The organism is Clostridium pasteurianum DSM 525 = ATCC 6013, from assembly GCF_000807255.1.
Classification (GTDB): Bacteria; Bacillota; Clostridia; order Clostridiales; family Clostridiaceae; genus Clostridium_I; species Clostridium_I pasteurianum.
This window is the reverse complement of the sequence record NZ_CP009268.1, coordinates 3,229,608-3,344,950: the sequence shown is the minus strand read 5'-3', so window position 1 is coordinate 3,344,950 and position 115,343 is coordinate 3,229,608. Positions and strand designations below refer to the sequence as shown.

116 protein-coding genes, 7 pseudogenes and 1 riboswitch (2 of these 124 cut by a window edge) are annotated in these 115,343 nt (G+C 29.2%); of the genes and pseudogenes, 100 read left to right on the top strand and 23 right to left on the bottom strand.

From position 1 onward, the window contains the following. A protein-coding gene (locus CLPA_RS15105; RefSeq protein WP_003445534.1) for a hypothetical protein crosses the window boundary here: on the bottom strand, positions 1-302 show its start. 910 nt of this gene lie to the left of the window's left edge; 302 of the gene's 1,212 nt are visible here — the first part of the coding sequence; the start codon lies at positions 300-302; its stop codon lies off the left edge, out of view. Positions 303-750: 448 nt separating this feature from the next. Here CLPA_RS15105 and CLPA_RS15100 point away from each other — a divergent pair, with 448 nt between their 5' ends. The 3 genes from CLPA_RS15100 to CLPA_RS15090 all read left to right on the top strand — a co-directional run bounded on the left by CLPA_RS15100 (position 751) and on the right by CLPA_RS15090 (position 3,050). Then, positions 751-1,296: a pyruvate kinase alpha/beta domain-containing protein gene (locus tag CLPA_RS15100; RefSeq protein WP_003445530.1), complete on the top strand. Its 546-nt coding sequence runs from the start codon at positions 751-753 to the stop codon at positions 1,294-1,296. A gap of 171 nt (positions 1,297-1,467) precedes the next feature. Then, complete coding sequence (locus tag CLPA_RS15095; RefSeq protein WP_236900351.1) at positions 1,468-1,947, top strand: RNA polymerase sigma factor; 480 nt, start codon at positions 1,468-1,470, stop codon at positions 1,945-1,947. After that, positions 1,944-3,050, top strand: coding sequence for a hypothetical protein (locus tag CLPA_RS15090; protein ID WP_003445526.1), 1,107 nt, complete (start codon positions 1,944-1,946; stop codon positions 3,048-3,050). The genes CLPA_RS15095 and CLPA_RS15090 overlap by 4 nt, the downstream gene beginning before the upstream one ends. A 47-nt stretch (positions 3,051-3,097) precedes the next feature. On the opposite strand, the gene CLPA_RS21255 is transcribed toward CLPA_RS15090, so the two are convergent. Continuing rightward, positions 3,098-3,256, bottom strand: coding sequence for a hypothetical protein (locus CLPA_RS21255; protein ID WP_155760386.1), 159 nt, complete (start codon positions 3,254-3,256; stop codon positions 3,098-3,100). 198 nt (positions 3,257-3,454) lie between these two features. Between CLPA_RS21255 and CLPA_RS15085 the strand changes: the two genes are divergently transcribed. From CLPA_RS15085 to CLPA_RS14990, 22 genes are all read left to right on the top strand, one after another. After that, complete coding sequence (locus CLPA_RS15085) at positions 3,455-5,008, top strand: hypothetical protein (protein WP_003445525.1); 1,554 nt, start codon at positions 3,455-3,457, stop codon at positions 5,006-5,008. 147 nt (positions 5,009-5,155) lie between these two features. Continuing rightward, positions 5,156-6,829 carry an AAA family ATPase gene (locus CLPA_RS15080; RefSeq protein ID WP_003445523.1) on the top strand — a complete coding sequence of 558 codons (1,674 nt, stop codon included), beginning with the start codon at positions 5,156-5,158 and terminating at the stop codon, positions 6,827-6,829. Between the two features lie 84 nt (positions 6,830-6,913). Next, on the top strand, positions 6,914-7,105 hold the full coding sequence (locus CLPA_RS15075) for a hypothetical protein (protein WP_003445521.1): 192 nt from the start codon (positions 6,914-6,916) through the stop codon (positions 7,103-7,105). 66 nt (positions 7,106-7,171) lie between these two features. Then, a complete protein-coding gene (locus tag CLPA_RS15070) occupies positions 7,172-7,765 on the top strand; it encodes an IS1096 element passenger TnpR family protein (protein WP_152982473.1) in 594 nt (197 codons plus the stop codon). Positions 7,766-7,899: 134 nt separating this feature from the next. Further along, on the top strand, positions 7,900-8,199 hold the full coding sequence (locus CLPA_RS15065; protein WP_003445518.1) for a hypothetical protein: 300 nt from the start codon (positions 7,900-7,902) through the stop codon (positions 8,197-8,199). 246 nt (positions 8,200-8,445) lie between these two features. Next, the gene (locus CLPA_RS21935) at positions 8,446-8,574 is read left to right on the top strand and encodes a hypothetical protein (RefSeq protein WP_257786222.1); all 129 of its coding nucleotides are present in this window, start codon (positions 8,446-8,448) and stop codon (positions 8,572-8,574) included. Between the two features lie 251 nt (positions 8,575-8,825). Then, positions 8,826-9,410: a hypothetical protein gene (locus tag CLPA_RS15060; protein WP_003445516.1), complete on the top strand. Its 585-nt coding sequence runs from the start codon at positions 8,826-8,828 to the stop codon at positions 9,408-9,410. A gap of 187 nt (positions 9,411-9,597) precedes the next feature. Next, positions 9,598-10,035 carry a hypothetical protein gene (locus CLPA_RS15055; RefSeq protein WP_003445514.1) on the top strand — a complete coding sequence of 146 codons (438 nt, stop codon included), beginning with the start codon at positions 9,598-9,600 and terminating at the stop codon, positions 10,033-10,035. A 48-nt stretch (positions 10,036-10,083) separates the two neighbouring features. Next, positions 10,084-10,278: a hypothetical protein gene (locus CLPA_RS15050; RefSeq protein WP_003445511.1), complete on the top strand. Its 195-nt coding sequence runs from the start codon at positions 10,084-10,086 to the stop codon at positions 10,276-10,278. A gap of 247 nt (positions 10,279-10,525) precedes the next feature. Then, positions 10,526-12,430, top strand: a complete 1,905-nt coding sequence (locus CLPA_RS15045) for a 3'-5' exonuclease (RefSeq protein ID WP_003445509.1) — start codon at positions 10,526-10,528, stop codon at positions 12,428-12,430. A gap of 102 nt (positions 12,431-12,532) precedes the next feature. After that, positions 12,533-12,910 carry an HIT family protein gene (locus tag CLPA_RS15040; protein ID WP_034829895.1) on the top strand — a complete coding sequence of 126 codons (378 nt, stop codon included), beginning with the start codon at positions 12,533-12,535 and terminating at the stop codon, positions 12,908-12,910. A 115-nt stretch (positions 12,911-13,025) separates the two neighbouring features. Next, positions 13,026-15,530 carry a DEAD/DEAH box helicase family protein gene (locus tag CLPA_RS15035; RefSeq protein ID WP_003445504.1) on the top strand — a complete coding sequence of 835 codons (2,505 nt, stop codon included), beginning with the start codon at positions 13,026-13,028 and terminating at the stop codon, positions 15,528-15,530. Then, the gene (locus CLPA_RS15030; RefSeq protein ID WP_003445502.1) at positions 15,514-15,825 is read left to right on the top strand and encodes a nucleoside triphosphate pyrophosphohydrolase; all 312 of its coding nucleotides are present in this window, start codon (positions 15,514-15,516) and stop codon (positions 15,823-15,825) included. Before CLPA_RS15035 ends, CLPA_RS15030 begins: the two co-directional genes overlap by 17 nt. A 132-nt stretch (positions 15,826-15,957) precedes the next feature. Further along, positions 15,958-16,098, top strand: coding sequence for a hypothetical protein (locus CLPA_RS21250; protein ID WP_155760385.1), 141 nt, complete (start codon positions 15,958-15,960; stop codon positions 16,096-16,098). A 242-nt stretch (positions 16,099-16,340) separates the two neighbouring features. Then, positions 16,341-19,919, top strand: a complete 3,579-nt coding sequence (locus CLPA_RS15025; RefSeq protein WP_003445500.1) for a serine/threonine-protein kinase — start codon at positions 16,341-16,343, stop codon at positions 19,917-19,919. Then, positions 19,920-21,407, top strand: a complete 1,488-nt coding sequence (locus CLPA_RS15020; RefSeq protein ID WP_003445498.1) for a phospholipase D-like domain-containing protein — start codon at positions 19,920-19,922, stop codon at positions 21,405-21,407. Between the two features lie 12 nt (positions 21,408-21,419). After that, positions 21,420-22,820 carry a protein kinase domain-containing protein gene (locus CLPA_RS15015; RefSeq protein ID WP_003445497.1) on the top strand — a complete coding sequence of 467 codons (1,401 nt, stop codon included), beginning with the start codon at positions 21,420-21,422 and terminating at the stop codon, positions 22,818-22,820. A 270-nt stretch (positions 22,821-23,090) separates the two neighbouring features. Beyond that, the gene (locus CLPA_RS15010) at positions 23,091-23,807 is read left to right on the top strand and encodes a TRM11 family SAM-dependent methyltransferase (protein ID WP_003445495.1); all 717 of its coding nucleotides are present in this window, start codon (positions 23,091-23,093) and stop codon (positions 23,805-23,807) included. 80 nt (positions 23,808-23,887) lie between these two features. Further along, a complete protein-coding gene (locus tag CLPA_RS15005; protein WP_003445493.1) occupies positions 23,888-24,667 on the top strand; it encodes a DNA-methyltransferase in 780 nt (259 codons plus the stop codon). Then, positions 24,657-25,565, top strand: a complete 909-nt coding sequence (locus tag CLPA_RS15000) for a DNA adenine methylase (protein ID WP_003445491.1) — start codon at positions 24,657-24,659, stop codon at positions 25,563-25,565. The genes CLPA_RS15005 and CLPA_RS15000 overlap by 11 nt, the downstream gene beginning before the upstream one ends. Positions 25,566-25,903: 338 nt before the next feature. Then, complete coding sequence (locus CLPA_RS14995; protein WP_003445490.1) at positions 25,904-26,764, top strand: type II restriction endonuclease; 861 nt, start codon at positions 25,904-25,906, stop codon at positions 26,762-26,764. 99 nt (positions 26,765-26,863) lie between these two features. Then, positions 26,864-27,133: a type II toxin-antitoxin system PemK/MazF family toxin gene (locus CLPA_RS14990; RefSeq protein ID WP_003445487.1), complete on the top strand. Its 270-nt coding sequence runs from the start codon at positions 26,864-26,866 to the stop codon at positions 27,131-27,133. Here CLPA_RS14990 and CLPA_RS14985 read toward each other — a convergent pair. Further along, positions 27,126-27,413, bottom strand: a pseudogene (locus CLPA_RS14985) (IS701 family transposase); the annotation flags it as partial. The gene CLPA_RS14990 and the pseudogene CLPA_RS14985 sit on opposite strands and share 8 nt — an antisense overlap. Before the next feature lie 396 nt (positions 27,414-27,809). Here CLPA_RS14985 and CLPA_RS14980 point away from each other — a divergent pair. From CLPA_RS14980 to CLPA_RS14920, 16 genes are all read left to right on the top strand, one after another. Then, positions 27,810-30,431 carry an AAA domain-containing protein gene (locus tag CLPA_RS14980; RefSeq protein WP_236900350.1) on the top strand — a complete coding sequence of 874 codons (2,622 nt, stop codon included), beginning with the start codon at positions 27,810-27,812 and terminating at the stop codon, positions 30,429-30,431. A 158-nt stretch (positions 30,432-30,589) separates the two neighbouring features. Then, positions 30,590-31,432: an ATP-binding protein gene (locus tag CLPA_RS14975; RefSeq protein WP_003445482.1), complete on the top strand. Its 843-nt coding sequence runs from the start codon at positions 30,590-30,592 to the stop codon at positions 31,430-31,432. A gap of 181 nt (positions 31,433-31,613) precedes the next feature. After that, on the top strand, positions 31,614-31,757 hold the full coding sequence (locus CLPA_RS21245) for a hypothetical protein (protein WP_155760384.1): 144 nt from the start codon (positions 31,614-31,616) through the stop codon (positions 31,755-31,757). Between the two features lie 220 nt (positions 31,758-31,977). Next, the gene (locus CLPA_RS21390; protein WP_003445480.1) at positions 31,978-32,151 is read left to right on the top strand and encodes a hypothetical protein; all 174 of its coding nucleotides are present in this window, start codon (positions 31,978-31,980) and stop codon (positions 32,149-32,151) included. Next, entirely contained in the window at positions 32,151-32,714 is a 564-nt protein-coding gene (locus CLPA_RS14970) for an ATPase (protein WP_003445476.1), read from the top strand. Before CLPA_RS21390 ends, CLPA_RS14970 begins: the two co-directional genes overlap by 1 nt. A 597-nt stretch (positions 32,715-33,311) precedes the next feature. Next, positions 33,312-33,893, top strand: coding sequence for a Uma2 family endonuclease (locus CLPA_RS14965; protein WP_003445474.1), 582 nt, complete (start codon positions 33,312-33,314; stop codon positions 33,891-33,893). A 232-nt stretch (positions 33,894-34,125) separates the two neighbouring features. Next, positions 34,126-35,205: an IS1096 element passenger TnpR family protein gene (locus CLPA_RS14960; protein ID WP_003445472.1), complete on the top strand. Its 1,080-nt coding sequence runs from the start codon at positions 34,126-34,128 to the stop codon at positions 35,203-35,205. 277 nt (positions 35,206-35,482) lie between these two features. Then, positions 35,483-35,692 carry a UPF0158 family protein gene (locus CLPA_RS14955; protein ID WP_003445471.1) on the top strand — a complete coding sequence of 70 codons (210 nt, stop codon included), beginning with the start codon at positions 35,483-35,485 and terminating at the stop codon, positions 35,690-35,692. A gap of 142 nt (positions 35,693-35,834) precedes the next feature. Further along, positions 35,835-36,485 carry a DUF7986 domain-containing protein gene (locus CLPA_RS14950; protein WP_003445470.1) on the top strand — a complete coding sequence of 217 codons (651 nt, stop codon included), beginning with the start codon at positions 35,835-35,837 and terminating at the stop codon, positions 36,483-36,485. Between the two features lie 449 nt (positions 36,486-36,934). Continuing rightward, complete coding sequence (locus CLPA_RS14945; RefSeq protein ID WP_003445468.1) at positions 36,935-39,121, top strand: TerB N-terminal domain-containing protein; 2,187 nt, start codon at positions 36,935-36,937, stop codon at positions 39,119-39,121. Between the two features lie 3 nt (positions 39,122-39,124). Then, positions 39,125-40,444, top strand: a complete 1,320-nt coding sequence (locus tag CLPA_RS14940; RefSeq protein ID WP_003445463.1) for an ATP-binding protein — start codon at positions 39,125-39,127, stop codon at positions 40,442-40,444. A 9-nt stretch (positions 40,445-40,453) separates the two neighbouring features. After that, on the top strand, positions 40,454-42,586 hold the full coding sequence (locus CLPA_RS14935) for a DEAD/DEAH box helicase (RefSeq protein ID WP_003445462.1): 2,133 nt from the start codon (positions 40,454-40,456) through the stop codon (positions 42,584-42,586). 180 nt (positions 42,587-42,766) lie between these two features. Further along, a complete protein-coding gene (locus CLPA_RS14930) occupies positions 42,767-43,057 on the top strand; it encodes a hypothetical protein (RefSeq protein WP_003445461.1) in 291 nt (96 codons plus the stop codon). 38 nt (positions 43,058-43,095) lie between these two features. Beyond that, a complete protein-coding gene (locus CLPA_RS20575; protein WP_080751526.1) occupies positions 43,096-43,440 on the top strand; it encodes a HipA N-terminal domain-containing protein in 345 nt (114 codons plus the stop codon). Beyond that, complete coding sequence (locus CLPA_RS20570) at positions 43,422-43,787, top strand: HIRAN domain-containing protein (RefSeq protein ID WP_080751525.1); 366 nt, start codon at positions 43,422-43,424, stop codon at positions 43,785-43,787. Before CLPA_RS20575 ends, CLPA_RS20570 begins: the two co-directional genes overlap by 19 nt. 153 nt (positions 43,788-43,940) lie before the next feature. After that, positions 43,941-44,057, top strand: a complete 117-nt coding sequence (locus tag CLPA_RS14920) for an NUDIX hydrolase (protein WP_003445459.1) — start codon at positions 43,941-43,943, stop codon at positions 44,055-44,057. Between the two features lie 249 nt (positions 44,058-44,306). Here the strand turns inward: CLPA_RS14920 and CLPA_RS14915 are convergent, their stop codons facing one another. After that, a complete protein-coding gene (locus CLPA_RS14915; RefSeq protein ID WP_003445456.1) occupies positions 44,307-44,930 on the bottom strand; it encodes a hypothetical protein in 624 nt (207 codons plus the stop codon). Between the two features lie 222 nt (positions 44,931-45,152). On the opposite strand from CLPA_RS14915, the gene CLPA_RS14910 reads away from it, so the two are divergent. The 6 genes and pseudogenes from CLPA_RS14910 to CLPA_RS20920 all read left to right on the top strand — a co-directional run bounded on the left by CLPA_RS14910 (position 45,153) and on the right by CLPA_RS20920 (position 49,368). After that, a complete protein-coding gene (locus tag CLPA_RS14910) occupies positions 45,153-45,731 on the top strand; it encodes a TetR/AcrR family transcriptional regulator (RefSeq protein WP_003445452.1) in 579 nt (192 codons plus the stop codon). Next, positions 45,731-47,215, top strand: a complete 1,485-nt coding sequence (locus tag CLPA_RS14905) for a phytoene desaturase family protein (protein ID WP_003445450.1) — start codon at positions 45,731-45,733, stop codon at positions 47,213-47,215. The genes CLPA_RS14910 and CLPA_RS14905 overlap by 1 nt, the downstream gene beginning before the upstream one ends. Before the next feature lie 417 nt (positions 47,216-47,632). Next, positions 47,633-47,773, top strand: coding sequence for a hypothetical protein (locus CLPA_RS22030; RefSeq protein ID WP_335617745.1), 141 nt, complete (start codon positions 47,633-47,635; stop codon positions 47,771-47,773). 3 nt (positions 47,774-47,776) lie between these two features. After that, positions 47,777-48,688 (top strand): PDDEXK nuclease domain-containing protein, encoded by a 912-nt coding sequence (locus CLPA_RS14900; RefSeq protein ID WP_335617782.1) that lies wholly within the window; start codon positions 47,777-47,779, stop codon positions 48,686-48,688. Between the two features lie 262 nt (positions 48,689-48,950). After that, positions 48,951-49,019 (top strand): annotated as a pseudogene (locus CLPA_RS20925) (ATPase); the annotation flags it as partial. 73 nt (positions 49,020-49,092) lie between these two features. Next, positions 49,093-49,368, top strand: a complete 276-nt coding sequence (locus CLPA_RS20920; RefSeq protein ID WP_003445444.1) for a hypothetical protein — start codon at positions 49,093-49,095, stop codon at positions 49,366-49,368. On the opposite strand, the gene CLPA_RS14890 is transcribed toward CLPA_RS20920, so the two are convergent. Continuing rightward, positions 49,327-50,205 (bottom strand): radical SAM/SPASM domain-containing protein, encoded by an 879-nt coding sequence (locus tag CLPA_RS14890; protein ID WP_003445440.1) that lies wholly within the window; start codon positions 50,203-50,205, stop codon positions 49,327-49,329. The two genes, CLPA_RS20920 and CLPA_RS14890, sit on opposite strands and share 42 nt — an antisense overlap. A gap of 435 nt (positions 50,206-50,640) precedes the next feature. On the opposite strand from CLPA_RS14890, the pseudogene CLPA_RS14885 reads away from it, so the two are divergent. The 13 genes and pseudogenes from CLPA_RS14885 to CLPA_RS14835 all read left to right on the top strand — a co-directional run. After that, a pseudogene (locus CLPA_RS14885) lies at positions 50,641-50,820 on the top strand (ATP-binding cassette domain-containing protein); the annotation flags it as partial. A 157-nt stretch (positions 50,821-50,977) separates the two neighbouring features. Beyond that, positions 50,978-51,655 carry a SatD family protein gene (locus CLPA_RS14880; protein WP_003445431.1) on the top strand — a complete coding sequence of 226 codons (678 nt, stop codon included), beginning with the start codon at positions 50,978-50,980 and terminating at the stop codon, positions 51,653-51,655. Between the two features lies 1 nt (position 51,656). Next, complete coding sequence (locus CLPA_RS14875) at positions 51,657-52,079, top strand: hypothetical protein (RefSeq protein WP_003445429.1); 423 nt, start codon at positions 51,657-51,659, stop codon at positions 52,077-52,079. A 195-nt stretch (positions 52,080-52,274) separates the two neighbouring features. Next, positions 52,275-52,409, top strand: coding sequence for a DUF2442 domain-containing protein (locus tag CLPA_RS20910; RefSeq protein ID WP_003445427.1), 135 nt, complete (start codon positions 52,275-52,277; stop codon positions 52,407-52,409). A 432-nt stretch (positions 52,410-52,841) separates the two neighbouring features. Next, on the top strand, positions 52,842-53,219 hold the full coding sequence (locus tag CLPA_RS14870) for a PH domain-containing protein (protein ID WP_003445425.1): 378 nt from the start codon (positions 52,842-52,844) through the stop codon (positions 53,217-53,219). 278 nt (positions 53,220-53,497) lie between these two features. Beyond that, on the top strand, positions 53,498-54,505 hold the full coding sequence (locus tag CLPA_RS14865) for a Wadjet anti-phage system protein JetD domain-containing protein (protein ID WP_003445423.1): 1,008 nt from the start codon (positions 53,498-53,500) through the stop codon (positions 54,503-54,505). Positions 54,506-54,517: 12 nt separating this feature from the next. Continuing rightward, entirely contained in the window at positions 54,518-56,143 is a 1,626-nt protein-coding gene (locus CLPA_RS14860; protein WP_003445421.1) for a hypothetical protein, read from the top strand. After that, on the top strand, positions 56,143-56,850 hold the full coding sequence (locus CLPA_RS14855; protein WP_003445414.1) for a DUF6063 family protein: 708 nt from the start codon (positions 56,143-56,145) through the stop codon (positions 56,848-56,850). The genes CLPA_RS14860 and CLPA_RS14855 overlap by 1 nt, the downstream gene beginning before the upstream one ends. After that, positions 56,843-61,228, top strand: a complete 4,386-nt coding sequence (locus CLPA_RS14850) for a hypothetical protein (protein WP_003445412.1) — start codon at positions 56,843-56,845, stop codon at positions 61,226-61,228. Before CLPA_RS14855 ends, CLPA_RS14850 begins: the two co-directional genes overlap by 8 nt. A gap of 213 nt (positions 61,229-61,441) precedes the next feature. Further along, a riboswitch (TPP riboswitch) is annotated at positions 61,442-61,546 on the top strand. A gap of 309 nt (positions 61,547-61,855) precedes the next feature. Then, complete coding sequence (thiW, locus tag CLPA_RS14845) at positions 61,856-62,407, top strand: energy coupling factor transporter S component ThiW (protein WP_003445410.1); 552 nt, start codon at positions 61,856-61,858, stop codon at positions 62,405-62,407. Continuing rightward, positions 62,370-62,787 (top strand): annotated as a pseudogene (locus tag CLPA_RS14840) (hydroxyethylthiazole kinase); the annotation flags it as partial. The gene thiW and the pseudogene CLPA_RS14840, both read left to right, overlap by 38 nt. A gap of 225 nt (positions 62,788-63,012) precedes the next feature. After that, positions 63,013-63,144 (top strand): annotated as a pseudogene (locus CLPA_RS22165) (ATPase); the annotation flags it as partial. A gap of 308 nt (positions 63,145-63,452) precedes the next feature. Next, on the top strand, positions 63,453-63,803 hold the full coding sequence (locus tag CLPA_RS14835; protein WP_003445407.1) for a DUF2200 domain-containing protein: 351 nt from the start codon (positions 63,453-63,455) through the stop codon (positions 63,801-63,803). Here the strand turns inward: CLPA_RS14835 and CLPA_RS14830 are convergent. After that, entirely contained in the window at positions 63,766-64,194 is a 429-nt protein-coding gene (locus CLPA_RS14830; protein ID WP_003445405.1) for a hypothetical protein, read from the bottom strand. The two genes, CLPA_RS14835 and CLPA_RS14830, sit on opposite strands and share 38 nt — an antisense overlap. Before the next feature lie 281 nt (positions 64,195-64,475). Here CLPA_RS14830 and CLPA_RS14825 point away from each other — a divergent pair. The 4 genes and pseudogenes from CLPA_RS14825 to CLPA_RS14810 all read left to right on the top strand — a co-directional run. Beyond that, positions 64,476-64,631, top strand: a pseudogene (locus CLPA_RS14825) (PDDEXK nuclease domain-containing protein); the annotation flags it as partial. A 133-nt stretch (positions 64,632-64,764) separates the two neighbouring features. Continuing rightward, entirely contained in the window at positions 64,765-64,986 is a 222-nt protein-coding gene (locus CLPA_RS14820; RefSeq protein ID WP_003445401.1) for a hypothetical protein, read from the top strand. An 18-nt stretch (positions 64,987-65,004) separates the two neighbouring features. Beyond that, positions 65,005-65,475 carry a UPF0158 family protein gene (locus tag CLPA_RS14815; protein WP_003445399.1) on the top strand — a complete coding sequence of 157 codons (471 nt, stop codon included), beginning with the start codon at positions 65,005-65,007 and terminating at the stop codon, positions 65,473-65,475. Positions 65,476-66,327: 852 nt separating this feature from the next. Then, complete coding sequence (locus tag CLPA_RS14810) at positions 66,328-68,067, top strand: GMC family oxidoreductase (protein WP_003445397.1); 1,740 nt, start codon at positions 66,328-66,330, stop codon at positions 68,065-68,067. Positions 68,068-68,567: 500 nt separating this feature from the next. Here the strand turns inward: CLPA_RS14810 and CLPA_RS14805 are convergent, their stop codons facing one another. The 5 genes from CLPA_RS14805 to CLPA_RS21235 form a co-directional block, all read right to left on the bottom strand. Then, on the bottom strand, positions 68,568-69,185 hold the full coding sequence (locus CLPA_RS14805) for a HutD family protein (RefSeq protein ID WP_003445395.1): 618 nt from the start codon (positions 69,183-69,185) through the stop codon (positions 68,568-68,570). 133 nt (positions 69,186-69,318) lie between these two features. Continuing rightward, on the bottom strand, positions 69,319-69,852 hold the full coding sequence (locus CLPA_RS14800) for an ECF transporter S component (protein WP_003445393.1): 534 nt from the start codon (positions 69,850-69,852) through the stop codon (positions 69,319-69,321). 97 nt (positions 69,853-69,949) lie between these two features. Beyond that, on the bottom strand, positions 69,950-70,741 hold the full coding sequence (locus CLPA_RS14795) for a B12-binding domain-containing radical SAM protein (protein ID WP_003445391.1): 792 nt from the start codon (positions 70,739-70,741) through the stop codon (positions 69,950-69,952). 20 nt (positions 70,742-70,761) lie between these two features. After that, positions 70,762-71,088, bottom strand: a complete 327-nt coding sequence (locus CLPA_RS21760; protein ID WP_003445390.1) for a hypothetical protein — start codon at positions 71,086-71,088, stop codon at positions 70,762-70,764. Between the two features lie 175 nt (positions 71,089-71,263). After that, on the bottom strand, positions 71,264-71,413 hold the full coding sequence (locus CLPA_RS21235; protein ID WP_155760383.1) for a hypothetical protein: 150 nt from the start codon (positions 71,411-71,413) through the stop codon (positions 71,264-71,266). Between the two features lie 197 nt (positions 71,414-71,610). Here CLPA_RS21235 and CLPA_RS14790 point away from each other — a divergent pair, with 197 nt between their 5' ends. Together CLPA_RS14790 and CLPA_RS14785 are read left to right on the top strand one after the other, a co-directional pair. Beyond that, positions 71,611-72,594 (top strand): tRNA dihydrouridine synthase, encoded by a 984-nt coding sequence (locus CLPA_RS14790; RefSeq protein ID WP_003445384.1) that lies wholly within the window; start codon positions 71,611-71,613, stop codon positions 72,592-72,594. A gap of 81 nt (positions 72,595-72,675) precedes the next feature. Next, entirely contained in the window at positions 72,676-73,341 is a 666-nt protein-coding gene (locus CLPA_RS14785) for an HD domain-containing protein (protein ID WP_003445378.1), read from the top strand. Positions 73,342-73,462: 121 nt separating this feature from the next. On the opposite strand, the gene CLPA_RS21230 is transcribed toward CLPA_RS14785, so the two are convergent. Beyond that, positions 73,463-73,630 carry a hypothetical protein gene (locus CLPA_RS21230; RefSeq protein WP_155760382.1) on the bottom strand — a complete coding sequence of 56 codons (168 nt, stop codon included), beginning with the start codon at positions 73,628-73,630 and terminating at the stop codon, positions 73,463-73,465. A gap of 425 nt (positions 73,631-74,055) precedes the next feature. Here CLPA_RS21230 and CLPA_RS14780 point away from each other — a divergent pair, with 425 nt between their 5' ends. The 7 genes from CLPA_RS14780 to CLPA_RS14750 all read left to right on the top strand — a co-directional run bounded on the left by CLPA_RS14780 (position 74,056) and on the right by CLPA_RS14750 (position 80,535). Then, positions 74,056-74,748 carry a GTP pyrophosphokinase gene (locus tag CLPA_RS14780; protein WP_003445376.1) on the top strand — a complete coding sequence of 231 codons (693 nt, stop codon included), beginning with the start codon at positions 74,056-74,058 and terminating at the stop codon, positions 74,746-74,748. Next, on the top strand, positions 74,723-75,394 hold the full coding sequence (locus CLPA_RS14775; RefSeq protein ID WP_003445372.1) for a response regulator transcription factor: 672 nt from the start codon (positions 74,723-74,725) through the stop codon (positions 75,392-75,394). The genes CLPA_RS14780 and CLPA_RS14775 overlap by 26 nt, the downstream gene beginning before the upstream one ends. Positions 75,395-75,431: 37 nt before the next feature. After that, positions 75,432-76,661 (top strand): sensor histidine kinase, encoded by a 1,230-nt coding sequence (locus tag CLPA_RS14770; protein WP_003445370.1) that lies wholly within the window; start codon positions 75,432-75,434, stop codon positions 76,659-76,661. A 305-nt stretch (positions 76,662-76,966) separates the two neighbouring features. Beyond that, positions 76,967-77,707 (top strand): response regulator transcription factor, encoded by a 741-nt coding sequence (locus CLPA_RS14765; protein WP_003445368.1) that lies wholly within the window; start codon positions 76,967-76,969, stop codon positions 77,705-77,707. Between the two features lie 86 nt (positions 77,708-77,793). Beyond that, complete coding sequence (locus CLPA_RS14760) at positions 77,794-78,720, top strand: ATP-binding cassette domain-containing protein (RefSeq protein WP_003445366.1); 927 nt, start codon at positions 77,794-77,796, stop codon at positions 78,718-78,720. Next, entirely contained in the window at positions 78,704-79,459 is a 756-nt protein-coding gene (locus CLPA_RS14755; protein WP_003445364.1) for a hypothetical protein, read from the top strand. Before CLPA_RS14760 ends, CLPA_RS14755 begins: the two co-directional genes overlap by 17 nt. 173 nt (positions 79,460-79,632) lie before the next feature. Then, a complete protein-coding gene (locus CLPA_RS14750) occupies positions 79,633-80,535 on the top strand; it encodes a sensor histidine kinase (protein WP_003445360.1) in 903 nt (300 codons plus the stop codon). Here CLPA_RS14750 and CLPA_RS14745 read toward each other — a convergent pair. After that, complete coding sequence (locus CLPA_RS14745) at positions 80,525-81,469, bottom strand: tetratricopeptide repeat protein (RefSeq protein ID WP_003445358.1); 945 nt, start codon at positions 81,467-81,469, stop codon at positions 80,525-80,527. The genes CLPA_RS14750 and CLPA_RS14745 overlap by 11 nt on opposite strands. A gap of 227 nt (positions 81,470-81,696) precedes the next feature. Here CLPA_RS14745 and CLPA_RS14740 point away from each other — a divergent pair, with 227 nt between their 5' ends. From CLPA_RS14740 to CLPA_RS14670, 16 genes and pseudogenes are all read left to right on the top strand, one after another. Further along, positions 81,697-82,740 (top strand): DNA polymerase IV, encoded by a 1,044-nt coding sequence (locus CLPA_RS14740; protein ID WP_003445357.1) that lies wholly within the window; start codon positions 81,697-81,699, stop codon positions 82,738-82,740. 179 nt (positions 82,741-82,919) lie between these two features. Then, positions 82,920-83,384, top strand: coding sequence for a GreA/GreB family elongation factor (locus CLPA_RS14735; protein WP_003445356.1), 465 nt, complete (start codon positions 82,920-82,922; stop codon positions 83,382-83,384). A gap of 71 nt (positions 83,385-83,455) precedes the next feature. Continuing rightward, positions 83,456-84,136, top strand: a complete 681-nt coding sequence (locus CLPA_RS14730; RefSeq protein ID WP_003445354.1) for a pseudouridine synthase — start codon at positions 83,456-83,458, stop codon at positions 84,134-84,136. Positions 84,137-84,551: 415 nt separating this feature from the next. Beyond that, complete coding sequence (locus CLPA_RS14725; protein WP_003445353.1) at positions 84,552-85,448, top strand: ABC transporter ATP-binding protein; 897 nt, start codon at positions 84,552-84,554, stop codon at positions 85,446-85,448. A 238-nt stretch (positions 85,449-85,686) separates the two neighbouring features. Further along, on the top strand, positions 85,687-86,508 hold the full coding sequence (locus CLPA_RS14720; protein WP_003445351.1) for an ABC transporter permease: 822 nt from the start codon (positions 85,687-85,689) through the stop codon (positions 86,506-86,508). 98 nt (positions 86,509-86,606) lie between these two features. After that, a complete protein-coding gene (locus CLPA_RS14715; protein WP_003445350.1) occupies positions 86,607-87,695 on the top strand; it encodes an ABC transporter substrate-binding protein in 1,089 nt (362 codons plus the stop codon). A 225-nt stretch (positions 87,696-87,920) separates the two neighbouring features. After that, positions 87,921-88,997, top strand: coding sequence for an ABC transporter substrate-binding protein (locus CLPA_RS14710; protein WP_003445349.1), 1,077 nt, complete (start codon positions 87,921-87,923; stop codon positions 88,995-88,997). A gap of 176 nt (positions 88,998-89,173) precedes the next feature. Continuing rightward, positions 89,174-90,343, top strand: coding sequence for a M20 metallopeptidase family protein (locus tag CLPA_RS14705; RefSeq protein ID WP_003445348.1), 1,170 nt, complete (start codon positions 89,174-89,176; stop codon positions 90,341-90,343). Next, a pseudogene (locus CLPA_RS21755) lies at positions 90,342-90,485 on the top strand (D-amino acid aminotransferase); the annotation flags it as partial. The gene CLPA_RS14705 and the pseudogene CLPA_RS21755, both read left to right, overlap by 2 nt. A 226-nt stretch (positions 90,486-90,711) precedes the next feature. After that, the gene (locus CLPA_RS14700; protein ID WP_003445347.1) at positions 90,712-91,182 is read left to right on the top strand and encodes a DUF6323 family protein; all 471 of its coding nucleotides are present in this window, start codon (positions 90,712-90,714) and stop codon (positions 91,180-91,182) included. Positions 91,183-91,185: 3 nt separating this feature from the next. Continuing rightward, complete coding sequence (locus CLPA_RS14695; RefSeq protein ID WP_003445346.1) at positions 91,186-92,538, top strand: DUF6179 domain-containing protein; 1,353 nt, start codon at positions 91,186-91,188, stop codon at positions 92,536-92,538. A 435-nt stretch (positions 92,539-92,973) separates the two neighbouring features. Further along, positions 92,974-94,188: a macrolide efflux MFS transporter Mef(A) gene (mef(A), locus tag CLPA_RS14690; RefSeq protein WP_003445342.1), complete on the top strand. Its 1,215-nt coding sequence runs from the start codon at positions 92,974-92,976 to the stop codon at positions 94,186-94,188. 433 nt (positions 94,189-94,621) lie between these two features. After that, positions 94,622-95,653, top strand: a complete 1,032-nt coding sequence (locus CLPA_RS14685; RefSeq protein ID WP_003445340.1) for an epoxyqueuosine reductase — start codon at positions 94,622-94,624, stop codon at positions 95,651-95,653. Positions 95,654-95,718: 65 nt separating this feature from the next. Then, positions 95,719-96,156, top strand: coding sequence for a MarR family winged helix-turn-helix transcriptional regulator (locus tag CLPA_RS14680; RefSeq protein ID WP_003445339.1), 438 nt, complete (start codon positions 95,719-95,721; stop codon positions 96,154-96,156). Between the two features lie 98 nt (positions 96,157-96,254). Then, positions 96,255-97,688: a multicopper oxidase domain-containing protein gene (locus tag CLPA_RS14675; RefSeq protein ID WP_003445337.1), complete on the top strand. Its 1,434-nt coding sequence runs from the start codon at positions 96,255-96,257 to the stop codon at positions 97,686-97,688. A gap of 66 nt (positions 97,689-97,754) precedes the next feature. Beyond that, a complete protein-coding gene (locus CLPA_RS14670) occupies positions 97,755-98,150 on the top strand; it encodes a hypothetical protein (protein WP_003445334.1) in 396 nt (131 codons plus the stop codon). 108 nt (positions 98,151-98,258) lie between these two features. Here the strand turns inward: CLPA_RS14670 and aat are convergent, their stop codons facing one another. From aat to CLPA_RS14650, 4 genes are all read right to left on the bottom strand, one after another. Further along, positions 98,259-98,936, bottom strand: a complete 678-nt coding sequence (aat, locus tag CLPA_RS14665) for a leucyl/phenylalanyl-tRNA--protein transferase (RefSeq protein WP_003445332.1) — start codon at positions 98,934-98,936, stop codon at positions 98,259-98,261. A gap of 373 nt (positions 98,937-99,309) precedes the next feature. Then, positions 99,310-99,525 carry a hypothetical protein gene (locus CLPA_RS14660; RefSeq protein WP_003445330.1) on the bottom strand — a complete coding sequence of 72 codons (216 nt, stop codon included), beginning with the start codon at positions 99,523-99,525 and terminating at the stop codon, positions 99,310-99,312. A gap of 174 nt (positions 99,526-99,699) precedes the next feature. Next, positions 99,700-100,926, bottom strand: coding sequence for a DUF2075 domain-containing protein (locus CLPA_RS14655; protein ID WP_003445328.1), 1,227 nt, complete (start codon positions 100,924-100,926; stop codon positions 99,700-99,702). 78 nt (positions 100,927-101,004) lie between these two features. Beyond that, positions 101,005-101,739 (bottom strand): IclR family transcriptional regulator, encoded by a 735-nt coding sequence (locus tag CLPA_RS14650; RefSeq protein WP_003445326.1) that lies wholly within the window; start codon positions 101,737-101,739, stop codon positions 101,005-101,007. Positions 101,740-101,989: 250 nt separating this feature from the next. On the opposite strand from CLPA_RS14650, the gene CLPA_RS14645 reads away from it, so the two are divergent. Both CLPA_RS14645 and CLPA_RS14640 read left to right on the top strand, forming a co-directional pair. Beyond that, on the top strand, positions 101,990-102,454 hold the full coding sequence (locus tag CLPA_RS14645; protein ID WP_003445323.1) for a heme-binding protein: 465 nt from the start codon (positions 101,990-101,992) through the stop codon (positions 102,452-102,454). Positions 102,455-102,484: 30 nt separating this feature from the next. Next, entirely contained in the window at positions 102,485-103,237 is a 753-nt protein-coding gene (locus CLPA_RS14640) for an SDR family NAD(P)-dependent oxidoreductase (RefSeq protein ID WP_003445322.1), read from the top strand. A gap of 71 nt (positions 103,238-103,308) precedes the next feature. Here the strand turns inward: CLPA_RS14640 and CLPA_RS14635 are convergent, their stop codons facing one another. Beyond that, positions 103,309-103,863 carry a cupin domain-containing protein gene (locus CLPA_RS14635; RefSeq protein WP_003445319.1) on the bottom strand — a complete coding sequence of 185 codons (555 nt, stop codon included), beginning with the start codon at positions 103,861-103,863 and terminating at the stop codon, positions 103,309-103,311. Between the two features lie 195 nt (positions 103,864-104,058). Continuing rightward, complete coding sequence (locus CLPA_RS14630) at positions 104,059-104,334, bottom strand: DUF2325 domain-containing protein (RefSeq protein ID WP_003445317.1); 276 nt, start codon at positions 104,332-104,334, stop codon at positions 104,059-104,061. 209 nt (positions 104,335-104,543) lie between these two features. Here CLPA_RS14630 and CLPA_RS14625 point away from each other — a divergent pair, with 209 nt between their 5' ends. The 5 genes from CLPA_RS14625 (at position 104,544) to CLPA_RS14610 (ending at position 108,598) form a co-directional block, all read left to right on the top strand. Beyond that, positions 104,544-105,803 (top strand): DUF4434 domain-containing protein, encoded by a 1,260-nt coding sequence (locus CLPA_RS14625; RefSeq protein WP_003445314.1) that lies wholly within the window; start codon positions 104,544-104,546, stop codon positions 105,801-105,803. A gap of 126 nt (positions 105,804-105,929) precedes the next feature. After that, positions 105,930-106,094 (top strand): hypothetical protein, encoded by a 165-nt coding sequence (locus CLPA_RS21385; RefSeq protein ID WP_003445311.1) that lies wholly within the window; start codon positions 105,930-105,932, stop codon positions 106,092-106,094. A 305-nt stretch (positions 106,095-106,399) separates the two neighbouring features. After that, positions 106,400-106,906, top strand: coding sequence for an RNA polymerase sigma factor (locus CLPA_RS14620; protein WP_003445308.1), 507 nt, complete (start codon positions 106,400-106,402; stop codon positions 106,904-106,906). Then, positions 106,890-108,056: an anti-sigma-I factor RsgI family protein gene (locus CLPA_RS14615; RefSeq protein ID WP_003445306.1), complete on the top strand. Its 1,167-nt coding sequence runs from the start codon at positions 106,890-106,892 to the stop codon at positions 108,054-108,056. The genes CLPA_RS14620 and CLPA_RS14615 overlap by 17 nt, the downstream gene beginning before the upstream one ends. 89 nt (positions 108,057-108,145) lie before the next feature. After that, entirely contained in the window at positions 108,146-108,598 is a 453-nt protein-coding gene (locus CLPA_RS14610) for a PD-(D/E)XK nuclease domain-containing protein (RefSeq protein ID WP_003445303.1), read from the top strand. A gap of 88 nt (positions 108,599-108,686) precedes the next feature. Here the strand turns inward: CLPA_RS14610 and CLPA_RS14605 are convergent, their stop codons facing one another. The 3 genes from CLPA_RS14605 to CLPA_RS14595 all read right to left on the bottom strand — a co-directional run bounded on the left by CLPA_RS14605 (position 108,687) and on the right by CLPA_RS14595 (position 110,220). Beyond that, positions 108,687-109,040, bottom strand: a complete 354-nt coding sequence (locus CLPA_RS14605; RefSeq protein ID WP_003445300.1) for a phage holin family protein — start codon at positions 109,038-109,040, stop codon at positions 108,687-108,689. A 324-nt stretch (positions 109,041-109,364) separates the two neighbouring features. Then, on the bottom strand, positions 109,365-109,808 hold the full coding sequence (locus CLPA_RS14600; RefSeq protein WP_003445297.1) for an SHOCT-like domain-containing protein: 444 nt from the start codon (positions 109,806-109,808) through the stop codon (positions 109,365-109,367). A 22-nt stretch (positions 109,809-109,830) separates the two neighbouring features. Continuing rightward, positions 109,831-110,220 carry a DUF2089 domain-containing protein gene (locus tag CLPA_RS14595; protein ID WP_003445294.1) on the bottom strand — a complete coding sequence of 130 codons (390 nt, stop codon included), beginning with the start codon at positions 110,218-110,220 and terminating at the stop codon, positions 109,831-109,833. A gap of 580 nt (positions 110,221-110,800) precedes the next feature. Here CLPA_RS14595 and CLPA_RS14590 point away from each other — a divergent pair. Next, a complete protein-coding gene (locus CLPA_RS14590; RefSeq protein WP_003445292.1) occupies positions 110,801-111,178 on the top strand; it encodes a PH domain-containing protein in 378 nt (125 codons plus the stop codon). A gap of 266 nt (positions 111,179-111,444) precedes the next feature. Here the strand turns inward: CLPA_RS14590 and CLPA_RS14585 are convergent, their stop codons facing one another. Next, positions 111,445-112,071 carry a DsbA family oxidoreductase gene (locus tag CLPA_RS14585; RefSeq protein WP_003445289.1) on the bottom strand — a complete coding sequence of 209 codons (627 nt, stop codon included), beginning with the start codon at positions 112,069-112,071 and terminating at the stop codon, positions 111,445-111,447. Between the two features lie 616 nt (positions 112,072-112,687). Between CLPA_RS14585 and CLPA_RS14580 the strand changes: the two genes are divergently transcribed. The 3 genes from CLPA_RS14580 to CLPA_RS14570 all read left to right on the top strand — a co-directional run. Next, the gene (locus tag CLPA_RS14580; RefSeq protein WP_003445287.1) at positions 112,688-113,911 is read left to right on the top strand and encodes an MFS transporter; all 1,224 of its coding nucleotides are present in this window, start codon (positions 112,688-112,690) and stop codon (positions 113,909-113,911) included. Between the two features lie 274 nt (positions 113,912-114,185). Further along, complete coding sequence (locus CLPA_RS14575; protein WP_003445285.1) at positions 114,186-114,734, top strand: ANTAR domain-containing response regulator; 549 nt, start codon at positions 114,186-114,188, stop codon at positions 114,732-114,734. Positions 114,735-114,750: 16 nt separating this feature from the next. Further along, positions 114,751-115,343, top strand: partial view of a histidine kinase N-terminal domain-containing protein gene (locus CLPA_RS14570; protein ID WP_003445282.1) — the 5' end (the start) only. 823 nt of this gene lie beyond the right edge of the window; 593 of the gene's 1,416 nt are visible here — the first part of the coding sequence; the start codon lies at positions 114,751-114,753; its stop codon lies beyond the right edge, outside the window.

The following is a 115,343-nucleotide window of genomic DNA, read 5'->3' as shown; positions in this document are numbered from 1 at the left end:
TCTAAAATGTTATCCTTTACTGAAGAATCAAATTTTAATCCCTTTGTTATTTTTGCATCTGTAATTTTTAAATTACTTTGTGAACTTTGTACATTTAAATTTAATTCATGAATTGTTTTTTTTGATACATTTACAACTGTAATGATGTATGCAAAAAATTTTTTACCATTCATGTCTATAGGTACAGTATTTTTTATAGTACATAATATTCTAGGTGCCAGATTTTTATAATAATCTAACAGTACTCCAGATATAAAGGATATTACTATAGTTATAATTGCAGTTTTGATAATATTCACCATATAAAAAATCGCTTCCTTATTTTTTACTATTTTTTCCTGATACGCAATTAAATTATAGAATACATATATATTTGTGTCAAACTAAAAAGTTAAAAATTAATAATTAATTATACATTTTAAAATATCATAAAAAAACATTACAAATTTTTAATGAATGTTTATAGAAAAAAGTAATAGGATTTCTTGACATTAAAAATTATTGGAAGAAAACTTTTATATTTTGTAAATATAAAAAATCAATTTAGAGAATATTATGATAAAATTAATTGATAAGGAAAATAAATATAGTAATTAATTTAGCGTAAACTTTATGGTAAAAATTTATAATAAAGGAATTAAAATTCAGTGGAAAATTTAAATCATTTATGTATTTAAACAAATCTTTAAATAATAAGGATGATATGAGGAAGAAAATAGGAGAATGCAAGAATTTAGGAGGTATTTGTATATGTATTTTAAAAAATCAGGAAAAATAAACACAGAAGAAACTGTAAAACTGGCAGTAAAAACTGCAAAGGAAAGAAATATAAACTACATAGTGGTGGCTACAAGTAAAGGGGATGTTCCTGCTTATCTTAAGGATTGTGGTATTAATGTAGTAGTGGTTACCCATGCCAATGGTTACCCTGAAAGTGGAGTTCAGGAGCTTTCAGAAGAAAAGAGAAAGGAACTGGAGGGATATGGATTTACTATATATACTTCCAGTCATGTGCTTTCAGGTGCAGAGCGTGGCTTATCAAAACAATTTGGAGGAGTAATGCCTGTAGAGATTATTGCCAATTCTCTTAGAATGCTTGGACAAGGAACTAAAGTCGGTGTGGAAATAAGCACCATGGCATTGGACGGCGGTGTTATACCTTATGGTGAAGACATAATTGCCATATCAGGCAGTGGACGAGGTGCAGACACTGCCATGATAATAAGACCTGCCCATGCTTCAGAAATATTAAAGACTAAGATAAGAGAGATTATCTGCAAGCCGGCGGAGTGGTAGGATTTAATGAATCAATGCAATTCCTTATGTGGACAAATAAGATTAGCTGCTAAAAAGTGAGTTTTTTAACTCGCTTTTTTGATTTTAAAATATAAATCTATAATTTTAAAACCTTTTTACTGTTTTAATCGTATTACTAGTGAAGGGGGGAACAACATGAAGAGTTCTTTTGTGCGCACAAATGAAGAAATATCGGAGATATACAATAGACATGTAGATACTGTTTACAGGGTGTGCACTCTGTATATGAAGAATCAGCATGATACTGAGGATATGGTGCAGAATACTTTCATAAGACTTATGAGAGATAATACAGAGTTTAAAAGTGAAGAACATGAAAAAGCATGGCTTATAAGAACTGCTACTAATTTATGTAAAGATTTTTTTAGAAGCTGGTGGAGAAAAACTGTAACAATAGGTCATGTAAAAGAAGAAATTGCAGTAGATGGATATATTCATATTGATGATACTATAAAAAAGGTTATGGAGCTTCCTTTAAAATATAGGACAACTTTATATATGTATTACTATGAAGGATATTCCACCATAGAAATTTCAAGAATATTAGAAAAGAATGTATCTACTATAAAAGGATATCTATATAAAGGAAGAAAACTTCTTAAAATTGAAATGGAGGGAGAGGAAGGATGAAAAAAGAAGATATAAAAAAGTCCTTTGATAATTTAACACCTAGTGATAATGCAAAACAGAGAATGTTAAATAATATATTAGAACACTCTTATAATAATAGAAAATTAATAAATATAAAAATAGCAATTCCGGTATTAGTTATAGCTATCATTTTTGTTGGAGCTTTAACGGTTCATAATTCAAATAAGGAAACGGCTAGTATAATGAGAGGAGGGACAGTTAATGGACCTAAGATGCCTATAAATGACAACTCTGCTAGGATTACAAATCAGTTTAAAATAGAAAATAAGACTTACAATATTTTATCTGAAAGTGAAAAAAAAGAGTTTAAATTTCCAGAAACCATAGATAAAAAAGATATTGGACATAAGATTACAACTGTTACAAATAGTATTGATGGAAATTTAAATGGTAAGGAGGTGTATAGTTATCTGCCAGCAGGATGTGAAGCAGTTGTTGCAGTAAAAGAGAATGATAGCTATAAACTCTTTAAATTCTTTAATTTTGACAGTTACATGGAAAATGAAGATGAAGATGTAAAAGCTTATCTTGAACTTTATGGTATAAATAAGGAAGAAGATATATCAAAAATTCAATTTCTAAATTATCATGAAGAAACTGTACCCACAAAAGATGAAAAACAGGGAACAGCTGCAGTGCCGGAAAAATCTAACATAATAAGTGAAATTACAGATAGAAACAAGATTACAAAATTTTATAATTATTATTCTCCTATTAAGAATTCAAGTAAGGATTATTTTAACAAACTTTTTGACTATAAAGACGTGAATAAACATACAGAAATAATTAATAACAAGGCAAAAACACTTTCCCCTGATTATGAGGATAATTCAAGTTTAGATAATACTGCTATATCAAGCTCACAATCACATTCTAATGCTGGTGAAGCAAAAGATGTACCTTCATCAACACCAGGTAGTGAGGGAGCTGCAGCAAATGCACTAAGCAATTCAGTAACTATAAGAATATATAATAATAGCGGAGTATATTCTGATTCAGAATATTATCCTAACATAGGATTCATTTCAAGGCATGAAGTCAGTGATGAATTTGAAAAATTTTTGAAAGATTATATAAAATAGATGACAATGGTTGTATTTTTATAAAAGGATATAACTATTTATAAGTATTATGGATTAGGAGAAAATTTTATTATGAAGGAGCATACAGGAATATGATTTATAAGGATTTCTGTATGCTGTTTGTCTTTCATTTCTGTTCCAGCTGGTGTAATTATTTTTGTATCGATATTAAAGAAATCAACTGCACTTTGTTGAAATATTTCCATTTGGGGGGATTCTATACGAATATATGTTCTTGTTTTGCGTTGAATATTTGCATTTAAAATTTAACTTAAATAAATGATGAAATCCTATAGAACTTAGGTATAATAATCCTATAATAGCTTAAAAGTATAATGAAGTAGATATTATTAAAGAAATTTTTAGTTTTGATAATTATTATATGAATTGGAAAGGTAAAACTTATGGATGAAAAGATAGAAATACTATTAAAATTTGATAAAGAAAAATTAGCTTGGCTAGTTGTGGAACTTTTAGATAGACTTGATGAAACTGAACAAATACAATTTATATCTAAAAATATAGATGCTAAGTTAGCTATAGATTCAGCTAATAAAAATGGTAAACCGGAATTTTTAAAAGAGGTTAAAGATTTTTATAAAGCTTGTATTAAGGGAGAATATTATGCAGAACCTCATTACGATGATTATTGGGATAGTTATGATTATGATGATTTTAAAGAGAGCCAGTGGGCTCAAAAATTCACTGAATATTTTAATACTGTTTTACTATATTCTAGGAATAAAAATTATGATGTTGCTTTTGAAGCTTTTGAATTACTTTTTAATTGTATTAAAAAGGCTTCCTTTGATGAAGAAATTCTAGGAACAGAAAGTCCCGAATGTTACATAGATGTGAATTGGAAAGATGTATTTGATGAATATTATACTTCCATAGTAAATTGCATAAAAGATAAAAAAGAAAGAGTAGCTAAGTGCTTTAAAGAATGGTTAAATTTTGGAGAGAGATGTGAAGAAGCCATGCTTTCTCATGTAAATGACATTTCTATTTTGGAAGAAATTATGAGAAGAAAAATAGATATATGTGATGAATGGAGTATGGAATATTCCATTTTTAAACTTCTCCAAAATTTTTATGACAGGTATGAAAAAGGATACAATAAAGTTGAGTTTGCTAAAAGCTTTTTAAGGTATAATGTAAATTTTTATTATGATATTGTAAAAGCATACTTTGAGTTGGGAAAATGGGAACAAAGTATAAATTTGACTAAAGAGGCATTGAAGGAAATTAAAGCAGAATCAGTGAGAATTCAATTACAAGATATTCTTATAATTTCCTTTGAGAAACTAAATGATTTCCAAGAAGCATTTTATGCTGCAAAAAATTTATTTTATGAAGACAGTAATTACGAAAATTATAAAAGAGCTCGTTATTTTGCTGAAAAGGTTAATAATTTAGAGAGTCTTATGAAAGATTCTGAAAAACATTTAAAAACTATGAAAAGTTATAATTATAAATGGATATTTATAAAGATTCTGTCTTATGAAGGGAAAATAGATAAGCTGTTAAAGCTTGTAGAAAAAGCAAAAGAGTATGATCAGTATTATTATTTTAAATATATATGCAGATCTTTGCTATACCGTGTATTTTATGATAAAAAATTTAGTTTTGAAACTTTAAATGACTTTGTATTTAAAGTTGATGAATATGATGCAGAAGGTATTGAAGATATGCTGCTATCAAGTGAAGATATAAATAGAAAAGATTCTTATATAGATGAAGCTGTGAAAATACTTAAGGAAATGGTAAGCTTTCACATAGACGCAGCAAAAAGATCGAGATATGCTAAGGCAGCATATTATTGTAGCATAATTAAGGAGATATTTAATTTTCTTAGTAAAGAAGATGAGTTTAAGGACTACTATGATAGAATTATAAGAGAAAACAATAGAAGACCTGCATTAAAGGATGAGATGAGGAAGAAAATAGAAGAGTGAATGCAATCCTTAAAAGAGAATTGAGTTTATATAGAAATTTGATTTTGATGATGAATGGTACATATTAAAAGATTAAGTAAAGAATAAAATTTGTACTATAAAGCTAGAATATGGAAGAAATCAAAACTATTGAAAGGGGTAGGTTATATGAAAAAAACTCCTATAGGTATAAGTGACTTTAGAGAAATCATTGAAAATAACTATTATTTTGTAGACAAGAGTTTATTCATTAAAGAAATTATAGAAGATGATTCAAAGGTTATATTAATACCAAGACCAAGAAGATTTGGAAAAACACTTAATATGACTATGCTTAAATATTTTTTTCAAATAGAAGAATCAGAAAATATAAGCTTATTTAAGAATTTAGAAATAAGTAAATATAAAAATATAACTAAACTTCAGGGAAACTATCCAGTTATTTACATCACCTTTAAAGACATGAAACATTCTAATTTCAATAATTGCATAGAAGCTATAAGCTTTTTAATGGCAGGTATTTTTCAAGAGTTTAAAGCTAATTTATATTCTAAGTGTAGTAGAGAAGAAAAAGAATACTTCACTAAAATATTAGCTAGAAAGTGCAGCTTAGTAGAAATAGAAATGTCCGTTAAAGTTTTAATAGAACTTATATATAGATATATAGGAAAAAAGCCAATACTTCTAATAGATGAGTACGATGTGCCCATTCAACAGGCTCATTTAAAAGGTTATTATTCAGAACTTATAGGATTCATGAGGAATTTTTTTAGTGGTGCACTAAAAGATAATACTAATGTAGAAAAAGCAGTTATGACAGGGATTCTGAGAGTTGCAAAGGAAAGTATATTTTCAGGACTTAATAATATAAAGGTTTATAGCTTAATAAATAGTAGATACAAAGAGTATTTTGGTTTTACAGAAAATGAAGTTGAAAAGTTATTAGAATACTACAATGTAAAAACTGAGCTGAAAAATATTAAGTTTTGGTATAACGGATATAATTTTGCAGGAGAAGTTATTTATAATCCATGGAGTATTCTAAATTACATAAAGGATATTGATAGAGGACTTATATGCCATTGGGTAAATACCAGCTCTAACGATTTAATAAAAGATATTTTGGGGAAATCAGATAATAAAGTAAAAGTTGAGTTAGAATCTTTAATAGAAGGAAAGGTTTTAGAGAAAAAAATAAATGAAAATATAGTTATGAAAGAGGTAAATACGAACTCTGAAAATATATGGAGTTTTCTCCTGTTTACCGGATATTTAAAAGTTAATGAGATTAAAAATATAGATGGTGATATTTTAGGTACTCTTTCTATCCCAAATAAAGAAGTCAGTAGTTTATTTAAAAATATAATTTTGGAATGGTTTAATAAATCAGATGTAAATGAAGATTTTAATGATATGTTAAAGGCTTTAATAAGTGGTGATATAGAGACTTTTGATATTATGTTTTCAAATACAATAGATCGAACATTAAGTTATTTCGATGTAGCCGGAGAGAGTGAAAGGTTTTATCATGCCTTTGTACTTGGTATGCTAGTGTCTTTAGAGAATACCCACTACATAAAATCAAACAGGGAAAGTGAATATGGACGATATGATGTTATGATTATACCTAAGGACAAAAAAGCTCTAGGTATAATTATAGAGTTTAAAAAGGTAAATAAAAGAAGAAAAGAGACCTTGAAAGATGCAGTAAATACAGCTTTAAAACAAATAAAAGAAAAAAAATATAATTTAGAAATGAGAACACTGGGAATAAATAATATTTTAGAAATAGGTATTGCCTTTGAAGGTAAAGAAGTTTTTATGAAGGAAAGAAAATGTTAATCTAATAAAAGAAGAAAATATTAGGATAGAACTATATTTTGAAATGTAACAGAAAAATATAGTTCTCTTTTAGAGATATTATGGATGGATTGCGATTTTGAAAGTCTTCGGTATCAAACTTATGATAATTTAGATGCCTATAGGTCTGCTAAATTATTATCTGTGATTTCAAAGCAGAAACCAAATGAAATTTCTAAATTAGATAGATTTATAACATACAGTAGTTCATCTATAATATTATATCTTTATTATTATGGAATACTAAATTATAAATAATGTGAAAAAACTGATCCAAAGGAAAATGGACGATTTTTCGAGCCAGATGAAATTATAATAAATCCTTTGGGAAAGGAAATAATAAAAATGCTCAATAAAAAGAGAAATCTAGAATTATGGAATATACCTTATAGGAGAGAATTAGGAGAATGGAAGATTGATTTTGAAGAAGAGTTTAAAATACCTTTTATAGATATATTTGAAAAAGGGGTATTATCTGACACTTTAATTAGAAATATTAATAAATTTATCAGTGGAATATACACATTTAAAATTTCTTTAGGTAGAAATAACTGGGCTAAAATAAAACTATCATCTCAACACAGCCTTGAGGATTTACATAATTCTATACAAGAAGCCTTTGATTTTGATAATGATCACATGTATGCATTTTTCATGGATGGAAAGGCATGGTCAAATAATAAATTCACATGTTCCTATGATGAAGAAGGACCTTACGTAGATGAGGTTAAAATTGGAGAATTAAATATATATGAAAAACAAGATTTCTTATATATTTTTGACTATGGTGATGACTGGAGATTTAACGTTAAAATGTTTAAGATTGAGGAAGAAGATAAAATTACGCTGTTAAAACCGCAAATTATTGAAATCAAAGGAAAAGTAGATCAGTATCCGGATTTTGATGATGAGTGGTAAAAAGTAAAAGGAGATATTTAATTTTATTAATAAAGAAGATGAGTTTAAGGATTACTATGATAGAATTATAAGAGAAAACAATAGTAAAGGATGAGATAAAGAAGAAAATAGAAGAATAAAAAAGGGTGAGATAAATGGGAAAATTAAAATTCAGTAGAAAATTTAAATCATTTATTTATTTAAATAAATCTTTAAATAATGATGAATTGATTTTTTTTATAAATCAATATAAAGAAAATATAATGAAATATGACTTTAAATTCTATGAATTATTTTCATCAAATAATATAGAAGGAAATAAAATGACAATTGCAGAGACAAAGGTGGTTTTAGAAAAGGGTATCGTTGAAGCAAGAGTAAAAGATGTTGTAGAAGCATTAAATTTAGAAAAAGCTATGAAAAAATATGATTTAGAAATGAGAACACTAGAATAGAGAATATTTTAGAAATAGGTATTACATTTGAAGGAAAAGAAGTTTTTATGAAGGAAAGAAAATGTTAATGTAAAAGGGAATGTATATGGATTTGGATAAAGAGAATCTATTGTATGTTCCCTTTTAAAATTTCTATATTCATCATGAGTGTCTTTTTGTTGAAAATTTAAATGACTTTATATTTAAAGTTGATGAATATGATGCAGAAGGTATTGAAGATATGCTAAGGCGGCATATTACTGCAGCATGATTAAAGAAATATTCAGTTTTCTTAATAAAGAAAATGATTTTAAAGATTATTATGATACAATTATAGCAGAAAATAATAGAAGATCTGCATTAAAAGGTGAAATGAGAAAGAAAATAGAACTGTGATTGAAAATTCTTAAAAAGAATTAAGGAATCTTCAAAAAATAACTAAGTCAGTATGCTAGCCTATTTTAAATCCTACTGCGTCAACAGAACCCTCTGATAGTCCAACTATCATCAGAACCGGTTTCCTTGTTGGATTCAAAATATTCGTCGCATCTTTGACTTCTTATTTATTTTCAGATGCCTAAGTTTATATAGAATTTAGAAATTAGAGTATTAGGATTAAAAATAAACAGAAGCGAGGTAATTAATAGATGGCAAAGTGTATATCATGTGATAAAAAAATAAAATTTTCAAGGCAGTGTCCTGCTTTGAATGGCGTTATATGTTCAAGTTGTTGTGGAAGTAAAAAAGGATTAGAAATAGAATGCGTAAGTGATTGTAAATATTTTGTTGAAGGTGCAATTAAAGAAAATAAGAAACAAATAATGCAGTTAGTAAAGCAATCCTTTAATAGAGAAGAAGACATATATCAAGATAGTAGAATGTTAAAATTAATAGGACCTTTTGAAGAATTTATATTTGAAAATTATTATAACAATACAAATGTTACTGATGATTTTATTACTGATTGTTATACAAAGATATTTTATTCCTTAGATGGAAAAGGAAATATTTACACTTTTAATGAAATTGAAAAGGAAATATTTAATATGTTTAATAAAAATGCTAAAAAAACTAAAATGCCTGTAGAATCACAAAAACTTATATTAATAAGAATGATGAAAACAGTAGATAATGTGACTGGAGGAAGATTTGGGAACAGAATGTACCTTGAATTATTAAGAAATGATTTTACAGGAACGGGTACTATTGCAGAAATTATGGATAAAATGTGATGTTCACAGTATCATATTGTTTCAGTATAATTAAAGAAATATATAATTTAATTAATAAAGGAATTACTATAATAGAATTACATAATGCAGGGATAAATAATGTAAGTTTTATACAAAAAGTGAGTTTTTCAACTCATTTTTTGTATTTTATAATAGAATAGGGATTGATCCACAAGGAGATGAAATTATGTCGAAAGAAAAAACACAATATGGAACAGATGACAATGAACAGGAATATGATTTAGATGAGAAACAAGATAATTACTCTTTTGGAGAAGAGATAGTTGGAGGCAAAATTTTGGAAGCAGTTATGAATTTATTAGGAGGTATTACATTAGTAACTACAATAACTGTAACTATAATTTATTTTATCAAATTTAAGTGGCTAAGAGGCTTTAGCATATTATTTTTAGGTATAGTTTTAATGTTAATAATGTTTTCTATAAGCAAAATTCTTCAATTGCTTACTATTAATACAACAAATGTGAATAGGATTGAAGAACAACTTAAGAAATTAAATGAAGAAGGTATTGTGAACCTAGTAATAGACCCTAATATAAAAATGCCTAACAGAGAAACTAGAAGAAATAGAAAGCAGAGCGAGCTTCTAAGATACTTAAAATAACAAAGAAAGAAATTATGGATAAGAAAAAATCTAGGAGAGATTGGTTTTATGCTACAAAATACTTTCATAAGGCTTATGAGAGATAATACAGAATTTCAAAGTGAAGAACATGAAAAGGCATGCCCTATAAGGACTGCTGCTAATTTATGCAAAGATTTTTTTAGAAACTGGTGGAGAAAAACAGTTACAATAGATCGTGCAAAAGAAGTGGAAGTAGATGGATCTATTTACAATATAAGATAGAAGATAAAAGAGTTGTTGTAAAAGACAACTCTTTTTATCTATGAAATTTAACTTATAAATCGTAAAAATATAAAGATTATTATATGCTTTTAGAAAATTTTAATCATAAATTTTTAAAACATTGTTAAAATAATGTGAATTTTACATTATAATAGGAATAAAGAGAAATAAAATTGGATTTTATGTAGTTATGTAGCTAAATATAAAACAAAAGAAGAGACATTATACAGGACGAGGAAGTGATACTATGGCAAAAATTATACCTGAAAGCATAAGTAGTTTGGAAACTGCTACTGCAGGAGAAAAGAGAGTATTTAAGATATTACAAAATAATCTTCCAGAAGATTATATAGTTTGGTACGATATAAGAGTTAATGAAAGATATCCAGATTTTATAGTTTTAGGTCCAGATTTAGGAATTGTGGTGTTGGAAGTAAAGGATTGGTCATTAAATTACATTGAAAGTGGAAATTCTAATACATATACATTAAGTACACTGGGTACAAAGGCAAATCCATTAAGACAAGCGAGAGAATACATATTAAATATAGTAAATGAATTAAAAAAGGATAAAGCTCTGCTGCAGACGGGAGTATATAAAAATAATTTATCCTTTACCTTTGGATATGGAGTAGTATTTACGAAAATAAGCAGAAAAAGTTTTTTAGACAGTCCCTTTGCTAACACTATAGATGATAAGGCTGTAATATATCAAGATGATTTAAAGGAATTGGAAGAGAATATCAGTGGTGAAAAGCTTATAGATATACTTCAAAATATGATACCGGCTAAATTTAAATTTAGCAGAATATCTGAAGCCAGCATGGACAGAATAAGAGGAAATTTATTTAAAGAGGTAAAACTATCCACAGATAATGATGCTATTTTCAAGGTAATGAATCTGAATCAGGAAACCTATGCTAAAAGTTTAGGCTATGGTCATAGGGTCATAAGAGGAGTAGCCGGCAGCGGAAAGACGGTTATATTGATATGCAGAGCAAGATACTTAGCAGATATCCACAAAGACTGGCACATATTAGTACTTTGCTATAATAAAACTCTTGCAAGTTTTTTAAGAAACTCTATTATAGAAAATAATATACAAAATGTAGAGGTCAGTCATTTTCATGGATGGATAAATGATGTGTTTAAATCTTTGGGGCTAAAGAGCGGGATCTATAAGGATAAAGATATAAATGAAAATATAGCTAAAATATCACAGGATATGCTGGGAAATATAAAGAAATACGATGCCATTTTTATAGATGAGGGACAAGATCTGGAAAAAGAATGGTTGGAATTTATAGTTAAAACCCTTAGAAATCCTGAACACAGTCATCTGATGCTGGCTTCAGATGGAGCACAAAATCTTTATAACAGGAATTACACACTTAAATCTGTAGGTATAAAAGCAGCAGGAAGAACTACTATAATGCGTGAAAATTATAGAAATACTAAGGAGATATTGGATTTTGCCTATACTTTTTTAACTGATGGAATGTTTCAGGAAAAGCTAGACGAAGAAGACAATAATTTCACCATTAAGCCAGACACAAGTCTTAGAAGAGGAGATTATCCAGAACTTATAAGCTGCAATGATTTTCAGGATGAAGCCAATAAAATAGTAGAAGAAATTATAGGACTAAAACAATCTGGTGTAGATTATAGTGAAATTTGTGTAGCCTACGTACATAAAAGCTGTAAAGGCACAAATTACTTGGAGATATTAGAAAGCACTTTTTCCAGTAAAAATATACCCTATTTTATTATGAGTAAAAGTGGAAATACCAAATCAAAGTTTAGAATGGATATGGGAAAAGTGAATATTTCAACTATTCACAGTGTGAAAGGCTTGGACTTTAAATATGTGTATATCTGCGGCATTAACAATAGATTATTAGATAGTATCAATGAATCAAAGAAGCTTCTCTATGTGGGAATGACTAGAGCAAGAGATGTTCTTAAGGTTACTTATAGTGAGAATAATGTAATTATAGAAGATTTGCTAAAAGCCCAAATAAACAGCAACAGAGAATATAAAAATGCTTATAAGGTAGAAGACATGGTGGCTGCTGCAAAGGAGGAAATTGCTAAAGAAGAGAAAAGTGAAGGCGGATTTATGGGTAGGGTAAGGAAATTGTTTGGGATGTAGAAATAATATTATATTTATGCACAGGATACATACAATAAATTCAGTATAATATATAAATTAATAATGAAAAGCAAGTTGTAAAATCTTACATAGTGGAGGTTAATTATGAATTGTATATTCTGTGAATATTCAAAGAATGAGTATATAGCAGAAAATGAACTGGTTTTTGCTATATATGATAAATTTCCAGTGAATAAAGGACATGTTCTAATAATACCTAAAAGACATTTTGAAAGTTTCTTTGAAGCCACAGTAGAAGAGGTTAAAGCTATATATTCTTTAATGAATGAGGTAAAGACAATTATAGATAAGCAGCTAAAGCCGTCAGGATATAATGTTGGAGTAAATGTAGGATATGATGCAGGACAGACAGTTATGCATTTACATGTTCACTTAATTCCAAGATATGAGGGTGATGTGGAAAATCCAAAGGGTGGTATAAGGAATATTAAAGAGGCATTGGTTAGATATGATGGATAAAAGAGAGAGTTTTATGAGTGCTCTTGGCCCTTTAGTGTAAGAATAGGGATAAAAAGTAATATAATTAAGTTTTACATAATGATAGTAATTATAATGTATCGGTAGGTGAGTATGGATGGGTATTAAAAATGAACAATTAAATGAAATAGCTGTAGATAATTTAGCTATCAAAGAAATAGAAAGTAATAAGACTAATTGTATAACAGGGGATAAAGATTACCTGCTAGACAGATTAAATGAAGCTTTAAATAAGGCAAAAAGAGTAGATATAATAGTTGCATTTCTTATGGAGTCAGGGGTAAGGCTTTTGGAGAAGGATTTAAAAGCTTTGGCAGATAGAAATGTTCCCATAAGAATACTTACTGGCAAATATCTCAACATAACACAACCTCAGGCTCTATATCTGTTAAAGAGTATATTTGGAGATAAAGTGGATTTGAGATTTTATAATATTGAGAGTAGATCCTTTCACCCAAAGGCATATATGTTTGAATATGAAGAAGATGGAGATATATTTATAGGATCCTCTAATATTTCTAGATCTGCACTAACTAGTGGAATAGAGTGGAATTACAGAATTTCTAAAGAGGATAATAATGATGATTTCAATCACTATAAAGCTGTGTTTGAAGATCTATTTTTAAATCATGCAGATATTATAGATGAAGAAAGGATGAGGAAATACTCTAATGAATGGAAAAGACCAAAATTATTAGTGGATGTAGAAAAACAGGAAGAACTTATAGAAAAGCAAGAAGAAAATAAAGTTTTACCAATAATATCACCAAAGGGAGCACAAATTGAAGCATTATATGAACTGAACAATTCTAGAATAGAAGGCTTTGACAGGGGTATAGTTGTAGCTGCCACCGGCATAGGAAAGACTTATTTAGCAGCTTTTGATTCTAAAAACTTTAAGAGAGTATTATTTGTGGCTCATAGAGAAGAAATACTTACTCAAGCTGAAGCTTCTTTTAAAAGAGTAAGAGGAAATATCAGTACTGGATATTTTAGTGGAAATAGAAGGAACACAAATTGTGATGTGGTATTTGCTACAGTGCAGACTTTAGGGCAAGCTAAAAACTTGAATAATGAAACTTTTCCTCGGGATTATTTTGACTATATAGTAATTGATGAATTTCATCATGCTGCAGCGGGAAACTATCAAAACATTATAAATTATTTTAAGCCTAAATTTCTTTTAGGACTCACTGCTACCCCAGAGAGAATGGATAATGAAGATGTATTTGCTCTATGTGAAGATAATGTAGTATATGAGGTTAGGCTTAAACAGGCTATAAATAAAGGATGGCTTGTACCTTTTAGATATTATGGTATTTACGATGATACGCAATATGAGAACATAGAATATAAAAATGGTAAATACAATGATAAGCAATTAGAAGAAGCCTTGATGATTAATAAAAGAAGAGAATTGATTTTAAGGCATTATAATAAATATAAGTCTGCAAGAGCATTAGGCTTCTGTTCCTCAAGAAAGCATGCAGAAGCAATGGCAGAATATTTTAATAAAAATGGAGTAAGTTCTTGTGCAGCTTATAGTGGAGAAGCAGGAGAATACTGCACAGATAGAAAAGAAGCAGTGGAGATGCTTAAGAATGGGAAAATAAAAGTTATATTTTCCGTGGATATGTTTAATGAAGGATTAGATGTACCCCAGATGGATTTAGTAATGTTTTTAAGACCCACACAATCACCTACAGTATTCTTGCAGCAATTAGGAAGAGGACTTAGAAAATATAAAGATAAAAAATACTTAAATGTTCTGGATTTTATAGGAAATTATAAAAAGGCAAATTTGATACCGTTTTTCTTAACAGGAGATCCTAAAAATGTTGTAAATAGAACTAAAAAAGGAGACATCCCAGAGGAAGAAGAGTATCCTGATGACTGCATAGTTGATTTTCAGCTTGATATTATAGAGATATTTAAAAGGCAAGCAAAAGCAAATGAGAATATAAAAGATCTAGTTAAAGAAGAATATTACAGAATAAAAGAAGATTTAAAGCACAGACCCTCAAGACTTGAGATGTTTACTTATATAGATGATTATGTATACAACAATATAAGAAATAAAGGGAATTTAAACATATTCAATAATTACATAAAATTTTTGAAGGATATGGGTGAACTCAATGAAGAAGAAAATAAACTTATTGAAACAAAGGCTTTTGAGTTTATAAATGCTATGGAGAAGACAGGCATGAGCAAAACCTATAAAATGCCGCTGTTATTAGCTTTTTATAATAATGGAGAAATGAAACTAGAGTTAAATGATGAGGATATTTATGATAGTTTTAAGACCTTCTATAAAAAAGGATCAAATGCCATAGATTTATTGAGAGATAAATCAGGTAAGAATTTTAGAAATTGGACTAAAAAGGATTATCTAAAAAAAGCAGAAAATCCTCAGAACGCCTTTATGAATACAGCTAAAGATTTTTTCTATAAGGATAATGAATATTATTGTTTAACAGAAGACTTGAAACTCTATGTAAATAATGAAGTATTCTTAAAACACTTTAAAGATGTAATAGATTTTAGAACAAGAAAATTTTATAAGGAAAGATTGGAGAAAAAATATGAAAAATTACAATAAACTAGTAAGAGATAAAATACCACAGATAATAGAAGCTTCAGGAAAAAAATTTGAAACACGAGCAGCCTCAAAGGAAGAACAAGCAGAGCTGCTAGAGAAAAAGCTTCAAGAGGAAGTTAATGAATTCATAGAAGATAAAAATCTAGAAGAGCTTGCAGATGTAATGGAGGTACTTTTTGGATTGGCTAAAAATTTGGGCTATAGTGAGGAAGATTTAGTTAAGGAGAGATTGGAGAAGAGAGAGGAAAGAGGCGGATTTGATGAGGGGGTCGTTTTGGAGAGGGTTTGGGTGTGAAGAGAGATTTACATATTTAGAGGACAATATAGCAAGCGTAAGTTGTCCATTGCATTTTCAATTTATGCCTCAGGAACTGATTCCATAGACAGTTTACATAATATAAAAAAGACGCAATTGATGTTTTGAAAAATGAAATATAAGTATTTTAATGAAAAATATACAGGATATTATTTTTGGAATAATAATTTTATTGATTATTGTGCAGAAAAAGTTAATGGAACTTCAAATAGCCATAAAAGGATAGATCCAATGATAATGCTTACAATATAAAATTGTTGTAAATGATAATGCAATACTAAAATTTGAAAAAATAATTAATTCATTAATCGAAACTTTTATAGAAAATAAAAAGAAATTCTAGATTTACAGAAATTTGAAGATTACCTAACTACAATATTGCTTAATAGACAGGTAAAAGTTAATGATTAGTTAATGTGAAAATGAGAGATAAGAATTTATATAACAGTTAACATACTGTCTAAATACTAAAAAGTGTTAAGAAAGGAAGAAAAATGGCTAGTTATATTGATGATCAATATCGTGTACTCAGACCGATACAAGGCGGAAATATGTCCAATTTATATCTGTGCGAAGATGACAATGACAATAGAGTAGCAGTCAAAATGTTTGATAAATGTGATAATAATGATGACGATTTACAAGAAAAAATATTTCATCGTGAGGTGGAATCATTAGAGAAAGTACAACATGTAAATATCGTTAGAATTATTGACAAAGGATTAGATGAGAGATTAGGTAAATTTTATATTGTTTTAGAATTTATCAATGGAAAAAACTTTGAAGATGCATTTGAAGATTTATGTAGTTATGATTATTATCCAAAACTAGAACTGATGGAACAGGTACTTGGAGCCGTAGAATATCTACATAAAAAGAATATTGTTCATAGAGATTTAAAACCTTCAAACATAATGTTTAATGAAGAAAATGTGGTAAAAATTATTGATTTTGGTATCAGTAAACTTACAGACACTTTCTATAGTGAATATACAGTTGGTAATTTTTCAACACCAAAATATCGTTCACCAGAACAAGCCCAGGGAAAGACTGCTACTTGCCAAAGTGACATTTATTCACTTGGACTTATTTTCTATGAAATATTTAAAGGCGAAAAGATAAAAGAAAAGACAATCTTAGATATAAGTAGTTTGCCAGAAGGTATACAAAATATCCTTGCTAAAATGATTAAGATGGAAACTGCATTAAGATATGATAATATTTCAGATATTAAAAGAGATATTAGTTATGCTAAATCAAAAATTATGCAAGATAAATTTCTTAATATTGGATTAACAAATAGAGTTTCTGGACTATTACATCAATATGCATATATTGATAGAAATGAATTGGCTTTAGCAGCGGTAGCTATTGAAAGAGATTTATTAGGAAAAATTTATATTAGAACTTATAAATCAAACTATGGAGATGTTGCTTATTGGTTGCTGGGTAAACAATATATATCCATATGTAAAATTGACAATCGAAATAGCAAGAGGTTTACCATAATTGGCATAAAGTTTATTAACAATGCTGACTTGGCACAGAGAAAGGAAAATGCATATGAGATTCCTTATAAGGTAAAAATATCAGCATTAAGTAACAGAATTATATCCGCAGGAGAAGTTGATGCCAATGTTCTTATTGAAGAACTTATGAATTATGAAGTGCAGCAGAATTCTTTAAGGGATGAGAATATGCGTATTAAGGATATTGCTAGCAAATGGCAAGAAATTCTTAAACTACAAAGGAGAAAGGTTGAACAGGAAAAATCAACAGTACGGTACACCAGATTTACCGTGAATGAAAAAGAAAATTGTATTGAAATTGAATTAGATAAAAATGTGCAAGAAGTTGAATTTACATCTGATGATATGCTTACAATGACAACAAAGAAAAACATTTTTAGATTATGTAATGTCGGCTATATGCGTGAATGTCAAAATGGGAAGATGATTATTGATCTTGATAGAAATACATATATAGGGAATATTGCGGAATCTGGTGAAATTTCAATTAATAGGAGATTGGTTGAAATAGCATTGGGACGACAAACTAAGGCTCTTAAGAATGTAAGATTTAAAGAAATAGTAAATCCTGATATTAGCGATATCATCTTTAATCCCCAAAAAGCTACTTCAAAAGGAAATATATTATTAAGTCCTAAAGAATGTCAGTCGTCATTAATTGATAAATCTAAATTGGTAAGTCTTGAAAAGGCTCTATCATCAGATGATTTATTTTTATTACAAGGACCTCCAGGTACTGGTAAAACAACATTTATTAGTGAACTTGTGTGTCAAATTTTAAAAAGAAATTCAGAAAGTAAGATTCTTATTGCTTCACAATCACATGTAGCAGTAGATCATTCTTTAACAAAAGTTAAAGAGCTGATTCCAAATATCAAAATGATTCGTATTGGTATCAAAGAAAAATTCTCTGAAAGTGTTATTAATTATACATTGGATGCTTTTTGTCAAGAATGGACAGCAACGGTTATTGCAAAATGTAAGGAAGCAATTGAAAACTACAAGAATGAAATAGGTCTTGATGAATCGCTACAAGGAAAGAATAGCATGATATTAGAGATTGAACAATTGACAAAAACAGTTGAATCTCTTATTGATGAACTCTCAGAAGTTGAAGAGGAAAAGAGTCAGATTGATATATTAAACGGTAAATGGCATTATATTAATGATAAAATATCAGCTATGCAAAAATTAGTACAAGTTAAGAGTAATAGTATATCGGGACAGGAGTTAGTTAGTATTTTAGATGATTTCACAGAGAATATAAATGGATTAAATGATAGGCTGGGAGATATAATAGAAGAGTCTGTCCAATTATCAGAACAAAAAGAAGAATTAGAACGTAGATACCAGAAAATCAATGATGATATTAATTCAAAAAGTAAAAATATTACAGATTGGAAAGAAGTATTAGGGGTATCATCACAAGAAGAGTATGAAGCGTTAAAAAGTGATATTAAAAATTCGTTAAAAGAAAACCAAATTAAGTACAATCAGTTTTCTAAAATAGAAGCACTTTGCAAAGAATGGATTAAAAGAGTACAACATGGAGATGGACTGTTACAAGAAAGCTTAGTTGATGCTACTATCGTAGGAGCTACATGCCTTGGTATTGCTAGTTTAGGAACTAATGTTGAACTCAACTTCGATTGGGTAATTGTAGATGAAGCTGGTAAGGCTACACCACCAGAAATTCTTGTTCCTATCAATTTAGGAAAGAAAATAGTTCTTGTAGGAGATCATAAGCAGCTTCCTCCAGTTGTAGATGAAAATTTAATAAAAGATCCAGAAAATAGTAAATTTAATCTTACAAAGAAAGATTTAGAGACTAGCTTATTTGAATACCTTGAACAGTATTTAGATGAAAGTTGTAAGAGTATTCTTGATGAACAGTATAGAATGAATCCTGTAATTGGGGAACTTATTAGCCAAATGTTTTATGATGGTAAGCTTATTTCAAGAACATCTAAAGAGGAAAAATCCATTCCACTTAAAATTTTTGATCACAAGTCTTTAATATGGCTTTCAACAGCTCAAAAGAGCAATAATAAAGAAGAAATACTACGTTCTGGACAGTATTATACATACAGAAATAGATGTGAGGCTAATATTATTTTTGATTATTTATTGAAAATTAATGATGAGTTAGATGATTTGAAGATTAATAAGGAAGTAGCAATTATTGCAGGATATAGAGCACAGCGAGATTTGCTAATTAGCATTTTTGAGAGCCAATATTCATCTAGATTAAAGAAACGTATGAAAATTGAGATAAATACGGTAGATGCATTCCAAGGAAGAGAAACAGATATAGTTTTCTACAGTGTTGTCAGAAGTAATGATGAAGGTAACCTTGGATTTTTACAAGATGTGAGACGTTTAAACGTTGCTTTTTCAAGAGCAAGAGAGCTGCTTATTGTTGTAGGAAATCATCAAGCAGTAACTAAAAATATTAGCCTATATGGTCAAGACAACCCATTCGTTGGAATTGCGCAGTATATATATTCAAACCAAGAAGATTGCTTAGTGGAGGAGGTGAAATAAATGATAATTGAAGAACTTGCAAAAAAGAATGCAAATGCAATCCCTAATTCAGACATAGTAAGGTATTATGAAGCAGCAATTCCTCAATATTGTATGGAGTTGGTACTTACAATGCAAAAAGAAAAGCAGTTATCCATTTTGCAAGAATTTATTCTAAAATTTGTTACGGAAAATATTGATAGTATAGAGAATATATGTACTTTTTTAGGGATAAATAAAACAGCTGTTCATACTGCTGTTGCAGATATGCAAGCAATAGAATTAGTTGCAGTTGATGTTTTTAATTCAAAAATTAAAATCACAGATAAAGGAAAAACAGCATTAAAAGATGCAGCTCTTATTGTTCCGGAGGATGTAGAATATAAAGTATTTATGGATGCTTTACTAGGTGATATTTATTTGGATACAAAAAAGAAATATCAAAAGAAAGAAGTAAGAGCTTTTGATTTAGTACCGATTGCCACACATATTGATAAACCAGATATTACTGATTTATCTTTTGAAGATGTAAAGACAGCAATAAATAGATTTAGAAAAAACAATTTGTATGAAAAAGATAAGTTGGAAGGAAATCTTCTTTCAATATCTAAAATGGAAAAGGTTTATGTAGAATATAATAAAGTATCAGTGCTTGTTTATATGAATAGAAAAACTCAAGATATTGAACTTAGAGTTTATGATAAGCAAACAAGACGTCAAGAATATGAAAATATTTTATTGCAAATGTATAATAACGATACACATATTTTTGAGTTTGATAGGAAAAACAGTGTCGACGAAAATGAACATTGCCCATTATTAAACTCATTACCTGGTGAAATTATTCAAGGAGCTAAAGAATTCACTCAGAAGTCAAACGAAATTGAAAGAGAAATTTCACAATTACAAACTCAATTAACAGTTATAAAGGAACTTTCGGAAGAAGATGAATTAGAGGGAGATACAGAATCAGCAACTCAACAGATACGTTTCTTAGAACAAAAAATTGAAGAGATGGAAAATGAACGTAAAAGTGCTGATAGAATTTTATATACTTATGATCATAGACCATTATTAATTCAGGCATTAAAAGAAGCACAGGATATTGTTGTTATTATATCGCCGTGGATAAAATCAGGCGGATTAAATAATGAAATATTAAATTTAATTGAACAGGCAGTTAAAAGAAAAACCAGAATTGTTATTGGATATGGTATTAGTGAAAAAGAAGATTCTGATAGATGGATTATTGACAAATTAAAGGATATAAAATCCAAGAAATTTGATGGAAGTCTTGAACTTATAGCTTTAAATAATACACATGAAAAAGTATTGATTATGGATAATAAATTCATGATTATTACAAGCTTTAATTGGTTGTCATTTAAGGGTGATCCAAAACGTGGGTTCAGACAGGAAACTGGATATTATACAGAATCGAAAGAGTGTATTTCAGATATGAAGAAAAACTTATCACAACCACAAAGATTAGGTGTTAGTATACAGTAGAGGAGTGATAAAATGGCATATATTGAGCTGAAACAGGGTGAAATAATTAGTAAGGGTAATTTTTCGTTTGTCTTTGATTCCACTAAAAATGAAGGAATATATAATAAATTTTTGGAAGCAGAGCAAATCTTTAAGATTAACTATATTGATTTTTCACATAAAATACGTATGGCTTACGAGGCATTTGCCTTATTTGAAGAAGTTCAAAGAAGAAAACAATTGCCAGAATATGTTGGAAAATCAGAGGCAGATATTGAAGCAGCAATTGTAAGAGAGATTACAACGCCGTCATCTATTCTTAATTACAAAAATATTATAATTGGTCTTTGTAAGGATAGAACAACTGAATTCGAAAGTGTATTCACAAAATATGAATATAACAAGAATATCCAAAATGATTCTGAAAATAGAAGGGTCATGAAGAAATTTATAAGATATATTTATGATTTTGGCAGTAAAAGCTCGCATATTAATAACAAGATAGATGCGCAGTATATTCCTAATCGTGAGAACTGTTTAAAAGTAATTGTATCATTTCATGATTTCTTAGCGATATATTATGGAGTAGGGCATAAATTTGACAGTACTTTAATTCCCATAAGAACCTATATTCCAGTACCTAAAAAGATATGTGAAGAAATGGGATTAAACCTTGGTGTTGGAAAGCGCCTGTATGTAAGAGAGAATAAAGGAAAAATAATGTACAGCATTTTTTCTTCTGATATAGATGATATTTCATTTAGCCAAAAAAGAGATATTGAGACGATTAATAAACTTTGGGAAGATAACTTTGATGATCCATCAAACATTATTAGATTATCAGAAAATATTAGTGGAAGTAATGGTGATTACAAATATCAAGTATATTCATTGCCAGGTCGCCCATTGAAAATTAGCCAACTACTATTGCATGAGCTAACTGTTGATGAAAAACTAGATATTATAAAAGGCATATGCCGCGGAATTGAATCCATGCATGAGTATGAGCCCCCATTCTATCATAGGAATATATGTCCCGATTCTTTTTATATATTTAAGATAAAAGGAAAATATAAAGCTTTACTTGCGAGGTTCGATTGCACTAAAGATACAGCCTATGATGCTAAATATACAGTAATCAATACTGTTGAAAAGAAAATATTGAATGATAACACAAAGGTATATTTTGCTCCAGAAGTTATTAATTCAGATGTAGGAACAAATATTAACTGGGAAAAGACAGATATATATTCATTAGCACAGGTTTGTATATATTTATTATCAGGAAAGATTTCTGTTGATTCACAAGAAAGTTTAGAAAATTTGGATGAAAGTGATATTGATGATGACATTAAATATATTATTTTAAAGATGATATCAAAAAATCCAAAAGAAAGACCAAGTATTAAAGAAATTTTAGATATTATAAATTAATACCTAGTGAGTCTAAATAAATTAACATTAGGCTAAGTGATCCTATATAGTGAAGTATATCTAGAAAATCTTTATATAATTATCTAGTGTGTAAATTATAAAGTTAAAGATATCCATAGAAATAAACATTTAAAGTATACTACATTTCAATTTTGCTTCATAGAGTCTATAAGGCATAAAATAGAAAAATATTAATAATTATTTTAAATTTTTTAATGAATACTTGTATATTAATATGGTGATAATTTTTATACAAGTAGAGGTGGTAAAATGAGTGAGGTATTTAATTTAGAGACAAAAACATTATGGAGCTTTAAAGAAAGGGGTGACTGGGGTACCCATAAAGGCGATTACCCAGGTAATTGGAGCCCATTTGTCCCTAGAAATATTATTTTAAGATATTCAAAAGATAATGAGCTGATATTAGATCAATTTTTAGGAAGTGGAACTACACTTATTGAAGCAAAATTACTTAATAGGAGGGGTATTGGATGTGATGTTAATTCTACAGCATTGGAGACATCTAAAAATAGAATTGAAGGAGTCAATGGAAATAACTCGATTAAATTAGTAAAAGGTAGTGCTAAAAATATGAACTTCATAAAAAATGAATCAATAGATTTAATATGTACCCATCCACCGTATTCAAATATTATAAAGTATAGTAAAGATATTGATGAAGATTTATCATTGCTTAATATTGATGAGTTTTATGAAAGTATAAAAGAAGTATCAAAAGAGGCTTTTAGGGTATTAAAAAAAGGAAAATATTGTGCCATTATGATGGGGGATATAAGGAGAAATGGTTGTGTGATTCCATTGGGATTTAATGTTATGAATTTGTTTTTAAATCAAGGATTTAGATTAAAGGAAATAATTATAAAAGAACAACATAATTGTAGTTCTACGAAATACTGGGAGGAGATAAGTTTGAAAAAAAATTTTTATCTTCTAGCTCATGAATACCTATTTGTTTTCTTGAAATAATATTTAATATTAACTAGATTTATTTCTAAATACCTTTATAATATAGATTGGATTATGCTAGTTATAAAGGTGGTGATAGTGTGGAATATATAAAGAAGGATAATAATTATAAGTTATTACTAGGTGACTGTATTAAAGAACTAAAAAAAATTCAAAGTAAATCAGTAGATATGATATTTGCTGATCCACCCTATAAGCTTAGTAATGATGGAATAACATGTAAGTCAGGGAAAATGGCAAGTGTAAATAAAGGAAGTTGGGATAAATCTTTAGGACCCGAGCTTGATTATAAGTTTAATATGAAATGGCTAAAAGCTTGTGATAGAGTTTTAAAAGATGATGGAACTATATGGATATCAGGAACATATCATATTATTCATTTAATTGCATTTGCATTACAGAAAATGGATTATTACATAATAAATGAAATTACTTGGGTTAAGCCTAATGCCGCTCCTAATATGGGATGTAGATGTTTTACAGCAAGTCAAGAAACAGTACTTTGGTTAAAAAAGACAAAAAAAGCAAAACATATATTTAACTATGAACAAATGAAGGAAATGAATGGTGGAAAACAGATGAGAAGTGTATGGGAAATACCAACTACCCCTAAAAAAGAAAAGAAAAATGGTTATCATCCTACTCAAAAACCAGAAGCATTATTACAAAGATGCATTAGATCTAGTACAAATGAAAGAAATGTAATTTTAGATCCATTTTGTGGCTCTGGAACAACAGGTGTTATAGCTATAAAAAACAAAAGAAAATTTATAGGAATAGATATAAATCAAGAATATTTAGATTTATCTAAAAAGAGATTTGATTTATACTTACAGGAGGATAAAAGTAGTGGAGAGTAAGATAAAACCTTTTTTAAAGTGGGCAGGCGGTAAAACACAATTGTTACAACAAATTATTGAAAATTTACCGGAGAATATTGAACAGATAAGAAAATACGTAGAACCATTTGTTGGCGCAGGAGCTGTATTTTTATGTTTAGCAAGTAATAATTGTTTTGATGAATATATTATTAACGATATTAATCATAAATTAATTAATTTATATATAGTAATGAGAGATAATTGTGATGAATTAATAGAAGAATTAAGAATTCTTAAGGAATTATATTTATCATTAGAATCAATTGAAAAAAAAGAGGAGTTTTACTACAAGATAAGAGACGAGTTTAATGAAGAAAACAGTAATAGTATACGAATGGGAGCTTTATTTGTATTTTTAAATAAGACTTGTTTTAATGGTCTCTATAGAGAAAATTCTAAAGGCAAATTTAATGTACCTTTTGGAAAGCATATATCTCCCGGTATTTATCAAGAAAATGAAATAAGGGATATATCACAAGTCCTTAATACTAAAAACAGTAATGGTGAATTAAAAGTAAAAATATTAAATACATCGTTTGAAAATATAAATGAATATATAGATAATAATACATTTGTTTATTTTGATCCACCATATAGACCAGTTACATTGGGCGGATTTAATTCATATAGTAAGAGTGGTTTTAATGACGATAGCCAGATAAAACTAAGAGATTTTTATGATGATATGGATAAAAAAGGCGCTAAACTAATGTTAAGTAATTCTGATCCTAGGATATTAGATAAGGATGATGATTTTTTTGATTTGCTTTATAAAAAATTCTCAATAAAAAGAGTACGTGCAAGTAGGATGATAAATAGCAAAGGAAGTGGTAGAGGTGCTATATCTGAACTGCTAATAACTAATTATGATAAATAAAAATTGTTAAATTATTATATAACAGAAAAAGATTGAACTGTGTTATTAAGTATATGATTCTAGATTAAAGTGAATTGATAATTAAAAATACATATTAAAAAAAGTTCGATTTTTTCTGTTATTATTAAGAATAATGTTTATATCTTCATATGTGTATAAAGGCTTCAAAAAGAGTTGAAGTGAATTATTTGACCTTTACGGATTGAAAAAGCCATAATAGAATTAAATTTTATATTTAAAAGAAACAATTGTTGTGGCAAGATTAAATAGACAAGTCATTAAGATTAGCAATATGGAAAAATATTCATACATAATATAAAGTAGATTGGAGAAGGAACATGAAGAATAGAAATTTTGATGAATGGTTAGACAAGTTTAGAATAAGTATTTCTAGGTATGATTATTATATTAATTTCAATAAAGTAGTTAGCAATGTAGAGAAAATTAAAGTTGAATTAAATATTTTAAATTCATTGATAGGTTCAAAGAATATAGAAAATGATTTTGAAAATATCATTAGTAAGTATCCTGAGACCTTAAAGTGTATTCCAACATTATTGGCTGTACGCCAAAGCGAGATTTATGCACAAGATAAAGATGGTGCATTTATGTATAATTTCAATGAAATGAATTTTGGCATCGAACAATATAGTGTATTTATGAAAAAGACAGGATTATTTGATTTGATATCTAATCACCTTGTAAATAATTTAGTTGACTATGCTTTAGGTACAGAGACTGGTTTGGACTCAAACGGAAGAAAGAACCGTGGTGGTCATCAGATGGAAGATTTGGTAGAAGAATATATTAAGAAGTCAAATGTTAAAGAGTATTATAAAGAAATGTATTTAGCTGACATAGAAACAAAATGGGATATTGATTTATCTGCTTTATCCAATAATGGAAAAGCAAGGAAAAGATTTGATTTTGTTGTAAAAACAGATAGCATGATATATGCAATTGAAACCAACTTTTATGGTGGGACAGGCGGTGGCTCTAAGCTGAATGAAACAGCTAGAAGTTATAAAATGCTTTCTCAAGAATCTGATACAGTAGATGGATTTACTTTTGTATGGTTAACAGATGGAACGGCATGGCGAAGTGCAAGAGGAAACCTTAGAGAAACATTTGATGTAATGGACCACATTTATAGCATTGATGATATGGAAAATGGCATTATGGATAAAGTGTTCGTATAAATTTGTAATTACTTAATTAATAATGTTAAAATTGGGATGTATACATAAATTAAAATAGGATATGGAGTGTTTAATTATATTAGAAATTGAGGGATTAAAATGAGGAATATGTTTAATAGAGGGGATATATTTTTTGCAGATATTTCACCAGTCATAGGAAATGAAATATGTGGGAAAAGACCAGTTATTATTATACAAAATGATGCAGCAAATGAATACTCAACAGAAGTAATTGTTGCAATGATAACTGCAAAAATGAGTAAAATGAAAATATCTATGCATGTAGAGCTTAATTGTGAAGATAGTAGATTAAATATGAATTCTACTGTTTTATTAGAACATACACCACTTTACAATAAAATTAACTAGCGTTATCTTGAGAAGCCAAGGAATTAATTACCTTTAGAACTTCTTCTTGAATTTTGTTCTTTTGTAGCTTTTGCACGAAAGTGCGTAATATTAATTCTTTTGACATTTGGTAAGATATAGTATTTTTAGTTACCTGGGGACTCTTAAATTGGTATTTCGAAAAAGCTTTATTTATAAAAGGTAATATTACCGTAAAACTGTAGGCGATAGCCAGTAAGTTAACATATTTCTCTATAGCCTCTTGAGACCTTACCATATATTTACCAAAAGACCAGAAGTAGCAAGCTCAGTCGTTCCTTCTTCGCAAAGGTAACAGTTACTTGGAAAAAATAGTAAAAGATTTTCGAAAGCTTGTATATTTGAGGTCATAGCAGAAACTGGAAGCTTATGCTTGCTAATTACAACAAGAAATTTAATATTTTACATGTATCTAGTATTATATTAGAAAACTTACAGATAAATTATAAAATTTTCAAGGAGACCTAAATGGACATATACAAAATTAGTTTTAGTAAAAAACAGCAAGACAAAAAAATTTGAAGATAAAACTGGTAAGATAAATTATTTAAAATATTTACAAGATAAAATTGAAGTAACTTATATAAAAAGTCCCAGCAGAGTTTACAGCTATAATTCTTCAAATATACTTATACTTGAATCGCCTAAAAAAGTTAATTTGAATCAGATTATTGTATATGTATCTGGATTTCCTGTAAGAGAGGCATCCCTAGTGCTTGATTTTGGAGAATATATAAAAATAATTGAAGTTAAAGGCAAAACGGAGGTCTATCATAAGTCAAAAGTTGCTTATGAAAATTCATGTCTTAATTCCAAGCAGGCTAAAGCAGTTTTTGAATATTTTAAGAAATTATCACCATATATAAGTGTTACTGAAGATGGAAGAAGCGCATTATTTGATTTATACAAAAAGATAACTAAGATTAGTGAAAATAGTGTGCTGTCAACTTACTTATCAGGAAAAAGTATTAAAAAACATACATATAACAATACTACAATATTTCCTTTTGGATTTAATTTAAGTCAAAAGAAAGCAGTAAATACAGCCCTTGAGAATTCTATTAGTGTTATTGAAGGGCCTCCTGGAACGGGCAAAACACAGACTATATTAAATATTATTGGAAATGCAGTGTGCAATGGAAAAACTGTTGCTGTTGTATCTGGCAATAATTCTGCAACGGCTAATGTTCAAGAGAAGCTTGAAAAAAATGTATATGGATTTATAACTGCATTACTGGGTAAATATGATAATAAGGTTGATTTTTTTGAGAATAAACAGACAGATATTTCTGATTTAAAAGAATGGAATGTGGAAGCTTTAGAGGAAAAGAGTTTATATGATAAACTTCAAGGTATAGATAAGGATTTAAATGATCTGCTTAAGAAGCAAAATGAAATGGTAAAACTAAAAGAACAACTTTCCAAATTTAAAGTAGAGCAGAAATATTTTGAAGCTTATTTTAACGAGGAATATATTAGTACCTCTAAATATTCTCTCTTTAGAAAATGGTCAAGTGATTTGATATTAAATTTTATGCCATACCTTGAAAGGCTTATGTTGAGGAATAATTACATAAAATTATTGAGTAGAATTGTTTTGTTTGTAGACTATGGAATTTATAAATTCAAGTATATAAGTGAAAATCAAAATATTGTAATTGCTTCACTTAAAAGGGATTATTATAATAGAATAATTGAAAAAACAGAACAGAAAATAGCTTCTTTAGAAAGTGCTTTAAAAGATGGAAGCTATGAAAAACTAATGGAACAATTTATAGATATATCTTCAAAAATATTTAAAATATCCATTCAGAAGAGATATTCTAAGGGAAGTAGAAGTAAGTATACCGTAAAAAGCTTTAAGTATAATTTTAAAGAATTTATAAAGGATTATCCTGTTATATTAAGTACAACTAATTCAATAATGACCTGCATATCAGAAAATTATCTGTTTGATTATTTAATTATTGATGAAGCTTCACAGGTAGATTTAGTTACAGCATCATTAGCTCTTGCTTGCTGCAAGAATGTAGTTATTGTGGGGGATGTAAAACAATTACCGCAAATTGTCTCATCAAATATAAAGAAAATAAGTGACGATATTTTTCATGAAAGTAATATTGGAGAAGCTTATAATTACAGTAAATATAGCATTATAGCTTCTTTAATGAAATTACATAAAGATGAATTGCCAAGGACTTTATTAAGTGAGCATTATAGATGTCACCCTCAAATAATAGGATTCTGCAATGAAAAATTTTATGATAATCAACTCGTAATTATGACTGAAGAAAATGAAAATGATGTACCTTTAAAAATTTATAAAACAGCCCCAGGAAATCATGCACGTAAAGATAGATATGGTAATGAAAAAGGCTGGTATAATTTAAGGCAGATAGAGGTTATTAGAGATGAAATTATTAATGCTGATAAAGATAAGTATGTGGACAGCAGTAAAGTAGGAATTATATGTCCCTATAGAAAGCAGGTTATAGAAGCTAATAAATACTTTGAAAAAACAAAAATAGAAATAGATACTGTACATAAATTTCAAGGAAGAGAAAAGGATACAATTATATTTTCTACAGTGGCAAATTATATAAATCCTTTTGTTGATGATGAAAATTTAATAAACGTAGCTGTATCCCGTGCCGTAAAAGAATTTATAATGGTTACATCAAATAAATTGTTTAAACAGCATGGAACCAATATTGGGGATTTAACTAGATATATACAGTATAACTCATTAGAAGATGCCGTAATAGACAGCCCAAAGGTTTCAGTGTTTGATTTATTGTACAGCGAGTACTCCGAAAAGCTTTTGGAAATAATGGCTTCAAGCAAACATATTTCTGAATATAAATCAGAAAATCTAATGTATAGTGTAATTGAAGAAGTGCTGTCTTATCCTGAATATATATCCTTTAAATGTGTTATTCATATACCTCTAAATTCTATAGTAAAAGATTTTACAAAACTAGATTATGAGCAAAGAAAATTTGCTGAAAATCCATGGACTCATGTTGATTTCTTAATATTCAATAAGTTAGATAAAGAACCAGTATTAGTTGTAGAGGTAGATGGACATGAGAATCATAGGAATAATAAAGATCAAATAAGGAGAGACAAAATAAAAGATAAAATATTAAATCAAATAGAATTGCCGATTCTTAGAGCTGCCACTAATGAGAGTGGTGAAAAGGAGAAGTTAATTGAAATGCTGGATATGATTATTGAAGAGTCTAGCGGGGATGGTAATAATAAAGATAATGAAATTTAAATATTTAGTAAGAAATAACTTCCGGTTGTTTCTATGACCTCAGAGGTCGTAACACTGTGGAAGAAATTGTAAATTTGTGATTGCCACTAGAGTATATAAACATATTTCCTTAAAAACTTTAATAAATATAGTTTGAAAACAATTTTATGAGTATATTTATGAAAAATAGTAAGATTGATGCAGCTCCTACAAGAGAATTTATTATTAATACTATAACTAAAGATATAAGAATTCAAGCAGCAATATTCGATTTAATTGATAATTCAATAAAAGCTGCAGAATTTATAACACATTACAATAAATTAGATAAATTTTTTGTTTCTTTAGAATTTGATAATTCACAATTCCAAATAAGTGACAATTGTGGAGGAATTTCACGTAAGAAAGTGCTTGGTGGGGCTCTTAAGATAGGTAGTTCATTAGATTATAAGAGTGGGCACGGTATAGGGCTTAAAAGAGCATTCTTGAAATTTGGTAAAATCATTACAATTACGTCTAACAGAAGTGATTATTCATGTAAAATGATTATTGATGTGGATAAGTGGGGAATGAAAAATGATTGGGATTTATATGTAACTAAGGTTGAATATAATGAAAACATATTTCAAGGATTAACAATAAATATACGCAATTTGTATAATGAAATTTCTAGAAAATTTTCTGACTTTAAATTTAAAAAAGAATTAATAGAAGAGATTTCAATGAAATATAGATATAAATTACAGTGTGGTTTTAAAATTATAGTTAATAAAAAATATATAGAACCATCATTTATACAAGGTGATAAGGTTGCTGAGTCTCCATATAAAGTAATTGATGGAATGAATATCAAAGTGATATTATATAATCATGTTATTACAAAAGAAAATGGATGGGATATTGTTATAAATGGTAGGGTAATTCTTCATCGTGATAAAAGTGAAAAGACTCTTTGGAGCAAAAAACTGATAAAATCACATTATAGCTATATAAGGTTTGTTGGTGAAGTGTTAAATGAATAGCAAATTCGATGCGCTCATTAGCACCCTTGGGAGATATTAACATATTGTTAACAATTTGTTTTGCTAAAAAAGCAGTCAATGCTAGTATAAAGACAGTCTTTGTAGCTATCATAACAGTAATAAAAAGCAGTTTACAGGTAATAAAATATAGGTATAATATAAATATATGGGGGTCGTTAAAATGAGTGATAATGATTTGCTACAGAAAATATTGAATAAACTGGAAAAAATTGATATATTAGAAAGCGACTTAAAGGAAGTAAAAAGCGATCAAGAACAACTGGCAAAAGATATAAAAGAAATAAAAGCATATTTGTTGAGGTGAAAAACATTAGAGGCTATAGAGGTGCAATTTAATGAGAATTGAATATAGAGACGTGCTAAGGCTTTAAATTCAGCTAGCAAGAATCTGACTTTCAGTCATCTCCTCACTATTTTTAACATAAGACTTGTATTTTGGTAAAATAAACAAAAGTGTGTTTATTTAAATTATTTTTTTGATTATAATATATAATAAAGGTGTTAATTTTATTGGAGGCGATGTTATGGAAAGGACAAATAAACAAAATAATCTATATGAGCAGTTTCTTATATATTCATATAAAGATCTAAGAGAATTGTTTAAAAAGGCAAAAACAAAAGAAGAACAGGATTTTTATGTTTATTTATCTGATTTGGCATTACAAAAGGCACAAGAAAAAGTAATAGGTAAAAAATAATGGCAACATATACTATATTTGCAGGTGTGAATGGTGCTGGGAAAACATCAATATATAAGTCTATTTACTATGAAATGAATAAAACTGAAAATAGAATAAATACCGATGAAATGGTGGCAAGAATAGGTTCATGGAAAGATAGTAATCTTCAAATTAAATGTGCACGAGAGGCTATAAAACTTATAAATTTTTATATTAAAAATAGTATATCCTTTAATCAAGAAACTACGCTTTCTGGTAAAAGTATTGTTAAAAACATAAAAAAAGCAAAACAAAAAGGTTTTTATGTAGTAATGAATTATATTGGAGTTGATAATCCTAATATTGCAAAGGAAAGAGTTAAAATTAGGGTTTTAGAAGGTGGCCACGGGATTGAGGAAGATGCTATAGAAAGAAGATATTATGAATCATTTGTTAATTTAAAAGAAATATTAAGTGTATGTAATGAAATAAATATATATGATAATACAAATAAATTTACATATATAGCTTATATATGTAAGGGAAAAATTAAATGGAGAAGAGATATAATTCCTGAATGGAGTAGAGATATTTTAAAATGAAAAAGATTTTAGCAACAATTATAATTTCGTTGATAAAATCTTTTTTGTCATCTAAATTATCTGAGTAGTAAGAATCTGACTGCCAGTCATCTCCTTGGGGACTGACAGCAAACAAGTGTGGCCACAATGCAGCTAGAGTTGTGGAAGATTATGAAAACCCTCTAGGGGTCATGAACAAATTGTGAGCACAAATTGTTTTGATATAAAAAGTGCAGCAGTGATTCATCCTGCTGCACTTTTATAATGGATTTTTTAAAATTTAATACTGCAGCACCAAAAGTTATGATCAAATTTATTCCTTCAAAAGCGGAAATATAATTTCTAAAGTTTTCTGTCCTGGATAGGGGACTGACACCATAGTAGAAAAAATATTTTTATACAATCAGACCGATATTAGCATCTTAAGATTATTCAATGCTTGTGATATAATATTATTATATTCATAAACTTAAAGGGTAAAAAGCATGATGAATTTTAATATAGATATTATAAGAAAAATTGTAAAAACTAATGAGATAAAATAGAGGGACATATATTTGTAAGAATTCAGTAAAGGGGAATAACTATAAAAAATGAGTATAATTGGAGTGAGATAATATGGCTATACCAGTAAAAAAAGAAAAATATACTTATGGTGATTACTTAAATTGGTCAGAAAATGAAACTTGGGAGATAATTGACGGCGTGCCTTATTTAATGAGTCCGGCACCATCTAGAATACATCAAGAGATTATAGGAGAGCTTTTTTTACAGATTGGAAATTATCTTAGGGGAAAAAGTTGTAAGGTTTACGTTGCTCCATTTGATGTAGTGTTAATTGAAAAAAATGAAAAAGAAGAAGACTCTATGAATGTTGTTCAGCCTGATATTACTATAGTATGTGATAAAGAAAAACTTGATGATAAAGGCTGTAAAGGCAGTCCAGACATGGTTATTGAGGTTGTATCTCCATCTACGGTTTCACAAGATTATGTAAAAAAGTTAAATTTATATGAAAAGTATGGCATAAAAGAATATTGGATAGTAAATCACAAAAATAATAATATTTTCGTTTATACATTAGATAACAATGGACAATATTCTGAAGTGCAAGTTTATAATATTAAAGATGCAATTTCAGTAGGTATTTTTGATAAATTAGTTATAGATTTAAAACAAATATTTATGGAGAGTGACTAGCAAGCTCACTTTGTTCGCTAGCAAGGATCTGACTTCCAGTCATCTCCTAGGGGGATTAATAGTAAGTTCTGGCAAGCCCTTTACTAAGGAGTCAGTCCCTCAGTTAAAAAATGTAAGTAAGTTTGGTTAATAGAACAGAGCAATAAGTAAGTGAGAACTTAGCTCTCACTATGGTGACTGTCACCTGTCGATTTATAATTTTACTTAAAAATGATAAGAAGGTAAATTTATTATGATAATAAACTGTACAAAAAAGTTGCAAGATGAATTAAAAATCAATACTACTCTTTCAGAGGTAGAAGACCCTTTATTTTCCTGGCACGCAAATGTTATAAAGATCAATAGAAGAAAAGCAGTTGTGCTTGTGAATGATGCAAGCTGTTATTCCGTTATATTATATGGTTTAAAGGTAAAAGATTTTAAAAATATATCTTCACTTATTGTAGATGGGATTTATAGGACTTTTGTAGATGATGGAATTAATCCGGAGATTATTTCAAATTATTTACAAGATGCAGGGGAAATAGTTTTCTCTAAAACGCAAAATAGAACTCTCGTTTCACGGATGAATAAAGGCTGCGAGGCTGCAGAAGTATATTCTAATTTTATTGTGGAAAACAGCATTATTCAGACCTATTTAGCTAAAAAAGTATATGGTTTTATTTATGTTCATTGTAAAAGCGGAACTAAACATCCAAATGAAATATTTTATGAAGAATTAGAAAAAAGATATGAAATTTCCAGTATTATGTGTAAGGCAATAAAAATAAAAGTAAAATTAGATCTAGAAAAATTTCATATATGGAGAAGTGTAATTGTCCCTCTTAATTATACCTTTGGAGAATTTCATAAAGTAATGCAAAAACTGTTTGATTGGAAAGATTATCACCTGCATGATTTTCTAGTTTACGAAGGAGATGAACCAATCATAAATATTGTTGGAAGTAAAGAAGACTTTGAATATCAAATGGATACTCCTATGGTTATGGAAAGTAAAGTAAAGCTTTCAGATTATCTTCCTAAATACAAAAAACTGAAATACAGATATGACTACGGAGATAATTGGCAGCATATCATCAAAGTTAAGGATGTTATTTTTGACTATGATAAGAATTATTCTTGTTGTTTGGAGGGAAGTGGAGATAGACCTCCAGAAGATGTAGGCGGAGAACAGGGATATGAAGAGTTTGTAGAAATTATGAGCAATCCTATGCATGAAGAATATGAGAGTATGAAACAATGGGGAGACAGTCAGGATTACAAAAGATTTGATATTGATATGGTTAATAGAGAATTAGAGAATTTGTGGTAGGTAAATGAACATTATAAATATCTATCAGGTTTATTTTCAATGGATTATCTAAAAAAATTAAATTTATACTTATGGAGGTACTTTTACATTGAACAAATTACTTGAAGAAATACAATAATAATAGATTTATAATCTCAGGCTGTTGACATATTATGTATGGCAACAGCCTGACCACTAGCTAAGCTGGTGAATTTTTATTTTATAGAGGAAACTATCAATGGATATGATATAAAAGGCAAGCCATGCTGCTTTCTAACTGAAAATAGTGCTTGTGAAATTGAAAAGTGTAAACTATTCCTTAGATAATGATAAAATATCCAATAAACTATTAAATGCATTAAGTGGAAAGGGAGCTTTTAGGAGATTTAAGGATGCAGTCATAAGATTTAACGTAGAAAAGAAATGGTACAAATTTAAGGATGATAAATTCAAGAAAATTGCATTAGATTGGTGTAGTGATAATGGATTAGAAATATATAGATTATAACAGAAAATTCTGATAAAATAGAAACAAGGAAGAATATATATAAGGAAAGTGTAAAAAGTGTGGCCACAATGTAGCTAGAGTTGTGGAAGATAAATAAAGATACAAAAGAAGTTAAGAAATGAATTAGAAAAGGATAAGAAAAATGGATGATAGAATAGAAAGATACAAACAAATCAGAAGAACAGGATATAAAATAGTTAATAATGAAATTATGAAGTTTGCTAATAAAAACTATAAAAGTAAATTAATAACTGAGTCTGCCAAAAAGCTTGGAATCTTAGAAGGTAAAAATAAAATTGTTTTAGATTGGGAAGAGGAAAATCAGTATTTTTTAGATTTTGTTATAAATGAAACAAAAATTAATGGAAAAAAATTAATACAATGTTTTAGTGAAAAATCAGTTTTAGAAGGTGAATTAGAAATTGAGTTTATGGATGCAATGAAGAAGGCATATACATCTCTTTTTAGAGTAGTAAATACTTCACCTGAAAAAGGATTAGTTTTCATTAAAGATTTACTTGGTGATGGTAAAAATATTAGACTTACAGATTTAGGACTTAGTCAAATGAAAGATAAAAATTTGCTTATTTTTACAAGAATAATTCCTTTTAAAGATATGAATATTACATCTGGAATGACGTGTGCATTTCATAGTAATTATGAGATGGATTTAATGGATCTATATAAAAATTATATGAAAAATATCAGCAGTGATGAAGAAGAAAAGAAATTTATTTTTTTCTATAATGTATTTAAGGAAATAGGTGTAGGAACTTTTATGCAAGAGGTATGAGGTTAGGGGTAAATTTTCGTTCACCAATTAGATAACAATAAGCAATATTTTGAAGTGCAGGTTTATCATATTAAAGATGCACTTCTATCAAGCTCAGTCGTTCCTTCTTCGCAAGGGTAACAGTGACTTGGGAAAAATAGTAAAAGATTTTCGAAAGCTTGTACATCTGAGCCATAACAGAAACTGGAGGTTTCTGTTTGTTATTAATCCAGGGATAATTGCCTTGGACATTTCTTAATTCGCAAAATGTCTTACGAAATCTACTCATTTCTAATATAAAAAATTAAACTGAAAAATTATAATAAAAATACAATAATTTAACCTATGGATTTTAATATATATTTATTAAAAAAATGTAAAATTATGATATAATAAGTATGGATATATATAGAGATTTTTGAATAATATGAGTTGAGTTCAATAATAAAATTATTCTGGGAGGGTCAATATTGCTTGCTAAAAGGTCAAAGACTGTATGTTACATACTGGCATTATTTTTTGGTATATTTGGAGCACATTTGTTTTATGCAAAAAAGTATAAAAGGGCAATTTTATATTTAATATTTTGCTGGACTTATATTCCTTTATTTTTGGGCTGGATTGATATGTTTTTTATACATAAGTGGTTTGAAGATAATGAAACTAAGGAAAATGATTCTTACAAAAATAAAAAATACACTAGAAATAATAAATTAATAGAGGCTGCTGACATTAATACTTTAGATAAAGAGATTATATATAATGTAAGTAGAGAAAGAGAATATAGTATTATTCAAGATGATGTAATTAATACCCTCAAAATAAATAGTATTAATTTTCAAGAGTTAGATAAAACTACAGCAAATGATTTTGATGAAGGTATAAAAAGATTTATTAATATAATAAATAATATTAAAGAGCAAAAAATAAATAATGGTAATGGTATTTTAAAGGATATTAGAAATACTAATATAAAAACTAAAGAAATGCCTAATATTAACACACCACAAAAATCCGTTTCTTTGAATAAAAAATTTAATTTTTTGAAAAATATAAGTTTAATTTCAGAAAATATATTTTATAAAATTGACGATATAATCATACCTAAATATTCTAATTTAAAAACACCTGAGTATATACTAAAATCTTTAGAAAAAATTAAAAATCCTAATAGAGAATCACATTATGACATTACAGTACAAATAAATTTCTCTACAAGTGGTATTGAATTTGTAAAGGATTCTTTAAAATATAAAAATAAAAGGGCGATTAAGTGTGAATTTAAGCCTCTTTTTGAATATTGGACGACATTTGAATCTTTAGACAATGAACAAAAAAGGTGGTATTTTTTTTGGAGGGAAAGAGTTTTAAATGGAGAATATCCAAATACAGATTTAAGCTATATAATACTATTTACTTATGAACTTTTAAATTATAGCTTTAATGAAGATGCAGCTTTTAATGTTAGCATGTTATCAAGATTATACGATAATTATAAGGAAACTCAACCTAAATTAAAAAATTATCTTCCTCGCTGGATTAGTGATTTTTTAATTGAACTTGGAGAAGAAGAATTATCAAAAGAATGGTATGTGAGTGATAAAAAATATGATTATTTATATAAAAATATGCAGCATAGTAAAAATAGGCTAGAAAAGATATCTTATCAAATTTGGAAACCATATATACAAAATTATAGAGAAACTAAATTTTTTCAATCATATAAATATAAAATTTATAATACCTTTAAAGCTAGTATTGCTTTATTAAAAGACCTTTATTATAAAGAAAGCATTGATTTATTTGAAGAATGGTTTCAGGAAGAAGAGATTATAGAAAAGAGGTATTTATTTTCAAGTGCAATTATAGGAAGAGATGTAATGGAGTTTGAGACTAAGGTACTACATCATACAGTAACAAAGAAAATGTATGATCAAATTACTGCTTTATTTCGTATCAGTGAAAATGTTACACGTGAAATAAATGGCGAGAATAGGAAAATTAAAGTGGAAGATAATATTTTACCAAATGATTTTGAAAAATTGTTAATGAATAAAATCCAGACACATAATACTAAGGGCAGCAATATTAAAGATAGATTTAAGTTAGTAAAAGAAGCTGATACAGTATCTAAAAATATAAGCATTCCTAAACCAGAAAAAGAAAAAAAGAGCATACCAGATTTTGTTTTTGATATAGATAAAATTAATAAATTGAATAAGGAAAGTGAAAATCTGCAGAATATATTTAGAGAAAAAGGTTACGAAGAAGAGTCAAATGATGAATTTATTACAGAATCAACAAGGGAAGAAGTGAAAATTAAAGATAACAATATACAAAGTAAAGTTGATACTCATAGTAATTTTGAAAAACTATTAAGTATTGAAGAAAATGAAGATGAAGAAGAATTTATAAACTCTCTTAATGATAGTGAAATTAGATTTCTGGCATCTTTTGAAAACTTAAAGAAAAATGTAACTGAAGCAAATAATTATTTTAGAGAACAAGGCATGATGGCAGGAACATTTATAAATAATATTAACGAAAAGGCAAATAATTATCTTGAGGATACTATAATAGAATTGAATAACGATAATTATGAGATATATGAAGACTTTGAAGATATAGTTAAATTAATTAAGGAAAGGATGAATTAATAAGTGAAGATAAGAAAAAGAGATTCTGGGGCAATATTAACTGCACTTCAGGGGGGGGTTGTACCTAATAGAGGTCTTCAATATGTAATGGTCGGTCGTAATGAAGAAGCAGAGCAGATATTAAAGGATTTAGAAAATATTAAAGCTGGCTCATCTATTATTAAATTTTTTATAGGACCCTTTGGAAGCGGCAAAAGTTTTATTCAGGCATTAATACAGCAAATAGCCTTTAAAGAAAATTTTATTGTAGCAAAAGCAGATTTTACTCCTGAAAGACGATTATATGGTAGTGATGGTAAAGCTGTTGCAATATATGCAGAACTAATAAAAAATATTGCTATAGCTACAGTGCCAGATGGTAATGCGTTTTCCACAATACTTGATAAATGGATAAGTGAAGTTCAAGCAAAAGTATCTGTTGAAAAAGGGTATGGCTCAGTAGAATTCGGAAATGAGGATTTTGTTAAAGATGTAGAACTTGAAATTAATAAGGTTGTAGGGAAAATGGATGCGCTAACGGGAGGTTATGATTTCGCAAGAATACTAACGCTCTATTTTAAGGGATATGTTAAAGATAATAATGAAATTCAAAGATGTGCTTTACGTTGGCTTCGTGGAGAATATAGTACTAAAACTGAAGCTAGAAATGATCTTGGAGTAAGGGATATTATAAATGATAATAATTATTATGATTACATAAAAGTGTTATCTCAATTTGTTAAACAGATAGGATTTTCTGGATTGGTAATAAACTTTGATGAGGCTATAAATTTATATAAAATAACTCATCCACAGACCAGAGATAAAAATTACGAAACTATTCTTAAAATATATAATGATACTCTTCAGGGAAATGTGGAAGGTCTATATATTACCATAGGTGGTACTCCAGAATTTTTAGAAGATGAAAGACGTGGAATATTCAGTTATGAAGCATTAAAGAGCAGACTTTCAGTGAATCCTTTTGAAACCAATGTATTCAGAGATTTAAGTCAGCCAGTTATAAAATTGACACCACTGCAAAATGATGAGACCTTTGTTTTATTACAAAAGGTTAGAGATATTCATGAGGCACATTATGGATACATAAAGAATGTATCTGATGAAGAAATAAAAGAATTTATAAAAAATGAGTATTCGAGACCAGGTGCAAAAGAAAATATGACTACTAGAGATGTGGTAAGAGATTTCATAGGTGCTTTAAATATAATTCATCAAAATCCTGATTTTGATCATAAGCAAATTTTTGGTAAAAACAGTAATGAGAATAATAATAAATTAAATGAAGATTTAATGAGTAGGTTTAAACGAGCTAATCAATAGGAGGAAAATATGAGTTCTTTTAATCTATTGTCTAAAAATATGCAAAAGAAAGTATGGGATATGCATTGGGATAATTTTACTCTTATACAGGATAAAACAATTCCAATAATAATTAATACCAATAAAGATGTTGTTGTCTGTTCAGGCACTGCTTCTGGTAAAACGGAGGCAGCTTTTTTGCCAATATTAAGTTTAATTGAAAACAGTGCAAAAGAAAAGCTAAAACTTATATATATTTCTCCGCTTAAAGCTTTAATAAACAATCAGTTTGAGAGAATAGAAAATCTTTGTAATAATCTTGAGATTACTATAAATGCATGGCATGGTGATATAAGTCAAACTAGGAAAAATAAATTTATAAAAAATTCATCAGGAATATTGCAGATAACTCCAGAATCAATTGAAAGTTTATTGATAAATAGAACGGAAAGTGTAAGTGAAATATTTAAAGAAGTTGATTTTATAATAGTAGATGAAATCCATTCTTTTTTAAATAGTGCAAGGGGAGTCCAGTTAAGATCATTGTTATACAGAATAGAAAATTATAATTTGAGAAGACCAAGAATAATAGGTTTATCTGCTACCGTTGAAAATTTTAACTTTGTAAAGGAATGGATTAATTTTAAAGATAAGGATAACGTGGAGATTGTTGAAGTAAAAGATAGTGATAAACAGCTATATTATTCTCTTATGCATTTTGATTGCGATAAAAGTGGGAAAAAGCCATTAGAGCTTTTTGAAGATATGAGAAATTTAACTAAAAAAAATAAATCAATAATATTTTGTAATAGTAGAGGAGAGGTAGAAGAAACTACTGTATTGCTAAATCGACTAGCCGAAAAAGAAGGATTATTAGAAAGTTACTATGCCCATCATTCCTCAATAGATAAAAAGGAAAGAGAATATGTGGAAAAGAGTATGGCTAAGGCTGGTGTACCTAAAAGTGTTGTTGCTACAAATTCTCTTGAATTAGGTATAGATATAGGGACAATTGAATTTGTAGTTCAAGTAGATAGTACATTTACAGTATCATCTTTAAAGCAAAGGCTTGGGCGTTCTGGCAGAAAGAAAGATTCAAATCAATTGTTACAGTTATATACTACGTCTAAAGATAGTTTATTACAATCTTTAGCTGTAATGGAATTACTCCTTGAAAAATGGATAGAACCAGCTGAAGGATATCCATTGCCTTATGACATACTTTTTCATCAGATAATATCTATATCTAATGAAACTAATGGGTTAACTCTTGAAAATTTATTAAACAAAATTAAGGATATTCTAATATTTAATACCTTGGATAATGAAAAGATAAGAATTTTGATAGGACATATGTTGGAAAAAGAGTATTTAGAACTTATTAAGGGCAGTAATGAGTGTATAGTAGGAATTGAAGGAGAGCGAATACTTAGGAGTAAAGACTTTTATTCAGTTTTTATGAGCCCTGAAGAATATATAGTGCAAAATGGAAATAAAAAGATAGGACAGTTAGATAGAAATTTTCAGATTAATATAGGAGATAATATAATTTTAGCAGGTAAACTATGGTCTATAATAAGTATTGATACTAAAAGAGGAAAGATATATGTAGAAAAAGCCTCTAATGCTAAACCCCCAAAGTATTCTAGTGGAGAAAGAAAGTTAAATTCTAAAATACTCGAAAAGATGATGGATATATTATGTTCTAAAAATGAATTTAGTTATATAAATCATAATGCTCTTGCTCTATTAAATGAACTGAGAAAACCATATGAAATTTTCAAAGTTGATCCAAGTGAAAGAATAATATGGAGATACAAAGACGAAATGTGCTTCGAAACTTTTACAGGTACTAAAATATTTAGAACTTTAAACTGGATGCTGAAATCATTAAAGGTTAATATTCAAAGCTATGATTCCTTTGGAAGAATAAAAATATCAGGAGTATATCCTTTAGATGGGATTTTAGAAGAAATAAGCAGCAAAAAGTGGAGTAATGAATTACTATTTAAGGAAACAAAGGATAATGAATGGTTTAAGTCAAAATACATTGAGTATCTTCCAGAAGAATTACAATACGATATGCATGCGGCTAATGAAATAGATATTGATGGTACTTTGGAGTATTTGAAAGAATATAGATTTAGAATAATAGATAATTGATAGTTTATATGTTAGATAGATGAAAACGAAGGCAAGTATAATGGAATACAAATTGAATTACTTTTTGACAAAAATGAATATCTTGATAGACTATGTCCTAATAAAGAATGTGAATATGTTTTTAAAATCAATATACAAGATTGGAAAGAAAAAGTATCAGATAAAGAAGTACATTGTCCAATGTGTGGACATATAGATACTTCTGATAAATGGTGGACATATGGACAATTAGATAGTGCGAAGGAGATAGCTTCAAGTTGGGCAATATCATATATTCAAGGTGAATTAAGTAACAGTTTTAAAAAATTAGCTAGTAGCACTCGAAATAATAAATTTATAAAGATAACTTATAAACCAGGACATAAGATATCTTTTATAAATAATCCTATTGGACAAAGAGAAGAATGGAAATTAGATATAACATGCAAGAAATGCAGAACACGATATAGTGTAAATGGAAAGAAGAAATAGAATTATTAATATATATTTTAGAGAATAGGAGGCTAATAATGAGTAGAAATAATGATAGAGACTATATTTTTTTAACTTGGAAAGATTATAAAACAAGACAACGATTTGTAATTGGTGAACTATCAAAAAATGGTAAATACCAATTTGAGTATAAAATTGATGATGTAAATAGAGCAATAAAAAATGGATTTGAACCATTAATAGCATTTCCTAATATAAATGAGATATATGAAAGTTATGATGTATTTCCAGCATTTCCGAGTAGATTGCCAGATAAGAGAAGGAAGGATATAAAAGAAATATTAGCAAAATATAAATTAGAAAAATATGATGCCTTTGAACTTTTAAAAAAAGTGGAGGTAAATTGCCAACTGATAGCTTAGAGTTTATAGATCCAATATTTTCGGATGATAAAAATATTGAAAGAGAATTCTATATAGCAGGTGTTAGACATTATAATTGTTGTAAGAAAGCAGATGAATATGCGGAATTAGATTTAAATATTAATGAAAATCTTCTGTTAGTAAAGGATTTAAATAATATCTATGATAAATATGCTATAAAAATTACGAATAAACAAAATAGGCTTATTGGTTATATACCTGTTTTCTTTAGTAAATCGGTATATAAAGCAATCAATGAAAATAGAAAGATTAAATGTACTATAATTAACAAAGAGTGTAATGATAGTTGTGAAGAGTGTGTTAAGGTTAAGTTAACCATTATTTAGATATAATTTAATATATAAGAGTAAAAAATATTATGATGGAATATTATAAGAAAATGATTTTATCAGCAATCTCAATTCTGTTGATAAAATCATTTTTTCTCATATACTATAAATAGATACATAAAAGTAATGTAATTCAAGAAGGTAAAAAAAATGCTAAACATAGTAGCAGCCATACTAAAAAACAATGATAACAATATATTAATAGCAAAAAGACAACAAGGAAAAAGCATGGCCGGCTTATGGGAATTCCCTGGAGCAAGGATCTGACTTCCAGTCATCTTCTAGGGGGACTGACACCATAAAGTATTTTACATAGTAATCTAAAATATAGACTCATTTTTATTATTTGCTGTGGATAACCTGTTGGCAAAATTGTTAATAACTTTTAGTTTGAAAAAAGGATAATTAGCTGCATTTTTATAATCTCAAAAATTATGACATAAGCTGGAAGCTTATATTTGAGTTAGTTACCTTAGCAATCTCTTCCCTCATAATTTAAATTACTCATTTTAAAATTTATTTATGTTCTACCTTAAATGATTTACCAGTCTGTACAATACTTATATTTAATATATCTATTAATTGTTTAAGGGTTCTAAGATCATTTATATACTTAATATTGTTCTTACTAATTAATTTTTTAATTATTCCTACTATATCATTTTTTTGATCAGAATCCAGAGTGAGCTTATTATTTAGACACTCTCTATTAATATATGTTAAAGTAGTCCATATCTGATCTTCTGATATACTATTTATATCCATTAGAACCCATGTGAAATCTTTCCTTCTAGTATTTTCAGGATAAGCCTTCTTAAAAAACTCTATAAAGTGATTCACTGGCTTTGGATCTTTTTCTTTAACATACTTTCCAAGCTGTGTTTTTAGCCTATTCTTTAGATACATCATTGTATTTGGTTTTATTGAACCCTTTAATTGCTCTATATGCTTATAAATATAATTATAGGTGTCTTTAATCTTCTCCTTATTTATATTTTCCTTTTTAAGCACCGCTGTTATATCAATGTATTCTAGGATGTTCTTCTTAGAATTAAGTTCCTTATTATATAGTGTTTCCCAAATTTCAGATGCAGTTAATTGTTCAAATTCAGTGTTATCTAATACTACGTCTTTATTCATATATGCTCCTTACTTCTTTCTAAATTTCTTAATTCTTATATTGTATCACAATTTTTATAATTACTTTCTGAAATATATGAATATGTTTTTAGTATTGGGTGTATTCTTCACTTACTTTAATTAATGGCAGCATAAAAAACACTATACAAGCTTTTTCATTGACCAATTATAAAATTAAAGATATAATATTGAATATAAATTCAATGAATGGAGGTTCAATATTTGGGCATTCGAGAAGAGCAAAGGAAAAAGAGAAGAGACGGAATCCTTGAGGCGGCATTAGATCTTTTTATTCGCAAAGGGTATTCTGCTACAAAAATAAGTGATATTGCAGAAAGTTTAGGTATGAGCGTGGGACTTTTATTCCACTATTTTCAATCAAAGGAAAAACTATATGAAGAACTTATAAAACTTGGTATTTCAGGTCCAATGAGTGTTGTAGAACCAACAGATAAGGCCCCTATTGATTTTTTTGAGGGGATAGTAAAACAGATTTTTCATTATATAAAAACTGAGCCCTTTGTAGCAAAAATGTTTGTGTTAATGAGTCAGGCTTTTTATAATGAAGCAGCACCACAGAATGTGAAGAATATGATACATGCGTTTGATATCTATACACCAACAACTTTATTGATTAAAAAAGGTCAGCAGAATGGAACAATTCGAGAGGGTAATCCATATGCACTGGCAATTGCTTACTGGTGTGCTATTCAAGGAATTGCTGAGCAGATGGCAATGAATCCGGATTTTCCATGTCCGGAAAGTGATTGGATTGTTGATATAATAAGGGGGAAAATATAATGAAAAAAATAATAATTGTAGGAGCAGGCATCTCAGGACTTACGGCAGGTATTTATGCACTTCAGAGTGGATTTGATGTAAGTATTTATGAAGCACACACCATACCAGGAGGAGCTTCAACCAGCTGGTATAGAAAAGGATATCTGTTCGAAGGTGGCATGCATTGGTTGACAGGATCATTATCAAGTACTCCTTTAAATAGGCTTTGGCGTGAAGTTAGAGCACTGGATGATTCTACAACAATCTATAATAGAGATCCTTTCCTAAGCTTTGAATACAATGCTAGAACTGCATACCTTTATCGTGATGTAGAGAAACTTCGTCGCCACTTTTTAGATATTTCTCCAGAAGATGAGAAGGAAATTAACCGCCTATGCAGGGATATTGAAAAATTCACCAAAATGAGTATGCCTGTTTCGGATATCAAGAATGTAAAAGTAAAGAAAAAAGCTTCTATGCCAGTTAAAACTTTTTTATCTATGCTGCCTCTTTTGCCTCGTATGTCTTTTTATTCAGGTCAAACTGTGAAGGAATATGTAAAGCGATTTAAAAGTGCACTTTTACGACTTCTATTAGAGAGTATTATACCATCAGATTACAGTGCTGCTGGGATGATTTTTACTCTTGCAACTCTTGCATCAGGTGATGGAGGTTATCCAGAAGGAGGCTCTCTTGGAATGGCAAAACGCATGGGAAAATATTTTGAATCACTAGGCGGCAATATATGCTATGGCAAGACTGTAAGCAAAGTGCTATTAAAAAAGGATGTTGCTCAAGGAATTGTTGTAAAGGATGAGTTTATACCAGCGGATTCAGTTATTATTACTCAGGATACCCGAGTTGCCATAGACACTTTATTTGATAAACCTATTAGAGAGACCTGGGCAGAAGATATGCGTAAAAATACAGAACCTGCACTCAATACATTTATTAGTTTAGGAATTGAGGCAGACTTGTCTGATGTACCCGAAAGAATAGCATTTGCAGTTGAAACACCTTTTGTATGCGGAGGCATTGAAGAATCTACTATAAGTCTAATTAATTATGCAAAGTACAAAGGGTATGCACCAGAGGGATGTAGTGCTATCACTTCTATTATCATTGGAGATAGCTATGATTATTGGAAAAAGTGTAAAGAAAGTGGGACTTATGAAATTGAAAAGAAAAAGCTGGCAGAAGCATTTATTGATATTATTGCCAAAAAATATCCACAGATTGCTGGGAAAGTATCAGTTTGGGATGTTGCAACACCGTTAACTTATGAACGATATTTAAAATCCTATAAAGGTTCATGGATGACTATAATGGGTAAGGGGAGAAGAACTTCAAGTTACCCTTTAAAATGTAAAAGTATTAAAAATGTATATTTTGCTGGTCAACGTTTAAGAAGTCCCGGCGGCTTGCCTGTGGCTGTTGAAACAGGACGGAGGTCAATTCAATACCTATGTAGAGATACAGATATTGTATTTCAAAATAAGATCTGAGTGTTTTATTAATCTTCCACGTTCTCCACTAAGATCTCTTGTAATTTTTTTCTAAGAACTAGTAATGCTGCTGTTTCTGCCAGTGCTTTTTCTTTAAACTGTAAGCCTTTCTCTAAGGTTTTTATTCTCTTTGCATCTTCTTGTTGCTTTAGCTTTAATTCTTTAACATCATCACTATCGGCGTAGCCGCTGGTGCTATTTAAACAGGTATTCTACCACTTTTTGACTACGATAACTATCTTAACACAGGGAGAATGATGCGGACTAGTATGTAGATTATCACAGAAAATTCTGATAAAATAAAAACAAGGAAGAATATATATTTTGTATAAGAACGTATGTTTATGTAAATCTTAATAATAAAGAATGTTGTATTAAGGAAGGTGATTTGCGTGAAATGGGAAAAAGTAAGAAAGAATGTGGGGTGAATTGATTTTGACTTTTGATAATAATGAATTGATAAATAACAGTTTTTATGAAAATATAAAAAATACATTAATTGAAGCTCGCCAAAAGGCATATTCATCTATCAATTTCTATATGGTAGAAGCATATTAGAACATAGGAAAACTAATAGTGGAAGAACAAAAAGGTGAAGAAAAAGCTGAGTATGGGGATTTTATTATAAAAAATTTATCAAAAGAATTGACTAAAGATTTTGGCAAGGGGTTTACACAGTCAAATCTTAGAAATATGAGACAATTTTATTTGATATTTAACAATAGCTACGCACTGCGTAGCGAATTGAGTTGGACTCATTATAGACTTTTAATGAGATTAGAAAATGAAGAAAAGAGAGATTTTTATATAGATGAATGTATAAAAAGTAATTGGAGTACAAGACAACTGGAAAGACAGATAAATTCTTTTTATTATGAACGATTGCTGGCAAGTCAAAATAAGAAGCTAGTAAGAAATGAAATAAAGGATCTAGAAACAGGATTAAATCCTAATGATATTATAAAAGATCCTTATGTACTGGAATTCCTTGATTTAAAAGAAAATAAAAATTTTCTTGAAAAAGATTTAGAACAAGGACTTATGAATAATTTGCAACAGTTTCTTCTTGAGCTTGGTAAAGGATTTGCTTTTGTAGCTAGACAAAAAAGAATTACAGCAGATGGTGAACATTTCTATATAGATTTAGTTTTTTATAATTATTTACTTAAATGTTTTGTGTTAATAGATTTGAAACTAGGTAAGTTAACCCATCAGGATATAGGACAAATGGATTTCTATGTTAGATATTACGAGAAAGAAATAAAAGCGGAAGCTGATAATCCAACCATAGGAATTATATTATGTTCTGAAAAGAATGAAACTATAGTAAAATACTCAATTTTAGAAGAAAGTAAACATATATTTGCTTCTAAGTATATGCTCTATATGCCTACTGAAGAGGAATTAAAGAGAGAAATAAATAAGGATAGAGAGATACTTGAGATTGAGGAAAGGATGAATGAAGATGAGTGATAAACGCACTAGGTAACAGTGTGTTTATATAAATCATTTTTTTGGATTATAACATATAATAAAGCTATTAATTTTATTGGAGACGATGTTATGGAAAGGACAAATAAACAAAACAACCTACATGAGCAGTTTCTTATGTATTCATAAAGATCTAAGAGAATTGTTTGAAAAGGCAAAAACAAAAGAAGAACAAGATTTTTATGTTTATTTATTTGATTTGGCATTACAAAAGGCACAAGAAAAAGTAATAGGTAAAAAAATAATGACAACATATACTATATTTGCAGGTGTGAATGGTGTTGGGAAAACATCAATATATAAGTCAATTTACAAGGTTTTTATGTAGTAATGAATTATAATTTTGTTGATAAAATCTTTTTTGTCATCTAAATTATCTGAGTAATATGATAAAAGTTACAGCATCTTTAGCTCTTGCATGCTGCAAAAATGTAGTTATTGTGGGTGATGTAAAACAATTGTCGCAAATTGTTTCTTCAAATATAAAGAAAATAAGTGACAATATTTTCTATGAAAGTAATATTGGAGAAGCTTATAATTATAATAAATATAGCATTATAGCTTCCTTAATGAATTTATACCATAAAGTATATAGAAAAGTTAAAATAAAATGTCTCACTTTACGAGTTGAACTTCCTCCTATAGTCGCATTTTTGGCATAGAGGCTCAACTACATTTCTATTGGAAAATCCGTTGTATAATGTGTTAGCTCTTTCATTTTCTATAATGTCTTCAAAGTGAGTATATTGTATATTACCTAAATTAATTACACCTTCACCATCAAGACAGCAAGGAACTACGGTACCGTCTACTAGAATAGCCACCTGGTCTCTTAAGCCATAGCAAAAGCCATATAAACTATCTTCACTTTCATTTATGTCAGGCCAATTAAAACGAGGAGCCTGGTTTAAATATACGTTGTGAGTAAGCTTTATGCCTCTCTGCTGAGCTAGTTTTTCTTCTATCATATAATCTAGATTAAAAGCATCTTCTATTTGTCTGAGGATATATCTATTCTTCTCTTTACTAAGGTTAATATTGTTGTCTTCACTTAGATTCCACAATCTGAGTGCTGAAATGATATTTGTATTCCTTGAGGCTTCTTTTGCAAAGATTAAAATCTCATCTAGGTATTTTTCCATAGTAGTAGTTTTTACATTGGCATCAAAGCTGTGCAGTGAGAAATTTACTTGTCTAAGGGCAGGTTTACTCAGCAGCGTATGTTTTGAATTTTTTATAAGTGTACCATTTGTGGTTATATTTACTTTATAACCATGGGTGTGAGCCACATCTAAAAATTTGCCTAGTTGTGGATGCAGGGAAGGTTCTCCTTTAACATGAAAATATATATGCTTAGAATGATTTTTAATTTGGCTTAGTATTTTTTCAAATAATTCAATTTTCATAAATTCCAGATTTCTTTCACACTTAGGGCAAAATTCGCAATTTAAATTACAAGCATTAGTTATTTCTATATAGGTCTTCTTAAATTTTTTCATTAGTAAAATCTCCTCACGTTGGGTAATCAATAAAATTGATTTTAGGAATCTTTAAAAAATAATACTATTATTCAAATCACATTATAAGAAATATAATTGATATTAGCAAGAGTATAAATTTATGCAGCAAGTTTGGGCAAGTCCTCACTATAGGGACTGACTCTATGGTGGAAACTGGAAGTTTCTCCTTGCTAATGCTTTAAGTTCAGCTAGCAAGGATCTGACTTTTAGTCATCTCCTCGTTATTTTTAACATAAGACTTGTGTTTTGGTAAAATAAACAAAACAATCTATATGAGCAGTTTCTTATATATTCATATAAGGATCTAAGAGAATTGTTTGAAAAGGCAAAAACAAAAGAAGAACAGGATTTTTATGTTTATTTATCTGATTTGGCATTACAAAAGGCACAAGAAAAAGTAATAGGTAAAAAATAATGGCGGCATATACTATATTTGCAGGTGTGAATGGTGCTGGGAAAACATCAATATATAAGTCAATTTACTATGAAATGAATAAAACTGAAAATAGAATAAATACCGATGAAATGGTGGCAAGAATAGGTTCATGGAAAGATAGTAATTTTCAAATTAAATGTGCACGAGATGCTATAAAATGATACAATAATTTGTAATATTATGTAAGTATAGAGCATTAAATAATGTTAAATTATACATATATATAGCTATAATCAAATATTATTCGTTTATAAATGAATAATATTTGACTATTCGTTTTTGGGGCTATATAATAAAGAATTGGAGGTGTTAATTATGTTCTTTTTCTTTTTTACCACTCCATATATAGCTATAATAGGGGATATAAAGGAATCAAAAAAAATAGCAGATAGGAATTATGTACAAGAAAAATTGAGAGAAGTTTTAAATGATATTAATGAGTACTATTTAAATGATATTTCATCAAAATTTATGATAACCTTAGGAGATGAATTTCAGGGATTATTATACAGTGGAGCTAATGTAATGAATATTATTTCAGAGATTGAAAGGAAAATGTATCCTGTAAAAATAAGATTTGGTGTAGGTGTTGGTGATATAACCACACATATTAATAAGGAGATGCCATTAGGAGCTGATGGTCCAGGATATTATAAGGCGAGGGCTGCAATAGAATATTTAAAACAAAATGAGAAAAGAAAGCAAACTAACCCAGCTGATATCAGAATAGAAGTGGATGGTGACAATCAGTCAACTACATTAATGATTAATACAATATTGTCATTAATTAGTGCTATAAAAGAAGATTGGAGTGACAGACAACGAGAGATAATATGGGATATATTGGAACATAAGGATAGTCAAACTAATGTTGCTAAAAGGCTGAATATTAAACAACCGTCTGTTCAGAAGAGTCTTGCAAATGGAAAATATTATGCCTATAAAGAGGCGGTTGAAGCTATTGAAAAAGCATTAGAAGAGATAAGGAGATAATATGTTTAATGATCCTATAAGCCTTTATAGTACATTTTCGAAATTTTTTAACATTGTTGGGATATCTAAGATGACTATGGTTTCATGGATATTTGCCTTATTAATAATACATAAGCCTTCGAATATAGCTATTTCAAAGTTGCTAGCTAAATATAAACCAGAAATTAATGAAGATGAAAAGATAAAAGATAATAATGCAGGAAGATTTATTGGTACAGTAGAAAGGATTATTATTTTGATATTTATATCAATAGGGCAGTATTCTGCAATAGGATTGGTATTAACGGCTAAATCCATAGCAAGGTATGACAGAATATCTAAAGAAAAAGACTTTGCTGAATATTATTTACTGGGTACCCTTATTAGTACATTTATAGTTATTGTGGTTTCAGTTGTAATAAGAGAGAGTTGGTATAAATTTTAACTATAAAGGATTGAGAAAGGTATATGAAGATAACAAAAATATTTTAAAATGGTCTATGATAGGCACGAAAGAGAGAGGTAAGAATTAGGGAGAGGTTCTTTCTTTTCCAATGGCTAAAGCACTTTCCATACCTTATCGGGAGAATTTATTCAAAAAATTGAACCAAAACAAATATAAAGTAGGAGGGAAAGTTTTATGCAAAGCCCAGATATAATGAGTGTAGAGGTTTTAGAAGAATATAGTTTAAAATTAACTTTTACAAATGGAGAAACGAAAATATTTGATATAAAACCTTTAATGGTAGTCCACACCTTGCATAGACACCACTAAAGAAGGGTATAGTGTTGTATGTGCCTATAGTTGATTTTATGCATTGGCTCAACTGACCTACTGGATATTTTTATAGTTATTCCAGTGCTTAGATAACTAATCTATTGGTTAAGGTATCTGGAAATAAATAACAATTGAAAGATGCTCAAAAAGACAATAGGAAACTAGACCTTTATAAGTTGTATTTTTTAAAATATAATAAAGGCATAATTTAAAAATATTCAATTTTAAAATGAGCTATATTTATGCTATATACTTGGCTTAGTTTTATAAATAAATCTTATTTATTCACAGAGAAAATCAGAGTTTAGTGGGATTAACTTATTAGATATCCATAGGATGAATTTTCATTCTAAATCTATATATGCTAATTACCAAATGATTACATAAATCTAATAAAAAATTTTAACAAAACTAAGGAGGTGATTTTAAATGGGAATTTTAAGTGGACTTATGGGCAATGCATCAGAAATTGACATTAAACACGTGGAGAGAGAATTTGAAAAGATATTAGTAGAGGGAGAACAAGTAGAAAAAGCATATAAGCTAATAAGGGATTTGTTTGTATTTACCGATAAACGTCTTATTCTTTTAGACAAACAAGGAGTAACAGGGAAAAAGGTAGAATATCACTCAATTCCTTATAAGAGTATTACTCATTTTAGTGTTGAAACTGCTGGTAATTTTGATTTAGACTCAGAGTTAAAAATATGGATAAGCGCAACCCAAATGCCCATAGAAAAGCAATTTAAAAATGATAAAAATATATATGGCATACAAAAATCATTAGCTAGCTATGTGCTTAGATAGTCTGAAATTTATATTGCATCAAATGATGTGGAATTTGTGCAACAAGTACTTGTACAAATTCCATGGTATCATAATTTAACGTTAATTGAGAAAATAAAGGATAAAAAGGAAAGATTATGATATAAATATAGCAAGTTCAGTCGTTCCTTCTTCGCAAGGATAACAGTGACTTAAAATACAAAAGTAAAAGAGGAATTAAGTGTGAATTTAAGCCTCTTTTTGAGTATTGGACAACATTTAAATCTTTAGATAATGAACAAAAAAATTTGAGGTGGAATATGAAGGATTTAAGTAGTTATAGTAAGAAAGTCATAGAATTAGATGAAATCGAAAGAATATATAAAACTGAAACTTATGATGACTTATGCGGAGTAGTATCAGATTTAATAAAAGAAGAAAGACTTTTGCCAGTGAAAAGCAGTGGTGGGAATGGTAAGAATCCAACGTTGTATAAAAAATATAAGATATTAGAGAAAAATGCAGATAATAGTGAATTGCTTGATGAAATAAATTATAAGCTTTCAATTAAATTAAGTGTTGAATATTATAAAAAACATATAGATAAGTATAAAGAACATAGGGAATATATACTTAAGCTAAGTGATTTTATTACAAATGAGCAGCATTTATTAAGTGAACCTGTTTCAATGAATGAAAGATCTTTTCAAATATGGGGAAGAGAAAAATTTTTACAAAAGGAAGGCGGAAAAACTATTGTTAAAAATTTAGGAATGGAATTAGAGGAACTAAATTTTTATGATACCTCTGAACCTTTAGCATATTATTCAAAATCTAAAGAGACACCTCAGAAGATTCTAATTATAGAAAATAAGGATACTTACTATACAATTCGAAGGCATTTAATAGGCGGTGGAGAAAATATTTTAGGGGAAGATATAAGCACTTTAATATATGGGGGAGGAAAAAATATTAACAAAGCTTTTAATGATTATAAAATATCAGTTGAAGATTATGTTTCTGACAGTAGAAATACAATATTATACTTTGGTGATTTAGATTATGAGGGAATAGTCATATATGAAGGACTATATAAACTATTTAGTAAAGAATATGATATGATACCATTTATAAAGGGATATAAGAAAATGATTGATAAGGCAAAAGCTGAGTCGATTTGTTTACCAAAAACCAAAGAAGGTCAAAATAAAAATATTAGTGAAATATTTTTAAGGGAATTTGATAAAGAGTACAGAAATGAAATAGAAAAAATGCTGAAAGATGGTTACTATATACCGCAGGAGATAGTGAATATTACAGATTTATAGCTGGAGGTTAACATGGATTTAAGCTTTTTAGATGTGCAGCATATTAGAATGAAAAAAATTGGTGCTTATGCTTTGCTTTTTAGAAATAGTATAGCTAAGGGAACTTGGAAAAAGTATGGTTTTGAAGAGGGCTATGAACAAGATAATTTAATATTTTCAGTTTTGCTTTACATAATGGAGCAATCCCTAAAGGAAGAAATATGTACTATTGATCATATAGCTGCTTTTATTGATGAGCTTAACAATCTCCATTTTAAAAAGGGGATTATATATGAAGAATGCAGGGGTTTAGGGGAATTCATAGTTAATACAATTTTATGTGACGAAGGTAATGCCATGTATTTTAAAGCTTATAATTTTAAAGAGGGACAATATAAAGATATTAACATAAATTTTATTAAAAATAAAATGGAATATATTGAAGGGGTAAGAAGGGTGTCATACTCTCTGACGGATGATGGATATTCACTGCTTTTATCTACCTTAGAAATAGAGGAAAATTTAAAAATTACTATTCATGAAATTGTATTTAAAATGCATTTAGAAAAAGCATCTTATGATAAGGCAGCAGATGATATTAAAAATATATTTAATATGCTTAGAATAAGAGTTCAAAGTATGGAGGATGCCATAAGAAAGATAAAGGAAAATCCACTTGCATATTCAACTAAAGACTATAAGTCCATGATGGAAGGGAATATAGATATTTTAAATAATACTAAGAAACAATTTATTATTCACAGAGAAATGGTAAATGAAAAAATTAATGAGTTTATTGAGCATGATATACATATTAAAGAATTAAATAAAGAGGAAGAAGAAAATCTTAATAATCTAAGAATAATAGAAAAATATTTAAGTAGAACTATTGATGAAGATCAAAGAGTATTAAAAAAACATTTTGATTTAAAGGATGTTTATGGAAAAGAACTTGAAAATATTTCGAAAATGTCATTAATTGAAAGATTTAATTTTAGGAAAGAAGTATATGATAGAATACTAGACAACCCAAATAAATTAGAGGATATTGATATATTTTTAAGACCATTATTTAAAATGCATCTGGAAAAATATTACAATATAAATAAAGCTTTAGAATATCAAAAGGTAATCAGAAAAGCTGAAATAGAAGAGAATGAGGAAATTTCCTTTGATGAAGAGGGATTAATTGAAGCTGAAAATAAGAAAAAGCTAGAAAGACTGGAAAAGTATAAAGGTGTAATAGAAATATTTTTAGAGCTGGCAATTGGACGTGATAAAATTTCTTTAGGGGAAATTAATTCTTTAATAAAGGAAAGTGAAACATTAATGATTACTTTGATACCAACAGTGGAGATATTCAGAGAAGTGATTATTGAAATGTTAAAAAATAGAACTATAGATATAGCTGAAATAAGAGAAGAAAGAAAAAATTTTGTTGAATCTGGAGAAATAGAATTTCAGCTTAATAAAAGTATTTTAGAAATTATAGATGCTAATAACAGTTTTAAGAAAATAACAAAGATAAAGGTTGAAAAAATATTAGACCATGAGGATATTAAATTAGAAGGTTTAAGAAATGAAAATGGAGATATAAAAAACTTCATATGCTCGGATATTTCTATAGAGATTATAAAGTCAGGAGGCTTAAGGTTATAATGGCATATACTACTGAAGAAATTAAAATAAGCAATAAAATATTTTATCATTTATTAAAGCATGGTGAACTGAAAGAAGGAGCGGAAGAGCTTTACAAAATTTACTCTGAAAATGAAAATGTAACTGAGCTTGTTAAAGAATTGGGAGAAGCTTCAGAATGTTATGTTAAAAAATACGGCGGAGTAGTATACCTAATACCAAAGGAAGACAATGATTTTATAGGATATTCAAAGGGTGAGCTTAAAAAAATACTGTGTAAATCTGGAGCAAATGATAAGGATTATTATTTATCGCAATTTGTTATATTAACTCTTTTGGTGGAGTTTTATAATTCTCAAAGTGTTACCAGTAAATCCAGAGAGTACATTAAAGTTGGTGAATTTTTAAATATTATTACTGACAGATTAAAGGATGGTATTGAAAGATCACATAATAATGAAGAAAGTGGAATTGCCTATGAAAATATACTTGAGAGGTTTGAAGCTTTAAAAAGCAGTGAAAAGAAAAGTATGTCCAAGACCACAAAAGAAGGCTTTATAAATGCAATTTTAGATTTTTTGGATAGCCAAGGTTTAATTTACTATATTAAAGGCGATGATATGATTAAAACAACTAAAAAGCTGGATAGTTTTATGGATTGGAACCTTTTAAATAAAAATAATTACAATAGGGTGCTAAAAGCTTTAGGAGAAGAGATAAATGAGTAAGATAAATAAAATTAGGTTTGTAAATTTGAATTATAATTACAATACTATGAAAATAGATGATGAAAAATTTTATTTAGATGGCGAAAATGCTATGCTTAATTTAAGAAATGGCGGTGGAAAATCTGTACTTGTGCAAATGATTATGGCTCCATTTGTTAATAGAAGATATAGAAACACAAAAGACAGAGCCTTTGAAAGTTATTTTACATCGGGAGTTCCTACTTATATATTAATAGAATGGAAGCTTGATGATGGAGCAGGTTATTTATTAACAGGTATGATGGTGAGAAAAAGGGAAGCTGCTTCTGATGAAAACTCTAAAGAAAGATTGGATATTATAAACTTTATTCATGAGTACAGAGAAAAAAATGAATATGACATTAACAGTATCCCTATTGTTGAAGAAAAAAATGAAAGAAAAATAATAAAGAGCTTTACTAATTGCAAAAGTTTGTTTGAAGCTTTGAAAAAGGATAGGCAGTTAAAGTTTAATTATTATGATATGAATAATCCTGTAACCACAAAAAATTACTTTAACAAGTTAGAGGAATATAAGATTAATTACAGGGAATGGGAGACTATAATTAAGCAGATAAACATTAAGGAATCAGGACTCTCAGAACTTTTTACTAAATCTAAGGATAGCAATGGATTAGTTAAAGAATGGTTTTTGCCAGCTGTAGAAAATAAACTGAAGGTTGATGAGGATAGAATTGATAATTACAGGCAGCTGCTGGACAGCTACATTAAGCAGTACAGACAGAACAAAGCAAATATTGATAAAAAAGCAAAGCTTGAATTATTTAATGAGTTGTCTAAGGATATACTTACATGCTGTGAGGAATTTATACATACTACTGAAAAAAGAGAAGAGATAAAAAATTATATAGCAAATGTAATAGCATATTTAAGAGAAAAGCTTGAAGATAAAGAAAAGGAAGAAGCAGCATTAGAACAATTAATTGAAAGTCTTAATGATAAAATTATAGAGCTGCAGTATGAAGAAGAATCTATAAAAGTTTATAAAAAGCAGGAGGAAATAGATACTTTAGAAGCAGATATTATAAAACAACAGGAATTAGTCAGTGAAAGTGAGTGTAGGAAAAATAGTTTAATAAGAAAAGGAAACATATTAGAGTGTGCAAAGATACATAGACAGTATCAAAAAATTTCAAAAGAACTCCAAGAAAATGAAATTGAATTAGCTGTGTTTAGTAAAAAAAATGAAGACAATGCACCGCATATTAATAATCTAGGTTTTACTATAAGAGGAATTTTACAAAAGGAGCTAGAAATTACAAAAACACAAAAATTAGATAAGCTTCAATTAAATAAAAATTTAGAAGAGGAAAAGGAGTCTATTAATAATTTATTGAAGATTAATAGAAATGAAATAAATAGTTTAACTGAGAGAAAAGGATGTCTTTCAGCTGAAGTTTCATCCTTTGATAAATTAGAGGAAAGCTTTAACAGCAGATGTGGTTTTAATTTATTCAGAAATATTGAAGCATATTTTGATGAGGAAAGATTGCTTATTATTGATAAAGAAATTAGTGATGAAGGCAATTCGATAGATAAAGAAAGAAAAAATATCAGCGAAAAAATATTGCAGAATGAAGAAAAATTAAAAAGCAAGGAAAGTGAAAAATTAAGGAATTTTGCAAAAAGCTCTGCTGTTAAAAATAAATTGAGCAATAAAAATTCCGAATTTGAAAAGGCAGAAGAGGAAATAGAGAGAAGAAAGGAAATAATTAAGTTTATTGATTTTGAGGAAGATAAGGTTTTTGATTATGAAAATATAATCAATGCTTTTGACAGAAAAATAGAAATGTTAAAAGAGGATGAAGCAAAGTTAAAAAAGTTACTTGATAATTTAAATAGTGAGCTCATAAAACTTAAAACCGGCAAAGTTTTAGAGCTGTCTAAGGATATAGAAGAAAAACTTAGAGAAAAAGATATCAGTATAATTTACGGAATGGAATGGCTAAAGAAAAATGGGTATCCATTAGAAAAGAACGAAAAGCTTGTAAAGGATAATCCTTTTATTCCATACTCCTTAATAATGGACTCTAAGGAAATTGAACTTTTTGAAAAAGAGCTTTTGGATATATTTACTTCTTCTCCAATATCAATAATAAATAGAAGAGAGCTTGAGACGAGTACTAATATTATGAATGGAGACATTGCCCATTTAAATGGAATTAGCTTTTTTATATCCTTTAATAATAAACTGTTAAATGAAAGTGAGCTTTTAAAGCTGATAGATGCTAAAGTTAAAGAAGCACAAGCAGTACAAGTAAAGATAAATGAAAAGAGTGAAAATATCGCTTTTTACGAAGAAAAAAGAAACATAATAAAATATTCAGCTTTGACTTTAGAGGTATACGAAGGGTTAAAAAAAGAAATCAGCAATTTAAAAGTGGAAGCTTCTGAATTAAGAGAAAGAGAAATTGCTTTAGAAAAGAGTATATTAAGCATTAAGGATGAAATAAAAAATTATAAAGAAAGAGTACAGCTTTTAGAGAAGGATATTCAAAAAAATATTGATAAAGCAAAAGCGTTTAAAGAACTTTTAGAAGCCTATGAAAAGTATAAAAAGAATAAAATTTCTTTAGCGAGAGTGCTGGAAGGCCTAAGTGCAATACATAATCAAATAGAAAAAGCTGAAAGCAGAATAAGCGATATTGAAAAAGGAATAAAGGAATGTAGCAGTGCGATTAATTTTTATAATATTGAAGAAGAAAAAGCTTCAAAGGGACTTGCAGAGTTTAATATTTATAAATCAGGAATTTTAATTGAAAAGGATAGGGAAGATTTAATATCTGAATATAATGCCTTGACAAAGGATATTACAAGTTCAGAAAAAGAATTAAAAAATAAAATAAATAAGCTTAATGAAGAATTTAATGGGATACATAGCGAGCTTATTTTAAAAGCTGATAAATATGAAGTAAAAGAAGTTGAGTATACTAATGAAACTTTTGATACTCAGAAGGAGTTTGAATTAAAAGATGAACTTCAAAAAGAAAATGAAAAATACAATAATTTAAAGGATGAACACAATAAATTTGATAAAGCACATGGTATTGCTGTAAGTAAATTAGAAGATTTAAAGGGTAAGCTTAAAGCTAAGTTTAATAAGGAAGAGCCTAAAACAAAGAGTTTATTAATAGATAAAAATTTTAAACTAGAAATAGAAAAACTGAAATTAGAGATTGTGGAAACTAATAGTAAGAAGTCAGATGTTAATAAAGTTAAAGCAAAAATTGAAAATAATTTAACCAGCTTGAATGAGTTTAATAATTTAAATGTTACAGATAAAGTTGATGTAAACATAGACTTAAATGAATTAGATAGTGCTGTAGGAAAACTAAAAAGAGACTTAAATAATGTAAAAGCACAAGAAAATGAAAGAGAAAAAAATCTCACAAATTTAGTTGTTGATACTGAGATAAAGGATGAATTTAAACAGGAAAGCTTGTTTAAGGAGCCAATTCAGACGCTGAAGAGTTTAATTGGAAAACCAAGAGAGTTTAAGGAGCAGCTTAATTTAGTTGTTAATTCTTATGGGTTGATTATGGAAAAGTTGATGGCAGACATTGAACTCATAGAAAAAGAAGAGGGGAAAATATTAGAGAGCATATTAGAATATATAAAAGATGTTCATGAGAATATTGAAAAGATAGATGGCAATTCATCCATAACTATTGGAACAAAAAGATTAAAAATGCTAAACATAAGTGTATCTGCTTGGGAAGAAAATAAAGAGCTTTATAAGGTAAGGTTAAAGGAATATATTGAGAGAATAAGAGAGCAAAGCATAAAAGCTTTAGAGCAGAATGAAGATATAGAGGATATTATCAGCAATAATATCAATATAAATAAGTTATATGATGGAGTTGTTGGAATTGGAACAGTAAATATTAAATTATACAAAATAGAAGAGGATAAACAGAGACAGATTTCTTGGGATGAAGTTTCGAAAAATTCAGGGGGAGAGGGTTTCCTTTCAGCATTTGTAATATTATCAAGCTTATTATCCTATATGAGAAAAGATGATAGTGATATCTTCAGTAGAAAGGAAAGCGGCAAGGTGCTTATAATGGATAATCCTTTCGCACAAACAAGTTCTGCCCATCTTTTAAAACCATTAATAGACATTGCTAAAAAGAGCAATACTCAACTTATATGTTTTACAGGGCTTGGAGGGGATTCCATATACAATAGATTTGATAATATTTATGTTTTAAACCTTATATCCTCTAAGCTTAAAAGTGGTGTTAAATACTTGAAAAGTGAACATGCGAAAGGTGAGGAAGAAAAGGAAGAAATTATAGCATCAAGATTTAAAATAGAAGAGCAAATTAAATTGTTTTAAAAATTTATTAATTGATGAGAATATACAGAAATTAAGTATTGAAGGAAAAGATGTTCTGACAATAAATGTTCCAAGAGCAAATTACAAACAACGACCTATATATTCGAACGAAAATCCATATAAGGGAACTTATAAGCGCAATGCTGATGGTGACTGTAAATCTACAGAAGATTTGGAGATTGTGTTGAATTTAGGAAAATTATGTGATATAATTTTTTTCAAAAGGGGAGCTTGTAATGCAGGCTGAGAGGAAGTTTAAGCTTCGACCCATAACTTGATTCGGATAATGCCGACGTAAGGAAATATTTGATTTATGCTGTTTGATTAGTTATTTTATGAGTATAAATGGAATATGCCTTATTTGGTATATTCCATTTTTTATGCTTCAAAGAGTATATCTTTCACAAGCTGAAGAGGAGCATCCTTAGCTTGTATGGCAAAATATAACTAAATAGCGAGGGAACTTGTGTTTCAAGGTGAGAGGAAGCTTTTGAGCTTCGACCGACTTTATGATGTTGTCATATAGGAAATTGCTGTTTAGTTATGCTGTAATTATGCTTTCGTGATGGATTTATTTTCTATATGACATATTTAGAAAATAAATTTATTAGGAAGGTGTTTTTTATTATGGAAAGAAACTCAAAGCTATTAAAAAGAATTATGATGGCAATGATGGTGGCCATGGGGGTTGTAATTTCACCAATCCTTCGAATTGAAGGAATGTGTCCTATGTCCAGCGTTATTAACATTGTATGTGCTGTTATTCTTGGACCTTGGTATGCATTGCTTTGTGCTGTAATGATTGGAATATTAAGAATGGCTGTTATGGCAATTCCTCCTTTAGCTTTAACTGGTGCAGTTTTTGGTGCTTTCTTGTCTGGAGTTTTATACAGAGCATCCAAAGGAAATTTGATTTTTGCTGTTTTAGGTGAGGTTATAGGAACTGGTATTATAGGAGCTTTAATGTCATATCCTGTTATGACATTTATTTGGGGGAGAGCAGGGCTTACATGGCTGTTCTATGTTCCGTTGTTTTTTATGGCTACAATTATTGGAGGAATAATTGCATTTGCTTTTTTACAAGCATTAAGCCTGTCAGGTATGCTTGCAAAAATTCAGAGAAGTTTGGGGGAAGAAGCATATGATAAACAGCCTATTGGAAATAAAGAAGAATATTAAATTTAAAAAACCGCTTATTCATTATATTACAAATCCAATTTCAATAAATGATTGTGCAAATATTATACTTGCCCTTGGTGCAAAACCTATTATGGCTGAACATCCTTTAGAGGTTTCAGAGATTTAAAGCCTTTGCAGCTAACCTTGGAAATATAACGGATATTAGAATGGAATCTATGCTTATTTCAGGTGAAACAGCTTTTAAAAGAAAAATTCCCCAAGTGATTGACCTTGTAGGTGTAGGCTGCAGCAGTCTTCGTTTAGATTATGCAAAGAAATTTATTTCACAGTGCCATCCCAATGTCATTAAGGGTAATATGTCTGAGATAAAAGTAATCTGGGGTACTAATAGTAGTGCAAAGGGAATTGATGTTGGCAAGTTCGGGCAAGCCCTCACTATAGGGACTGACATTATAGGATAAACTGGAAGTTTCTGCTTGCTAATGCTTTAAATTCAGCTAGCAAGGATCTGATTTTCAGTCATATCTCGTTATTTTTAACATAAGGCTTGTGTTTTGGTAAAATAAAGAAAAGTATGTTTATATAAATCATTTTTTAGATTATACTATATAATAAAGGTGTTAATTTTATTGGAGGTGATGTTATGGAAAGATAGTAATCTTCAAATTAAATGTGCATGAGAGGCTATAAAACTTATAAATTTTTATATTAAAAATAGTATATCCTTTAATCAAGAAACTACGCTTTCGGGTAAAAGTATTATTAAAAACATAAAACAATATCAATTTATTCCCTATGACAGGCAGGAAGAATTTTTTGAAGACCTTTTTAATCAGCATATTAGTAAAGGTACTTTAGCTTCAATAAATCAATCCTGTTATGATTCTTTAGAAACTGTTGAGAATAATATAAAAGAGGCTCTAAATAATGATGAAAGTAGGAAATAGCAGAGGCAGAAGAATTAGTTAAGAAATTAGCCTAGACCTCCAAGGACATAGAATGGTAAATATTACTGAAACATTTCAATTTGTTTGTATAAGTATGAGTATAATGTATAATCGTTTTATAAAAGGAGAATTTCAAAATGGAGAGAACACGCATTTATACAATGTCTTTTTCAAATATCTATGGACTTTATATACAAAAAGTAGAGAAAAAAGGAAGAACAAAAAATGAAGTAAATGAAATCATTTTTTGGCTTACCGGTTATGATAGAGATTCATTACAACAACAAATAAATAATGAAGTGAATTTAGAAACATTCTTTAAGCAAGCACCTCATATTAATCCGAATGTTTCACTCATCAAAGGCGTTATTTGTGGATATCGGGTGGAAGAAATAGAAGATGAATTAATGCGACAAATTAGGTATTTAGATAAATTAATTGATGAGTTAGCTAAAGGTAAAACAATGGAGAAAATATTAAGAAAATAAAATAATAAGGTATTCCTATTACCTTACTTTCATCTTTGGCTTTTATAATCAAGCCTTTATTAGATATTTCTTCAATAGAAAAAATACTATTGTATTCAATTTCTATAATTGGAAAATTCAATTGTTTTTTTGCTATATAATTATCTGAAATTATTAATTCATATGTGAGCAAAGATTCTTTTTGTTTTCTTAATCCTTTTTGTATTGATATTGTTAATACTATAGATATAAAAATAATTACACTAAAAAAAGTTAATATACTTACTGCACCGCTTCTCGAACTTATATATATCCCAATAACTAAAGCTAGTATACATAAGGATATTGTTCGTAGAAATATTCTAGACATGGATTTATTAAGCTGTTCTGAAGATAATCTATAAATTTTCATTCATATTCCCCCAAATAGTTTTAGATGATTTTGCAATCTAAGTTTTATAATAATTATACTCTTAATTAACTAATTTTTCTAAATTTTATTTATAGAATAAAAAAAGTACCATATAAGATATCAGTAATTTTTACGTTCTATTATTTGGAACAATCTTTTTCCAAGACATTGTACGCGGGAGCCCAGTATTTACCTGTAGATTTCCTGCAGACATCCCTGCAATTGTTAACAAGCAGCCACTGTGAAGTCCTAGGGGACTGACACCACAGTATCATAATCAGTTAGTAAAGAGAATTACTAAGTTTTTGTTAGAGTTAGGTTCAGGTTTTGCATTTATAGGGAATCAATATCATTTAAATGTTGCAGGAGAGGATTATTATCTAGATTTATTATTTTATCATGTAAAATTAAGATGCTATGTGGTTGTAGAATTAAAAGGAAGCTTGCCTACAATTGAAGAGTTAGAGGAAGAATTGGAAGAGTGAAAATTTGTTATTAATAATCACTTTAAAAAAAATTTTTTTGATATAAAATTAAGTTGAAATTTAACAGGAGATAGTACATATAAGTATGAGTAATAAGAAAAAAACTAAAAAGCATAAAAATAATACCGATGAAATATGGTCAGAGGAACAATACGAAGAATATTTAAAAGAGCTATATGGAATGGAGTTTATAGCTGGCTTTACTGAAAACGCATTACCTTATGGTTTGTTTAAAGAAGATAGAGAAAAATATACAGTGGAAGAGTCGGATAATTATGATGTCTCTGATGATGAGCTACCATTCTAAATTAAGGAGAATGTAAAAATGAAAAAAGTTAAAATAGAAGATGTATTACAAGCAATAGAATTAGCTAATGATGAGGGAAACTATTATTATAATAAGGTTACAGGTAAAATTATTTATATAGATGATGAGGCAAGAAGAATGGCTGAGGATTATGATGAAGATGATTTAGAGGAGCTACTAGAATGGCAGCGAGATGATGTTGAAGCTGCCATTGACGTGGAAGAAAATTGGGATAATTATATTTCTTTGCCATCCAAGTTTGATATTAATGAGTATAATATTATGGTTCAATTTTGTTATTCCTTAGATAATGATAAAACATCCAATAAGCTATTAAATGCATTAAGTGGAAAGGGAGCTTTTAGGAGATTTAAGGATGCAGCCATAAGATTTAATGTAGAAAAGAAATGGTACAAATTTAAGGATGATAAATTCAAGAAAATTGCATTAGATTGGTGTAGTGATAATGGATTAGAAATTAATAGATAAATGGGGCTAACCTACTCATTTATATTAAGAGGAATGAAATCATATTTCAAGTTTTATAACTATATATTTATTAGTAAGCTCACTACGTTCGCAAAAATCCCTGAGGGTCATGAATATTATTTAAGAGCATTAAATTTATTTTGCTAATTTGACGAGAATGAAAAAGTTTTATTTATCCTTAAGTACGGTTTTGTAAGGGGCTTGGAGAAGCAATTCTCTAATTCTACTAAACCTATAGCAGGAACCGACAGTTTCTGCTTAATAAAGTAATTTTTAAGTAGCGTTTTGCTTTACTCCTATTTTACAGAAAACAATTTTATACAATGATGTATGCTAATATATAGATTATCACAGAAAATTCTGATAAAATAAAAACAAGTAAAAATATATATAAATTGAATGATTATATTGAATATAATATTACTTTTTTAAAGAAGCATATTGATGAATTTATAGATGATAAGGATAAATCATGGTATGATTTAAATAATTATTTTATTGGAATTCTAAAAAAATATAACAGGAACTGATAGTTTATCGTTAACGCATTAATTAATGAAGTATTGCATGAAACATTATTTTTGATTGTTTCTGAATCCATAAAGGAATTTCATTTATAAAAAGGCAAAGTGAAAAATAACTATTCAACAAAAAGTAAATCAGAGTATAGTTATTTATTACCAAAATAATCTTTAGCAACATAATTAAAAGAAACCCAATTACAGTTTCCTAAAGCAAACATATTACAATATGTGATGAAACTGATGGTTCTTCAGAAATTTCATTTTTATCTTTTGTGAGAATTACATATTTACCACTAGTTAGTCACTTTTTAGTTGTGGCACGAATACAATGAATTGTAAAAAAAAGGTAGTGGTATTTGTGAAAAATCAGTATCCTGAAAATGATATTTTTGATTATATAGTTATTGGAGCTGGAACAGCTGGAGGAATAATCGCCAAAAAATTAACCGATGATAAAAGGATTTCTGTTCTTGTTCTTGAAGCAGGAACAAATATGACAAACAGTAGTCCTTCTATTGAAATAGCAGACATTTTAGCTAATGATAATAAACTTTCTTTTAATGCTCTGTCTAATATAGAACAAGAGGTTGGTCGTCAGCTTAAATTATCTGGTGGAAGAGTAATTGGAGGCAGCTCACAGCATAATTATATGACTTCAGTAAGAGGAAGTCGTAACCTTTATGATGAGTGGGCAAGGCTTGTTGGAAGGCAATGGAGTTATGAGAATGTACGTTCCTTATTTATACAGAATGAAACCTACACGGGAAATACACAAAATTCCAGAGAACGTGGAACAAAAGGTCCCATCTATGTTAGACAGCAAAAGATTCCTAATAATGGACTTATCGCCACTTTGACTGAAGCAACGTCAGAAGTTTTGAGTATCCCAATTGTTGAAGATTATAATACAGGCATAAGGAATTGTACGAGTTTCAAAGCACAATATATCCAGCAAGAAGTTGATGGGAAGTATGTTCGTTCATCTACTGCAAGCGGCTATTTAAATGAAAATATTGTAACACAAGGAGATCAATTCCAACCGGATGAGTTTGGAATTGGACTGAGAAAGTTGACTATTTTTGCAAAAACAACAGTAAATAAGATTTTATTTAAACAAAAAAATGGGAATAATATTGCTGTTGGCGTGGAGTTTGTCAGAGATGGTGAGTCCCAAAGGGCTTTTGCACAAAAAGGAGTTATTGTTTCTGCAGGTCTTTTCTCATCGGTGATTTTACAGCGTTCAGGAATAGGAAGATCCTCGGATCTTGCCGAAGCAGGGATATCAACATTGGTTGAGAGCCCTAATGTTGGTTACAATTTTAAAACTCATTATTATGTTGGAATGGGGGTAGAAGTAGAAACAAATCGACTACTGCAGGTATTGTCTGCAGACCCTGACATACCATTAACTCTAGGTGCTTTTAAAAAGGATGAAGGACCTGGCCGTCGGCTTCAATTAGTAGGTCTTCCAGTTCCATTTTTTGTTCCAATTCAAGATGTATTCATTAATGGTTGGCAATTTGATCCTGCAAAACAGAGCAATATAATGAGTATTGCAATTTTGGACCTGAACTCAAAAAGTAAAGGAACAATTATAGCTGCACACAGTGATCCTGAAGCTTATCCTTCCATTAGGTTCAATGCTTTAGATAATACTGATGACTTAAATTTTATAGTGGACCAATATATTGAGACTTATAATATTATGATGAAAGCCCGAGAACTAGACCCTGATGGCATTTATAACGTTGTCTATCCTCCTGAAAATATATTCCAATTAGCAGATGAAGAAGAAAAGCGACAACAGCTTGCTGCTTATGCTAGAGCCTCCTACAATAATTTTTCTCATTTTGGCGGGCATTGTAAAATGGGAAGAAATATTAGTGAAGGAGTTGTTGACGGATTTCTGAATGTATTTGGAACTAAAAAGCTTAAAGTAGCTGATCTTTCTGTGGCGCCTATTTTACCAGATGGTAATACTTCCACAGCATCTCAGATGATAGGATTAAACGCAGTACGATTTATCCGAGAAAATATTCCAATTTGTGGTCCACTGGATGATAAGTAATTTTACGATTAACAAGCTCACTATGTTCGCAAAAACCCATGGCATTTCCTAGCATCTTCGCAAAGGTAACAGTGACTTGGTAAAAAAATAGTAAAAGATTTTCGAAAGATTGTACATCTGAGGTTATAACAGAAACTGGAGGTTTCTGTTTGCTATTAATCCAAGGCTAATTGCCTTGGATATTTCTTAATTCGTGGCAGTAATGAGTGCATAGTAGGAATTGAAGGAGAGCGAATACTTAGGAATAAAGATTTTTATTCGGTTTTTATGACTCCTGAAGAATATATAGTACAAAATGGAAATAAAAAGATAGGACAGTTAGATAGAAATTTTCAGATTAATTTGAAAAAATATAGATTTAGAATAATAGATAATAGATAGTTTTATTTCCATTCCGATGAGTGGTAAAGAAAGTAGCAAGGATCTGACTTTCAGTCATCTCCTCGTTATTTTTAACATAAGATGGGATTTTATGCAAAAGTAATTTAGAGTTAGATGAGTTAATTACGATAAATTATGCTTACTATTATATTAGTAATTTCTGAAGTATTGTTAGAAAGCATAAATTCATGAGTATAGCTTGAATTTACACAGTTAATTAAAATCAAATCATTTTTAACAGTTTCAAAAACTTTATCATTAATAGTAGAATTAAATCCACCATTTACAGTGTAAAAACAAATTGCTGCTAAATCTTTATTTAATGGAGTTTTATATTGGAATTTAAGATGTCTGCTAGGACTAATATTAAGATGAAGTAATTCACCATTATAATTTTCTCTTGTCATTAAATTAAAAACAGAAGCTTTACCATAAGTTTTAGTTTTCCAATCGCCCATAAAGTTGTCTTGCTCAAAGGAGTTAAGTGGTTTCTTGTACTTATTTTCATGGTCGAGAGTTATTTTTCCTTCTATAACCATAAATTTACGTGAAATTTTTGGTAGACTACTAAAAGTAGATTCTGGTATATCAATTTTAGCAACTCCCAACCTCCATAAAAAGTTTTTACTGGCATAATCAGAATTTATGGGATATGTTGTCAGTTCCGTAGCCATGCCTCCAGACCAAAATGTTGGCTTATAATTTTCTTGCCTTAGTAATTCTACATTATATTTCATATATTAATTGCACCTCTTTTTATATATCTTTTATGTTTATTATATTGAAAGATATATATATAATCAATTAAGTTAAAGTGAGTTCAAAATATTAATTGATTTATGGTTAAAGTTACTAGATATACTACTAACATCAGTAAAGTTGTTTTCTACTTTTTAAAAGTGATAAAAGTATAATTGCAGCTATGCCTCCAACTAAGGCAGTTATTAGTTGTAAAAATCCCATGGCAGTAGAAAGCTTAGTAATTATTTTAGGATTTGTTATGATCTTTAAAGCTAGTATAATTTTTGTAGCACATAAATATAAGAACAAAAATTTAGCTACCGCGCCTATTATTACCCCTAAAACTTGTCCGAATTTGTTTATCTTGCTAAAATTATAATACAATATAATAAATATGGAGTTTCCTATTATTATAAATGGAATAAAAGGACCGAAAGGAGCTGGCAGTTGTCCTAATATAAATGCCAGAATTGGAGTAAGTATACCTATTCCGAGTCCAATCCATAAACCGCATATTGAGGCTGCCAGTAATAAAACTGCATTTACAGCAGGGCCTACGAAAACTTGACTTACTTCAGGATAAGTTCTGCCAATAAGTTGAAATACTATTGCTATTGCTAAAAATAAACCACCTCTTACAAGGTTTCTAGAATTATTATTCATGCTATCATCTCCAAAAAATTTAAGTTATAATTTAAAATGGCTTGTTACTACTAAGTATACAATAATATAATTATAAAACAAAAGATTTATTAAGGCCTTATTTTACACCTATTTCGAGATTTTTTAGGTAAGGCAGTTCCTGTTTCAAGTTAGCACGTACACTTTTTTGCCAAAAATATTCTCCAATAAACAGCACCTTATGGATCCATTTCTCATGAAGCAGTGCATGGAACAATCTTTTTGCAGAATATATTCTATCAATGGCATGAATAATTTCTTCCTGTAAATCATAGGGGGTAATGTTTTGCGGATAATGCACCACGTTCCCATTGTATTTGGCCCAGTTTTTATGAAGTAGTCGATTCTTATTGGCTTCGTATACTGGTGTTCCGGGAACAAAATACATTGATTGAATTAGTATGCCATGGATATTATGTTCCAGTACAAAATTGGCAAGTCTATCACCTACACCTTTTGTATGGTTGTCAGCACCTACAATAAAAAGGCCTCGAACATTCAACCCATGTTTCTGAATGTTTTGAACAGAACGTACTATTTCCGTATAACTGCTCTTTTTGTGATATTCTTCAAAGGATTTATCTTCCAAAAACTCAATTCCCATGGCAACCTCAATGAATCCAGCTTTTTTTAATAAGTCCAACATTTCATCATCAAAACCAACTTCATATCTTGCCTGTATTGTAAAATAATATTTAATGTCAGATTCTATAATGGCATTAAGCACCGATACAGCCCAATCCCTATCTGCAAAAAAGTTATCATCGGACAGCCAAAGAACTCGGCTCATACGTGGAATAATACTATGTTCATGAAATGCGATTGATTGTTTAATATCCTCTATTACATTATTTGGTGTTCTGGTTCGCACATTTCTTCCAAAATGACGTACTACTGCACAGTAATCGCAGTTATGGGGACACCCTCTGGAAGCATGGACCTGAGGCCATAAAGTATTGTGCCATGCCATTTTATTGTAGCGATAAAGCAAATACCGATAAAAACTATATCTGCATCCAGTACATCATCCCATTTAACAGTGGAGATTGATTCACTGTACATAAAGGTATCATCTACAACCTCTTTTACAATTGTTGCTAGAGTTAACAAACCTATGGAGGGGTTCCTGATGTATTTATCATAAGTATATAAATTTTTTATAGATTTACGATAGGGTAGATTTCCTGGCTCTATAAAGCGTATTTTATTTACTATCAAAACTTTTTCGCTCCCTTTCTATAATTGTAGTAAAATAACATTATAAATTTATAAAACAATTTAATCTTGAGTATATTACAATCACTTAGAAGAAATTTGAAGTAAGGTTATTGTCTAAAGTATATTTCTTCAGTTGATTTTTTTAAAGTTACTGGCGATATTGTAATAGTACCGTTTAGATTAATCCATTGTCACCTATTATGCAATTAGAGTTTAATACCACTGTAAAAGAGGGCTTAGAGCTATCTCCAGTAACTATAAAGGAAATAAAAATGGCAAGTATGCCAAATAAACAAGCTAAAATTATCTTTAATGCTTTCATCATATCCATCCCTTTTAACAAAAGTAGTTTTTAATAGTTATATTTTAATTATAGCATTTATTTCTTATATTTATTATTACTTCCATTTTAACAAGAATGAAAAAGTTTTATTTATTTTTAAGTGATGTATAATAATAGATGAACTTGGATAATTAATTGTATACATAATATTTTTAGAATGTTTATAAAGGAGTTATTGAATGAAATACTATTTAGCACCAATGGAAGGGATTACAGGATACATATATAGAAATACTTATGAAAAAAATTTTAATAATATTGATAAATACTTTACACCTTTTATTGTTTCAAATAAAAGTACAAGTCTTAAAACTAAAGAATTAAGAGATGTTTTACCTGAAAATAATAAAGGGATGAATATAGTTCCTCAAATACTTACTAATGATTCAGAAGGTTTTATTAATACTTCTAGAAAATTACAACAATTAGGCTATAATGAGGTTAATTTAAATTTAGGATGTCCTTCTGGAACTGTTGTTTCAAAAAATAGAGGCTCAGGGTTCCTAGCCAAAAGAGAAGAACTTGATATATTTTTAGATAAAATATTTAAAATAGATGATATGAAAATTTCTATAAAAACTAGAATAGGAAAAGATAGTCCAGAAGAATTTTATGATCTAATAAAAATTTATAATAAATATCCTTTAGAAGAATTAATTATACATCCAAGAATACAAAAAGATTTTTATGGAAATAATCCTAATTTACAGATATTTAAAGATGCATTATCCTTAAGCATTAATCCAGTATGTTATAATGGGGATATTTTCACTGTTGAGGATCATAATAAATTGATAAAAGCTTTTCCAGAAGTAAATACAGTAATGCTGGGAAGAGGGATAATAGCCAATCCAGGGTTAATTAATGAAATTAAAAATAATACTTTTGTAGATAAAATAGTATTAAAAGATTTTCATGATGAAATTTTAAATAAATATATAGAATTATTTAATGAAGATAGAAATGCAATATTAAGAATGAAAGAACTATGGGGATATACGATTTGCTTATTTGCGGATAATAAAAAATATGCTAAAAAAATAAAGAAGTCACAAAATTTGAGGGATTATAATGAAGCTGTCTTAAGTTTATTTAGGGAGCAGGAAATTATAAAAACTAATTATTTAGGCAAAAATAAAACTGTAATATTCAATGGTAAATAGTTGTATTTATAAAAAGGAAACGTTAGTATGAGGGTATAAAATCTTTTATTTTATTACTAGATAAGGCAAGGGAGTGAGTTTGTGTCATTAATAACATTTGAGGACATAAAAAACAATAAGGAATTTAAAACTTATATAGAAGCAGGTGATAAACATCTAGGTATAAAAGGATTCACTAAGCATGATTTTGGTCATGTAACAAAGGTGGCAGAAACAGCAGGTGATATATTAAAAAACTTAGGTTATAGTAAAAGAGAAATAGAACTTGCTAAAATTGCATCATATATTCATGACATTGGTAATATGGTAAGTAGACAAGAACATGCACAAACTGGAGCGTGTATTTCCTTTAATATTTTATCTAGACTTGGTGTGGAACCAGAAGAAATAGCTATTATAGTATCTTCTATTGGAAATCATGATGAAGAAGAAGGATGTCCTGTAAATCCAGTTTCAGCAGCATTAATATTAGGTGATAAAACTGATGTGAGAAGATCAAGAGTAAGAAATACGGATTTTGCAACCTTTGACATACATGATAGAGTAAATTATGCTGTAGAAGAAGGAACTGTAAAGATAGATGGGGGAAATAGAGACATTGATTTAGTGTTAACAATAGATACTTCTATATGTCCTTTAATAGATTATTTTGAGATATTCCTTAGCCGTATGCTGCTTTGTAGAAAAGCAGCGGATTTTTTAAATAGTAAATTTAATCTAATAATTAATGGAACAAAAATGTTATAAATAATAAAGACAAGACTTCATAATTTTTATAAATAAAAACCATAAAGTCTTGTCTTTGTTCATTGGTTTGCTATCCATATTTGTTATTCTCCAAGTAGTATTATTGTGATGTAAATAAGAGTTATGCAATCTTTTGTATTTTTTCACCATCTTTTTCTGCATCCATATCTTTAATAATACCATTCAAAACTGAATAACAAGATGAAGAGTATGATTCAGTGAAGGCACTGTATATCAGAGTTCTCTTTAAAGTTTCTAGATTAAATATCTGCTTAAATAACTTTTTCATAAATTATTTCCTCCTAATTAATTTTTATATTATTATAATATTCTATTTTTAATAAAAATTCAAAGGAGAAAATCACCGAAATCGTTACAATATATGAATAAATAATTAATATATTGTAGCTAATTTGTAAATATAGTGTATAAACAGTTGAAACCGTTTAAGAAAACGTATATAATTACTTTCTTAAATTTTTGGATAATAGCTGTTAAACATAATAACAGCTCCTCCACTTTAAATTGATAATATTATATCATCATGGGAAAAGTTAAGAAAAATTTGTAATAAGGTCTTAAAATAATATAATTATATATGTGAAAATATTTATTTAGTTTAATTATATTATTTTAAGGCTTATTTAAGGTTGTAAGTATATAATATTTACAGTAAGGGATAAGAGTGATGATTCAGATGAGGAGGAATATCTTATGCAACAGTTTAAATATGACATTAAATGTGAAACACCTTCACCAGAACAGGAATTCTATAAGGAAGCTTATGTGCTGTTAGAAGGAGCAATTATTGAAGTGATTTCAAGACTAAATATTATTCGAAAATATAAAGCAATTAATCAATATGAAGATCCTATAGAACATTATAAAGCAAGAATTAAATCAGCTAAAAGTATAAAAGAAAAATTAAAAAGAAAAAATCTTCATGTTACTGTGGAGAGTGCTCTAGGCCAAATTCATGATGCAGCGGGAATTCGTGTTGTTTGTACATTTTTAGATGATATTTATTGGATTGCAAATATGCTGAGAAACCAGAAGGATATTAAAGTTGTTAAAGAAAAGGATTATATTAAAAGTCCCAAACCTAATGGATATCGCAGTTATCATATGATTTTACAAGTTCCGATACATTTAGAAAATCGAATTGAAAAAGTATACTGTGAACTTCAAATACGTACCATTGCAATGGATTGCTGGGCAAGTTTAGAACACCAGTTAAAATATAAGAAAAATATTCCTAATGATAAGATGATTATTGGTGAATTAAAACGATGTTCAGATGAAATTGCTTCAACAGATTTGAACTTTCAGACCATTCACGATATGATAACACAAATAGAATATAGAGGTGAAGAAAATACAGATGAGAATTTTACTTGCAGAAGATGAAAAAGAATTGTCAAATGCCTTGGTTGTCATTTTAAAACATAATAACTATTCAGTGGATGCTGTGTACGATGGGGAAGATGCACTTAATTATGCATTTTGTGAGAATTATGATTTACTTATTTTAGATATTATGATGCCTAAGATGAGCGGACTTGAGGTGTTAGAAAAATTAAGAGAAAAAGGAGTTTGTGTACCGGTTTTAATGCTTACTGCAAAAGCTGAAATTGAAGATCGAATTGTTGGATTAGATAAGGGGGCAGATGATTACTTAAGTAAGCCTTTTGCTATGGGGGAACTGCTGGCCAGAATTCGTGCTGTTACAAGACGAAAGTCTGAGTTTACACCAAATTTAATTGAAATGGGCAATATCAACCTTAACAAAGAAAACTATGAACTATCAAATGAAAAATCATCACTAAGACTTGGTAATAAGGAATTTCAGATGCTTGAGATGTTAATGAATAATCCAAAACGTATGATTTCTGCGGAACAGTTTATGGAACGAATTTGGGGATATGATTCAGAAGCAGAAATGAATGTGGTATGGGTATACATATCTTATTTGCGTAAAAAGCTGGAATCTTTAGATGCTAATGTGAAAATTAAGGCAATAAGAGGTCTTGGATATACATTAGAGGCAAAATAACATTTAAATATCAATGGAACAAGGAGTGAAAAAGCAAATGATTAAAAAATTACAGAGAAGATTTATTATGATTACAATGGGATCACTGGCTTTAGTTATATTTATTCTCCTTGGTTCGATTAATATGGTTAATCTTTATCAGATGGATCACAAAGTAAATGGTGCTATTAATATTCTTTCACAAAATCAAGGTAAGTTTCCAAAGTATGAAAATAGAATAGAGTCACGCAGTGAGTACAGATTTGGCTTTGCAATGAATCCTGAAACCCAGTTTGAAACACGATATTTTATAATAAAGGTTAACAAAGATGGCAGTGTTATAGAAACTGATACAACCCATATTGCTGCTGTTAATTCGCATAATGCAATAGGATATGCCAATAAAGTATTGAGTAGTAGCAAAAAAAGTGGATATGAAGGTACCTATAAATATGCTGTATTAGATGAACCCTATGGTTACATGTTTATATTTGTAGATTGCAGAATTCAGATTCAGCAGGTTGTTTCATTCTTAGTGATTTCCTGTAGCGTTGCATTAGTTACATTTTTCATTGTATTTATACTTTTATATATTTTTTCCAAAAAAGCAATTAAACCAATTATTGAAAGTATAAAGAAGCAAAAGCAGTTTATTACAGATGCAGGGCATGAGATTAAGACGCCACTTGCAATTATCTTAGCTAATGCAGAGGTACTTGAGATGACTTCTGGTAAAAATGAATGGATTACAAGTATTCGAAATCAGACCAATCGTCTTGATAAGCTTGTAAAAAATCTTTTGATGCTTTCTAAAATGAATGAAGATAATGTAAAACTGCAATTTTCTGATTTTGATTTAAGTAATGCAGTTATTGAAACAGCATTTCCATTTGAAATCATTGCAGAAAAGAATAACAAAAAACTTATAATGGATATTCAGCATGAATTAAAACTTCATGGAGATGAAGGCAGTATACGTCAGCTTGTGTCTACTCTTGTTGATAATGCCATGAAATATTCTAATGAGGAGGGAACCATAAAAATTTGTTTATCTGCTGTAAAAAAAGGAGTAAAAATAGAAGTATACAATACTACAGATAAAATTGATAAAAGAAATTTAGACAAACTATTTGATAGATTTTATCGAGTGGATTCTTCAAGATCTAGAGAAACTGGAGGATATGGAATTGGACTTTCAATTGCCAAGTCAATTGTAGAAATGCATCATGGAAAGATTTTAGTAAAAAGTGAGGATGAAAAATCCATTTGTTTTACTGTTCTAATATAAAAGATATAATTTTTTAATACTAAAACAGATGCTTTTATTATATTTATTTATAATAGTTAAGGAGTATTTCTAATCATTTTATTGAAGCAAGTTCTTAATTCAGGTGAAAATTTATTTTGAAACTATTTTAAATAAAAACTTAATTATAGTAGGTTGATCTAGCTTACTTTTGTTTTATTAAAATTTAATTTAAAAAATTAAAATATATGATAAAATTATACTAATTAAATCTAATAAATGACTTCTATTTTAAGCTATAGAAGCTCATTCAGAGAAAAGTAGAAGAATTGAACTTTCAGTAATAAATGTGTATTGATAACGTACTTTTAGATATAGGATCAGGAAAAACTGTATTTAAAGAGGTGAGGGATTTGAAACAAGTAGAAATAATGATTGTAGAAGACGATAATGATATCAATAAAATCTTGGAATTAATTGTCAAAGAACAAGGATACAAAGCCACTTGCTGTTTTTCTGGTACAGAAGCTCAACTAAGACTTCAACAGCAATCTTTTAATCTAATTTTATTAGATATCATGTTACCGGGATTAACCGGAGAAGAATTGCTGCAGGAGATTAGAAAACAATCATTTATTCCGGTTATTGTTATTTCTGCAAAAAGTATGATTGAAGATAAAGTTAATTTGCTAAGTTTAGGTGCAGATGATTATATGGTTAAACCTTTTGCTCATGAAGAAGTTGCTGCACGAATTGAAGTTCAACTACGTAAAAATTATTTACAACAAAGAGAGGAATATTTAACTTGGAAAAAATTAACTTTAGATGAAAGTCAGCATAGGGTAGTGGTTCAAAAATCGGAATTAAATCTCACCAATGTTGAATTTGATATTTTGAGGATTATGTTGAAACGCCCCAAACAAGTATTTTCCAAAGCTAAACTATATGAACTGCTATGGAATGATGTTTACCAAGGAAATGACAATAGTATAAGTGTCCATGTCTCCAATATTCGTAAAAAAATTGCTGCTATTACCGATGAAGAATATATCAAAACTATTTGGGGAATCGGCTTTTCATTAGTTTAGATATCATCTTTATGATTTCTTTATGATTTACTTATAGGTCCTTAAAAAATAGCTTGTAAACTAATAAGTGTAAAGGAGGACTGAATATGAAAACGCCAGTTTTAAAAATAACTAATTTAGAGAAAAGGTATAAGCATCAAGTTGCCTTAGAAAGTACTAATCTTGAACTATATCAAGGAGAAATATGTGCCATTATTGGGAAAAACGGTGCCGGTAAATCAACCTTATTCAAGATGATTGCTGAAGAAACATTTCCTACAAAAGGTGAGATTACTTTGTTTGGTGAGCCCTATGGGAAACATAATGCTCGTGAACGAATGGGTGTCATGATTGAAACTAATGTATTTTTTGACAACTTTAATGCCGCACAGAATTTAGAGTACTATCGTTTGCAACGGGGAATTCCTGAAAAAGCAATAATCGGAAAGGTATTAAATAGGATAGGACTTGCAGAACATCAGCGAAAGAAATTTTCCGAATATTCATTGGGGATGAAACAAAGGTTATCACTAGCTTTGGCTTTATTATCCTCTCCAGATTTTTTGCTTTTGGATGAGCCAATCAATGGTTTGGATGTTGAAGGAATGGTTGAAATGCGCCAACTATTTCTTAAGTTGAATCAAGAACATCAAATTACAATTTTAATTTCAAGTCACATTTTATCTGAGCTGCAATCCATCGCCACACGTTTTGTTTTTCTAAATAAAGGTAAAGTTATTCAAGATTTATCTCGCAAAAAATTATTGGGAATGAGTCAACAGTTTATACTCCTTCGTGTAAATGATGCTAAGAAAGCTTGCTTTATACTAGAAAATAATTTTGTAGATATCAACTATAAAGTTTTAGCCAGTCAACAATTGGAGATTTACAATTATATTGCGGACCGGCAAAAAATTAATCGGCTTTTAAATGAAGGTAATGTAGATATTTTAGAAATGACAGTTAAAAGTAAGAACTTAGAAGAATATTTCTTAGGTTTGGTAGGAGGCAATAATAATGTTGAATCTCATTAGAAGTGAAGTATACCGTTTAATACATTCAAAGCTGTACTACGGATTAATTGCAGTGATTACTTTTCTTGTAATAGCTGCTGCGGGAGTATTACAGTATTTTAGATTTAAAGAACCAACTTTTCGGTATGGAACAAGGATGTTCTATTATAGTAATGTACTCGGTATGACTACTTTAATTATTATTCTCTGCTTATTGGTAATTTTAATATTGACAAGAAAAAGTCAGTCAAAAATGTGTGCAACGGTTTCCTTCGGCTATTCTCGCCAAGCTATATTCTGGTCAAAATTGGTGACTTTATTCTTGGGGATAGGTGTTATGGCTGCTATTGCTTTATTAGCTATTGCTTTAAGTGGTAATGTGATTTTTGATTTGATCAATAATTCAACTTTTAGTGAATTTTTAATTTCTTTTAGTAATGTATTACCCATTGTTGCTTCTGGTTTTATTTTAGCCTATGTTCTGAGTATTAATGGTGTTTCAGAAGTTTTAAACTTGCTTATTTTATTGTTTATTTATCACATTTTAGGTAGTTTAATTAATACTTTAGCTGGCAGAGTTAGTACCTTAAAAAGCATATCTAAATGGACACCGGGTATGCTATTTAATAATAATTTAGTTGATTATATGTCCAATAATGCTCATTTTGACATTAAGTGCTGGGTGCTCGGATTAATAATTATTTTTATCAGCTTGATTATTGGGCAAGCAACTTTCAAAAAAAAGGATTTAGGCATGTGAAAATAAATAATAAGTCAAAGATGCGACGAATATTTTGAATCCAACAAGGAAGCAGGTTCCGAGGATAGTGAGCTATCTGAGGGTTCTGCTGACGCAGTAGGATTCAAAATAGGCTAGTATACTGACTAGTTATTTATTTGAATATGCCTTAGCCTAAAGAAAGGAGGAAAGTTATGATTTATATTGTTTGTATACTAGCAGTTGTAACTATCCTCTGTTTGATAAAATATTATTTTACTAAAATAAATATTGATGCGTTAACTACAGAAATTAACAAATTAAATAAATTAATTTCTGAAAGCAATCAACAAATTACTGTGGTTACTCCTGATAAAACAACGGAAAAGTTAGCTGCTGGAATTAATCATTTAGTTGATTCTTATAAGGCATTACAATTGCAAAATACTAAAGAAAAGCAGCAGTACAAAGAAGCCTTAGCTAACTTTTCTCATGACTTGAGGACACCGCTAACTTCCATTATGGGATATACTGACATAGTTTTACATTTGAAATTATCCACGGAAGATAAAGAAAAATATTTAGAGATTGTCCGATATAAATTGGAAAGCTTAAACAATCTGGTAGATTCATTATATGATTTGTCTTTAATTGATGCAGAAGAGTATCCAGTTGAGTTAAACCCACACTCGTTATATCAGTTATTGTGTGATAGTTTATTACTGTTTTATAAAGATTTTGAAGATGAAGGCATCTCGTTACAGTTGGACCTTGATGAAAAAGTTCCATTAGTGCTGCTTGATGAAAAAATTACAAATCGAGTATTGCTGAATTTATTCCAAAATATAATACGCTATGCTAAATCATACTGCAAAGTTGAATTAGGGGTAACAGATGAATATGTTACTATCAGCATTAGTAATGATTCTGAATCTTTAACAGAGAAAGATGTAGTACAACTTTTTAACCGTACATATAAAGCTGATGTTAATCGTTCTAAGCACTCTTCGGGTTTGGGTTTGGCCATTGCAAAAGAGCTGATGGAATTACAACTAAGCACCATAAATGCAGATTATCAGAACAATACTTTAACATTTATGCTGTCATTTAAGCGTTAAAAGGACGGTTTTCTCCTAACCTGCTTTTATCCACAAATTCCTTAAATAAATGTAAGTTTCTTACCTTTCCCAATTCTTCGTCTTCTAAAACATATTTTAAAAACTGTGGATATAATTTTAAAGCTATAATTATATCTTCACAGGCCTTATTTTCTTCATTAATTAGAGCATAAAAACAACTTCTGTTATAATATAAAAAATATACTTCACTACAATTATTAATACCATTGGATAAAATTTTTATGCCTTTTTTGGTATCCTTATATTTATAAATTACTGCTAAATTCAAATAACTGTATTCATAACTTCCATCTTTTTCAATTGATCTCTCATAAAAATTAATGGATTTTTTTATCATATTAAACTTATAATAAATTACTCCCATATTGAACAAAGCTAGATGATTATTTGGATTTATTTTTAAAGCTTTTGAAAATATTTTATATGCAAGATCATTTTGATTTTGTTCCTCATAAATACATCCTAGATTTAGGTTTGCCCAAAAATCCATAGGATTCAAACTTAACAGTTTTTTATAAGTTTCTATTGCAAGATCTTTTTTACCAGATACATCATAAGCATTTGCTAAGAAAAAATAAGCTTTATGATAATTTGGATTTATGTAAATAGCTTTATTGTACAATATTATAGCTTCTTCATATTTTCCTTCTTCATCATATATTGTAGCTAAACCATAGTAAGCCCTTTCTTCATAGTCATCTATACTTAAAGCTTCTTTATAATAATCTTTAGCTTTATCTGATTTTCCCAAAGAGTCATATATTAAAGCTAAATTAATTATTGCATCCAAATTTTTACCACTTGAAAGTTCATAAACTTTATTATATAAATCTAATGATTTAATTAATTTATTTTCTTCAAAAGCCTCCTCTGCCTTTTCTAAATATTTGTTGATTTGTATATCATCCTTCATAAATACACTCTTTCTATAGAAATTATTGTCTAGTTTTCTTAATTGTATTATAATTGTCAATTATAATTTAGAGACAGAAAGTCAATACATTAATTATAACTTCCATTGAGTAGATAATCCAGAAATTATTATAAAGTCTAAATTACAAAACAATTTGACAGAGGAACATATGTTTGATATTCTGTTTATAGAATTGGCTATATAAAGTTCTAATGGAGGAAATTTCAGTGGATAAAGTTATAATGCATGTGGATATGGATGCTTTTTTTGCATCTGTTGAAGTAATAGATAATAGAAGTCTTAGAGGGAAGCCTGTAATAGTTGGAGGTATGTCTGAGAGAGGTGTGGTTGCTACTTGTTCCTATGAAGCAAGAGCCTTTGGAGTAAGAAGTGCAATGCCTATTTACATGGCTAAAGCTAAATGTCCTAATGGAATTTTTCTTCCTGTTAGATATGAAAGATACAAGGAAATATCTAATAAAATATTTGATATTTTTAATGAAATAACCACTCTTATAGAACCATTAAGTATAGATGAAGCCTATTTAGATCTAACTCATGTAAATAGAGATTCTCTATACATAGCAAGCTTTATAAAAAATAGGATAAAAAAAGAAACTGGACTCAACATTTCTATAGGATTATCCTATAATAAGTTTTTAGCCAAATTAGCTTCGGATTGGAACAAACCTAATGGTCTTAAAATAATAAAAAAAAGTGATGTCCCAAAGATCCTATTTCCTCTATCCATAGATAAAGTTCATGGTTTAGGAAAAAAATCTGTAAAAAAGCTTAATAATATTGGTATCTTCACTGTAGAAGAATTATATAAGCTTTCAGTAAATTTTTTGGTGGATTTATTTGGAAAATTTGGACCTGAAATATACGATAGAATACGAGGAATTGATAATAGGGAAGTTAAAATTCTTAGAGAAAGAAAATCTATCGGAAAAGAAACTACCTTGATTAACGATACTGATGATGAGGAAGATATAAAACCATATATTAAAAGTTTTGCTAGTTCTATTGCAAATATTATGAAAAATAAGAATCTAAGTGGGAAAAATATTACCATAAAAATAAGGACTGCATCTTTTATTAATCATACTAAAAGCAAAACTTTAACGTATTACATAAATAGTGAAGAAGATATATACAGGGAAGCCTGTAGCATTTTAGAAAAGTTAAAACTAGAAGAAAAAATAAGATTAATTGGAATATCAATTTCATCCTTTAAAGAAAAGAAAATTGAGCAATTGTCCTTATTTTAGTCTGTTGTCTTAAAATTTATATATTAATAATATTAGTATACTATTCTAGTGGTAATTACAGAGAATATTTAAATTGATATAATATTTATTTAAATTGTTATATTTAACTGTTGTGCTATAATAAATTAAATAATATAAAATTTTGGAAAAAGATTTTAATCATGGAGGTTTAGTTTTTTATGAATAATACGCTAACGGAAGAAAATATTAATAAATTAAAAGAGGAACTAGAATATAGAATGACCGTAAGGAGAGCTAAAATAGCAAAGGAAAAATTAATAGCTGCAGCACATGGCGATAGATCAGAAAATGCAGAATATAAAGAAGCTTGTGCAAACTATAGAGAAAATGATAATAGAATTCAATATTTATTAACTATGATTTCAACAGCAACAGTAATAGATGATAAAAATTTAGATAAATCAATATTGGGAATTAACAGAAAAGCCAGAATTAAATTTGTAGAGGATGGAGATGAAGATATTATAACATTAGTAACTACTATGGATTCAGATCCAGAAAATATGTTTATAAGTATAGAATCAGATTTAGGAAAAGCATTAAAAGGCAAAAAAGCTGGAGAGGTAGTTGAAGTTAATGCTCCAAGTGAAAAATATAAAATAGAAATACTAGAAGTATTATAGCAAGGATCTAACTTCCAGTTATCTTCTATAGGGATTGATATCACAGCCGCTAATGAAAGGATAATATTTTAATGAGAATTAACAAACTTCTTAGCAATTCAGGCTTTTGTTCAAGAAGGGAAGCCAATAGACTTATTGAGGAAAATAGGATAACTGTAAATGGTATGCTCTGTGAAAAGGGTCAATGGGTAGAAATTAAGGATGTTATACTTATTGATAATAAACCAATTCCTATAAAAGATAAAATTTATATTGCATTAAATAAACCAGTTGGAATTACCTGCACTGCAGCAAAAGAAGTGAAAGGCAATATAATTGATTTTATAAATTATCCGGAATATATTTTTCCTGTTGGCAGATTAGACAAGGAATCTCAAGGATTAATATTATTAACAAATGATGGAGAACTTGCCAATAATATTTTAGAATCGGAAAATGAACATGAAAAAGAATACATAGTAACTGTTAATAAGCCCTTTGATGATTATTTTATTAAAGCAATGTCTAAAGGAGTGGAGATTTGCGGGGTTAAAACAAAAACCTGTAAGGTAATTAGAGTCAAAGAAGATACTTTCCGTATTATTCTCACTCAAGGACTTAATAAACAGATTAGGAGAATGACCAAAGCTTTTGGGTATTCAGTTGTGGAACTGAAACGTATTAGAATTGTAAATATAAAAATTGATGGTATAGATATGGGTAAGTGGCGTAAGCTTACGGAAGAGGAATTAGCTGAATTAATGGATTTATAAAGAATTTAAAGTAATTGAAATTGAATCAAAGTTGAGGACGTTATTTTTGACTATGATAGAAATTATCTTTGCTGTCTAGATGAAAGTGAAGATGGAATTCCAGAAAAAATAGGAGGAGAACAGAGATTCTTCTTCAAATGTTTATGTAATTATTTCAAAAGAATAATTAATATTATAATATTTATAAAAATTACGCAGATTAACAAATTAATGGAATTTTTATATAATGAATGCCTGGCTTACTGTTGACATTGTTAAAGTTATTGCTTATTATATAGGAAAGATAAATCTATAAAGAAAATAGTTTTCAATAGTTGACTGGAGAAACCAGAGGCTTTAAATAATAACATTATTTAAAGCCTCTGGTTTTGTTTAAAAATAAAATATATTTTTAATATAAGAGGGGGCTTTATTTATGTCTGTAAAAGGTATAGGCAAAGAAAATAATGGTAAATTAGATTATAAAATAGTAGCTAAAAATGTAGGATATGTATATAATGCAAAAAAAGAAAGTGGAGGAAAAAATAAAAAATTTTTAGCCATAGAAGGAGTAGATCTCAAGGTAAAGGATGGGGAATTTTTATCCATAGTTGGGCCTAGTGGATGTGGAAAATCAACTTTCTTGGATATTATAGCAGGACTTATAAAAGGAAATACAGGTAATATATTTATTGATAATAAAGAAATACATGGACCTGCACTTGATAGAGGAACAGTAATGCAGGGATATGCACTTTTTCCTTGGAGGACTATAGAGCAAAATGTAGAATTTGGATTGGAAATTAAAAAAATTAATAGACGTGAAAGGAAAAGAATTAGTAGAAAATATTTAGAACTAGTTGGATTAAAGGGTTTTGAAAATAGATATCCTAATGAATTATCTGGTGGCATGAAGCAAAGGGTAGCTATTGCCAGGGCTTTAGCTTATGACCCAGAAGTTCTTTTAATGGACGAACCATTTGCAGCAATAGATGAGCAAACAAAGGAAGAGTTACATATAGAGTTACTGCACATATGGGAAAAAACTCATAAGACTATAATATTTATTACCCATAGTATTGAAGAAGCTGTTTTTTTATCTGACAGAATAGTTGTTATGTCAAAAAATCCAGGTACTGTTAAAGAAATAATTGATGTAGATATACCAAGGCCAAGAGAAAGTGGAGATATAAAATCTTCAGAAAAATTTGCTGTTTTAAGACATAGGGTATGGGAGTTACTTAAGGATACATCACATACTGTAAAACAAACTGATGATGAAGAAATCTATCAAAAAAACACATATGGTATTACTAAACAGGCAGTAAATTAACAAATTATTAATGGATTAACAATATATTAATAATTTGTTGACATATGGTAAAAAGTTTTCTATAATGAATTTAAAAAATAGGTATACCATTTAATTCAGTTGACTGGAAAGCCAGAGGCTTTGAATAGAAATTAGTTTTATTCAAAATCTTTGGCTTATTTTATTTTGTAGAAACAAATATTAAGTATAATTGTGACAATTGAAGCTAAAATTTTAGGACATAAAAGGAGGTTATAATATGAGTGAGATATTGGATAATTCAATAGATCACAATGATGAACAATTAAAGAGTGAATCAGTATTAAAAAAAGTTGTTGGTTTTATATTCAGTTTAAGACAACTGCTGGGTATAGCAGTATTCTTAATAATATGGGAGACAGCTCCCCGTGTAAAAATAATAGATGCTAATTTTTTGCCGCCATTTTCTGTAGTAATGCATACTTTTTTTTCAATGTTAGCTTCAGGAGAACTTATGGATAATTTGGGAATCAGCTTAAGGCGTTCAATATCTGGTTTTGTACTGGGTGCAATATTGGCAATTCCATTAGGTTTAATTATAGGATCTTTTAAAAAATTTGAATTTTATTTAGATCCATTGCTGCAACTATTTAGACAAACCTCAACGCTAGCTTTATTACCAGTGTTTTTATTGTTTTTTGGAATAGGTGAAACTTCTAAAATAGCTATAGTGTTTTGGGGTGTATGGTCTGCAATACTTTTAAATACTATTAGTGGAGTAAAAAATGTAGATCCAATTTTAATTAAATCCGCAAAGTCTATGGCTGCATCTCAGCTTACAGTATTCACAAAAGTGGTATTACCATCAGCTTTTCCATCAATCATTACAGGTATAAGAATTAGTGCTACTTCTTCAATACTAGTGTTAATTGCAGCAGAGATGATGGGAGCAAGTTCTGGAATAGGATATTTATTATATGATACTCAAATGAAATATCAAATACCAAAGATGTATGCCTCTATTGTGACTATGTCCTTATTGGGTCTTATTATAAACTACATAATAGTAGCTTTTGAAAAAAGAATAAGTAGATGGAAATAATAAAATTCTTAATTTAATATTTGGCTCAACTACAAATTATACACTGAATATATTTTTCAGTCATTTTTTAATAGATTTAAACAAAGGAGAATTTTTATATGAAAAAATTGTTAGTATTAATATTGAGTGTGGCAATGACTTTATTGACATTTACAGGTTGCGGGAAATCATCAACTTCCAATGCAACCTCATCAACATCAGAAACTTTTGATAGTAGTAAACCTTATACAGGCAAGTTTGTAAATGGTAAATTGACAAAACCATTTCACCTAAAAATGCCAACTCCAACAGGATTTACAGAAGGAATTATAGCAGATCAAAAAGGATTTTTTAAGGAAGTTGGAATAATTCCAGAATATACAGGTGTTTTGCCTGCCAATGTAAGTTTAGCCCAATCAGTAATTAAAGGAGATAATGATTTATTTGGATCAGGACACTTAACAACTATTGCAGCGGTACGTGCTGCAGGAGCAAAAATTAAAGTTGTACTTACAGGGAGTGTGGACAGTCCTGAATTTGATAAAACGCATATGACTTGGTTCGTAAAGGAAGGAAGTAATATTAAATCAGCAAAAGATTTAGTTGGAAAGAAAATTGCCATGAGTAGTAAAGGAAGCTGTGCAGAACTATGGAATGCAGAATTTTTACGTCAAAATGGAGTAGATTTAAATAAAACTCAAATAGTTGTTATGAATGATCAACAGCAGGAACAAGCTCTTAAGCAGGGAAATATAGATGTGGCTATAGTACATGCTCCGTATAATATGAAAGCTAAAAATAATGGAGGAGTGAATATTTTAACTACAAGCTATGAAATTGCAAAGGGTGCTGGAAATGGACAACTTAGTGGTGTTGGATGTCGTGCATTCAGCGAAGATTTTATAAAAAAATATCCTGATGTAGTAAAGGCATATATAGCTGCAGATGTTAAAGCACAGCAGTATGTGGATAATCACTATGAGGAGGCATTACAGATTGCAGCAAAGGTTCTTAAAGTTGATGTTAAAGATACATCAGGAAGTTTATATGCTGAAAATCAAAAATGGATTATTCCAGAACAAGTTGATTTTTGGATTAAAGTAGCTGAAAGAAATAAATTTACTGGCTTTGAAACCCCTGGAAAAGTAAAGGCTTCAGATTTATATACTAATGATTTAAATCCTTATAAAAATGGGGAAATAAAATAAAATTTAGAAATTTATTTTAAAAGAAAGTATAGTATAACAAATCATAGGTGTATGTTAAAAATATTTAACCTTACTAACTTAGCGTAAGTTTCCCACTTCTTTAAGTAGGAGTTTGACGCCAAGTAAGCCATGCATTTGCAATTCTAAAATTCAGATGGGGTAAAAGAATCACCACCTGAATTAAGAATTTGCTTCAATTACAAAGAGAAAGAAAGTGCATTTAAAATGAAAAAATTTTTAGTATTGATATTAAGTGTATTGATAGCAGTTTCAATGTTTGTTGGATGTGGAAAGTCAAAATCCACATCATCAACATCAGAAATTTTTGATAGCAGTAAGACTTATACAGGTAAATTTGTTAATGGTAAGCTTACAAAGCCATTTCATCTAAAGGTAGTAACGCCAACAGATTTCAATGAATTTATTATAGCAGATAAACAGGGGTTTTTTAAAGAAGTTGGAATAATCCCAGAATATACGGGTGTTTTACCTGCTAATGTAAGTTTAGCTCAATCAGTAATTAAAGGTGATAATGATCTGTTTGCTTCAGGACATGTTACAACAATTGCTTCAGCTAGAAAAGCAGGAGCAAAGCTAAAAATAGTACTACATAGTATGGTTGATAGTCCTGATTTTGATAAGACTCATATGACTTGGTTTGTACGGAATGATGGAAAAATAAATTCAGCAAAGGATTTAGTTGAAAAAAAGATTGCTATGAGTAGTAAGGGGAGTTGTGCAGAATTATTAAATGCAGAATTTTTACGTCAAAATGGAGTGAATGTAAAAAACACTCAAGTAATTGTTATGAATGATCAACAGCAGGAGCAAGCTCTTAAACAAGGAAACATAGATGCAGCTATACTTCATCCACCATATAATATGAAAACTAAAAATGATGGCGGCTTTAAAATTCTTACTACAAGTTATAAAATAGGTGAAGCGGCTGGTGATGGAGCAGTTGGTGGACTCGCTATTCGTGCATTTAGTGAAGATTTTATAAAGAAATATCCAGATGTAGTAAAGGCATATATAGTGGCTGATCTTAAAGCTCAGCAGTATATAAATAAAAACTATCAACAATCATTAAAAATTGCAGCCGACTATCTTAAAATGGATGTTAAAGATATGGCTGGTAATATATATCCTGATCAAAAATGGATTAAACCTGAGCAAATTGAGTTTTGGGTTAAGACAGCTGAAAAAAATAAATTGACTAATTTTGAAGTACCAGGACAGATAAAGGCCGAGGATTTATATACTAATGATCTAAATCCTTATTATACTGGTGAATTAAAATAATTTAATATTTTATAGATTCATTTGGCTGCTAAGTCTACCTAAGCTTAGTGGCCAATTGTAGATTAAGATGAGTTTGTAGATTTATTATCAAATTAAAAAAGGTTGTTATTTAATATATTAAAAATTATGTAAATGAATTACAATTTTTATAAAAATACATGAGAGGAGAAATTTATATGCTAATAAAAGATTTAGCCTATGAAATTGAATCAGATATAGTTCATATACGCAGAACAATTCATAAGAATCCAGAACTTGCTATACAGGAGTTTAAAACGGCAAAGCTTGTTGCAAAAAGACTTGAAGAACTTGGGATTGATGTTACAGAAAGGGTTGGAAAAACTGGTGTCGTTGGAGTACTGAGAGGAAAAACTCAGGGAAAAACAGTTGCCTTAAGAGCGGATATGGATGCGCTTCCTATACAAGAAAAAAACAATCATGAATTTAAATCAGTGAACAAAAATATTATGCATGCTTGTGGTCATGATGCACATACAGCAGTATTATTAGGTGCAGCTGGCATATTGTCTAAAATAAAGGATTCAATAAAAGGAAATGTTAAGTTTATTTTTCAGCCTAGTGAGGAAAGTCCATTAGGTGGAGCTTCCCAAATGATTGAAGAAGGTGTTATGGAAAATCCTAAAGTAGATGGTGTATTTGGACTACATGTAGATCCAAATCTCTTGGCAGGAGATATTGGATTAAGAACAGGAGAGTTTTATGCAACAGCAGGTGGATTTGAAATAGAAATTATTGGTAAAAGTGGACATGGAGCTTTGCCACATAAAGCCACAGATGCAATTATAGTTGCATCTGAATTGGTATTGTCATTACAAACAATTTCATCTTCTAAAATTAATCCTCTGGAACCTTTTGTTATAACTATAGGGACAATAAATGGAGGAAATAAAGCAAATATAGTGGCTGATAAAGTAATTTTAACTGGAACTATTAGATTTTTTAATAAAGATATTCATGATGAGGTTAAAGATATTATAGAAAATGTTATTAAAGGTATTACATTGGCACATGGGGCAACTTATAATTTCAAGTTCCGAATAGGTGATAGTCCTTTAATTAATGATGAGAATATGATTAATATTGTAAAAGAGTCTGCTGTAGAAATTGTTGGTAATGAAAAGATAAAGTCTGTACCTAAGACACTGCTTGGTGAAGATTTTGTATTTTATTCACGAATTGTTCCATCTGCATTTATATCTTTAGGAGTAGGATTTTTAAATAAGAAAAATTTTTCACTTCACAATGCGAATTTCGATATTGATGAAAAATCACTTCCTATTGGAGCAGCACTTCTTGCCAATACAGCAGTAAATTTTTTGAAATGATGAAGTTATAGTTACAAGTTCAGGGCAATTTTGTACAGCTGCATGTGAAATAGATGGAAAACCTGTAGGTGGAAGGGCAGCAGAAATTATTAAAAAATTACAAGATGCATTACTGGAAGAGTTTTTAGAAGAAACAAAATAAATCTAGGAATTTTCTAATTTTAATTTTTATTGAAATATTATAAATATTAAAAAGAGTATCTTCTGGTTGAAGATACTCTATAATTTTACAAATAAATATAGGAGAATTGACAATAAAAAACATTAATGCTATAATACATTATTATAACAATTATAAATAGTAATATAATTTCATTATAACATATTCTAAAATAAAAGTCAATACTTTTTGAAAGGAAGTTTTTAAAATGAAAGATTCTATTAATTTATTTAAAAATAACTTATTGAATAAGCAGGTTTTTAATGAAATATTGCAATGCAATGAGATTACAAGTGAATATGGATTAAAGCTTTCTGAAGAAGATGTTAGAGAAATTATTAACACGAGAAATATATCACTTCAAAAAAGCGGAAGGATAGAGTTTAATGGTCAAATAATAAATAAAATTATAACAGCATTTTGTGACTCACCATATATATCACAATATAATTACAGTGATACAATAAATGAACTTGTAGAGATTTTTTATAATTATAAGAATGAAACTCTAGATTATATAAGTGATGATGAATTAATAGAAATTATGCAGGAGAAATTTAATAACTATTGTCAAGGATCATTGGAGCTTTTAGAAGGAAAAGTACTGTATAAAATTGCTGATAACATAAGAAATGGTGTAAGGGATTATACAAATATTTACGGTGAAAAGGATTTATAAGTTATGAATAAAGGGAAAGATATTGAAAAATATGGTCATTCCATAGAAGATAACTTCAATGAGGAAAAGTTTTTTAATTATGTTTTAGAATATTGTTATGAAAAAAAGCTGCTAGATGAGAGTGTTTTAGCTAATATCTATTATGAAAGAATGGAACTTTTAAAGGTGCAGTTAAAATATTACACAAAAGATGAGAGCAGTTCTGTTATGGTAGAACTTGCTGAAAGTATTTTGCAGTGTATTGACTATACCATAGGAATTTATTTAAAAACATTTGATAATATAGAAGGTATATCAGATGAACTAAAGAGTAATAGATTATCTCAAATGTTAAAACAGGGGCAAGATCTAATTATTGAGAAAATATTAGAAAGCAAGAAGCTGTTGGGAAAAATTAATGAAAGTAAGTTAAAGGTTGATAACTACTCCTATAATGATACTATAGATTATGGCATTCCTCTATTTTTTAAAGAATATAATGATTTTTTTGCTGCTCATGAAAACCCTGGTTCAATAGATTATCAGCTTTGTATTGGTAATATGAATTATGTAGGTATTGAATATATATGTAATTATTTAGAGATTTTAAGTCTAGAGAATGATTTTTGTAATAACTTTCCTGTTAGTGAAATCAATAAGCTGTTAAAAGGTTACGATAAAAAGTTTGAATTGTTGTTGATAAATATATTTGAATTGCTATTAATTAACTGTTTGGGAGTAATCATCTGCGGAAAAGATTTAAAAAGCCTTAATATTAGCAGTCTGGACAGGACATATATTAAAAATAAGTTAGAAAAATTATCTTTGGAAGAGCTACAAAAAGAATTATTAAAATATGCAAAAGTATGTTGGGAAATTTTACGTATTAAAGATAAGGCACTAATAAGTTATATTAAAAAATCTACATTAAAGGTAGCTTCGTTAATAAATCAAGGCATAAAACTGAATAGATTAGAAGCGGTATTTATATCTTTTAATGAGAATAATAGAGATGAAACAATCTATTATAATGATGGCGAGATGATGGAGAACTCTGAATTTAAAAAATTAAGTGAAGAGATAAGGGATTGTACTTTAGTAGAAGATAAAATTTCACTAATTAAAAATAACATTAAAAGTCTGGAAGATTTAGTTGATATGTTAAGTGCTGATTGCCTATTTGGTGGAGAATATGTAACCTACTTCAAAAGTTTATCTCATATGGAAATAGTTCTTTTGGATAAGTATATGGAAGAGCTTGGTTTTGAAAATGGATATGAAGAAGAGTGGTATGGTGAATTTAATAAATATATTCTGAGCTTAAATGAAAAAGAACGGATTCTAATAAGAGAGCTTGAAGAAAAAATAGAATTTTGAAATTATATATTAAAAACATATGGAGAAAAGCTCAAAGAAAACTTCAAAAAAAGGAGAGGAAACGGTAAGTATACTACTGTATTATAGTTTTAAATTAGTTGGAAATTGACATAAATATATTATATAAGATATAATTATATAGAATTTAATGATTTAAAGGGGGACATATTCTATGTATTCAGTTCGTTTAAGATAAGTTGGCAATAAAAAAAGTGGTAAAAACATCCACAATGGTGGGCTTTTTTGTTGTGTTTATTTTGCGGATTGGCATGGATATGGACTAGACATAGCTGTTTTAAGGTTATATATTTTTTCCTATATGTCTTTTTTGCGTTGTTATGCAGACTAAAGTTCCTTTGTGGATTTATGATCTGCATTTTTTATTGCCCAAACTAGAATGAAACCAACAATAAAAAGTGCAAGGAGAGAATAGATATGACAAAACAAATTTCAAAATGGAAACAAAATTTTTTTATGATATGGTCTGGGCAGGCAGTTTCACTAATCACCAGTGCTATACTGCAAATGTCAATGATTTTTTATCTTACAGAAAAAACACAATCAGCAATGTTTTTGTCAATGGCTTCATTAGTTGCTTTTCTGCCATATGCGGTCTTTGGACCTGCTATTGGTGTATTGGTTGATCGTTATGATAGAAAGAAGATTATGATTGGTGCTGATTTAATTATTGCTGCAGCTGCTGCAATAATGGCATTTATTTCTTTATATATGGAACTACCAGTTTGGGTGGTTATGACAGTATTGTTTATCCGCAGTATTGGAACTGCTTTCCATTCTCCGGCATTAAGTGCGGTAATACCTCTTTTGGTACCAGAAGAACAGTTAACCAAATGTGCTGGTTATAGTCAGTCATTACAGTCTATAAGCTATATTATCAGTCCAGTTGCTGCGGCATTTTTATATTCTGTTTGGGAATTAAATGTCATTATATCCATGGATGTACTAGGTGCTGTAATTGCGTGTATGATGGTAGCGCTTGTACGTATTCCTAAGCTTAATCTAAAGCAACAAAGCTTGAAGCGAAATTTTATGTTAGATATGAAGGAGGGCTTCCTTGTTTTGAAAGAAAACAAAGGCTTATTTGCATTGATGCTCATAGGTACTTTATACATGTTCGTTTATATGCCAATCAATGCTCTTTATCCGCTTGTAAGTATGAAATATTTTGATGGAACACCTATGCATGTGTCTATTACAGAAATTGCCTATGCTTCCGGTATGCTAGCTGGTGGTTTGCTATTAGGAGTATTTGGTAAATTTAAAAAACAAATTACATTAATAACAGCATCTATTTTTATGATGGGAGGTAGTTTGAGCATTTCAGGTTTACTTCCATCAAATGGATTTATCTTTTTTGTGTTGTGCTGCGTAATTATGGGTCTTTCAGTTCCATTTTATAGCGGGGTTCAAATGGCTCTTTTTCAAGAGAATATTAAGCCGGAATATTTGGGTCGCGTGTTTTCTCTAACAGGGAGCATAATATCTTTGGCTATGCCCCTTGGCTTAATTATTTCTGGATTCTTTGCTGATAGAATTGGTGTGAATCATTGGTTTTTAATGTCGGGTATTATAATTATCGGTATTGCCATAATTTGTCCATTGGTTACATCCATAAGAAGATTAGAATAGAAATAAAGTAAGGATATGTATAGGAGTAATGAAGTTTGTGCAAGTATACTTGCACAAACTTCATGTTATCATAATTTGGATTTATCAAATTAAGCTATGATTTTTGTGTTAATGAATAAAAATGTTGACAGCATATAATTAATATAATAATATATGTATATACATATATTGCTGATAATTCTTTTATGCAAATCAATTAGTAATAATAAATTTTTTTGTCTATTTATATGTATATACATATAAAATCCAATGCTTGTATGATATGAATTTTACTCATTTATTTTTTCACCTGACTTAACTTGGCATAAGTCTCCCTCTTCTTCAAGTGGGAGTTCAACGCCAAGTAAGCCATGCATTTGCAGTTCTAAAATTCAGATGGAGTAAAAGAATCCCCACTGAATTAAGAACTTGCTTCAAGAGGGAGTGATTAGGTATGGAAACAATTGAACAAATGATTCAAAAAAAGGCTTATGAATTAGGCTATGAAAAGTGTGGTATTATTCCAATTAGTTTAATGGAAGGGTATGCTGAAAGATTTCAAGAGCGTTTGCAAAAAGTTCCAGAGTCCAGAGCATTTTATCAAGGACAGCAGCGCTTAGTTAATCCGCTGGAGGTGTATCCATGGGCAAAATCTGTAGTAGTACTCACAGTACCATATGGTAAGTACAAGATTCCAGAAGAGGTAAAGGGACGTATTGCTAAGGCATATTTATTTGATGTACGTATAGACAGGAGTACAAAAGAATATCAAAATAATCGTGCATTAGAAAAATACATGCAGAAACTTGGTTTAAAGGTAGAAACTAATGAGAAATTTGGAGTAGTAGGAATGCGCTGGGCAGCTATGGAGGCTGGAGTAGGGATAATTCGCAGAAATAATTTTTTATACACTGAGTCTGGTTCATGGGTTCATCTTGAAGCCTGGATTACTGATAGAGAAATGGAGTTAAAAGAAACCAATAATGTTCCTCAATGTCCTAAGGGATGCAATCGTTGTATGGCAGCCTGTCCAACAAAATCTCTTTCTGATCCCTATACTATGCTGCCAACTGCCTGTATTTCTTTTTTGACAACTTTTGGCGGACGTAATCTGCCTCAGGAACCATTAAGAAAAAGTTTCGGAGAATGTATTTATGGATGTGATATTTGTCAAGATGCATGTCCTATGAATAGGGGAAAGTGGAAGGGAAAAGAAGAATTCCCTAATCTTTCAGGATTAGCCCCGGAATTAACGCCTGAAAATATTTTAAACATGACAGAAGATTTTTATGTTGAGAAAGTTCAGTCAAAATTTTTCTATTTATCACCAGAGGAACTTTGGAAGTGGAAGGTAGATGTATTAAACTATATGCGTAATAACTATGTGGAAAGTTATAAGCCGCTTATTATAAAGGCATGTAATAATAAAAATGAAAAAATACGTGAAATGGCCAAATTAATTTGTAATGAGCTCTGTTTAAAGTGATTTCTTGACAATAGGGAAAGCTGCGACTTATTATATGTATATACATATGATGGGAGGAATTTTATATGGATACTCAGAGCAGTATAAAAAAGTTAGGAGTTTGTGCCTGCAAAAATTTAAGGATGACATCAAGAGTATTAACTCAATACTTTGATAAAGCACTTCAGTCAGCAGGTCTGAGAGCAACGCAATTTTCTTTGTTAGCTAACATCTCGTATAGATGCAGCAGTACAGTAGGTGATTTAGCTGGTGCTCTATTAATGGATCAAACAACTGTAACTCGTAATGTGGAAATTCTAAGGAAAAAGGGTCTTATAGACGTAACTATAGGGGAAGATGATTCGAGAAAAAGGTATATAAAAATAACGGAACTTGGAATTGCTAAACTTATGGAAGCTATACCTTCATGGGAAAAAGCTCAGCAGCATATTGAGAATGGAATTGGTAAGGAAAGATATAAAGAATTTTTAGACATATTATCTAAGATACAAAGCATTGTATAATTATTAAAAAGTGACCTGTAACTACTTGTCTTAAAACAGCATATTTTATATTAGCTATAATAGTATAAATAGAAAACTTTAGGAGGAGAAAATGAATTATGGGCAAAAGACTTTTTTATAGTTTATATGCTACTGATGGTTTTATTAACCTACCAACAGACCCCACAGGATGCCTAGACCGTAGAAGTATATATGTTTTTGGGTTTGTAGGAGGTTTATGGAAAGTACAAGATAAATATACAGGAAAATGTAGAATTTGTGACCCAAGCTTAGATCCTGCAAATATAACAGCCAGAGATAATCTAAGGGGAACAGCTGTAATTCCATCTCCATTAATAAAAATGGACATGGATGATGAACTCTTTATAACACTAACCAATCTGGGTCTATTAAGAGCTGCAGAACCAATTTTAGATATTCATACTATCCATATTCATGGCGGACATGTAGCCACACAGCTTGATGGTGTACCAGAAACTTCCTTTGGAGTACCAGTAACACCTATAGGTGCACCTTCAATTAGTGTAACTTATTACTTTAAACCTGAAACTGCAGGAAGTTATTTTTATCATTGTCATCATGAGGCTTCCGAACATGTTCAGATGGGAATGTATGGAGGATTAATTGTATATCCAGCGGCTAAAGATGTTTCTGATTATATTACATCAAAAGGTGTAACAAACAGAAATTTTGCAAATTCGAAAGCTTCCAGCTTTTTTAATAAGGAATATGTAATACTTTTATCTGATATTGACTCCACGTGGCACGATGCTGTTCAAAATCAGACTGACTTTAATCCAGTGAATTTTAAACCTGACTGGTGGTTGGTAAATGGACGTGCATTTCCTGATACACTTTTACCTTCAGGTGTTCCTGTAGGTGGTGGTGCTTATAAAATTCCTGCAGGCTATGACTCTTATGTTCATATTAAAAATGAACAAAGATTCCTTCTCCGACTTATTAATATGGGTTATCAACCAGTTCCATGGCATACTCATGGCTGGCATGGAAGAGTAGTTAACAAAGATGCACATCCACAGCCACACTGGAATAAGGGATTTACCCAACTAGTTGGTTCCGGAGAAAGTTACGATATCCTTTTTATTGCTGAAGATAAACGACCTCTTTATTCTGATTATATTTTCTGCGGCAAAGGTGGATTTCCAGCATTAATGACCCAGGTTGATACTGCAACAAGAGAATCTAAAACAGCAGGTACATTTATGCCAGGTTTTGGAGATTCAGATACCTTATGGGCTAATACTCCAAAAGCAGGAGGTACCAATTTATGTCCTTTTCCAGGGAACTTTCAAATTAATAATTATGGTACAACAGATAATTTCTTCTTTCCGCAGTTTTATATTGCCCATAATCACGATGATTACAAGGTTACTAATAATGGCGTATACCCGGGAGGTCAATTAATATTTATTCAAACTGATTTGCCAAAAGAAAAACCTCATCCTGCTTGTAGACCAGAGCCTGATCCAGAATGTAGGGAATCTACTAATCACAATCCTAAACATTCTTAACTTTTAAAGAATAATTAATAGGGGTATCATTACAGGGTACCCTCATATACACTGGAGGGGAGGGCAATGATTATAGTATTAATTACTGTAGGTGCGTTAACTGCTGTAACAGGGATATTTTTCGCTATATATTACTATTATTGGATTCCCAAGAAACGTCCTTTTGAAATAGCAGGTTGCATTCTAACGGCTGAGGATAACATTATTAATGTTGGTTTTAAAATTAACAGAACAGGATATATTGCTAAAGGTCCACATGAAATTTACATTATAGATGAGACAACTGGAATAAAAATTCCTTTATTAAGTTTTCAACATTTGGGGAAGATGCTGACTGTAAAAGGTAACAGAGGTAAATTTGGTTATATGATGTTTGCAAATATGGGAAAGGTTGTGAAACATGAAGCTAAAGTCACTGTTACTATAGGTGATTTTGCAAAGAAGCATGTTGCTGTAATTTAATGATAGTTTAAACCCCTTGAAATCAAAGGGGTTAAATCATTATCATAGAAGTTCTCTATAAAGTTGGTATTGGCATAACAAATTCTGTAGTTAACATTGTAAAAAACATCATTTTTTATTAAAAAACAATTTTAAAGGAGCTATTGAAATTCCCTTTTCAACAAGTTCTAAAAATTCACTTCTAGGAATACTTATTGCACCTAAGCTCTCAAGATGTTTAGTGTAAACCTGACAGTCTATCATAATGAAATTTTTCTCTTCTAATAGTTTGCAGAGAGTAATAAAGGCAGCTTTAGAACTATTACTCATAGTAGAAAACATAGATTCTCCAAAAAAACATTTTCCAATAATAATTCCATATAGTCCTCCTACTAATTTGTCTTCATACCAGGCTTCTACAGAGTGTGCAAAACCAAGCTCATGAAGTTTGAAGTAAGCTTCTATCATTTCATTGGTAATCCAGGTTCCGCTTTCTTTTCGTGTATCAGCACAATTATACATAACTTCTCTAAAACAAGTGTCAAAGGTGATCTTGTATGTATTTTTTTTAATTACTTTTTTCATGGAGTGTGAAACTTTTATGTCTTTTGGATAGAGAATGAATCTAGGATCAGGAGACCACCAAAGTATTGGTTCATCTTCTGAGAACCAAGGAAATATTCCATTAGAATAGGCAAGTAAAAGCCTCTCTGGAGACAGATCTCCATATACAGCTAAGAGACCATCTTCTCTTGATAGAGAAGGATGAGGAAATATTAAATCATCACTTAATGAGTAAATTGGCATAATGCAGTACCTCCCTTAAAATATATATTATAATTATTTGTAGAGTTCTGCAAGGAAAGAAGAACATTATTTCAATTTAGATTTAGTTAGAATCAAAAAATATATAAATTAAACTGAAATAATCATAGAAAATAATTTAAGGCCCTTATATAAAGGACCTTAGGTTATATATTCTATTAAGGCACATTCAAATAAATAACTAGTCAGTATGCTAGTATATTTTAAATCCTACTGCGTCAACAGAACCCTTAGATAGCTTACTATCTGCGGAACCTGTTTCCTTGTTGGATTCAAAATATCCGTCGCATCTTTGACTTATTATTTATTTTCACGTGCCTAATCTGCTTTAACAGTATTACCTTGTGATATTTATCTAGCGAATAAAGTAAGAAGATCTGAATTCAGCGTTAATTTCAGAAATTTCTTTTTCACCGTCAATATATGGCTTATACATTTCATAGGGATCCTGTGTTCCAAACACGCCGCAGGCAGAACAGTTTTCACAGCCGCCACCGCCGCAGTTAAGTGAATCTCTGATGATTTTTTCTCTCTGTTCTCTTGTAGTATTTTTAATTAGATATTTACTCATAATACATTCTCCTCCCTATATGATTATCTAATTGCACAATATGCACAATTCTTAATTTAATTATAGCCCCAATTGATTAAATAATCTAGCTAATGGAGAATTAATATTATATAATTTTTAATTTTATTTTTAGAATTAAGAAATAAATCTACATTTATGGATGGTAATTATATCTTAAGTAATATTTGTAACAGCAGACTTTATTAAAGACAGCAGTTTTTTACGAAGATTAATATCGGCTGCGTGAATATACATACCTTTTCTAGCTCTAGTCATTAGCACATTGATAGAGTTTAGAATTATTTTGCATTTAGCTTCTGTCGGATAATCTATTTTAGAACTACCCATATAAGCGGCACTATCTTCATATTTATCGGGATTAATAACTATTTTATCTTTCTCAAAATTATAGGATACAGAAGGTCCTAAAATAATGCCTGAATAGTTTAAATCAAAGCCTTGAATGGTATAAACCGATCCAACTTCATTAATAGTATCTGGACGTTCTGCCCAAGGCTTTTGATCATGGGGCTTGTTTCTATCCCATCTTAACTTAAAAGTATCAGTGGTGACGTAATAATCTTTACCATCAAGTTTATAGGGAAAATCGTAGGTCGCCAGCATTCTGCATAAGCCATATTTGCTATTTTGATTTTTTATTAATTTATACATTTCATTGGCATTATCAAAGATTCTAAAATCAAATATTTGTTTTGTTGGAAGGGGTTTTAAAATTCCTTTTGAGAAAGCATCAATCCATTCATAAATGTTTTCATCAGCCTGCACGCGAATTTGATTGGTTAACCGATAGAATTCACTGGGTATTGTTTTTAAAAAACTATGTATTTTTTCATTTTTCCAATAACTTTTAAATTTTAAAACTTGGTTTTCATCAAATACTAAAATTACAATATGACTATGTTTAATAATTTCCTCTAATTGATTATCCTGATTAAAATGATTATAGGGATCTTTTTTAGTTAGCAGTAAATGAGCTTCATCAATTAGGACAATGTCAGCTCGTGTATTATTTTTTGCCATTCTATTGATAAAAGTTGTAGGACGTTCAAAATTTTTCTTTAATAAGTTAGGTGCTTTACCAGCAATTTCTTTATACAATTTCAGCATTTCTGGATGATTTACTAGTAGATAATTATTAGTATCATATAAAGCATTTGAGGAATCACTTCTGGAAATATTCTGCAGATTATTGAAAATGGAACTAAGCAGCAGACTTTTTCCAGTACCTGCAGCACCATTAATTAAAAAAATAGCATGTTCATCTTTAAGATGATTATAGCAGAATTTAAATATATGTTCTTTTAGTTTTTCTTGTTCTTCTGTTAATTTTTTATAGGGGTCCAATTTGTATAGTGAGTCATTTGAGATAATATCTTTCATTAACTGTTCTCCCTTCTGAGATACTTTAAATTAAACATTAATAAGTATGGGTAACCTGAATAGTCTGATCTAAAAAATTTAAATAAGATGTTTAAGAGATTCTGATATTTCTTTGAGTTTGCAGGATATTTCTTTACTCAGGTTATCATTATATCTATGATTTGGAATAACAATACTTATAGCTCCTACAACTACGGATTTCGAGTTTATTAATGGAGAAGCTATACAGTAAAAATCATTTTCAGCTTCGAACTTTATGTGGAATCCATTTTGTTTTATTTCCTTAAAAATATTCATAAGTTCTGTAGTTTTTTTATCTTCTTGTTCTTCACTATTAAATTCATGTATGAATTTTTCGCAATCAGCTGCTGAAAGGTGAGCGAGAATTACAAGACCTATCGCAGAATCATAAGCTTTTTCTGTGGTACCTACCATAGAAGTAAGTCTCAGTGGATAGGGAGATTCTACTTTGTCAATATAAAGTATTTTATTTTTAAAAGGAACTGCCAGGTGAACTGTTTCACTGAATTTATTAGCTAACTTTTCAATATAAGGATGAATTATATCAATAAGAGATATGTCAGACTCATAGGTTTTACCCATTTCAAAAAGTTTTACACCCAAATAATACTTGCCATTTTCAGGATTTTTATATAGAAAATCTCTATATTCTAAAGTGGAAATTATTCCATGAAGTGTAGTTATCTTCATATCAAGAGCTGTACTTATATCTGTTAGGGTAAGTTTCCCATTATATTTTGATACCTGTTCAAGAACAAATATTGCCTTATCTATAGATTGAATAGTCTTCATTTTTTCCTCCAAATTTCATCAAATATATTACTTAAAAGTATATTTAAGTTCAAAAATTATAGCTTAGGATAAAAAACCAAATACATTTTTTATTATAGCACTAAAAAAAAATAAAATTCAATATAATCGTCGTTGGTTCGATTATATTGGAATATTGTTGACCTATTAATAAATATGTGATAATATCTAAATACGATATAAATGAATTTATTTCGACGATAACGAAAATAATGCTTTGGGAGGATAAAAAATGAACGAAACAATGATAAATTTATTAAAATTGGAGGATGAATTGCAATTTACCGAGTTTTCAAGTGAAGATGCACTTAATTTAGGGTTAACTTTTATAAAAATAGCAGAGAAAATTAATCAAGGTGGCATAGGAATTAAAATAGAAAGAAATAGACAAGTCTTATTTTCTCATCTTATGGATGGAACTATGGTAGAAAATGCATATTGGTATGATAGAAAGAAAAACGTTGTAGACAGATATAACCATTCATCTAAATATGTAGAGGAAATGTATAAATCTATGGGAACCACCTTTGATGAGTCTAGCCTTTTAAATCCAACAGAATTTCAGGCTGTAGGGGGTTCTTTTCCGTTGATAATTAAAAATGTTGGTGTTGTAGGATCAATTACTGTTTGTGGATTGACTGGCGAAATGGATCACAAAATATGTATAGATGGAATTAGAGAATTCTTAACAAAATAATAGGAAATATTTTTAGGAGGGATAAATAGTATGAAAAGAGTATTGATTACTGGTGGAACATCAGGAATGGGGCTTAGTGCTACCAAACTTTTTCTTGAAAAAGGATGGAAAGTTATGGCCGTAGATATTAATGGAGATAGGGGAGAAAAATTAATTAAAGAACTGAACAAAAAAGGTTATAATGATGTTTACTTCTATAAGTGCAATATTGCTAAAGATAATGATGTTAAAATTCTTTATGATTATACAATGAAAACATTAAATGGAATTGATAGTATAATAAATAATGCAGGGATTTGGACTGGGGGGATGCTTCATGAAACAAAAGAAGAGGATTGGAATAGAATATTCGATATTGACGTAAAATCCATATATCTAACTTCTAAATATTTTGTGCCTTATATGATAGAAAATGGTGGAGGAACCATAGTAAATACAGCCTCAGTTTCCGGTATGTTTGGAGATTACAATATGGCAGCCTATAATGCAGCAAAAGGTGCTGTTGTAAATATGGCTAAAGCTATGGCTCTTGATTACGGGAAATATAATATTCGTGTAAATAATGTTTGCCCTTCAGCTTGTGCAACACCATTGTTTTTATCAAATCCCAAGAAAGTTGTAGATTTGTTTAATGAAGCAAATCCACTTAAGAGAATTTGTACGCCAGAAGAGGTAGCAAAAGCTATGTATTTCTTAGCTTCAGATGATTCAAGTTCCTGCAATGGTGTAAACTTACCAGTGTCTGGTGGCCTTGATGTGCATACAGGTCAACCTGTTCAATAGGTTGTATAAAAATAATTTAAGGCCCCTAAACAAAGGACCTTAACCTTAAGTCATTTGTTTTAATATTAGTATCAATGGCTTTCTTCAGCAGCTTCTGCATCTGCTTTAGTTTCATGAACCGTACCATGTGGATGCTGAGGTGGTGCATAAATAGAGTATAATTTAATTGGTTTATAGCCGGTGTTGATTAGATTATGCCATTTACCGGCAGGTATAATGAAGGCAAAGTCATCGTACACTTTTGCTTGAAAATCTAATCTGTTTTTTTCGTCACCCATTTTAACAAGTCCTTCGCCTTCTTCGATGCAAATGAATTGGTCAAGGTCAGGATGAATTTCTAGACCTATATCTTCTCCAACATTTATATTCATCAGAGTAAGCTGCAAATGATTTCCTGTCCATAAAGCAGTACGAAAAGTGTTGTTTTGTCTAGTAGCTTCTTCAATATTAACTGCAAAGGGGTTTGGGCCATAATCTTTTAATTGGGTAAATTCTCTCCAATGGCTTGGATTATATATTGGTGTGTTAATCAAGTAAGGATATGGATATGCTCTGTAAAAATTATATATTGACGTATTAACGTAGTAAGGATAATGGTATGGATAGTAATTATAAGTATTATACATGTTTTTCATTCCCTTCATAGATTTTATAATATTATATGTTCTATGTTTAAGAAATGTGTTTGATAATAAAGCCTAAGTAAGGAAGAATGTATAAGTGACAAGTTTACTAAAAAAAAGAATTAACAGAGCAGTCTCCAAAGAAAATATTAGGAAGTATATATTTTTAATTAATGTTATATTTTGTAAATTAAAAATTTAAATAGTCAATAATAAATTTTCAATGGAAGACCAAGCTCGTTTTGAATATATTGTCTTTATGCCAAGTTTCTTGGATTCTTTCTTTATGTGTTCACATAATTTATGATTTACAAAATCAATAAAAACTATTACAAGTTCAGCGTTTTGAGGTATATCAATACGTTTATGATTCTTTTTTCTTCCGCTTATATGTTTTATAACACAGAATCCCTTGTTACATAAATGACAATTTATCATTTTAATATTATCTCCTCCAACAATCATAATTCCCATAGAATTCCCTCCTTATTCATACTATACATATTAGTATACTATATTTATTGCTATTCCTCAACATTAATTTTTATTAATTTCTCGCTGTATATAATAAATTCTAAGGTAAGTAATATTGAATTTGATACGGACAGTGAATATTGAAATAAGAATAATCATATTTATTCTATAGAAACTATAAATAATTAAAAATTTTATGAGGAATTCACATGATTAATAAGCTTTTTTATAAATTAATTAATGCCTATCATCAATTAAAAAGTGAAAGCTTCCCACAAGCTTCAGGAACTTTTATTCAACCAGATATGGTAATGGAATGGGATGATGCAAAATGGCAGCGAGAACTTTCCTATTTAAAAGAAGTTAAGGTGAAATATATTGTTATAAATACTTTTATTGTGCAGAATGAAAAAGTTAAAAGGGTATATAAGACCTCAATGGGAAATGAAAGCAGAATAGGTTCCAGTGATATAGTAGACATGTGTTTAAAAAATTGTGAAAAAGCTGGATTTAAAGTGTTTTTGGGAATTGATTATAATATACTTTGGTGGAAATTAGGATCTAGAAATCCAGAATGGTTATATAGACAAATGGAAAAATCAAATCTTATAATAGAGGAATTATATAAGAAATATCATGAAAAATATAAAAATGCTTTTCATGGATGGTACTGGGTATATGAAGTAGATAATCTAAACTTTAGATATAAAAAGCATTTTAAAGTGTTAGCTAATGCTGTTAATATAAATTTAGAATACATGGACAATAATAATATAAGGCTGCCTCTCATGTTATCACCATTTATGAATTCACGATATTCAACACCAAGAGCTTATGCAAATAATTGGAGATACTTTTTTAAATTGACCAATTTAAAAAAAGGAGATATTTTCTGTCCTCAGGATTCTGTAGGCGGGGGTGGACTTGATATAAAAGAGGTAAGATCTTGGTTTGCAGCTCTTAGTAGAGCTGTAAAGTCAAAAGAAGGGCTTTTATTTTGGGCAAATGTAGAAACCTTTGATCATCATGATTGGTCCAGTGCTCCTATAAAGAGATTTATAAAACAGATGAGACTTGAGAGTCCCTTTGTAGATGATATTATAACTTTTGCCTATAGTCATTATTATAGTCCAAACAATATAAGTGCTGGTTTTCATATAGCTTATAAAACATATCTATATAAGCATGAAATCTATAATATAAAACCTGATGTACCAAAGTGGTCTAAAATTAGTAAGGTTTATAATGGAGTCCTCATTCAATGGGAGACATCTAGAAATATAGCAGGATACAAATTGTATTGCAATGGAAAAAGAATATATTTTTCTTTGGTTCAGAGAAAATATGGTGGAAATAGCAAACAATTATTAGGAGAGTGTTTATATAAAAACAGTTCAAAAAACCTGAAATATGAGATACAAACCGTGGACTTTTGGGGCAATATATCAACAAAATCACAATTAAGATGATTTATAGTAGGACAGCTTTTGAGATAGGAGTAGTAGTCATACAGAAGATATTGAAAATGAATAATAATTTTATTCCAGGTCAATACTAATTTTTGTGAATTGGTATAAACTAAAGGAGGGCTTTCGATGGACAAAAGCACAGATATAAAAAAAGGTGAACATAAAAGGTCTATGGAAAAGGCAAAAGAAATGATTGATAGAGGTTGTGGAATAGGAGAAATAGTATCAGAAACTCATCTCAAAGAAGAGGATGTAATTAAGGCAAAGGGAAAATGGGTAGATCAATCTTAAGATCTATCTTTATATATTAAATAAAGAATAGAGCAGCTTATATCTAAAGTTTATGATATAAGCTGGTTTTTTTATATTTTTAAAAGTCAGTGCTATATAACTATAGATATCCAAATTCATAATTAAATGTTGATACGCATAAATAGCCTGAGTAACTTAATATAAAAAATCTAAATTTATATTTCAAGTTGTATATCTATAATTAAATTTTTAATGGATATTTATTAAAAAAATATTTAAAATTTATAAATATTTTTGCACAGATTTCAATTGTCCAATCGTATTAAGTACAGAGGGGAAGAAAAATGAAACCTAAATTTATTGATATCAATAATGAAATTGAAATTGCACTAAAAAAATATTCTGATATGGTTTATAGAATATGTTATTTATATTTACATAATAATACAGAGGTTGATGATGTATTTCAGGAAGTATTTTTAAAACTATTACAGCATAAAAGTAAAACTGCTTTTGAAAATGAGGAACATGAAAAATCATGGATAATAAGAGTCACAATCAATAAATGTAAGGACGTGTTAAAGAGCTTTTGGAAAAAGAATATTGATTCTATTGAGAATATAGAATTACCCTTTGAAGATAAGGCTGAAAATGAACTTATGCAGATAGTTTTATCACTGCCGGAAAAATATAAAAATGTTATATATCTATATTACTATGAGGATTATACTGTGCCTGAAATTGCAAAGATGTTAAAGAAAAATGAAAATACTGTATATTCTAACTTACGGAGAGCAAGAGCACTTATTAAAAAGAAGTTAGGGGGTAAGGAAAATGATTACTCGTTTTAAATCTGCCTTAAATCAAATTAAAGTAGAAGACCAATTAATAAGCAAAACAAAAGTATATTTAAAGGATTCATTGACAAAGAATGAGGATTCTAAAATTAATAAATTTATAAAGCATAGATTATTGCCCATGAAAAGAAAATTAGCAATAGCTGCCTGTTGTTTAGCATTTCTATTAACTATAGGAGGCATTAGTGGAGTATATGGATATTACCAAACATCAGTAGCATATATCAGTTTAGATATTAATCCAAGTGTAGAATTGGGAATTAACAATTTTGGCAGAGTAGTAAAAGCTGAGGGATACAATAACGAGGGTAATAAGATATTAAATGGAATAAATGTGAAAGGTTCTGATGTTACGACAGCCATTGATACATTAGTTACAACAGCTATTGAAAATGGATACATAGCCAAAGATGGCTCATCAGTTATTTCTCTTACATCTGAAACAGATGATAAAAATACTGCAACAAATATTGAAACTGAGGCAGAAACTGGAGCAAAGGAAGCTTTAATAACCAGTGGAAAAAAAGCAGAGATTTTAAAAGATAACGTTTCATTAACTCGCAGGAATGAGGCAAGAAAATTGGGAATTACACCAGGTAAGCTCAACCTTATTCAAAAGTTACAAAGGGTGGATAAAACCGCAACAGTAGACAAATATAAGGATGCAGCAGTTAAAGACATAATGAAAGCCATACAAAATAGTGTTGATAATACTAAGGTGAGTGATGCTGCTGCAGAAAGTAAAAAAGAAACTACAGACAAGGATAATACTGTAAATACCACAAATTATAATTTGAATAATAATGATAAAGGTAATGTAGGGAATAAAACATCAAATATAAATAGAGATAATGCAGCTAATACCACAGAATCAGTTAAAAATAATAATGTAAATAATAGCAAAGGTATTGTAGAAAGTAAAACTCAAAATATAGATATAGGTAACAGGGACAATAATACAAAGACAGTTAAAAATAACAATATAAGTAATAATGGTGCTGTAAAAGATAAAAAGCAAACCATAGATAAGAGTAATAATGTTAATACTAAGAAATCAGTTAAAAACAATAATGTAAATAATGGCAATGGCAAGAATAATAATAAAGGTAATAATGGTAATAAAGGTAACGGTAAAAGTAAATAATTAAATTTAATTCTAAGTAAAAAAGTATATTTTGTAATCTTCTAAAATTATGCATTATATGATAATTATTAAAAAAGGTCGTGATTAGTATGAAAATGATATCTAATGGAGAGGATGTACTTACTAAACCAATATTTTCTATCTCAAGATTAGGAGTTTCCAATGCTGCTTCATATAATTCTGTAAAATACGATATTCATACAAATGAATATGATTTAGTTGTAGAAGTAAAATGCAGTAGAAAAAGTATAATAGAAAGAGGCTTTCAGAAGGAATTTAGTTCAGATATTTATCCTTATGAAATAAAAAATGTATATGATAAAGATAATATAATAAAGGATATTGATTCAATTATAAAATCATATGCTAAAAATGGAAATTATTTCGATGAAAATCTTAACGAAATTGTAATTCAAAAGGAACAAATTCAAAACATGAATTATACTCCTAGTAAACAGGTACAGATATCAAAAAGTTTTAACATTACTTCAAATCTATCAAAGAAGAATTGTCCTGGTGATATATTGGATATATTTGCTTAAAAATATATTTCTAGATATAATAGATGATAACAGTCAGCCAAAAGTGCTGACTGTTATCATTTGTAAGCATTCATAATGAAAAAATTTTCTAATGGGGCTTTGATGGTTTATTCATATTCTGCAGCATATGATGTAAGATAGCAATAATGAATGCGGCAAGCAGCGAATTGAGAAATCCACTCATATTGATTCCGGATACAAAGTGATCTGCAATCATAATGGTCCAGGCATTTACTATAAAAGTGAATAAACCTAAGGTTAGAATGCTGAAGGGAAGTGTAATCAATAGAAAAAATGGCTTCAACAATAAATTGACTATTAACAGGATTAATCCCATAATCAGCAATGGGAGTATGCCGTCAATATGAATTGTATTAATTATTATTGATAATAAATAAATGCTTAATATAATTGACAAATATTTTAATATAAATTTTGTCATGTTTACCTCCATATGCATAAGATTTATCTGATTTTTATTGAGATTCTGACCTTATGGGTTGTTACGTCAACAAGATCATAGGGTTCAAAATCTGTTAATGAATTAAATAGATTCATCGTAATTTGTACAAGTTCTTTTGCAGTATAGACAGTAAAAGAGGATGAAGCTAGATTAGGCCTTCTTGGTATAAATAAGCATATGAATTTCAATAAATCCAAGCTGCAGTCCAATAATTCCTGAAAGATATATAAGGGAATAGGGAAGAAAAAATAAAAATGCTTATTTTTTCCCATCTGCAATTTGAGCCATATTATACGAAAGCCTTTATTCAACATATATTTTTACCTTTACCATGGCTTTATGCTCTTCATCCCAGGTTTCTACATCTACGATATTTGGATCATCCAATGTGCCATTCAATATTTCTTCAATAATTTTAGCAAAATCGATGCTTGTGATATCAATACCTTTGCTTTCCATTTCCTTTCTAGCATCAGCTGGTACCATAGTAGTCATTTTGCTTGCTATTTCACCGATTGTCGTTAACAGGCGTATGGGAATATTTACTTTAACATTCACCGTATTATTGTCAGAGGTAACATTTACCTTAAAGAATTTATAATTGAATTTGGCTCCGGTTATAGCTTTAGAGGTTTGCATTAGTTCAGTTTCCTTGGTGGTGTTGAGGGCTTCCAGAAGTTCCATACCTTCAACAGCTGTAATTTGACCTTTTTCAATCATTTCCAATATTTTTTGTTGTTCACTCATCTTCAACACTCCCATAAATTAATTATAAATTTTTAATTTTCTCAGTTGCTTCTTTAGCGGTGATTTTACCTTTTGATAATTGATCAAGTATTTCCATTTTGGCTGCTTCTTTTAAATCCTTATCCTTAAGGTTATCTTTTGCAGGAACTTCAAACCCAAGAGCTTTTATAACTGTATCTAACTTACTGCGGACTGTGGGATAAGAGATGCCAAGTTCCTTTTCCACATCTTTAATATTGCCTCGGCATTTAATGAATACCTTGACAAAATCAAGATCTTCTTCAGGAAGGCGACAAAATTCACAGGGTTGGAAGTCTCCTTCAATGGATGTAGAACACTTGGGACAGCTGAGTTTGGTAATTGAAAGTTTTTCACCACATACGGGACATTTCCCCGGGGCTTTATATTTCATTGTTTTCACCTTCCTAATGTACTATTATACTTTTAATATACACCCGGAAATTAATAAAGTCAATGTATTTATTAATTATATTAATTATATTATTAATAATTTTAATATATTAATTAATATTATTAATATATTAATTGTATTATTTGTAAAGATAACTCGCTGGTAAGATGGACGCAAGGCAGGGAAAGCAAAATTGTAAATCGTGTCTAAACAATATGTTGTTCACATCATAGCATACACAATTTGTTTATTAAATCTATTTCCCTAATTTTTATATGAAAATTATCGTATTTTCGATTATAATATCTGTATATTGGATATATATAATTATAGTTTATATCTAGATTAGATGTAGTAAATGGGTTATAAATTTGTGATTGATTATACCGGTGAATAGTATAAAATGTGGTTCTATTGGTTGTTGGTACACATGTATCCCCTCTTTATAATTTGTATAGATTGTAATATGTTAATTTTAGCAGTAAGGTTAAACTAGAAATTTATTATTATTGTAATTACATGGAGAAGTTGCTAACTAAATCAATGAAAAATTTCAATAAAACTAAGGAGATGATTTTAAATGGGAATTTTAAGTGGACTTATGGGCAATGCATCAGAAATTGATATTAAACGAGTGGAAAGAGAATTTGAAAAGATATTTGTAGAGGAAGAGAAGGTGGAAAAAGCATATAAACTTATAAGAGATTTATTTGTATTCACTGATAAGCGCCTTGTTCTTTTAGACAAGCAAGGGGTAACAGGGAAAAAGGTACAATATCATTCGATTCCCTATAAGAATATTACTCACTTCAGTGTTGAAACTACTGGAAATTTTGATTTGGAATCAGAATTAAAGATATGGATAAGCGGAACTCAAATGCCAATTGAAAAACAGTTTAAAAACGACAAAAATATATATGATATACAAAGATCATTAGCTCAGTATGTACTTAGATAATTTAAAAGTTTAGAAAAGTACATAGATTTTATTCTTGTAAATATATGTACTTTCTCAATATAATTTCACCTGACTAACTTGGCGTAAGTCTCCCACACACTCTGTACAGCCCACACACAAAATCAAAAAAAGATTTTGGTCCTCTGTTTGCATGCTGTGAAAGTGGGAGTTCAACGCCAAGTAAGCCATGCATTTGCAGTTCTAAAATTCATATTGGGTAAAAGAATCCCCATATGAATTAAGAACTTGCTTCAATGTAAAGACGCCTAATAGGCCTTTCCTATAGCATCTTTAAGTGCTGAAACAGGCTGATCACCAGATATATGTGACTTTCCGTCAAAGAGGAAAAATGGTACAAAATCTAGTTCGATTTCTTCACTTTTCTTAATATCTTCTTTTACAGCATCAGAGTATTGGGTACTATCTAAAACCTTAAGAGCTTCACTTTTATCAAGGCCAACTTCTTCAGCCAGTGAAGCCAGTGTTTCATGGTCACTGATTAATAGGGAATCCGTAAAATATGCCTTGAATATACGCTCACAGAGTAAAAAAGACTTATTTTTGGATGCAGCATAATGAGTAAGACGATGGGCATCATGAGTATTAGCAGGTATCATTGTTTCAAAATTATAATCAAGACCTGCTTTTTTGGCTGCATAAGCAAGTTTCAAGTTTATTGCCTTTGCTTCTTTAACGCTTGTGCCCATTTCTTTTGCAAGTATTTCATGCTGAGACTTTTCTTCCTTTAGTTTTGCGTCAGGTCTTAGCTCAAAACTGCGAATTACAATTTCAACTTTATTTTTATGTTCAAAGGAATCCAGTGCAGTTTCAAATCTTCTTTTTACCATATAAGAATATGGGCAGATGTAATCCAACCAAATTTCTACTTTCATTGTTATACCTCACTTTTATATTTAAAAGATTTTTATCTCATGACTACCAGATCTACTGTTCCTACTATAACTAAACAACTATGTTAAGTATGGAAAATGTCGATACTGAGAAATATGTTAGTAAGTTTCATATACTTGTAATTATATCATACCCATGAAATATTTAGGTAATCCTAGATGAAGAAATTATGTATTATTAATTCTATGAAATTACCTGTAATATTTATTTTTGTATATATTTTTTCAATAAAACATGGTATTATCATAATAAAATATTATTTCTGAAAATCTTATATTAATAAGTTGACCAGATAATCTGGAGGCTAGGTTCTTAAATGAATCTAGCCATTTTTATTTTAATCTGACTAACTTGGCGTAAGTCTCTCACGCACTCTGTACAGCCCTCACACAAAATCAAATTAAAATTTGGGCTCTCTACTTGCACTCTGCGAAAGCGATTCACACAAAATCAAAAAAAAGATTTTGGTTCTCTGCTTTTCTTCAAGTGGGAGTTCGACGCCAAGTAAGCTATGCATTTGCAGTTCTAAAATTCAGATGGGGTAAAAGAATCCCCACCTGAATTAAGAACTTACTTCAATCAAAAAGGGGGATTCCAATGGAGTCATTAGCAAAAAGTGAAGTTTCTCAGTATGAATTTAGTAATGTAGAAATTTCAAATAAAGCATTTTTTAGTTTTTTATTTCAATCTTTTATTTATGGTACAGTTGTAGGTGCTATGTCTCTTCTAATACCATTATTTGCATTAAAGCTAAGTGCAGATACTATTCAAGTTGGATTAATTACTGGTAGCCGTGGAATGAGTCATTTTCTCTTAGTAATACCTGTGGGTTTATTAGTAAATAGATTTGGCATAAAAAAAGTTTTTATTACAAGTAGTTTTCTTAGTTTTTTAATAGTTTTATCAATTACAAATGCAAATAATCCTAGCATATTATTATTATTTGCATTTATAGAAGGTCTAACATGTTCTACGCGATTAACTGCTTTAAACTCCTGGTGTTTTAAAATTCTTCCATTTTTAAAATCATCTCAAATGGGATGGTATAAGGGCAGCAGCAGTATAGGACTTACAATTTTAGGTCCTATTTTAGCAAGTTTTTTATCTGATAAACTGGGATTCACTTTAACTTTTATACTTATTGCTATTATAATTTTAATAGCCAATTTAATTGAAATATTCTCTGAAACTAAAATAGAAATTGCTATTAATACACATAAAAAAAGTGAGAAAATTACATCTTCTATTATGAATTTAGTAAAAATGCTTAAAAAACCAAAATTATTATTTGTAGCTTATGGTGAAAGTGCCAGCTCTGGTTTGACTTCTTGCTTTAGAATACTGATGGTATTACTTTTGGTAGGATTTATGCATAAAGAATCAAGTTCGGTTTCTTTAGTTACTGCTTTACTTGGAATAGCTTATTTATTTGTAGTATTTTTAGGAGGTCATCTTTTAAATTATTTAAAATCTACATATATATTCATATGTTCTTCTTGTATTATAATTATTGCTTTTATAATTATGGCTACAAATTATAATATAATTTTTATATCCTTTGCCTCATTTTTAGTTGGTATGGGTTTAGGTTTTTTAAATCTTGTAAATTATAAAATTATATCAGTTATACCCGGTAATAGTGCTAATATTTCTACAATAATAACTTTTAGTACAGGTGTCTCACTATTCATATCACCTATGATTATAAGTTTTATTCTTGGATTGTTTAGCTTTAAGGCAGGTTTTTTTACACTGATTTTACCTTTTATAATAATTATTGTTTTAGTAGGTTTTAAAGCTAGATTAATTAATGAATCTTAATAGTTGAATACTTTCCTGGAGAAATTTCATATGTTAAAAATTTGAAAAAACTGAGAGGTTTTTTATAAAAAATAATTGATATGAATTACAATATAATAAGAATAGATTATAAAAATTCAAATTGAAATAGAGATTACATATTTTTTATAAAGTATTGTCACCAAAATATAGATTTAACATAATGATAATAAACATACTGGTTTTTTGCTATAAACATTGTAATTGTTATTAAATTATGTTTAAATCATAATATATGATGGAGGTGATTATATAAATGAGTAGTTCAATAATAGTAGCAGAAGATGAACCTATTACCCGAATGGATATATGTGAAATGCTAACATCTGCTGGATATTATGTTGTGGGGCAGGCGTCAAATGGATTACAAGTAGTTGAACTTTGTAGGAGATTTAAACCTGACCTTGTTCTCATGGATATAAAAATGCCTAAATTAGATGGAATTCAAGCGGCAGAACTTTTAATTAAAGAAAATATTGTAGAATCAGTAATAATGCTTACAGCATACAGCGGAAAGGAATTTATAGACAAGGTAAAAGAAATTGGTGCTATAGGATATATTGTAAAACCTATAGATGAAAACAGGCTTATACCTCAGGTGGAGATTGCCATTGCTAAAGGAAAGGAAATCAAGCATATTAAAGATAAGATAGAAAATATTAAAACAATACATACAGCAAAGGAAATTCTCATGGAAAAGTATAATTTAACAGAAAATGATGCCTATAAAAAATTGAGAAAGATGAGTATGGACAAACAAGCATCTATATTTGAAACCTCTAAAAACATAATTAGATATAAGTAAATTTAGGAGATATGATATGCTTAAAAAACTATGTAAATTACACACTGATTTGTCTAAAGAAGATATAGCTCAACTAGAGAATATTGAAAAATCAATTCCTATGTTTGCAAATCTTGTAAAAGGAGATATATTTATAGACTGTCTTACTAGAGATCATGATGTTGCAATTGTAGTTTCGGAAGCAAAGCCTACAAACTGTAAATCGCTATATAAAAGCTATGTTGTGGGGAAAATTGCTCTAAGGCAAAATGAACCTGCAGCACTAAGAACATTGGAAATAGGAATGGAAACTACAGATTTAAAGGCTATAACTCAGGAAAATATAGTAGTTAAACAAAATACTGTTCCAATTAAAAATAGAGATGATAAGATAATTGGTGTCTTAATTATGGAAAAGGACATAACTGAAGATGTAACTCAAAGCCGCAATGTGGAAATTTTATCTCAAACTACAGAACAGCTTTCGGAAACGTTGATGAATATAAAGGATTCAGATTATGAAAATGCTGTGGCATATAATTTGATAAATGATGGGATTCTAGCAATAAATGAATTAGGTGTTTGTATTTATGTAAATTATAAAGCTGAGGAATTATATAGAAAAATAGG

Bases quoted from the DNA above. Each gene is read 5' to 3' on its own strand.
- CLPA_RS15100 (WP_003445530.1), top strand. From the start codon at position 751: ATGTATTTTAAAAAATCAGGAAAAATAAACACAGAAGAAACTGTAAAA.
- CLPA_RS15090 (WP_003445526.1), top strand. From the start codon at position 1,944: ATGAAAAAAGAAGATATAAAAAAGTCCTTTGATAATTTAACACCTAGT.
- CLPA_RS21255 (WP_155760386.1), bottom strand. From the start codon at position 3,256: ATGGAAATATTTCAACAAAGTGCAGTTGATTTCTTTAATATCGATACA.
- CLPA_RS15085 (WP_003445525.1), top strand. From the start codon at position 3,455: ATGGATGAAAAGATAGAAATACTATTAAAATTTGATAAAGAAAAATTA.
- CLPA_RS15080 (WP_003445523.1), top strand. From the start codon at position 5,156: ATGAAAAAAACTCCTATAGGTATAAGTGACTTTAGAGAAATCATTGAA.
- CLPA_RS15075 (WP_003445521.1), top strand. From the start codon at position 6,914: ATGGATTGCGATTTTGAAAGTCTTCGGTATCAAACTTATGATAATTTA.
- CLPA_RS15065 (WP_003445518.1), top strand. From the start codon at position 7,900: ATGGGAAAATTAAAATTCAGTAGAAAATTTAAATCATTTATTTATTTA.
- CLPA_RS21935 (WP_257786222.1), top strand. From the start codon at position 8,446: ATGATTAAAGAAATATTCAGTTTTCTTAATAAAGAAAATGATTTTAAA.
- CLPA_RS15060 (WP_003445516.1), top strand. From the start codon at position 8,826: ATGGCAAAGTGTATATCATGTGATAAAAAAATAAAATTTTCAAGGCAG.
- CLPA_RS15055 (WP_003445514.1), top strand. From the start codon at position 9,598: ATGTCGAAAGAAAAAACACAATATGGAACAGATGACAATGAACAGGAA.
- CLPA_RS15050 (WP_003445511.1), top strand. From the start codon at position 10,084: ATGCTACAAAATACTTTCATAAGGCTTATGAGAGATAATACAGAATTT.
- CLPA_RS15045 (WP_003445509.1), top strand. From the start codon at position 10,526: ATGGCAAAAATTATACCTGAAAGCATAAGTAGTTTGGAAACTGCTACT.
- CLPA_RS15035 (WP_003445504.1), top strand. From the start codon at position 13,026: ATGGGTATTAAAAATGAACAATTAAATGAAATAGCTGTAGATAATTTA.
- CLPA_RS15030 (WP_003445502.1), top strand. From the start codon at position 15,514: ATGAAAAATTACAATAAACTAGTAAGAGATAAAATACCACAGATAATA.
- CLPA_RS21250 (WP_155760385.1), top strand. From the start codon at position 15,958: ATGAAATATAAGTATTTTAATGAAAAATATACAGGATATTATTTTTGG.
- CLPA_RS15025 (WP_003445500.1), top strand. From the start codon at position 16,341: ATGGCTAGTTATATTGATGATCAATATCGTGTACTCAGACCGATACAA.
- CLPA_RS15020 (WP_003445498.1), top strand. From the start codon at position 19,920: ATGATAATTGAAGAACTTGCAAAAAAGAATGCAAATGCAATCCCTAAT.
- CLPA_RS15015 (WP_003445497.1), top strand. From the start codon at position 21,420: ATGGCATATATTGAGCTGAAACAGGGTGAAATAATTAGTAAGGGTAAT.
- CLPA_RS15010 (WP_003445495.1), top strand. From the start codon at position 23,091: ATGAGTGAGGTATTTAATTTAGAGACAAAAACATTATGGAGCTTTAAA.
- CLPA_RS14995 (WP_003445490.1), top strand. From the start codon at position 25,904: ATGAAGAATAGAAATTTTGATGAATGGTTAGACAAGTTTAGAATAAGT.
- CLPA_RS14990 (WP_003445487.1), top strand. From the start codon at position 26,864: ATGAGGAATATGTTTAATAGAGGGGATATATTTTTTGCAGATATTTCA.
- CLPA_RS14975 (WP_003445482.1), top strand. From the start codon at position 30,590: ATGAAAAATAGTAAGATTGATGCAGCTCCTACAAGAGAATTTATTATT.
- CLPA_RS21245 (WP_155760384.1), top strand. From the start codon at position 31,614: ATGAGTGATAATGATTTGCTACAGAAAATATTGAATAAACTGGAAAAA.
- CLPA_RS21390 (WP_003445480.1), top strand. From the start codon at position 31,978: ATGGAAAGGACAAATAAACAAAATAATCTATATGAGCAGTTTCTTATA.
- CLPA_RS14970 (WP_003445476.1), top strand. From the start codon at position 32,151: ATGGCAACATATACTATATTTGCAGGTGTGAATGGTGCTGGGAAAACA.
- CLPA_RS14965 (WP_003445474.1), top strand. From the start codon at position 33,312: ATGGCTATACCAGTAAAAAAAGAAAAATATACTTATGGTGATTACTTA.
- CLPA_RS14960 (WP_003445472.1), top strand. From the start codon at position 34,126: ATGATAATAAACTGTACAAAAAAGTTGCAAGATGAATTAAAAATCAAT.
- CLPA_RS14950 (WP_003445470.1), top strand. From the start codon at position 35,835: ATGGATGATAGAATAGAAAGATACAAACAAATCAGAAGAACAGGATAT.
- CLPA_RS14935 (WP_003445462.1), top strand. From the start codon at position 40,454: ATGAGTTCTTTTAATCTATTGTCTAAAAATATGCAAAAGAAAGTATGG.
- CLPA_RS14930 (WP_003445461.1), top strand. From the start codon at position 42,767: ATGTGTGGACATATAGATACTTCTGATAAATGGTGGACATATGGACAA.
- CLPA_RS20575 (WP_080751526.1), top strand. From the start codon at position 43,096: ATGAGTAGAAATAATGATAGAGACTATATTTTTTTAACTTGGAAAGAT.
- CLPA_RS14920 (WP_003445459.1), top strand. From the start codon at position 43,941: ATGCTAAACATAGTAGCAGCCATACTAAAAAACAATGATAACAATATA.
- CLPA_RS14915 (WP_003445456.1), bottom strand. From the start codon at position 44,930: ATGAATAAAGACGTAGTATTAGATAACACTGAATTTGAACAATTAACT.
- CLPA_RS14905 (WP_003445450.1), top strand. From the start codon at position 45,731: ATGAAAAAAATAATAATTGTAGGAGCAGGCATCTCAGGACTTACGGCA.
- CLPA_RS22030 (WP_335617745.1), top strand. From the start codon at position 47,633: ATGTGGGGTGAATTGATTTTGACTTTTGATAATAATGAATTGATAAAT.
- CLPA_RS20920 (WP_003445444.1), top strand. From the start codon at position 49,093: ATGATAAAAGTTACAGCATCTTTAGCTCTTGCATGCTGCAAAAATGTA.
- CLPA_RS14890 (WP_003445440.1), bottom strand. From the start codon at position 50,205: ATGAAAAAATTTAAGAAGACCTATATAGAAATAACTAATGCTTGTAAT.
- CLPA_RS14880 (WP_003445431.1), top strand. From the start codon at position 50,978: ATGTTCTTTTTCTTTTTTACCACTCCATATATAGCTATAATAGGGGAT.
- CLPA_RS14875 (WP_003445429.1), top strand. From the start codon at position 51,657: ATGTTTAATGATCCTATAAGCCTTTATAGTACATTTTCGAAATTTTTT.
- CLPA_RS20910 (WP_003445427.1), top strand. From the start codon at position 52,275: ATGCAAAGCCCAGATATAATGAGTGTAGAGGTTTTAGAAGAATATAGT.
- CLPA_RS14870 (WP_003445425.1), top strand. From the start codon at position 52,842: ATGGGAATTTTAAGTGGACTTATGGGCAATGCATCAGAAATTGACATT.
- CLPA_RS14865 (WP_003445423.1), top strand. From the start codon at position 53,498: ATGAAGGATTTAAGTAGTTATAGTAAGAAAGTCATAGAATTAGATGAA.
- CLPA_RS14860 (WP_003445421.1), top strand. From the start codon at position 54,518: ATGGATTTAAGCTTTTTAGATGTGCAGCATATTAGAATGAAAAAAATT.
- CLPA_RS14855 (WP_003445414.1), top strand. From the start codon at position 56,143: ATGGCATATACTACTGAAGAAATTAAAATAAGCAATAAAATATTTTAT.
- CLPA_RS14850 (WP_003445412.1), top strand. From the start codon at position 56,843: ATGAGTAAGATAAATAAAATTAGGTTTGTAAATTTGAATTATAATTAC.
- thiW (WP_003445410.1), top strand. From the start codon at position 61,856: ATGGAAAGAAACTCAAAGCTATTAAAAAGAATTATGATGGCAATGATG.
- CLPA_RS14835 (WP_003445407.1), top strand. From the start codon at position 63,453: ATGGAGAGAACACGCATTTATACAATGTCTTTTTCAAATATCTATGGA.
- CLPA_RS14830 (WP_003445405.1), bottom strand. From the start codon at position 64,194: ATGAAAATTTATAGATTATCTTCAGAACAGCTTAATAAATCCATGTCT.
- CLPA_RS14820 (WP_003445401.1), top strand. From the start codon at position 64,765: ATGAGTAATAAGAAAAAAACTAAAAAGCATAAAAATAATACCGATGAA.
- CLPA_RS14815 (WP_003445399.1), top strand. From the start codon at position 65,005: ATGAAAAAAGTTAAAATAGAAGATGTATTACAAGCAATAGAATTAGCT.
- CLPA_RS14810 (WP_003445397.1), top strand. From the start codon at position 66,328: ATGAATTGTAAAAAAAAGGTAGTGGTATTTGTGAAAAATCAGTATCCT.
- CLPA_RS14805 (WP_003445395.1), bottom strand. From the start codon at position 69,185: ATGAAATATAATGTAGAATTACTAAGGCAAGAAAATTATAAGCCAACA.
- CLPA_RS14800 (WP_003445393.1), bottom strand. From the start codon at position 69,852: ATGAATAATAATTCTAGAAACCTTGTAAGAGGTGGTTTATTTTTAGCA.
- CLPA_RS21235 (WP_155760383.1), bottom strand. From the start codon at position 71,413: ATGATGAAAGCATTAAAGATAATTTTAGCTTGTTTATTTGGCATACTT.
- CLPA_RS14790 (WP_003445384.1), top strand. From the start codon at position 71,611: ATGAAATACTATTTAGCACCAATGGAAGGGATTACAGGATACATATAT.
- CLPA_RS21230 (WP_155760382.1), bottom strand. From the start codon at position 73,630: ATGAAAAAGTTATTTAAGCAGATATTTAATCTAGAAACTTTAAAGAGA.
- CLPA_RS14780 (WP_003445376.1), top strand. From the start codon at position 74,056: ATGCAACAGTTTAAATATGACATTAAATGTGAAACACCTTCACCAGAA.
- CLPA_RS14775 (WP_003445372.1), top strand. From the start codon at position 74,723: ATGAGAATTTTACTTGCAGAAGATGAAAAAGAATTGTCAAATGCCTTG.
- CLPA_RS14770 (WP_003445370.1), top strand. From the start codon at position 75,432: ATGATTAAAAAATTACAGAGAAGATTTATTATGATTACAATGGGATCA.
- CLPA_RS14765 (WP_003445368.1), top strand. From the start codon at position 76,967: ATGTGTATTGATAACGTACTTTTAGATATAGGATCAGGAAAAACTGTA.
- CLPA_RS14760 (WP_003445366.1), top strand. From the start codon at position 77,794: ATGAAAACGCCAGTTTTAAAAATAACTAATTTAGAGAAAAGGTATAAG.
- CLPA_RS14755 (WP_003445364.1), top strand. From the start codon at position 78,704: ATGTTGAATCTCATTAGAAGTGAAGTATACCGTTTAATACATTCAAAG.
- CLPA_RS14750 (WP_003445360.1), top strand. From the start codon at position 79,633: ATGATTTATATTGTTTGTATACTAGCAGTTGTAACTATCCTCTGTTTG.
- CLPA_RS14745 (WP_003445358.1), bottom strand. From the start codon at position 81,469: ATGAAGGATGATATACAAATCAACAAATATTTAGAAAAGGCAGAGGAG.
- CLPA_RS14735 (WP_003445356.1), top strand. From the start codon at position 82,920: ATGAATAATACGCTAACGGAAGAAAATATTAATAAATTAAAAGAGGAA.
- CLPA_RS14730 (WP_003445354.1), top strand. From the start codon at position 83,456: ATGAGAATTAACAAACTTCTTAGCAATTCAGGCTTTTGTTCAAGAAGG.
- CLPA_RS14725 (WP_003445353.1), top strand. From the start codon at position 84,552: ATGTCTGTAAAAGGTATAGGCAAAGAAAATAATGGTAAATTAGATTAT.
- CLPA_RS14720 (WP_003445351.1), top strand. From the start codon at position 85,687: ATGAGTGAGATATTGGATAATTCAATAGATCACAATGATGAACAATTA.
- CLPA_RS14715 (WP_003445350.1), top strand. From the start codon at position 86,607: ATGAAAAAATTGTTAGTATTAATATTGAGTGTGGCAATGACTTTATTG.
- CLPA_RS14710 (WP_003445349.1), top strand. From the start codon at position 87,921: ATGAAAAAATTTTTAGTATTGATATTAAGTGTATTGATAGCAGTTTCA.
- CLPA_RS14705 (WP_003445348.1), top strand. From the start codon at position 89,174: ATGCTAATAAAAGATTTAGCCTATGAAATTGAATCAGATATAGTTCAT.
- CLPA_RS14700 (WP_003445347.1), top strand. From the start codon at position 90,712: ATGAAAGATTCTATTAATTTATTTAAAAATAACTTATTGAATAAGCAG.
- CLPA_RS14695 (WP_003445346.1), top strand. From the start codon at position 91,186: ATGAATAAAGGGAAAGATATTGAAAAATATGGTCATTCCATAGAAGAT.
- CLPA_RS14685 (WP_003445340.1), top strand. From the start codon at position 94,622: ATGGAAACAATTGAACAAATGATTCAAAAAAAGGCTTATGAATTAGGC.
- CLPA_RS14680 (WP_003445339.1), top strand. From the start codon at position 95,719: ATGGATACTCAGAGCAGTATAAAAAAGTTAGGAGTTTGTGCCTGCAAA.
- CLPA_RS14675 (WP_003445337.1), top strand. From the start codon at position 96,255: ATGGGCAAAAGACTTTTTTATAGTTTATATGCTACTGATGGTTTTATT.
- CLPA_RS14670 (WP_003445334.1), top strand. From the start codon at position 97,755: ATGATTATAGTATTAATTACTGTAGGTGCGTTAACTGCTGTAACAGGG.
- aat (WP_003445332.1), bottom strand. From the start codon at position 98,936: ATGCCAATTTACTCATTAAGTGATGATTTAATATTTCCTCATCCTTCT.
- CLPA_RS14660 (WP_003445330.1), bottom strand. From the start codon at position 99,525: ATGAGTAAATATCTAATTAAAAATACTACAAGAGAACAGAGAGAAAAA.
- CLPA_RS14655 (WP_003445328.1), bottom strand. From the start codon at position 100,926: ATGAAAGATATTATCTCAAATGACTCACTATACAAATTGGACCCCTAT.
- CLPA_RS14650 (WP_003445326.1), bottom strand. From the start codon at position 101,739: ATGAAGACTATTCAATCTATAGATAAGGCAATATTTGTTCTTGAACAG.
- CLPA_RS14645 (WP_003445323.1), top strand. From the start codon at position 101,990: ATGAACGAAACAATGATAAATTTATTAAAATTGGAGGATGAATTGCAA.
- CLPA_RS14640 (WP_003445322.1), top strand. From the start codon at position 102,485: ATGAAAAGAGTATTGATTACTGGTGGAACATCAGGAATGGGGCTTAGT.
- CLPA_RS14635 (WP_003445319.1), bottom strand. From the start codon at position 103,863: ATGTATAATACTTATAATTACTATCCATACCATTATCCTTACTACGTT.
- CLPA_RS14630 (WP_003445317.1), bottom strand. From the start codon at position 104,334: ATGGGAATTATGATTGTTGGAGGAGATAATATTAAAATGATAAATTGT.
- CLPA_RS14625 (WP_003445314.1), top strand. From the start codon at position 104,544: ATGATTAATAAGCTTTTTTATAAATTAATTAATGCCTATCATCAATTA.
- CLPA_RS21385 (WP_003445311.1), top strand. From the start codon at position 105,930: ATGGACAAAAGCACAGATATAAAAAAAGGTGAACATAAAAGGTCTATG.
- CLPA_RS14620 (WP_003445308.1), top strand. From the start codon at position 106,400: ATGAAACCTAAATTTATTGATATCAATAATGAAATTGAAATTGCACTA.
- CLPA_RS14615 (WP_003445306.1), top strand. From the start codon at position 106,890: ATGATTACTCGTTTTAAATCTGCCTTAAATCAAATTAAAGTAGAAGAC.
- CLPA_RS14610 (WP_003445303.1), top strand. From the start codon at position 108,146: ATGAAAATGATATCTAATGGAGAGGATGTACTTACTAAACCAATATTT.
- CLPA_RS14605 (WP_003445300.1), bottom strand. From the start codon at position 109,040: ATGACAAAATTTATATTAAAATATTTGTCAATTATATTAAGCATTTAT.
- CLPA_RS14600 (WP_003445297.1), bottom strand. From the start codon at position 109,808: ATGAGTGAACAACAAAAAATATTGGAAATGATTGAAAAAGGTCAAATT.
- CLPA_RS14595 (WP_003445294.1), bottom strand. From the start codon at position 110,220: ATGAAATATAAAGCCCCGGGGAAATGTCCCGTATGTGGTGAAAAACTT.
- CLPA_RS14590 (WP_003445292.1), top strand. From the start codon at position 110,801: ATGGGAATTTTAAGTGGACTTATGGGCAATGCATCAGAAATTGATATT.
- CLPA_RS14585 (WP_003445289.1), bottom strand. From the start codon at position 112,071: ATGAAAGTAGAAATTTGGTTGGATTACATCTGCCCATATTCTTATATG.
- CLPA_RS14580 (WP_003445287.1), top strand. From the start codon at position 112,688: ATGGAGTCATTAGCAAAAAGTGAAGTTTCTCAGTATGAATTTAGTAAT.
- CLPA_RS14575 (WP_003445285.1), top strand. From the start codon at position 114,186: ATGAGTAGTTCAATAATAGTAGCAGAAGATGAACCTATTACCCGAATG.